General features: G+C 64.5%; 105 protein-coding genes. 46 read left to right on the plus strand and 59 right to left on the minus strand.

Annotated features, from left to right (window positions below; translation table 11 throughout):
- Window positions 1–335: 335 nt before the first annotated feature.
- Complete coding sequence (locus AC0L3J_RS30580) at window positions 336–1,007, minus strand: response regulator (RefSeq protein ID WP_027515287.1); 672 nt, start codon at window positions 1,005–1,007, stop codon at window positions 336–338.
- A gap of 342 nt (window positions 1,008–1,349) precedes the next feature.
- Here AC0L3J_RS30580 and AC0L3J_RS30585 point away from each other — a divergent pair, with 342 nt between their 5' ends.
- On the plus strand, window positions 1,350–2,975 hold the full coding sequence (locus AC0L3J_RS30585) for an MFS transporter (protein ID WP_473349500.1): 1,626 nt from the start codon (window positions 1,350–1,352) through the stop codon (window positions 2,973–2,975).
- An 81-nt stretch (window positions 2,976–3,056) separates the two neighbouring features.
- Here the strand turns inward: AC0L3J_RS30585 and AC0L3J_RS30590 are convergent, their stop codons facing one another.
- Both AC0L3J_RS30590 and AC0L3J_RS30595 read right to left on the minus strand, forming a co-directional pair.
- Window positions 3,057–3,536 carry a secondary thiamine-phosphate synthase enzyme YjbQ gene (locus tag AC0L3J_RS30590; RefSeq protein WP_473349568.1) on the minus strand — a complete coding sequence of 160 codons (480 nt, stop codon included), beginning with the start codon at window positions 3,534–3,536 and terminating at the stop codon, window positions 3,057–3,059.
- Window positions 3,537–3,671: 135 nt separating this feature from the next.
- Window positions 3,672–4,220: a hypothetical protein gene (locus AC0L3J_RS30595; protein ID WP_473349501.1), complete on the minus strand. Its 549-nt coding sequence runs from the start codon at window positions 4,218–4,220 to the stop codon at window positions 3,672–3,674.
- 406 nt (window positions 4,221–4,626) lie between these two features.
- Here AC0L3J_RS30595 and AC0L3J_RS30600 point away from each other — a divergent pair, with 406 nt between their 5' ends.
- From AC0L3J_RS30600 to AC0L3J_RS30620, 5 genes are all read left to right on the plus strand, one after another.
- Window positions 4,627–5,001 (plus strand): AtpZ/AtpI family protein, encoded by a 375-nt coding sequence (locus AC0L3J_RS30600; RefSeq protein WP_007599457.1) that lies wholly within the window; start codon window positions 4,627–4,629, stop codon window positions 4,999–5,001.
- 114 nt (window positions 5,002–5,115) lie between these two features.
- On the plus strand, window positions 5,116–5,865 hold the full coding sequence (locus AC0L3J_RS30605; protein ID WP_018459993.1) for a F0F1 ATP synthase subunit A: 750 nt from the start codon (window positions 5,116–5,118) through the stop codon (window positions 5,863–5,865).
- 53 nt (window positions 5,866–5,918) lie between these two features.
- A complete protein-coding gene (locus AC0L3J_RS30610) occupies window positions 5,919–6,149 on the plus strand; it encodes a F0F1 ATP synthase subunit C (RefSeq protein ID WP_007599451.1) in 231 nt (76 codons plus the stop codon).
- Between the two features lie 60 nt (window positions 6,150–6,209).
- A complete protein-coding gene (locus AC0L3J_RS30615; protein ID WP_456766464.1) occupies window positions 6,210–6,773 on the plus strand; it encodes a F0F1 ATP synthase subunit B family protein in 564 nt (187 codons plus the stop codon).
- A 5-nt stretch (window positions 6,774–6,778) separates the two neighbouring features.
- Window positions 6,779–7,264, plus strand: coding sequence for a F0F1 ATP synthase subunit B family protein (locus tag AC0L3J_RS30620; RefSeq protein WP_027570043.1), 486 nt, complete (start codon window positions 6,779–6,781; stop codon window positions 7,262–7,264).
- A 199-nt stretch (window positions 7,265–7,463) separates the two neighbouring features.
- Here the strand turns inward: AC0L3J_RS30620 and AC0L3J_RS30625 are convergent, their stop codons facing one another.
- From AC0L3J_RS30625 to AC0L3J_RS30645, 5 genes are all read right to left on the minus strand, one after another.
- Window positions 7,464–8,138 (minus strand): hypothetical protein, encoded by a 675-nt coding sequence (locus tag AC0L3J_RS30625; protein WP_456766465.1) that lies wholly within the window; start codon window positions 8,136–8,138, stop codon window positions 7,464–7,466.
- Window positions 8,139–8,243: 105 nt separating this feature from the next.
- Window positions 8,244–8,831 (minus strand): GNAT family N-acetyltransferase, encoded by a 588-nt coding sequence (locus tag AC0L3J_RS30630; RefSeq protein WP_007605081.1) that lies wholly within the window; start codon window positions 8,829–8,831, stop codon window positions 8,244–8,246.
- 39 nt (window positions 8,832–8,870) lie between these two features.
- Window positions 8,871–10,160, minus strand: a complete 1,290-nt coding sequence (locus AC0L3J_RS30635) for a M16 family metallopeptidase (RefSeq protein WP_007599446.1) — start codon at window positions 10,158–10,160, stop codon at window positions 8,871–8,873.
- A complete protein-coding gene (gene thrC / locus AC0L3J_RS30640; protein ID WP_247283169.1) occupies window positions 10,157–11,575 on the minus strand; it encodes a threonine synthase in 1,419 nt (472 codons plus the stop codon). Before thrC ends, AC0L3J_RS30635 begins: the two co-directional genes overlap by 4 nt.
- A 556-nt stretch (window positions 11,576–12,131) precedes the next feature.
- Window positions 12,132–12,776 (minus strand): response regulator transcription factor, encoded by a 645-nt coding sequence (locus AC0L3J_RS30645; protein ID WP_008541266.1) that lies wholly within the window; start codon window positions 12,774–12,776, stop codon window positions 12,132–12,134.
- A gap of 85 nt (window positions 12,777–12,861) precedes the next feature.
- On the opposite strand from AC0L3J_RS30645, the gene AC0L3J_RS30650 reads away from it, so the two are divergent.
- A complete protein-coding gene (locus tag AC0L3J_RS30650; protein ID WP_473349569.1) occupies window positions 12,862–14,202 on the plus strand; it encodes a histidine kinase in 1,341 nt (446 codons plus the stop codon).
- Window positions 14,203–14,296: 94 nt separating this feature from the next.
- Here AC0L3J_RS30650 and AC0L3J_RS30655 read toward each other — a convergent pair whose 3' ends face one another.
- The 9 genes from AC0L3J_RS30655 to coxB all read right to left on the minus strand — a co-directional run bounded on the left by AC0L3J_RS30655 (window position 14,297) and on the right by coxB (window position 21,386).
- On the minus strand, window positions 14,297–14,662 hold the full coding sequence (locus tag AC0L3J_RS30655; protein WP_027515278.1) for a nuclear transport factor 2 family protein: 366 nt from the start codon (window positions 14,660–14,662) through the stop codon (window positions 14,297–14,299).
- A 114-nt stretch (window positions 14,663–14,776) separates the two neighbouring features.
- Window positions 14,777–15,529, minus strand: a complete 753-nt coding sequence (locus tag AC0L3J_RS30660; protein ID WP_473349502.1) for an SURF1 family protein — start codon at window positions 15,527–15,529, stop codon at window positions 14,777–14,779.
- Window positions 15,526–15,927: a DUF983 domain-containing protein gene (locus AC0L3J_RS30665; protein WP_456766470.1), complete on the minus strand. Its 402-nt coding sequence runs from the start codon at window positions 15,925–15,927 to the stop codon at window positions 15,526–15,528. Before AC0L3J_RS30665 ends, AC0L3J_RS30660 begins: the two co-directional genes overlap by 4 nt.
- Before the next feature lie 97 nt (window positions 15,928–16,024).
- On the minus strand, window positions 16,025–16,921 hold the full coding sequence (locus AC0L3J_RS30670; protein WP_456766471.1) for a cytochrome c oxidase subunit 3: 897 nt from the start codon (window positions 16,919–16,921) through the stop codon (window positions 16,025–16,027).
- 78 nt (window positions 16,922–16,999) lie between these two features.
- Window positions 17,000–17,650 (minus strand): cytochrome c oxidase assembly protein, encoded by a 651-nt coding sequence (locus tag AC0L3J_RS30675; protein WP_473349503.1) that lies wholly within the window; start codon window positions 17,648–17,650, stop codon window positions 17,000–17,002.
- Window positions 17,651–17,655: 5 nt separating this feature from the next.
- The gene (locus AC0L3J_RS30680; RefSeq protein WP_007599435.1) at window positions 17,656–17,832 is read right to left on the minus strand and encodes a hypothetical protein; all 177 of its coding nucleotides are present in this window, start codon (window positions 17,830–17,832) and stop codon (window positions 17,656–17,658) included.
- Complete coding sequence (locus AC0L3J_RS30685) at window positions 17,829–18,773, minus strand: heme o synthase (protein ID WP_473349504.1); 945 nt, start codon at window positions 18,771–18,773, stop codon at window positions 17,829–17,831. The genes AC0L3J_RS30680 and AC0L3J_RS30685 overlap by 4 nt, the downstream gene beginning before the upstream one ends.
- A gap of 60 nt (window positions 18,774–18,833) precedes the next feature.
- Complete coding sequence (gene ctaD / locus AC0L3J_RS30690) at window positions 18,834–20,459, minus strand: cytochrome c oxidase subunit I (RefSeq protein WP_007605061.1); 1,626 nt, start codon at window positions 20,457–20,459, stop codon at window positions 18,834–18,836.
- Between the two features lie 87 nt (window positions 20,460–20,546).
- Entirely contained in the window at window positions 20,547–21,386 is an 840-nt protein-coding gene (coxB, locus tag AC0L3J_RS30695; RefSeq protein ID WP_247362964.1) for a cytochrome c oxidase subunit II, read from the minus strand.
- A 447-nt stretch (window positions 21,387–21,833) separates the two neighbouring features.
- On the opposite strand from coxB, the gene AC0L3J_RS30700 reads away from it, so the two are divergent.
- Window positions 21,834–22,379, plus strand: coding sequence for an invasion associated locus B family protein (locus AC0L3J_RS30700; protein WP_027515272.1), 546 nt, complete (start codon window positions 21,834–21,836; stop codon window positions 22,377–22,379).
- Window positions 22,380–22,394: 15 nt separating this feature from the next.
- On the opposite strand, the gene AC0L3J_RS30705 is transcribed toward AC0L3J_RS30700, so the two are convergent.
- Together AC0L3J_RS30705 and AC0L3J_RS30710 are read right to left on the minus strand one after the other, a co-directional pair.
- Window positions 22,395–22,727, minus strand: coding sequence for a DUF5615 family PIN-like protein (locus tag AC0L3J_RS30705; RefSeq protein ID WP_473349505.1), 333 nt, complete (start codon window positions 22,725–22,727; stop codon window positions 22,395–22,397).
- Window positions 22,724–22,948, minus strand: coding sequence for a DUF433 domain-containing protein (locus AC0L3J_RS30710; RefSeq protein WP_473349506.1), 225 nt, complete (start codon window positions 22,946–22,948; stop codon window positions 22,724–22,726). Before AC0L3J_RS30710 ends, AC0L3J_RS30705 begins: the two co-directional genes overlap by 4 nt.
- A 149-nt stretch (window positions 22,949–23,097) precedes the next feature.
- Between AC0L3J_RS30710 and tldD the strand changes: the two genes are divergently transcribed.
- From tldD to AC0L3J_RS30725, 3 genes are read left to right on the plus strand one after another with little or no spacing between them, the layout of a single operon-like run.
- Complete coding sequence (gene tldD, locus AC0L3J_RS30715; RefSeq protein ID WP_473295308.1) at window positions 23,098–24,525, plus strand: metalloprotease TldD; 1,428 nt, start codon at window positions 23,098–23,100, stop codon at window positions 24,523–24,525.
- Complete coding sequence (gene lepB / locus AC0L3J_RS30720; RefSeq protein ID WP_473349507.1) at window positions 24,522–25,298, plus strand: signal peptidase I; 777 nt, start codon at window positions 24,522–24,524, stop codon at window positions 25,296–25,298. Before tldD ends, lepB begins: the two co-directional genes overlap by 4 nt.
- Before the next feature lie 54 nt (window positions 25,299–25,352).
- Window positions 25,353–25,919 (plus strand): nucleotidyltransferase family protein, encoded by a 567-nt coding sequence (locus AC0L3J_RS30725; RefSeq protein WP_473349570.1) that lies wholly within the window; start codon window positions 25,353–25,355, stop codon window positions 25,917–25,919.
- A 6-nt stretch (window positions 25,920–25,925) separates the two neighbouring features.
- Here AC0L3J_RS30725 and AC0L3J_RS30730 read toward each other — a convergent pair whose 3' ends face one another.
- The 3 genes from AC0L3J_RS30730 to AC0L3J_RS30740 all read right to left on the minus strand — a co-directional run bounded on the left by AC0L3J_RS30730 (window position 25,926) and on the right by AC0L3J_RS30740 (window position 28,565).
- Window positions 25,926–26,486 carry a PAN domain-containing protein gene (locus tag AC0L3J_RS30730; RefSeq protein WP_473283165.1) on the minus strand — a complete coding sequence of 187 codons (561 nt, stop codon included), beginning with the start codon at window positions 26,484–26,486 and terminating at the stop codon, window positions 25,926–25,928.
- 111 nt (window positions 26,487–26,597) lie between these two features.
- On the minus strand, window positions 26,598–27,968 hold the full coding sequence (locus AC0L3J_RS30735; protein ID WP_456766477.1) for a glutamate--cysteine ligase: 1,371 nt from the start codon (window positions 27,966–27,968) through the stop codon (window positions 26,598–26,600).
- Between the two features lie 99 nt (window positions 27,969–28,067).
- Entirely contained in the window at window positions 28,068–28,565 is a 498-nt protein-coding gene (locus AC0L3J_RS30740) for a MarR family winged helix-turn-helix transcriptional regulator (protein ID WP_027515263.1), read from the minus strand.
- A gap of 126 nt (window positions 28,566–28,691) precedes the next feature.
- Here AC0L3J_RS30740 and gstA point away from each other — a divergent pair, with 126 nt between their 5' ends.
- Window positions 28,692–29,306, plus strand: coding sequence for a glutathione transferase GstA (gene gstA / locus AC0L3J_RS30745; RefSeq protein WP_473349508.1), 615 nt, complete (start codon window positions 28,692–28,694; stop codon window positions 29,304–29,306).
- 70 nt (window positions 29,307–29,376) lie between these two features.
- On the opposite strand, the gene AC0L3J_RS30750 is transcribed toward gstA, so the two are convergent.
- The 4 genes from AC0L3J_RS30750 to AC0L3J_RS30765 form a co-directional block, all read right to left on the minus strand.
- Complete coding sequence (locus AC0L3J_RS30750) at window positions 29,377–31,590, minus strand: FAD-dependent oxidoreductase (RefSeq protein ID WP_473349509.1); 2,214 nt, start codon at window positions 31,588–31,590, stop codon at window positions 29,377–29,379.
- Between the two features lie 156 nt (window positions 31,591–31,746).
- Window positions 31,747–32,955 carry an acetyl-CoA C-acetyltransferase gene (locus tag AC0L3J_RS30755; protein ID WP_018460017.1) on the minus strand — a complete coding sequence of 403 codons (1,209 nt, stop codon included), beginning with the start codon at window positions 32,953–32,955 and terminating at the stop codon, window positions 31,747–31,749.
- Window positions 32,956–33,022: 67 nt separating this feature from the next.
- Entirely contained in the window at window positions 33,023–34,813 is a 1,791-nt protein-coding gene (locus AC0L3J_RS30760) for an acyl-CoA dehydrogenase C-terminal domain-containing protein (protein WP_473349510.1), read from the minus strand.
- Window positions 34,814–34,851: 38 nt separating this feature from the next.
- Window positions 34,852–35,238 (minus strand): nuclear transport factor 2-like protein, encoded by a 387-nt coding sequence (locus AC0L3J_RS30765; protein ID WP_473349511.1) that lies wholly within the window; start codon window positions 35,236–35,238, stop codon window positions 34,852–34,854.
- A gap of 214 nt (window positions 35,239–35,452) precedes the next feature.
- Between AC0L3J_RS30765 and AC0L3J_RS30770 the strand changes: the two genes are divergently transcribed.
- Window positions 35,453–36,043, plus strand: coding sequence for a PadR family transcriptional regulator (locus tag AC0L3J_RS30770; protein WP_456766481.1), 591 nt, complete (start codon window positions 35,453–35,455; stop codon window positions 36,041–36,043).
- A gap of 12 nt (window positions 36,044–36,055) precedes the next feature.
- On the opposite strand, the gene AC0L3J_RS30775 is transcribed toward AC0L3J_RS30770, so the two are convergent.
- The 3 genes from AC0L3J_RS30775 to AC0L3J_RS30785 form a co-directional block, all read right to left on the minus strand.
- Entirely contained in the window at window positions 36,056–36,859 is an 804-nt protein-coding gene (locus AC0L3J_RS30775) for an enoyl-CoA hydratase/isomerase family protein (protein ID WP_456766482.1), read from the minus strand.
- Window positions 36,860–36,899: 40 nt separating this feature from the next.
- Window positions 36,900–37,892 carry an NADP-dependent oxidoreductase gene (locus tag AC0L3J_RS30780; RefSeq protein WP_473349512.1) on the minus strand — a complete coding sequence of 331 codons (993 nt, stop codon included), beginning with the start codon at window positions 37,890–37,892 and terminating at the stop codon, window positions 36,900–36,902.
- A gap of 182 nt (window positions 37,893–38,074) precedes the next feature.
- Window positions 38,075–38,515, minus strand: a complete 441-nt coding sequence (locus AC0L3J_RS30785; protein WP_456766484.1) for a winged helix-turn-helix transcriptional regulator — start codon at window positions 38,513–38,515, stop codon at window positions 38,075–38,077.
- Between the two features lie 640 nt (window positions 38,516–39,155).
- Between AC0L3J_RS30785 and AC0L3J_RS30790 the strand changes: the two genes are divergently transcribed.
- The 3 genes from AC0L3J_RS30790 (at window position 39,156) to AC0L3J_RS30800 (ending at window position 44,626) form a co-directional block, all read left to right on the plus strand.
- The gene (locus tag AC0L3J_RS30790; protein WP_473349513.1) at window positions 39,156–42,611 is read left to right on the plus strand and encodes a tetratricopeptide repeat protein; all 3,456 of its coding nucleotides are present in this window, start codon (window positions 39,156–39,158) and stop codon (window positions 42,609–42,611) included.
- A gap of 330 nt (window positions 42,612–42,941) precedes the next feature.
- Window positions 42,942–43,859 (plus strand): sulfite exporter TauE/SafE family protein, encoded by a 918-nt coding sequence (locus tag AC0L3J_RS30795; protein ID WP_456766486.1) that lies wholly within the window; start codon window positions 42,942–42,944, stop codon window positions 43,857–43,859.
- Window positions 43,856–44,626 (plus strand): TIGR02186 family protein, encoded by a 771-nt coding sequence (locus AC0L3J_RS30800; RefSeq protein WP_473349514.1) that lies wholly within the window; start codon window positions 43,856–43,858, stop codon window positions 44,624–44,626. The genes AC0L3J_RS30795 and AC0L3J_RS30800 overlap by 4 nt, the downstream gene beginning before the upstream one ends.
- 197 nt (window positions 44,627–44,823) lie before the next feature.
- Here the strand turns inward: AC0L3J_RS30800 and AC0L3J_RS30805 are convergent, their stop codons facing one another.
- Window positions 44,824–45,600, minus strand: a complete 777-nt coding sequence (locus AC0L3J_RS30805; protein WP_473349515.1) for an MBL fold metallo-hydrolase — start codon at window positions 45,598–45,600, stop codon at window positions 44,824–44,826.
- Window positions 45,601–45,612: 12 nt separating this feature from the next.
- Window positions 45,613–46,524, minus strand: a complete 912-nt coding sequence (locus tag AC0L3J_RS30810; protein ID WP_473349516.1) for a DMT family transporter — start codon at window positions 46,522–46,524, stop codon at window positions 45,613–45,615.
- Window positions 46,525–46,619: 95 nt separating this feature from the next.
- Here AC0L3J_RS30810 and AC0L3J_RS30815 point away from each other — a divergent pair, with 95 nt between their 5' ends.
- Complete coding sequence (locus tag AC0L3J_RS30815) at window positions 46,620–47,483, plus strand: LysR family transcriptional regulator (RefSeq protein ID WP_473349517.1); 864 nt, start codon at window positions 46,620–46,622, stop codon at window positions 47,481–47,483.
- On the opposite strand, the gene pdeM is transcribed toward AC0L3J_RS30815, so the two are convergent.
- The 4 genes from pdeM to AC0L3J_RS30835 form a co-directional block, all read right to left on the minus strand.
- On the minus strand, window positions 47,480–48,178 hold the full coding sequence (gene pdeM / locus AC0L3J_RS30820; RefSeq protein WP_473349518.1) for a ligase-associated DNA damage response endonuclease PdeM: 699 nt from the start codon (window positions 48,176–48,178) through the stop codon (window positions 47,480–47,482). The genes AC0L3J_RS30815 and pdeM overlap by 4 nt on opposite strands.
- A gap of 115 nt (window positions 48,179–48,293) precedes the next feature.
- Entirely contained in the window at window positions 48,294–50,858 is a 2,565-nt protein-coding gene (locus tag AC0L3J_RS30825) for a ligase-associated DNA damage response DEXH box helicase (protein WP_473349519.1), read from the minus strand.
- Between the two features lie 94 nt (window positions 50,859–50,952).
- A complete protein-coding gene (locus AC0L3J_RS30830; protein WP_473349520.1) occupies window positions 50,953–52,182 on the minus strand; it encodes an ABC transporter substrate-binding protein in 1,230 nt (409 codons plus the stop codon).
- Window positions 52,183–52,296: 114 nt separating this feature from the next.
- The gene (locus tag AC0L3J_RS30835) at window positions 52,297–53,223 is read right to left on the minus strand and encodes a class I SAM-dependent DNA methyltransferase (RefSeq protein WP_473349521.1); all 927 of its coding nucleotides are present in this window, start codon (window positions 53,221–53,223) and stop codon (window positions 52,297–52,299) included.
- 64 nt (window positions 53,224–53,287) lie between these two features.
- Between AC0L3J_RS30835 and AC0L3J_RS30840 the strand changes: the two genes are divergently transcribed.
- From AC0L3J_RS30840 to AC0L3J_RS30860, 5 genes are all read left to right on the plus strand, one after another.
- Window positions 53,288–54,325, plus strand: a complete 1,038-nt coding sequence (locus AC0L3J_RS30840; protein WP_473349522.1) for a ligase-associated DNA damage response exonuclease — start codon at window positions 53,288–53,290, stop codon at window positions 54,323–54,325.
- Window positions 54,322–55,980 (plus strand): cisplatin damage response ATP-dependent DNA ligase, encoded by a 1,659-nt coding sequence (locus AC0L3J_RS30845; protein WP_473349523.1) that lies wholly within the window; start codon window positions 54,322–54,324, stop codon window positions 55,978–55,980. Before AC0L3J_RS30840 ends, AC0L3J_RS30845 begins: the two co-directional genes overlap by 4 nt.
- Before the next feature lie 120 nt (window positions 55,981–56,100).
- Entirely contained in the window at window positions 56,101–56,406 is a 306-nt protein-coding gene (locus tag AC0L3J_RS30850; protein WP_473349524.1) for a DUF6460 domain-containing protein, read from the plus strand.
- A gap of 21 nt (window positions 56,407–56,427) precedes the next feature.
- Entirely contained in the window at window positions 56,428–57,162 is a 735-nt protein-coding gene (locus tag AC0L3J_RS30855; protein WP_473349525.1) for an MBL fold metallo-hydrolase, read from the plus strand.
- Between the two features lies 1 nt (window position 57,163).
- The gene (locus AC0L3J_RS30860) at window positions 57,164–58,495 is read left to right on the plus strand and encodes an MATE family efflux transporter (RefSeq protein WP_473349526.1); all 1,332 of its coding nucleotides are present in this window, start codon (window positions 57,164–57,166) and stop codon (window positions 58,493–58,495) included.
- 100 nt (window positions 58,496–58,595) lie between these two features.
- Here the strand turns inward: AC0L3J_RS30860 and AC0L3J_RS30865 are convergent, their stop codons facing one another.
- Complete coding sequence (locus AC0L3J_RS30865) at window positions 58,596–59,693, minus strand: quinone-dependent dihydroorotate dehydrogenase (RefSeq protein ID WP_473349527.1); 1,098 nt, start codon at window positions 59,691–59,693, stop codon at window positions 58,596–58,598.
- Window positions 59,690–60,034 carry a DUF952 domain-containing protein gene (locus AC0L3J_RS30870; protein WP_456766500.1) on the minus strand — a complete coding sequence of 115 codons (345 nt, stop codon included), beginning with the start codon at window positions 60,032–60,034 and terminating at the stop codon, window positions 59,690–59,692. Before AC0L3J_RS30870 ends, AC0L3J_RS30865 begins: the two co-directional genes overlap by 4 nt.
- A gap of 204 nt (window positions 60,035–60,238) precedes the next feature.
- Here AC0L3J_RS30870 and AC0L3J_RS30875 point away from each other — a divergent pair, with 204 nt between their 5' ends.
- A complete protein-coding gene (locus tag AC0L3J_RS30875) occupies window positions 60,239–60,892 on the plus strand; it encodes a S24 family peptidase (RefSeq protein ID WP_473349528.1) in 654 nt (217 codons plus the stop codon).
- A 138-nt stretch (window positions 60,893–61,030) separates the two neighbouring features.
- Window positions 61,031–61,777 (plus strand): carbonic anhydrase, encoded by a 747-nt coding sequence (locus AC0L3J_RS30880; protein ID WP_473349529.1) that lies wholly within the window; start codon window positions 61,031–61,033, stop codon window positions 61,775–61,777.
- A 132-nt stretch (window positions 61,778–61,909) separates the two neighbouring features.
- On the opposite strand, the gene AC0L3J_RS30885 is transcribed toward AC0L3J_RS30880, so the two are convergent.
- The 5 genes from AC0L3J_RS30885 to AC0L3J_RS30905 all read right to left on the minus strand — a co-directional run bounded on the left by AC0L3J_RS30885 (window position 61,910) and on the right by AC0L3J_RS30905 (window position 66,324).
- Window positions 61,910–63,553 carry a lysine--tRNA ligase gene (locus AC0L3J_RS30885; protein WP_473349530.1) on the minus strand — a complete coding sequence of 548 codons (1,644 nt, stop codon included), beginning with the start codon at window positions 63,551–63,553 and terminating at the stop codon, window positions 61,910–61,912.
- Window positions 63,554–63,749: 196 nt separating this feature from the next.
- The gene (locus AC0L3J_RS30890) at window positions 63,750–64,685 is read right to left on the minus strand and encodes a transporter substrate-binding domain-containing protein (RefSeq protein WP_473349531.1); all 936 of its coding nucleotides are present in this window, start codon (window positions 64,683–64,685) and stop codon (window positions 63,750–63,752) included.
- A gap of 91 nt (window positions 64,686–64,776) precedes the next feature.
- Window positions 64,777–65,367, minus strand: a complete 591-nt coding sequence (locus AC0L3J_RS30895; protein ID WP_473349532.1) for an SCO family protein — start codon at window positions 65,365–65,367, stop codon at window positions 64,777–64,779.
- Between the two features lie 24 nt (window positions 65,368–65,391).
- A complete protein-coding gene (locus AC0L3J_RS30900; RefSeq protein WP_473349533.1) occupies window positions 65,392–65,586 on the minus strand; it encodes a hypothetical protein in 195 nt (64 codons plus the stop codon).
- Window positions 65,587–65,853: 267 nt separating this feature from the next.
- Window positions 65,854–66,324 carry a Clp protease/crotonase-like domain-containing protein gene (locus AC0L3J_RS30905; protein WP_027569999.1) on the minus strand — a complete coding sequence of 157 codons (471 nt, stop codon included), beginning with the start codon at window positions 66,322–66,324 and terminating at the stop codon, window positions 65,854–65,856.
- Between the two features lie 293 nt (window positions 66,325–66,617).
- On the opposite strand from AC0L3J_RS30905, the gene AC0L3J_RS30910 reads away from it, so the two are divergent.
- The 4 genes from AC0L3J_RS30910 (at window position 66,618) to AC0L3J_RS30925 (ending at window position 70,211) form a co-directional block, all read left to right on the plus strand.
- On the plus strand, window positions 66,618–68,276 hold the full coding sequence (locus AC0L3J_RS30910; protein ID WP_473349534.1) for an FAD-binding dehydrogenase: 1,659 nt from the start codon (window positions 66,618–66,620) through the stop codon (window positions 68,274–68,276).
- Window positions 68,277–68,279: 3 nt separating this feature from the next.
- On the plus strand, window positions 68,280–69,197 hold the full coding sequence (locus tag AC0L3J_RS30915) for an extracellular catalytic domain type 1 short-chain-length polyhydroxyalkanoate depolymerase (RefSeq protein ID WP_473349535.1): 918 nt from the start codon (window positions 68,280–68,282) through the stop codon (window positions 69,195–69,197).
- A 132-nt stretch (window positions 69,198–69,329) separates the two neighbouring features.
- The gene (locus AC0L3J_RS30920) at window positions 69,330–69,680 is read left to right on the plus strand and encodes a RidA family protein (RefSeq protein ID WP_007599359.1); all 351 of its coding nucleotides are present in this window, start codon (window positions 69,330–69,332) and stop codon (window positions 69,678–69,680) included.
- A gap of 165 nt (window positions 69,681–69,845) precedes the next feature.
- Window positions 69,846–70,211: a nuclear transport factor 2 family protein gene (locus AC0L3J_RS30925; RefSeq protein WP_473349536.1), complete on the plus strand. Its 366-nt coding sequence runs from the start codon at window positions 69,846–69,848 to the stop codon at window positions 70,209–70,211.
- A 338-nt stretch (window positions 70,212–70,549) separates the two neighbouring features.
- Here the strand turns inward: AC0L3J_RS30925 and AC0L3J_RS30930 are convergent, their stop codons facing one another.
- Window positions 70,550–71,470 carry an amino acid ABC transporter substrate-binding protein gene (locus AC0L3J_RS30930; protein ID WP_473349537.1) on the minus strand — a complete coding sequence of 307 codons (921 nt, stop codon included), beginning with the start codon at window positions 71,468–71,470 and terminating at the stop codon, window positions 70,550–70,552.
- Between the two features lie 12 nt (window positions 71,471–71,482).
- Entirely contained in the window at window positions 71,483–72,778 is a 1,296-nt protein-coding gene (locus AC0L3J_RS30935) for a dicarboxylate/amino acid:cation symporter (RefSeq protein ID WP_473349538.1), read from the minus strand.
- Window positions 72,779–72,986: 208 nt separating this feature from the next.
- On the opposite strand from AC0L3J_RS30935, the gene AC0L3J_RS30940 reads away from it, so the two are divergent.
- The 4 genes from AC0L3J_RS30940 to AC0L3J_RS30955 all read left to right on the plus strand — a co-directional run bounded on the left by AC0L3J_RS30940 (window position 72,987) and on the right by AC0L3J_RS30955 (window position 78,002).
- The gene (locus AC0L3J_RS30940) at window positions 72,987–73,988 is read left to right on the plus strand and encodes an NADP-dependent oxidoreductase (protein WP_473349539.1); all 1,002 of its coding nucleotides are present in this window, start codon (window positions 72,987–72,989) and stop codon (window positions 73,986–73,988) included.
- Between the two features lie 153 nt (window positions 73,989–74,141).
- On the plus strand, window positions 74,142–74,990 hold the full coding sequence (locus tag AC0L3J_RS30945; protein WP_473349540.1) for a cysteine rich repeat-containing protein: 849 nt from the start codon (window positions 74,142–74,144) through the stop codon (window positions 74,988–74,990).
- A 262-nt stretch (window positions 74,991–75,252) separates the two neighbouring features.
- Window positions 75,253–76,392: an FAD-dependent monooxygenase gene (locus AC0L3J_RS30950; protein WP_219684556.1), complete on the plus strand. Its 1,140-nt coding sequence runs from the start codon at window positions 75,253–75,255 to the stop codon at window positions 76,390–76,392.
- Window positions 76,389–78,002: a benzoate-CoA ligase family protein gene (locus AC0L3J_RS30955; protein WP_473349541.1), complete on the plus strand. Its 1,614-nt coding sequence runs from the start codon at window positions 76,389–76,391 to the stop codon at window positions 78,000–78,002. The genes AC0L3J_RS30950 and AC0L3J_RS30955 overlap by 4 nt, the downstream gene beginning before the upstream one ends.
- Window positions 78,003–78,159: 157 nt before the next feature.
- Here the strand turns inward: AC0L3J_RS30955 and AC0L3J_RS30960 are convergent, their stop codons facing one another.
- Window positions 78,160–78,672, minus strand: a complete 513-nt coding sequence (locus tag AC0L3J_RS30960) for a MarR family winged helix-turn-helix transcriptional regulator (protein ID WP_473349542.1) — start codon at window positions 78,670–78,672, stop codon at window positions 78,160–78,162.
- Window positions 78,662–79,294, minus strand: coding sequence for a maleylacetoacetate isomerase (gene maiA / locus AC0L3J_RS30965; RefSeq protein ID WP_473349543.1), 633 nt, complete (start codon window positions 79,292–79,294; stop codon window positions 78,662–78,664). Before maiA ends, AC0L3J_RS30960 begins: the two co-directional genes overlap by 11 nt.
- A 90-nt stretch (window positions 79,295–79,384) precedes the next feature.
- Between maiA and gtdA the strand changes: the two genes are divergently transcribed.
- Complete coding sequence (gene gtdA, locus AC0L3J_RS30970; RefSeq protein WP_473349544.1) at window positions 79,385–80,425, plus strand: gentisate 1,2-dioxygenase; 1,041 nt, start codon at window positions 79,385–79,387, stop codon at window positions 80,423–80,425.
- A 108-nt stretch (window positions 80,426–80,533) separates the two neighbouring features.
- On the opposite strand, the gene AC0L3J_RS30975 is transcribed toward gtdA, so the two are convergent.
- From AC0L3J_RS30975 to AC0L3J_RS30990, 4 genes are read right to left on the minus strand one after another with little or no spacing between them, the layout of a single operon-like run.
- Window positions 80,534–81,358: an ABC transporter permease gene (locus tag AC0L3J_RS30975; RefSeq protein ID WP_473349545.1), complete on the minus strand. Its 825-nt coding sequence runs from the start codon at window positions 81,356–81,358 to the stop codon at window positions 80,534–80,536.
- Complete coding sequence (locus AC0L3J_RS30980; protein WP_473349546.1) at window positions 81,351–82,124, minus strand: ABC transporter ATP-binding protein; 774 nt, start codon at window positions 82,122–82,124, stop codon at window positions 81,351–81,353. The genes AC0L3J_RS30975 and AC0L3J_RS30980 overlap by 8 nt, the downstream gene beginning before the upstream one ends.
- Window positions 82,125–82,140: 16 nt before the next feature.
- On the minus strand, window positions 82,141–83,145 hold the full coding sequence (locus tag AC0L3J_RS30985; RefSeq protein WP_473349547.1) for an ABC transporter substrate-binding protein: 1,005 nt from the start codon (window positions 83,143–83,145) through the stop codon (window positions 82,141–82,143).
- A gap of 33 nt (window positions 83,146–83,178) precedes the next feature.
- The gene (locus AC0L3J_RS30990; RefSeq protein WP_473349548.1) at window positions 83,179–84,543 is read right to left on the minus strand and encodes an FAD-dependent oxidoreductase; all 1,365 of its coding nucleotides are present in this window, start codon (window positions 84,541–84,543) and stop codon (window positions 83,179–83,181) included.
- A 112-nt stretch (window positions 84,544–84,655) separates the two neighbouring features.
- On the opposite strand from AC0L3J_RS30990, the gene AC0L3J_RS30995 reads away from it, so the two are divergent.
- Window positions 84,656–85,540: a LysR family transcriptional regulator gene (locus AC0L3J_RS30995; protein ID WP_473349549.1), complete on the plus strand. Its 885-nt coding sequence runs from the start codon at window positions 84,656–84,658 to the stop codon at window positions 85,538–85,540.
- Between the two features lie 46 nt (window positions 85,541–85,586).
- Here AC0L3J_RS30995 and AC0L3J_RS31000 read toward each other — a convergent pair whose 3' ends face one another.
- From AC0L3J_RS31000 to AC0L3J_RS31010, 3 genes are all read right to left on the minus strand, one after another.
- Window positions 85,587–87,623, minus strand: coding sequence for a methyl-accepting chemotaxis protein (locus AC0L3J_RS31000; protein ID WP_473349550.1), 2,037 nt, complete (start codon window positions 87,621–87,623; stop codon window positions 85,587–85,589).
- A 16-nt stretch (window positions 87,624–87,639) separates the two neighbouring features.
- The gene (locus tag AC0L3J_RS31005; protein WP_473349551.1) at window positions 87,640–88,626 is read right to left on the minus strand and encodes a TRAP transporter substrate-binding protein; all 987 of its coding nucleotides are present in this window, start codon (window positions 88,624–88,626) and stop codon (window positions 87,640–87,642) included.
- Window positions 88,627–88,788: 162 nt separating this feature from the next.
- Complete coding sequence (locus tag AC0L3J_RS31010) at window positions 88,789–89,592, minus strand: enoyl-CoA hydratase-related protein (protein WP_473349552.1); 804 nt, start codon at window positions 89,590–89,592, stop codon at window positions 88,789–88,791.
- Between the two features lie 154 nt (window positions 89,593–89,746).
- Here AC0L3J_RS31010 and AC0L3J_RS31015 point away from each other — a divergent pair, with 154 nt between their 5' ends.
- On the plus strand, window positions 89,747–90,721 hold the full coding sequence (locus AC0L3J_RS31015; protein WP_473349553.1) for a ketopantoate reductase family protein: 975 nt from the start codon (window positions 89,747–89,749) through the stop codon (window positions 90,719–90,721).
- A 4-nt stretch (window positions 90,722–90,725) separates the two neighbouring features.
- On the opposite strand, the gene AC0L3J_RS31020 is transcribed toward AC0L3J_RS31015, so the two are convergent.
- The gene (locus tag AC0L3J_RS31020; RefSeq protein ID WP_473349554.1) at window positions 90,726–91,403 is read right to left on the minus strand and encodes an alpha/beta hydrolase family protein; all 678 of its coding nucleotides are present in this window, start codon (window positions 91,401–91,403) and stop codon (window positions 90,726–90,728) included.
- A gap of 126 nt (window positions 91,404–91,529) precedes the next feature.
- Here AC0L3J_RS31020 and AC0L3J_RS31025 point away from each other — a divergent pair, with 126 nt between their 5' ends.
- Window positions 91,530–92,675, plus strand: coding sequence for an acyl-CoA dehydrogenase family protein (locus tag AC0L3J_RS31025; protein ID WP_018452979.1), 1,146 nt, complete (start codon window positions 91,530–91,532; stop codon window positions 92,673–92,675).
- Window positions 92,676–92,693: 18 nt separating this feature from the next.
- On the opposite strand, the gene AC0L3J_RS31030 is transcribed toward AC0L3J_RS31025, so the two are convergent.
- Window positions 92,694–93,578: a LysR family transcriptional regulator gene (locus AC0L3J_RS31030; RefSeq protein ID WP_473349555.1), complete on the minus strand. Its 885-nt coding sequence runs from the start codon at window positions 93,576–93,578 to the stop codon at window positions 92,694–92,696.
- 103 nt (window positions 93,579–93,681) lie between these two features.
- On the opposite strand from AC0L3J_RS31030, the gene AC0L3J_RS31035 reads away from it, so the two are divergent.
- Genes AC0L3J_RS31035 through AC0L3J_RS31045 form a run of 3 tightly spaced genes read left to right on the plus strand, consistent with a single transcriptional unit; the run spans window position 93,682 to window position 95,180 of the window.
- Window positions 93,682–94,110, plus strand: a complete 429-nt coding sequence (locus AC0L3J_RS31035) for a DoxX family protein (RefSeq protein WP_473349556.1) — start codon at window positions 93,682–93,684, stop codon at window positions 94,108–94,110.
- Between the two features lie 19 nt (window positions 94,111–94,129).
- The gene (locus AC0L3J_RS31040) at window positions 94,130–94,591 is read left to right on the plus strand and encodes a DsrE family protein (RefSeq protein ID WP_473349557.1); all 462 of its coding nucleotides are present in this window, start codon (window positions 94,130–94,132) and stop codon (window positions 94,589–94,591) included.
- Window positions 94,584–95,180: a TlpA family protein disulfide reductase gene (locus tag AC0L3J_RS31045; RefSeq protein WP_473349558.1), complete on the plus strand. Its 597-nt coding sequence runs from the start codon at window positions 94,584–94,586 to the stop codon at window positions 95,178–95,180. The genes AC0L3J_RS31040 and AC0L3J_RS31045 overlap by 8 nt, the downstream gene beginning before the upstream one ends.
- 6 nt (window positions 95,181–95,186) lie before the next feature.
- Here AC0L3J_RS31045 and AC0L3J_RS31050 read toward each other — a convergent pair whose 3' ends face one another.
- Both AC0L3J_RS31050 and AC0L3J_RS31055 read right to left on the minus strand, forming a co-directional pair.
- The gene (locus AC0L3J_RS31050) at window positions 95,187–96,326 is read right to left on the minus strand and encodes an amidohydrolase/deacetylase family metallohydrolase (protein WP_473349559.1); all 1,140 of its coding nucleotides are present in this window, start codon (window positions 96,324–96,326) and stop codon (window positions 95,187–95,189) included.
- Window positions 96,327–97,903: 1,577 nt separating this feature from the next.
- On the minus strand, window positions 97,904–98,320 hold the full coding sequence (locus AC0L3J_RS31055; protein WP_473349560.1) for a hypothetical protein: 417 nt from the start codon (window positions 98,318–98,320) through the stop codon (window positions 97,904–97,906).
- 333 nt (window positions 98,321–98,653) lie between these two features.
- Between AC0L3J_RS31055 and AC0L3J_RS31060 the strand changes: the two genes are divergently transcribed.
- The 4 genes from AC0L3J_RS31060 to AC0L3J_RS31075 all read left to right on the plus strand — a co-directional run bounded on the left by AC0L3J_RS31060 (window position 98,654) and on the right by AC0L3J_RS31075 (window position 101,255).
- Window positions 98,654–98,863 carry a hypothetical protein gene (locus AC0L3J_RS31060; RefSeq protein ID WP_473349561.1) on the plus strand — a complete coding sequence of 70 codons (210 nt, stop codon included), beginning with the start codon at window positions 98,654–98,656 and terminating at the stop codon, window positions 98,861–98,863.
- Window positions 98,864–98,994: 131 nt separating this feature from the next.
- Window positions 98,995–100,035, plus strand: coding sequence for a glycosyltransferase family 4 protein (locus tag AC0L3J_RS31065; RefSeq protein WP_473349562.1), 1,041 nt, complete (start codon window positions 98,995–98,997; stop codon window positions 100,033–100,035).
- Window positions 100,036–100,293: 258 nt separating this feature from the next.
- Window positions 100,294–100,737, plus strand: a complete 444-nt coding sequence (locus AC0L3J_RS31070) for a low affinity iron permease family protein (protein ID WP_456766533.1) — start codon at window positions 100,294–100,296, stop codon at window positions 100,735–100,737.
- Window positions 100,738–100,739: 2 nt separating this feature from the next.
- On the plus strand, window positions 100,740–101,255 hold the full coding sequence (locus AC0L3J_RS31075) for a DUF1003 domain-containing protein (RefSeq protein ID WP_473349563.1): 516 nt from the start codon (window positions 100,740–100,742) through the stop codon (window positions 101,253–101,255).
- Window positions 101,256–101,361: 106 nt separating this feature from the next.
- Here the strand turns inward: AC0L3J_RS31075 and AC0L3J_RS31080 are convergent, their stop codons facing one another.
- The gene (locus AC0L3J_RS31080) at window positions 101,362–102,714 is read right to left on the minus strand and encodes a carbohydrate porin (RefSeq protein WP_473349564.1); all 1,353 of its coding nucleotides are present in this window, start codon (window positions 102,712–102,714) and stop codon (window positions 101,362–101,364) included.
- Window positions 102,715–102,940: 226 nt separating this feature from the next.
- Here AC0L3J_RS31080 and AC0L3J_RS31085 point away from each other — a divergent pair, with 226 nt between their 5' ends.
- Complete coding sequence (locus AC0L3J_RS31085; protein ID WP_473349565.1) at window positions 102,941–103,132, plus strand: hypothetical protein; 192 nt, start codon at window positions 102,941–102,943, stop codon at window positions 103,130–103,132.
- 15 nt (window positions 103,133–103,147) lie between these two features.
- Window positions 103,148–103,570, plus strand: a complete 423-nt coding sequence (locus AC0L3J_RS31090; RefSeq protein ID WP_473249103.1) for a hypothetical protein — start codon at window positions 103,148–103,150, stop codon at window positions 103,568–103,570.
- Between the two features lie 376 nt (window positions 103,571–103,946).
- Here AC0L3J_RS31090 and AC0L3J_RS31095 read toward each other — a convergent pair whose 3' ends face one another.
- Window positions 103,947–105,050 carry a DNA topoisomerase IB gene (locus tag AC0L3J_RS31095; RefSeq protein WP_473349566.1) on the minus strand — a complete coding sequence of 368 codons (1,104 nt, stop codon included), beginning with the start codon at window positions 105,048–105,050 and terminating at the stop codon, window positions 103,947–103,949.
- 259 nt (window positions 105,051–105,309) lie between these two features.
- Here AC0L3J_RS31095 and AC0L3J_RS31100 point away from each other — a divergent pair.
- On the plus strand, window positions 105,310–105,731 hold a 422-nt coding region (locus AC0L3J_RS31100; protein WP_473349567.1), incomplete at its 3' end, for a ribonuclease H family protein.

A 105,731-nucleotide genomic window follows, 5' to 3' on the forward strand; every position in this document is an offset into this window, starting at 1 on the left:
ACGAAGCCTTGGGCTCACGGAGAGCAATCCGCCCTGCCCGACTCCTCGCACCCGAACGCTGCCGCGTCCACCGCAAGACCGGCTCGCAATCAAGACGACAACGAGATCGCCCCTCAAGGATGAGCCGGGATGGGCGACACATACGCCGTTTCCGAATTTCGGTAAAGTGGAATATTTTTGCACGTATGGATTGACAGCCGCGCGACACAGATGCGGTCCCGTAGCCCGGATGAGCGAAGCGATATCCGGGGTTTTCGCTAGCTAGCCGCACTAGCGGTCCCAGATGTCGCTTCGCTCATCCGGGCTACAGGCTGCGAGAGGCCCTCGCTCCATGCTCACCCCGTCGGGGTGCCCTGCTTCCATTGGCCGCCGGCGATCTTCGCGGCGGCGATCACGGCTTGGGTCCGGCTTTCGACGCCGAGCTTTTGCAGGATCGCCGAGACATGCGCCTTGATGGTGGCCTCGGAGACGCCGAGCTCATAGGCGATCTGCTTGTTGAGCAACCCCTCCGACAGCATCATCAGGACGCGGACCTGCTGCGGCGTCAGCGTCACCAGCCGGTCGCGCAGGCGCGTCATGTCGGGATCGGCGACGGCCGACAGATCGGTGTCGGCCGGAACCCAGACGTCGCCCTCCATCACCTTGAGGATGGCGTCGCGCAAGGTCTCGACGCCGAAGCGCTTCGGAATGAAACCGGAGGCGCCGAAATCGAGCGAGCGGCGGATCGTGGCGCTGTCGTCGGAAGCGGAGACGATCACCACCGGGATCGCCGGATATTGCGCGCGCAGATAGATCAGGCCTGAAAAGCCGGAGATCCCGGGCATCGAGAGGTCGAGCAGGATCAGGTCGACGTCGGAGGTCTGTTCCAAAAGCTTGGTCAGATCCTCGAACGATCCAGCCTCGTCGATCTTGGCCGAGCTCAGGACGCCCGCCACCGCCTGCCGCAGCGCGGCGCGGAACAATGGATGGTCATCGGCAATGACGAGATGGGTCGAGGGAGCGTTCATCGTTCTCTTGCTGCCAGTCGCACCGGGCCAGTAAGCCGGCGCGGGGCCTCGGTCAATTGTTTCCCGACCAGCCGTGGCATGCAAGCGGACATTATCCCTTTGCGGCAACGGGGTTAATCCACAGGCCGGCACTATGTTGCCGATGGAACGCCCGCGACGTCAGGTGCGCGTCAGTGCGAAAGGCCGAAAGTCGTATTGGGGCGGGTTTCACGCCAATGTTACCTTGGGGGTAAGGCTTGGGTTGATCCGGCATGACCGGACATCCAGGGCGCGAGGAAACGATTTTTCGGGGAGCGACTCAACATGTCGACAATGGCTGTGTCTCAAGCAGGTGCGGGAGGGATGACGAAGGACGAACGGTTCGTCATTCTCGCCTCCTCGCTCGGTACCGTCTTCGAGTGGTACGACTTCTATCTCTACGGTTCGCTGGCCGGCATCATCGGCGCGCAGTTCTTCTCGGCCTATCCGCCGGCAACCCGCGACATCTTCGCGCTGCTGGCCTTCGCGGCGGGCTTCCTGGTGCGCCCGTTTGGCGCGATCGTGTTCGGCCGTGTCGGCGACATCGTCGGCCGCAAATACACCTTCCTCGTCACCATCCTGATCATGGGTCTGTCGACCTTCATCGTCGGCCTGCTGCCCAATGCGGCGACCATCGGCATCGCGGCCCCGATCATCCTGATCGCGCTGCGTCTCGCCCAAGGCCTGGCGCTCGGCGGTGAGTATGGCGGTGCGGCCACCTACGTCGCGGAGCATGCTCCGAACGGCAAGCGCGGCTACTACACCTCCTTCATCCAGACCACGGCGACGCTCGGCCTGTTCCTGTCGCTGCTGGTGATCCTGTTCACGCGCTCCGCCCTCGGCGAACCCGACTTCGCGGCATGGGGCTGGCGCATTCCGTTCCTGGTCTCGGTGCTGCTGCTCGGCGTCTCGGTCTGGATCCGGCTTCGCCTCAACGAATCCCCGATCTTCCAGAAGATGAAGGACGAGGGGAAGAGCTCGAAGGCCCCGCTGACGGAAGCCTTCGGCAACTGGCAGAACGGCAAGCTCGTGCTGCTGGCGCTGCTTGGCGGCGTGATGGGCCAGGGCGTGGTCTGGTACACCGGCCAGTTCTACGCGCTGTTCTTCCTGCAATCGATCCTCAAGGTCGACGGCTACACAGCCAACCTGCTGATCGCCTGGTCGCTCCTGCTCGGCACCGGCTTCTTCATCGTGTTCGGCATGCTCTCCGACAGGATCGGCCGCAAGCCGATCATCCTCGGCGGCTGCCTGATCGCGGCGCTGACCTTCTTCCCGATCTTCAAGATGATCACCACCAACGCCAACCCGGCGCTGGAAAAAGCGATCGAGACGGTCAAGGTCGACGTGGTGGCGGATCCCGCAGGTTGCGGCGACCTGTTCAACCCGGTCGGCACCCGCGTCTTCACCTCGCCTTGCGACACCGCACGTGCCTATCTTTCGCAGTCGTCGGTCAAGTACTCGACCACGCCGGGTGCGGCAGGCTCCGGCGTGAAGGTGATGGTCAACGGCAAGGAAGTTCCCTACGCCAACGCCAAGGACGGCAATCCGGCAGTCCTCGCCGCCGTGCAGGGAGCCGGCTATCCGAAGCCTGGCGATGCGGGGATCGTGAAGATGGCGCATCCGTTCGACATCTTCCGTCCGCAGGTGGCCGCGGTCGTCGGACTGCTGTTCGTCCTGGTGCTCTTCGTCACCATGGTGTACGGCCCGATCGCCGCGATGCTGGTCGAACTGTTCCCGACCCGCATCCGCTACACCTCGATGTCGCTGCCCTACCACATCGGTAACGGCTGGTTCGGCGGCCTGCTGCCGGCGACCGCCTTCGCCATCGTGGCCTCGACGGGCGATATCTATGCGGGCCTCTGGTATCCGGTCATCTTCGCGTCGATTACCGTCGTGATCGGCTTGTTCTTCCTGCCGGAGACCAAGGACGTCGATATCAAGTCGACCTGATCGACGGCAGATCCAGATCAACATCAGCCGGCCGCGGTCTCCGCGGCCGGTTTTGTTTTATCCAACTCGCTCGAAAACGCTCTACTGATTGCTGCCGATGAATTGCAGCACGATTTCGCGCCGATGCGGGCGGGTGCGATGCTCGATCAGATAGATCGCCTGCCAGGTGCCCAGCGCAAGCGCGCCACCCAGGACCGGTATCTGCAACGAGGTCCCTGTCAGCATGGTTTTGATGTGCGCCGGCATATCGTCCGGCCCTTCGGTGTCGTGAGTCCAGCCTGCATCTTCATCGTCCGGCGCGAGCCGCGCGAGCACCGTCGTGAGATCGACGAGCACGGAAGGATCGGCATTCTCCTGGATGGTCAGCGATGCAGAGGTGTGGCGGATAAACAGCGTCAGCACGCCGTCCCGCGCATGAACGTCCTCGATGAACTTCGCGGCTTCGGTCGTGAGGTCGATGAAGCCGCAGCCTGAGGTCTGCACGGTGAGCAGCGACGACGCGACGGTGGTGGCCTGCCCTGACGACGGCGCCGAGCGCGAGATGGATTTGGCTGATGTCATCATCATCACTCTCAATTCGGAAAGCTGCCGTAGGGTGGGCAAAGCGAAGCGTGCCCACCGACTCACTCAACGGAGACGCAAATGGTGGGCACGGCGCGTCGCGCCTTTGCCCACCCTACGGCAACTCGCCACGCGCTAGATTTTCCCCGACACGTCCTTCTGCACGCGATTGGCCATGTCGATCAGCCGGCGCCAGGCCCTTTCTAGGAATGACATCACGCGATCGACGTCCTGGTCGCTCGGCAGCGGGATCTCGATCCTGCGCTCGCCCTCAGCGGTCTTTGGTTCTCGTGCTTGCGGCTCCGCCTTCTTGAGCGGATCGGTTTTCGGCAGCGCCTCGTCGATCTTGCCTGACACGGTCGGCCCCGCCGCAAGCCGTCCCTTCAGCGTCTCGACTTCGGCCTGGAGCCTGCCGATCTCGGCATCGAGCGCGGTACGTTCATCGGGCACCGCGTAGCAGGCCCAGCCGGCGCCGCTGCGGGTGCAGGTCGACACGGTGCCGGTGCGGCTGTCGAGCCGCAGCACGCCCTCGGGGATGGGGGTCATGCTGTAGCGGCCGTTTTCGCTGTCGGGCGCGGATTGCGCGGCGAGGCCGCCGGCGCTGACCGCCATCACCGCCGCGAACCCCGCCGCCGCGAGCCATGATGCTGTGCATGATGCTGTAGATGAATTCGCTGGTCTCATCGCGTTCTCCGCCACGACGGGCCGGTAGCACGTCCAAAGATGGCGCTCATCAAGGTGGCACTCATCAAGGTGGCACTTCTTGCAAATTCTACACCCCGGCGAGGCGATCCGCCGCTCAAAACGCGCCTCTGACATGAACGATCACGGCGCCCCCTTTGATCCCGGCAGCCGGGCGAAATGGCGACTGCATCCGCCGATCCAGCGGAGACCTGCTGCGGTGCGGCGTCACGCTGTGTGCAGCGCTGCCGCTTGCGTCAATATTGCCAAATAAATCAGATACATAACTGGAATGGACACAATCGTGACTTGGCTTGACTTGATTATGGGCCATCAGTATGGTCCGCGCGGCTTTTGAGGGTGGCGGGCGTAATTTCCATTCAGCCGCGGCGTTTCGGGTCTTCGTTGCATGACACAGGGCACGGGACACGGCGAGAATGGAGATCGCGATAGATCGCCCGAGGAAGCTGCGCTTTCCGATCGGCTCGGAAATCTTGATCAGCGGTTGTCCGAATTTCGCGGCCGCCACGTCAAGACCGAGCAACCCGCAGGTGACGGTGAGGACAGAGCGGCCAGAGCCTCGGCGATGGCGCTTGGTTTCCGGTTATCCTCCGAGTTGGTCGCCGGGGTCGTTGTCGGAGCGGGGATTGGCTGGGGGTTCGACCGCTTGCTGTCGACGTCGCCTTTCGGATTTATCGTGTTCCTGCTGCTGGGCTTCGTCGCCGGCGTGGTGAATGTGGTGAGAACGGCAGGCGCGGGTCAAAACAGGCGCGGTGGTTCTTAAGCGATCCACACCAGGAGAGGAATGATCGTGCCGGCTCGCGCCGGTACGGGCCGGGCCCGACCGGCAGACCGAGACCCGCCGGCATCGCCCGGCAGACCAAGAGATGCCGCGCTGATGAAAATCGATCCGATCCACCAGTTCAACATCGAGCCTCTCTTCACCCTGGGCCATATCGGCAATCACACGATCGCCTTCACCAATTCGTCGCTCTACATGCTGGTGGCGGTCGCGATCATCTCGATCCTGATGCTTGCCAGCGGGACGCAGCTGGTTCCCGGGCGCCTGCAGTCGGTCGCCGAAATCTCCTACGAGTTCGTGGCCTCGACCATCCGCTCGACGGCCGGCGCGGAAGGCATGAAGTTCTTCCCGCTGATCTTCTCGCTGTTCATGTTCATCTGCGTTTCGAACCTGGTCGGCATCATCCCCTACACCTTCACGATCTCGAGCCATCTGATCGTCACCGCAGCACTCGCGCTGCTGGTCTTCTTCACGGTCCTGATCTACGGCATTGCCAAGAACGGCCTGAAATTCTTCTCGATCTTCGTTCCGCACGGCGTCCCCGGCTACATCCTGCCACTGGTGATGTTCATCGAGATCCTGTCGTTCTTCCTGCGGCCGGTCTCCCACAGCGTCCGTCTGTTCGCCAACATGCTGGCCGGCCACATCGCGCTGAAGGTGTTCGCGGGCTTCGTCGCCATGCTCGGCTTCTCGCTCGGCGCCCTTGGCTGGGTCGGCGGCGTGCTGCCGCTGGCGCTCACGGTCGCGCTGTACGCTCTCGAAATTCTGGTCGCGTTCCTGCAAGCCTATGTGTTTGCGATCCTGACCTGCATCTACCTCAACGACGCCATTCATCCGGGACACTGAGCGGTCCGGGGAATTTCCACCCAAAACCCAATCTTTCTTTCAAGGAGTCTAAAATGGATCCGGCAGCAGCAAAACTTATCGGCGCGGGCATCGCATGCATCGGCATGGGCGGCGCGGGCGTCGGCGTCGGCGTGATCTTCGGCAACTACCTCGCCGCAGCCGTTCGCAACCCCTCGGCCGCTCAGGGCCAGTTCGGCAATCTGATCTTCGGCTTCGCCGTGACCGAAGCGCTCGGCATTTTCTCGCTGCTGATCGCGCTGCTGCTGCTGTTCGTTCCGCTCTGAGAACGATTTCTCGCGCCGCTTCGACCGAAGCGACGCGCATGGCTGCAACAGGAGTAATCCATGGCTGAAAGTCATGGCGGGGCGAAAAGTCCGGCGGCGGGCGCCCACACCGGGGCCGAAGGCGGTCACGGTGGCGGTTTTCCGCCGTTCGAGAGCGGCACCTATGCTTCGCAGCTGGTGTCGCTCGCGATCTTCTTCGTCGCGCTTTACGTGATCGTGTCCAAGCTCGCTCTGCCGCGCGTCGGCGGTGCGATCGAGGCGCGTCAGAACAAGATCGAGGGCGACCTCGCCGAAGCGCAGAAGCTGAAGGACCAGTCCGAAGCGGCGCTGAAGGCCTATGAAAGCGAGCTTGCTTCGGCGCGCTCGCGCGCGCAGGCCATCGGCAACGAATCCCGCGACAAGGCGAATGCGCAGGCGGACGCCGAGCGCAAGGCGCTGGAAGAGCAACTGGCGGCCAAGCTCGCCGAGGCGGAGAAGACCATCGCCTCGACCCGTGCGACCGCTATGAGCAACGTCCGCGGCATCGCGGCCGATGCGGCAGGCACCATCGTGCAGCAGCTCACCGGCGTGGTTCCGGACGCGGCGTTGGTGAATGCCGCCGTTGATGCGTCCTTGAAGGGTTAATCGATATGTTCTTCGATCCTGAAACCTGGGTCGCCATCGCCTTCGTGATCCTGATGGTCGTGTTCGGCTATCTCGGGGTCTTCAAGAAGGCCATGACTGCGCTCGACCATCGCGCCGATCGCATCAAGGCCGAGCTCGACGATGCGACGCGCCTCAAGCAGGAAGCCGCCAAGGTGCTCGCCGACTACAAGGCGCGCACCGCCTCGGCCGAACGCGAGGCCGCCGACATCATCGCCAACGCGAAGAGCGAAGCCGAGCGCATCGCAATTGAGGCCAAGGCCAAGGTGGAAGATTTCGTCGCTCGCCGCACCAAGACCGCGGAGGGCAAGATCGCGCTCGCCGAGGCGCAGGCGGTGGCCGATGTTCGCGCCGCAGCCGCAGAGGCCGCCGTCCAGGCCGCCTCCACGATCCTGTCGCAGTCGGTCAGGGGCCAGGTCGCCGACGATCTGCTCGCCAAGGGCATCACCGAAGTCAGGCAGAAGCTGAACTGAGGGCCTCGCCTTCACCAATCAAGAAAGCCGGCGCGATAAGCGCCGGCTTTTTTGTTTGGCGGGCACTGCATCGGCAAATCTGATGTCATCGCCCGCGAGGCGGGCGATCCAGTATTCCAGAGACAGCCCTGATGGATCGAGACGCCGCGGCGTATTGGATGCCCCGCCTTCGCGGGGCATGACGACTATCTTTACGTGGTTACTTCTTCTTCGCCCGCGCCTTCGGCTCGGGTGACAGCGCCTGCGGATCGAAGCCGACATAGAAGATGTAGCTGTCGGCGTCCTTGGCCGAAGGCATCGGATAGACCAGATCCTCGGCCACGAAGGTGAAGGGGACGCTGCCGCCCTCCGACATTCCGACCGTGGTCCGGTAGGCCTTGGAAGCGATCACCTTCTCGCCGACGCCGCCCTGCACCACCGCGACGCGCAGCGGCACCTCGACGGTCGCAGGCGCGCCGGCGGGACCGGCAATGACGCGGCCCTGGATGCCAATCCGGGCCGTGATATCGCCGCCATTGCGGGCGCATTCGCGCGCCATCTTGGTGATGGTGGCCTGGAAGCGGATCTCATTGCCGACGGCCGGCTTGCCGGTGGCACCGACCGCGTAGGTGGAGGCTCCGGCACGCACCGTGACCTGCGGGCAATCAAGATCATCATCAGCCGCCGGCTGGCCTGGTGCAGGCGCCGGCTTGGGTTGGGCCGGCTCGTCCGACTTGCCGCCGAACAGGCCCTTGAATCGATCGGTCAGCGACTGCGCCGCGACCGGCGAGACGGAGACGAGCGCAACCGATAACGCCAGCGCGACCGCTGCCCCCCGCCGCAACGCATTCCGCGATGACCGAAGCTCCTGCACCCTCAACGCCCCATACTCCATGACGACATCCCGGCCGATCACCGGCCGGCTTGCGCCGTTATATCGTCAAAACCGGCGAACCCAAGGCAAGCATGATAAGGCAGCAAACAAGGAGACTTTGGCCGCTCAGCCGCGAAAATCCTCGTGCAGCAGGCCGAACAGCAAATGGTCCTGCCAGATCCCGTTGATGCAGAGATAGCGGCGCGCCAGCCCCTCGCGGGAGAAACCGCATTTCTCCAGCACCCGGATCGACGGCGCATTGGTCGGGATGCAGGCGGCCTCGACCCGGTGCAGATTGAGCTCGCCAAACAGCGTCGGCAGCAGCACCCGCAGTGCGGCCGTCATGTAGCCGCGCTGGGCGTGGGGCTTGCCGACCCAATAGCCGATGGTGCCGGCCTGGACGATGCCGCGGCGGACATTGGCGAGCGTGATGCCGCCGACCATGGCGCCGTCGAGCTCCCGGAAGATCAGAAAGGGATAGGACCGGTCTGCGGCGATGTCCTCGGAATAGCGGCGCAGGCGACGGCGGAAACCGGAGCGCGTGAGATCGTCCGACGGCCAGATCGGCTCCCAGGGCGTCAGGTAATCGCGGCTGGACTCGCGCAGATGGGCCCACTGCAGGAAGTCCGACATCTGCGGCGCGCGGAGCAACAGGCCGTTGCCGCGCGGCGCGAGAGCGGCGGGTCCACTGGATGGCAGGCGGAAGAGGGCCATGGTGATGCTTCCCGGGGGCGAATCAACCCGTGCGCGGCTCTAATGCAGCCGCGCCTTGGCGCGTGCCCGGGTCAATCCTTCCGCAAAAGACACCGCCGTGTCCAGACCCCTGCCGCTGCCCAATGCGACAACCGCAGGGCGGCTGCGCGAAAGCAGCGCACGCGCCGCGTCCCGGGTGGACTCGACGCTGACGGCGTCGATCCGGGCCACCAGCTCCTCGGCGGTCTGGGGCCGGCCATAGGCCAGCACATGCCGGGCGAGCTGCTCGGCACGAGAGGAGCAGCTCTCCAGCGCCATCAGCAGCCCCGCCTTCATCTGCGCCTTGGCCCGCGCGATCTCGACCTCGGTCAGGGTCTCGACCGAATCATTCATGATGTCGACCACGACTTCCATCATCTCGGGCGCATCGGCCGGATCAGTGCCGGTGTAGAGGCCGAAGAAGCCGGTGTCGGTATAGGGGGCGTGGAACGAGTAGATCGAGTAACAGAGGCCGCGCTTCTCACGCACCTCCTGGAACAGCCGCGACGACATCCCGCCGCCGAGGATGTTGGTGAAGACCTGGAGCGAGAACAGCGACAGATCGGTCTGCGGAACGCCCTCCAGCGCCAGCGTCAGATGCGCCTGCTCGAGCTCGCGATGCACCACCTTGGTGCCGCCCTTGCCGAACTGCGCGGGTTGCGGTTTGGGACCCGCCGTCCCCTCAAAACTGGCAAAGCGCTGCTCGACCTCGGCGACCACCTGCTTGTGATCGACCGCCCCGGCTGCCGCCACCACCATGTCCGGCCCGCGATAATGCGTGGACAGATAGTCGCGCAGCGAGTCGCGGCTGAAGGCACGCAAGGTCTTGGCAGTGCCTAGCAGCGAGCGGCCCATCGGCTGGTCGGGATAGCAGAGCTCGTTGAGGTGCTCGAACACGACGTCGTCAGGCGTGTCCTGCGCCGCGCCGATCTCCTGCACGATGACGTTCTTCTCGCGCTCGAGCTCGTCGGGCTCGAAGGCGGGGTTGGCCAGGATGTCGGCGAGCACGTCGAGCGCGAGCGGCACGTCGGCCTTCAGCACCCGCGCATAATAGGACGTGGTCTCGGTCGAGGTGCCGGCGTTGAGGTCGCCGCCGACCGCCTCGATCTCCTCGACGATCTCGCGCGAGGAGCGCTTCGTCGTGCCCTTGAACGCCATGTGTTCCAGAAGATGCGAGATGCCGTGCTCGTTGGGCTTCTCGTCGCGCCCGCCGACGCCGGCCCAGACGCCGAGCGCCGCGGTCTCGAGATGGGGCATCTTGTCGGTGACGACAGTCAGGCCGGACGCAAGCTTGGAAATCTCGACGCTCATCCGGCTACTCCCTGTTTCGCGGCGCGGCTGACCGACAGCACGAACCGCTCGACCTCGGCCTGGTCGTTCTTCATCACCTTCATGTGTTCGGATTTGGTCATCAGACCATCGAGCCAGGCCGGCAGTTGCGGCCGCTGGCCGCAGGCCGCTTCCACCGCATCGGGGAATTTGGCCGGATGGGCGGTGGACAGCACGATGCTGGGAACCGTCCTGTCCGTGGTGTCGCGGTCGGCGACCGCAAGCGCGACCGCGGTGTGGGGATCGACCAGCTCGCCCGCCTCGCGCCAGGCGGCGCGGATCGCGGCTGCGGTCTCAGTCTCGTCGGCCCGGCCTGCGTCGAATCCCTCGCGGATCGCGGCCAGCGTCGCATCGGGCAGCACGAAGCGGCCGGACTGCTTCAGCGAATCCATCAGGCGGCGCACGCCGGCGGCATCGCGCCCGCCAGCCTCGAACAGCAGCCGCTCGAAATTCGAGGAGATCTGGATGTCCATCGACGGCGACGCCGTCGCGTGGACCTCGCGCACCTCGTAGATTCCGGTCTTCAGCGTGCGCGCCAGGATGTCGTTGACGTTGGCGGCGATGCCCAGGGTCCGCACCGGAAGACCCATGCGCTTGGCGACATAACCGGCAAAGATATCGCCGAAATTGCCGGTCGGCACGACGAAGTCCACCGCGCGCGCGGGTGCGCCGGCGGCAACGGCGGAGGTGAAATAGTAGACCACTTGGGCGACGATCCGCGCCCAATTGATGGAATTGACGCCGGACAGCGACGTCGCATCGCGGAAGCGATGATTGTTGAACATCGCCTTCACGAGGGCCTGGCAATCGTCGAAATTGCCCTCGACGGCGAGCGCATGGACGTTGGCCGCGCCCGTCGTCGTCATCATCCGCCGCTGCACCTCGGAAATGCGGCCATGCGGGAACAGCACGATGAGATCGACATTTTCGAGCCCTGCGAACGCGTCGACCGCAGCACCGCCGGTGTCGCCCGAGGTCGCGACCACGATGGTGGTGCGCTGGCCGCGCTTGGCGAGCACGTGGTCCATCAGCCGCGAGATCAGCTGCATCGCCACGTCCTTGAAAGCGAGCGTCGGACCGTGGAACAGCTCCAGCACGAACTGGTGCGGCGCCATCTGGCGCAGCGGCACCACCGCCGGATGGCGGAAGGTGGCGTAGGCCTCGTTCGCCATGCGGCCGAGCTCGGCGTCCGAGATCTCGCCGGCGACGAAGGGGCGGATCACCTCGACCGCGACCTCCCAATAGGGACGACCGAAGAAGCCGGCGATGGCGTCAGTCGAGAGTTGCGGCCAGGTGGCCGGCACATACAGGCCGCCGTCGCGGGCGAGCCCGGTCAGCATCACATCGCAGAAGCCGAGTTCGGGGGCCTCGCCCCGGGTCGAGATATAACGAGTCAAACTGCCCTCCAAAGGCCGGCCGAGCCTGGGCTCGATCCGCAAGCCTTTGATTTTACGAAATTACTTGTCAACAGCCAGAGGCTTTGAGCCACCATAAAGTGTTTTGCGGCATCAGGAAACCGCTTCGCGGCTGGGGCCATCCAAGGAAAAAGGCTGCCAACGAAAAGGGCTGCGGCAATGCCGCAGCCCTCTCTTGGAAGGTCTGTCGTTGTGTGCAGACCGGTTTGGCCTCTTGGGGTCACCGACCCGCAAAAACTGTTCGCGCAAGCTTTCGTCGGCTGTCACGACATCGTCAAGGGACAAAACGGGATGCGTGAGAAAATGTTCCTGTTTTTCCCGACCTGTTTCGGCTCGGACAAGCGTTCGCCAGCGGCTCTACGCCACGCATTACCATTATATCCCGAGCGACCGGACGGTTCAGGAACGAACGACGGCTGCGCTCATTGTGTCGGCGGATGGTGTCGGCGCTATCCATGCATTGCCCGGCTGAGCGCCGAGACCGGTCCGCCCGCCGAACCGGCAGCATCCTGGAGCAGCCGGTTCGGCGCCCCGGGCGTCAGTTCATCCCGATTTCCACCGCGATCCGGATCAGGTCGGAATGGTTCTTGGCACCGAGCTTCTGCTTGAGCAGGGAGGTGGTGTTGGCGACGGTCTTGTAGGAGATACCGAGCGCCTCGGCGACCTCGACGATCTTGTCGCCTCGCCCCAGCAGGCGGAGAATCTCGAGCTCCCGCGGCGTCATCTGCGAGGCAGGATTGGCCTTGATCGCCGCGCCGGAAAACGTCACGGCTTCCGCGAGTTGCGGTGAAATGAAATTGTCGCCCGCAACCACCTTGCGCACCGCCTTGAGCAGGATCCGGGGATCGTCGCCCTTGGAGACGTAGCCCTGCGCGCCCAGCTCGACCGCCCGCACCACGAAGGCCGGATCGTCGTTCATGCTGAACATGATGATCTTGGCGTCGGGATCGTCCTTGCGAATGCGTCGCATCAATTCAAAGCCGGAGACATCGGGCAGGCTGATGTCGATCACAGTGACGTCGGGCCGCTTGCTGACATAGGCGCGATGCCCGGATTTGGCGTCGGTCGCCTCGTCGATCCGGATCGAATGGTCGGAGGCGAACAGGGTGCGGCAACCGGACAGCACCACGGGATGGTCGTCGACAATCAGGACGCGGGTCGCCGGCTTGGCAGTATCTTGCATTGTAACTCTCTAGTTTTTCGACTCATAAACCGACGGGAACAAATGGAAAGAGCAAAATCCCCTGATGCGCGTTAGAATTGACCTAATGTGGCACCGGCTGTCCTTCAGTACACAATTGTTTCTGCCGCTCGGCCTGCTGTTCATGGCGGCGCTGATCATGGGTGGCGTCCTGCTGCACGTCTTCACGACCGGTCAGCTCGCCGAGGAGAACCTGCCGGCCCAACGATCGACCAAAGCCGTGGCCGAGGCCCTCAACAACGCTCTGCGTTCATCCGACCACCCGCGAAGGACGCTCGATGACTTCGTCCGGATGCTGGACGGGTCCTCGGATATTCAATTCCTTCCTGCAGGAGCGGTTGCTCCTCCCTTTGCGTCGAGAGGCCTGCAAGGTTCGCATGGCCCGCCAAAATGGTTCGTCGATCTCCTGTCCATTCCGGACTTGCACATTGCATTTCCCGTATCCGTCAATGGCGATCATTTCGGCGACATCGTGTTTGTCCCCGACCTGTCCGCAGCGCTGTTCGAGACCTGGGTAGGCTTCCTCGCCTTGGCCGGCTTCGTCGTCGGGCTCACGGGACTGACAGGGGTCGTCGCCTATGTGTTTGCGGGATCAGCCCTGCGCCCCCTCCAGGACCTTGGCGCAGGGCTCACGCGGCTACGGCGCGGCGACTACGCAACGCCGATCCCGGTTGGGGGACCGCCGGAAATCCGGCAAAGCTGTGAGGAGGCTAATGCGCTGGCCGAAACGCTGGTGCAATTGAGCCAGGACAATCGCGACCTGCTGCACCGCCTGGTGTCGCTCCAGGACGACGAGCGGCGCGATCTCGCGCGCGAACTGCACGACGAATTGGGTCCGCTGCTGTTCGGCATCCGCGTCGGCACGATCGCATTGGTCGATGCCTCGCCTCCGGCGGGAAATCTCGGCAGTTCGGCGCAGGAGGTACTGCAATCGGTCGAGGCGCTCCAGCAGACCAACCGCCGCATCCTCGACCGGTTGCGACCCCTCTACATCGAGGAATTGGGTCTGGAGACCAGCGTGCAGACGCTGCTCCGGAATTTTCGCAAGCAGGCGCCGTCTATTGACCTGACGGACACGATCGATCCGGATCTCAACGCGATTGACGGGCCGCTGGCTCAAACCGTCTATCGCGTGATCCAGGAGGCGCTGACTAACGTGCTGCGTCATGCCGGCGCCAGCAATGCCCATGTGCAGGCGACCTTCGCCGGCGAGACGCTCGTCATCGAGATTTCCGACGACGGCGGCGGCTTTCCCGAAGGGAATGTGTTCGGCCGCGGCCTGACCGGCATGCATGAGCGCGTGCGCGCACTCAGCGGATCGCTGTCACTGCTGCGCTTGGACGACAGAACCTATGTGCGCTGCCGCCTTCCCGCCGAACCGGCACGCGAGGCGCCGGTCAGCGATTGAAGCGCTTTCGAGCGAAGTGGATACCGGTTCGCATGAAGAAAACGCGTCAAAACACAATCTGGTGTTCGGTTCTGATTTAATCAGAACTGAAACTCTAGCACGCGCAGCCAAGCTGCGCGTTCTGTCGCGCCGGTTCGCACAGCGTGGCGCGGATCTTGCCGTCCGGGCTGAAGCAAAACGAGGCGCGGATGCGCAGCGCGCCGGCGACGGAATATTCGAGATCGATACCGTGGGGCGCAGGATGGATTTCCTCCAGCCCGAAACCGGCCGACGAGAAAGCGCTGAGCCGCGGCTGCCAATAGGCTTCGAGCTCGCTCCGGCCGCGATAGTGCTGCGTGCCGTTGCACGTGCATTCGACCTGGGCATCGTCCGCATAGAGGTCGAGAAGCGTCGCGAGGTCGCCCTTCCTGCAGGCATCGACCCAGTCCACGACAATTCCCATCTGGTCGAAATCGCTCACGCTGCAATCCTGTCTGCCGCGAAAAAACGATGGCGGCTTAGGACCACACTCGTGAATGTGCGCTGAATGGTAAACCCCGGGCGATACCGGGTTCCCTAGGTGGATCTACGGAGCTCAGCCCCGCCGCCGCCCTCTTGCCCACACGGCGAAGGCGATGAGCACGGCGCCTGCAAGCGTGAACCAGGTGATGGCGTATTGCAGGTGATCGTCCTTGAGATGCACGTCGAGCGGTCCCGGACGCGGAATGCCGTTCTCGGGCGCGGGCTGCTCGAGGTCGACATAGAACGGCGCAACCGCGCCCCAGCCCAGCGCGCTCGCGATCGCCACGTGATCGCGCACGAACCACAGCCGCTTGTCGCGGTTCGCCGCCGGGGTCAGCCAGCCAGGCGCCTCGGGGAAGCGCAGATAGCCGGTGAACGAGACCGCCTGCCCCGTGACGAGCTTCTTGACCGCGCGATCCTCGACGCTGCGATCCTGCATGGTGTTTTCGATGAAGCCCGCATCGATCACCACCGTCTCGCCGCTCGGCAGCCGCGCCGGCAGGAACGCCCAGGTGCCGGGGCCTGACGCGTCCTTGCGCACGGCGGAGCCGGGGGAATAGACCATCGCATCGGGTAACGACGCATAGGTCGCGGTAAAGCTGACACGGCGGAATTCATCGCGCGCGGGACTTAACGCGGCCCATCGTGCCGGCGGCGGCAGCGCGACCGGTGCCTCCGCAAGGCGCTCGGTCAGTGCGGTGATCAGCTCGTGCTTGGCGATGCGGCGCTGCAATTGCCAGATACCGAGCACGATACAGACCGCGGTCAGGAATAGCGTGAACAGCGCGAAGCCGGCCACGCGGGGCTTGCGCGCGGTCTCGTTCATTTCGCGCGGTCGACCAGCCGGCCCGGCGCCGCCTTATGATGGAATTGCAGCGCGATCAGCAGCGACTTCATCGCGCGCAACGGCAGCAGGGTGGTCGCGAGGATCAGCGGCAGCCACAGCACCGCGTGCAGCCAGTACGGCGGCTGGTACTTGACCTCGACGACGAGCGCGCAGCCGACCACGATCGCGCCGGCCAGCATGATGATGAAGATCGCCGGTCCGTCACCGGAATCGATGAAGGCGTAGTCGAGGCCGCAACGCTCGCAGGACGGCGCTAACGTCAGGAAGCCCGCATAGAGCTTGCCCTGGCCGCAGCGCGGGCATTTGCAGGCAAGCCCGCGCAGCGCGCTCTGCAGGACGGTGACTTGCGGCTCGGACGTATCGGTGGCTTCGTTCATGGTCAAAGGGTCTATCACAGTTTCTGCCGAAACCCTGCGCGCAGAAAGCAAAAGGGCGGCCCCGGGGCCGCCCTTTCTCGATCCGATGTCGGCCCGCTTAATGCGCGCCGTGGGCCATGGTCTCGGCGCCGTGTCCCCAGACATAGATGCAGAGGAACAGGAACAGCCAGACCACGTCGACGAAGTGCCAATACCAGGCGGCGAACTCGAAGCCGAGATGCTGGGTCGGCGTGAAGTGGCCGGCATAGGCGCGGAATAGGCACACCAGCAGGAAGATGGTGCCGACCAGCACATGGAAACCGTGGAAGCCGGTCGCCATGAAGAAGGTCGCGCCATAGACGTTGCCGCCGAAGGAGAAGGCCGCGTGGCCGTACTCATAGGCCTGCACGCAGGTGAAGAGCGCGCCGAGCACGACGGTGAGGATCAGGCCATATTTCAGGCCCTGGCGATCGTTCTCGAGCAGCGCATGGTGGGCCCAGGTCACCGTGGTGCCTGACGTGAGCAGGATCAGCGTGTTCAGGAGCGGAAGATGCCAGGGATCGAAGGTCTCGATGCCGTGCGGCGGCCAGGTGCCCGGCACGGCGCAGGCGCCGGCCGCGGTCCCGAGACCACAGCCGAACACCGCATCGCGGGTGGCGTGGACGGCGTCGGCCGGGAAGAGCGCTGCGTTGAAATAGGCCCAGAACCAGGCGACGAAGAACATCACCTCCGAGGCGATGAACAGGATCATGCCGTAGCGGTGATGCAGCTGCACCACGCGGGTGTGATCACCCTTGTACTGGGCTTCCCTGATCACGTCGCCCCACCAGCTCGCCATGGTGTAGAGCACACCGACGGTGCCGACACCGAAGATGATCGGCGCAGCCGAGAACATGTGGTGCATCCAGGTGATCGCGCCGACCGCCATGATGAAGGCGGAGATGGAGCCGACGACGGGCCATGGCGAGGGATCGACCAGATGGTAGTCGTGATGCTTGGTGTGCGCCGTTGCCATTTGCGGTCTCGCTCCTCAATCCCGTGCCTGTCAGGCACTTATCCCCTTATTTCCAACCCCGGCGCGTGAGCCCGGAGATCAGAGATTTCCCTTGCGTTTGTCGTCTTCGCTGGCCGCGAGCGGCTTCACCACCGGATCCTTCACCGGATAGAACGTGTAGGACAGCGTGATCGTGTTGAGACCGTCGTTCTCGTGGTCGTCGGCAATCGACGGATCGACGTAGAACACGACCGGCATCTCGCGCTTCTCGCCGGCCGCCATGGTCTGCTCGGTGAAGCAGAAGCAGTTGATCTTCTGGAAATAGGATCCGACCGTCAGCGGCGCGACATTATAGGCGGCCTGGCCTGCAGTGGTCCGCGCGGCCTGGTTGGTCACAGTGTAAAAGACGGTCACGACCTGGCCGATATTGACCTCGATCTCGCTCTGCTCGGGCTCGAACTTCCAGGGCAGGCCGGGCGCCACGTTGGAATCGAAGCGCACTGCGATCTTGCGTGCGATCGGGCCGCTGGCCGGCGCCGAGGTCGCGACCTGGGTCGTGCCGTTGAAGCCGGTGGCGCGGCAGAACCAGTTGTAGAACGGCACCGCCGCGTAGGAGGCGCCGACCATCAGCGCGACCACGCCGCCGCAGATCGAGGCGACCACCACGTCGCGGCCAACCCCCTTGGCAGGCCTGCGGCCTTTGGTGGCCGTCCGGCTCTGATCCTGCGATATGGTCGGCTTCTGATCCATGTTTCCTACATCGGCCGGACGAGCACGGCCGGCCCCTTGACCATGGTCACGGCGAAGAACAGCACCACGAGCACGCCGAGCGCGAGCGCGATCGCGATCGAGCGCTGACGACGGCTCTTCTTCTGCGCCTCGGTGAGGACGATTCCATCTATCTCGGGTTTGTCGGCCATTCCTGCGATCATGCGCCCCCTACCATCGGCGCAAGCGCCCGGAACACGACCTCGGCCAGCAAAGTCGCAAACAGCGCAAACAGATAAAGGATGGAGAACGCGAACAGCTTGCGGGTCGCCCGCAGCGATTGGCTGCGCTCGCGACGGACATAGACGTTGACGGCGAACGCCAGCATGCCGGCGCCGAGGATCAGCGAAACGATGCCGTAGATGGCATCGAAATAGCCGAGCGCCCAGGGCGCGGCCGCGACCGCGATCAGCACGATGGTGTAGAGCAGGATCTGAAGCCGCGTCGCGTCGGGACCGGCGACGTTGGGCAGCATCGGAATGCCGGCGCGGGCGTAGTCGTCGGAGCGGAACAGCGCCAGCGCCCAGAAATGCGGCGGGGTCCAGAAGAAGATGATGGCGAACAGCAGCAGCGGCTCGACATCGACCGTGCCCGTGACCGCGGCCCAGGCCACCACCGGCGGCAGCGCGCCGGCGGCACCGCCGATCACGATGTTCTGCGTGGTCCAGCGCTTCAGGCCGATCGTGTAGATCACGACGTAGAAGAAGATGGTGAAGGCGAGCAGCGCGCCCGCGATCCAGTTGACCAGGATGCCGAGCGTCATCACCGAGAAGAAGGCGAGCGTCATGCCGAAGGTCATCGCCTCGGGACGGGTGATGCGGCCGCGCGGAATCGGCCGGTTCATCGTGCGCGACATCTTGGCGTCGATGTCGCCTTCGAGCGCCATGTTGAGCGCCCCGGACGCGCCGGCGCCGACGGCGATGCAGAGCAGCGAGGTGAAGGCCAGCACCGGGTGGAAATGCCCGGGCGCCATCGCCATTCCGACCAGCGCGGTGAAGATCACCAGCGACATCACCCGCGGCTTCAGGAGCGCGATGTAATCGCCGACCTCCGCTTCGGAGATGCGGGGATTGATGTCGATGGCGTTATGGTCGAGGACGGACACTAGACTGACTCGCTTCGTTGTCGAGCCGCGGCGCCCGTCACGGGCGCCGCGAACGTTGGCTTACTGCACGCGGGGCAGCACTTCGAACTGGTGGAAGGGCGGCGGCGAGGGCAGCGTCCACTCCAGCGTGGTCGCACCTGCACCCCACGGATTGTCGCCAGCCGGCACCTTCTTCGCGAAGGCGTCGATCACGCAATAGAGGAAGATCAGCACGCCGAAACCGGAGATGTAGGAGCCGACCGACGAGACCAGGTTCCAGCCCGCGAACGCGTCGGGATAATCGACATAGCGGCGCGGCATGCCCGACAGGCCGAGGAAGTGCTGCGGGAAGAACACCAGATTCACGCCGATGAAGGTGACCCAAAAGTGCGCCTTCGCGAGCCCTTCATTGTACATGTAGCCCGACATCTTCGGGAACCAGTAGTACCAGCCGGCGAAGATTCCGAACACCGCACCGAGCGACAGCACGTAGTGGAAGTGCGCGACGACGTAGTAGGTCTCCTGCAGCACGCGGTCGACGCCGGCATTCGCCAGCACCACGCCGGTGACGCCGCCGACGGTAAACAGGAAGATGAATCCCACCGCCCAGATCATCGGCGCGCGGAACTCGATCGAGCCGCCCCACATCGTGGCGATCCACGAGAAGATCTTCACGCCGGTCGGGACCGCGATGACCATCGTGGCGGCGACGAAATAGGCCTGCGTCGCCGAGGACATGCCGACCGTGTACATGTGGTGCGCCCACACCACGAAGCCGATGCCGCCGATCGCGACCATGGCGTAGGCCATGCCGAGATAGCCGAACACGGGCTTGCGCGAGAAGGTCGAGACGATCTGGCTGACCATGCCGAAGGCGGGCAGGATCAGGATGTACACTTCGGGGTGACCGAAGAACCAGAACAGATGCTGGAACAGCACGGGATCGCCGCCGCCTTCCGGATTGAAGAACGTCGTGCCGAAATTGCGGTCGGTGAGCAGCATCGTGATCGCACCGGCGAGCACCGGCAGCGACAACAGCAGCAGGAACACCGTCACCAGGATCGACCACACGAACAGCGGCATCTTGTGCAGGGTCATGCCCGGCGCGCGCATGTTGAAGATGGTGGTGATGAAGTTGATGGCACCGAGGATCGACGAGGCGCCCGCCAGATGCAGCGACAGGATCGCGAAGTCGACGGCCGGGCCGGGATGGCCCGAGCTCGACAGCGGCGCGTACATGGTCCAGCCGGCGCCGACGCCGTTGGCGCCCGGCTCACCCTCGACGAAGGTCGACATCAGCAGCAGCGCGAACGACGCCGGCAGCAGCCAGAACGAGATGTTGTTCATGCGCGGGAACGCCATGTCCGGCGCGCCGATCATCAGCGGCACGAACCAGTTGCCGAAGCCGCCGATCATCGCAGGCATGACCATGAAGAAGATCATGATCAGACCATGGGAGGTCACGAACACATTGTAGGTGTGCGTCTCGTGGAAGATCTGCACGCCCGGATACATCAGCTCGGCACGGATCGCGATCGACATCGCGGCGCCGATGACGCCGGCGATGACCGCGAAGATCAGGTACATCGTGCCGATGTCCTTGTGGTTGGTCGAATAGACGTAGCGCCGCCATCCGGTCGGATGGGCGTGTTCGTCATGTCCGTGGTCTTGCGCGTGATCGCCGTGTGCCGCTGCGCTCGTTGCCATTTTCTAATCCTGCCTTGCGTCCCGATCGGACCTCTGGAGGTCCCGCCTTATGTCGCTTTCAGTTTCCTCGACCCCGTCACCTGGCGCTTACTGCGTCGGGCCGGCCGTGGAGGCGTAGGTACTGGTGCCGCCGCTCGCGTATTTCTTCTTCGCCGTCTCGACCCAGGAAGCGAACTCCTGGTCGCTCACCACGCGGATGGCGATCGGCATGAAGGCGTGGTCCTTGCCGCACAATTCCGAGCACTGGCCGTAGAACATGCCGGTCTTGGTGGCCTTGAACCAGGTCTCGTTGAGCCGGCCCGGAATGGCGTCGATCTTGACGCCGAAGGCCGGCAACGCAAAGGCATGAATCACGTCGGCGCCGGTGACCTGAACCCGGACCACCTTGTTGACGGGCACCACCATCTCGTTGTCGACGCCGAGCAGACGAGGCTGCTTGTCCTGGGCCATCAGCGAGTCGAACTCGAACTTGCCGTTATCCGGGTAGGCGTAGGACCAGTACCACTGCTTGCCGGTCGCCTTGATGGTCAGATCCGCCTTCGGCACATCGAGCTCGAGGAACAGGAGGCGGAAGGACGGCACCGAGATACCGACCAGAATCAGCACCGGAACGAGCGTCCACGCCACCTCGATCAGCGTGTTGTGCGTGGTCCGCGACGGCACCGGATTGGCTCGCGCGTTGAATTTGACGACCACGATCACGAGCAGCGCCAGAACGAACAGCGTGATCAGCGTGATCAGCACGAAAAGGAAATTGTGGAACCAGACGATGTTGTCCATCACCGGGGAAGCGGACTGCTGAAGCGTCCACTCCCACGCAGCCGGTTGCCCGAGCTCGGCAAATGCCGCACCGCCCGTCGCCAGCGTCAGACCCGCTACGGCCAATCCCAGCAAGTGCCGGCCCACCGGGCCCATCGACATCTTCATGCCGTTCGCGCTCCCCTAACGAAATCACCCCAAGTGCATTCCCCTATTTTCGGGAAACGCTTTATTCGATCCCCCGTCTGACAAACCGCCGCGCAAGAATACCTCTAAGAGGAATTGGGGCCAGATCGCTAGAACGCCGAAATCAAGCCTCTCAAACCATAATTCTTGATCTATCGCAATGCAGTCTTGAGCCTCGTCTGTCAGCCATCACCCGCAAGATATTTCCTAGTAACATCAGACAAAAATACCATTTGCCGGGATGCTGCCGCTTGACAGCGGAATTGCCCGCGGTAGGCACTGGCAGACAGCCGCACAGGAACCTGATTCGTGCGGGCGACGGCGGCCGTGGCGGCGTGGAATTTGCTTGCGAATCGCCTTCAAGACGCCGTCATTCCCGTATCAGTCCGCCTGACGCGAGCGACCCAGGCGAGCAGAGGGACCGACCCGATGGGGTTTTCGAGATCCATGGCAAGGCGGGCTAAAAGCCAGGCTGGCGGCCCCACGATGCTGGCCGCCCTGCTGGCGGCGGTCGTCGTCCTGGCGCTTCCGGGCCTCGCCCATGCGCAGGGCGCGGTGCGCTCCGTCCATGGCGACTGGCAGATCCGCTGCGACACCCCGCCGGGCGCCCAGTCCGAGCAATGTGCCCTGATCCAGAGCGTGGTGGCCGAAGACCGCTCCAACGCCGGCCTGACCGTGATCGTTCTCAAGACCGCCGACCAGAAGAGCCGCCTGATGCGGGTCGTCGCCCCCCTCGGCGTTCTCCTGCCCTCCGGCCTCGGCCTCAAGCTCGACAACCAGGATGTCGGCCGCGCCGGCTTTGTCCGCTGCCTGCCCAATGGCTGCGTCGCCGAGGTCGTCATGGACGACAAGCTGCTCGGCCAGCTCCGCACCGCCAAGACCGCGACCTTCATCATCTTCGAGACCCCGGAAGAAGGCATCGGCTTCCCGCTCAGCCTGAACGGGCTCGGCGAGGGATATGACAAGCTGCCGTAGGTTAGTTATACCGGCTTAGTAAATCTCAAGGCACGCAGCGCTGTCATCGCTCTCGAAAGATTGAATTGTCTGCGCGTGCCGGCGAAGCAGAGCCGCAATCGTCGCGGTCGTTTGATTGCCCGCCCGAAGCCAAATCACTTTGGGTGGAGAGCCCAACAGGCCCGCCAGCTCGGCAAAATCGACGTCCTGGGTCACAATCGCGAAACCATTTGCCTTCGCAAACTCCCAAAGCGCACCGTCGGCGACTTCGGACAGACCATGAGACCGGACGTGACTCGAATCCGGAAAAAGGTCGGCGATCATCTGGCAAAGTTTGAAGCTGAGATTCTGATCGAACAGCAGCCTCATATCGGTGCGGTCACCAATCGCCTCTCGCGGTCGGCGGCATAGGCCAGGCAAGCGCGGATATCGTCCTCGGTCAGTTCGGGGAAGTCGCCGAGGATTTGAGCGTGGGTCTGGCCAGCAGCCAGCCAGCCGAGCACATCTGCCACAGCGATCCGCATGTGGCGGATGCAGGGTCGCCCACCGCGTTTGCCAGGTTCAATCGAGATGATATCTCGGTAATTCATGACACTAGCATAGCACCGATCGGCATCCGCGTCAGGGCCCCTTACTCCCGTGCCAATCCTATCGTTTCCGTAATGTGACGGCCAAGCCCCTCGCGGAACTGCCGGGAAACCATTATCTTGCCTCACATCCCCCGATAATGGACGGACGCATGACCAACCCTGCCACAACCTCCCTGCTCGACCGCGCCAATCTCGACCGCGACCAGGTGCGCCACGAGCTCGCGCGCGGGCTTGCCGGTGCCGACGACGGCGAATTGTTCCTGGAATACAGCCAGACCGAAGCGTTGATGTTCGACAATGGGCGGCTGAAGCAGGCGACCTACGACACCTCGCAGGGTTTTGGCCTGCGCGCCGTCAAGGACGACGCGGTCGGCTACGCGCATTCCTCCGACGTGTCGCTGCCGGCGCTGATTCGCGCCGCGGACGCGGTCGCGGCCGTGCGCGGCGGTTATTCCGGCAGCTTCGCCGCGCCTCCAGCGCATACCAACGTGCGGCTTTACAGTGACGACAATCCGCTCGATGCCCCCGGCTTCGAGACCAAGGTCAAGCTGCTCGCCGAGATCGACGCCTATCTGCGCGACAAGGATCCGCGGGTGCGGCAGGTCAGCGTCAGCCTGGGCGCGACCTGGCAGGTGGTCGAGATCCTGCGGCCCGACGGCGAGAGCTATCGCGACATCCGCCCGCTCGTGCGCGTCAACGTCTCCGTCGTCGCCGGACAGGGCGACCGCCAGGAGAGCGGCAGCAAGGGCTATGGCGGCCGCGCCGGCTACGCCGAATTCATCGAAGCTAAGTCCTGGCGCGACGCCGCCGACGGCGCACTGCGCGAGGCTCTCGTCAATCTGGAATCAATTCCCGCCCCCGCCGGCGAGATGGACGTCGTGCTCGGGGCCGGCTGGCCCGGCGTGATGCTGCATGAGGCGGTCGGCCATGGCCTCGAAGGTGACTTCAATCGCAAGAAGACGTCTGCGTTTGCCGGCCTGATGGGCCAGCAGGTCGCGGCCAAGGGCGTCACCGTGGTCGACGACGGCACCATTGCCTCGCGCCGCGGCTCGCTGTCGATCGACGACGAGGGCACGCCGACCAACCGCACCGTGCTGATCGAGGACGGCGTCCTGGTCGGCTACATGCAGGACCGTCAGAACGCGCGCCTGATGAACATGAAGCCGACCGGCAACGGCCGCCGCCAAGGCTATGCCCATGTGCCGATGCCGCGCATGACCAACACTTACATGCTCGCGGGCGACCGCGATCCGGCCGAGATCCTGGCGTCGGTGAAGAACGGCGTCTTCGCCGCGAATTTCGGCGGTGGCCAGGTCGACATCACCTCGGGCAAATACGTGTTTCAGTGCACCGAGGCTTACAAGATCGAGAACGGCAAGATCGGTGCGCCCTTGAAGGGCGCCATGCTGATCGGCAACGGGCCGACCGACCTGCATCGCATCCGCATGATCGGCAACGACCTCGCGCTCGATACCGGCATCGGCACCTGCGGCAAGAACGGTCAGGGCGTGCCGGTCGGCGTCGGCCAGCCGTCGCTGTTGATGGAACGCATTACGGTGGGTGGAACAGGCGGATGAGTGTCGAGAAGATAACTGTCACCGCCAAGCGGAAGAGCAGCGGTTGGGCCGGCCAGCTCGTGCAGCTCGCCGGCATCGTCGCCGCGGTGTTCATCGCCAAGGGTGCGCTGGCCGAGCCGTTCTACGTGCCGTCGGGCTCGATGGAGCCGACGCTGTTGATCGGCGACGCCTTGATCGCCTCGAAATTCCCCTACGGCTACGGCACCTCGTCGCTGCCGATCCAGATCAACCTGCCTGAGAGCGGCCGCGTGTTCGCGGAGACGCCGAAGCAGGGCGACGTCGTGGTCTTCCGCTGGCCCGGCGACCGCTCGCAGGCCTGGGTCAAGCGCGTCGTGGGTCTGCCCGGCGACCGCATCCAGCTGCGCCAGGGCCAGCTCTTCGTCAACGACCGCCCCGCCGAGCTGAAGCCGGACGGCGTTGGCGCCGCCGAGGACGACAATGGCGGCAGCGAACCCGCCTATCGCTATGTCGAGACGCTGCCGAACGGCGTCTCGCATCTGATCTTCAAGATGCGCGACAATGGTCCGCTCGACAACACGCAGGAAGTAACGGTGCCGGCGGGCCATCTCTTCGTGCTCGGCGACAACCGCGACAACTCCGCCGACAGCCGCGTGCCCTTGCGCTCCGGCGGCGTCGGCATGTTGCCGATCGACAATCTTGTCGGCCGCGCGGATGCCGTGCTCGGATCCTGGGATCTCGGCATCCGGGGCCAGCCGGTGTGGACCTGGCTGTCCGGATTTCGCATGGCGCGGTTTTTCACCGCCGTGCATTGAAGGCCGGAATGTTCTCACCTCTCTCCTGCACGCGGGAGAGGGAGCGCGACAGTGATGATCCGCGACGAATTTCTGGCTCTCGCCCTGCGAAATCCGTTCAACGCAGCGATCCTCGATGAAATCGATCGCCTCGCGCTGCCGGATGCGTGGCTCGTCGCGGGCTGCCTGGTGCAGACGGTGTGGAACGCGCTCACGGGCCGCCCGATCGATCACGGCATCGCCGATTACGACGTGTTCTATTTCGATTCCGACACCTCATGGGAGGCGGAAGACGCGGTGATCCGCAAGCTGCACGCACAGCTCGCGCATCTCGGCCCCAAGGTCGAAATCCGCAACCAGGCGCGCGTGCACCTTTGGTATCCCGGCAAGCACGGTCTGCCCTATCCGCCCTTGATGCGCGCAACCGACGGTATCGACCGCTTCCTCACGGAGAATACGCAGGTGGGCATTCGCCCTGCCGGTGGGGATTTCAACGTCTACGCACCGCACGGGTTCGACGACGTCGCGAAGCTGATCGTGCGCCCCAATCGGGCGCCGAACTTTTCCGCCGCCAGTTACGCGGCGAAGGCGGCACGCTGGAAGACACTATGGCCCGAGATCACGGTGATCGCGCCGGGATGATCCGAGCTATCTCACCACGCCCGACGTGAAGCCCGCCTTCCGCCGCGGCGGCTTGATTTCCTTTTTCAGGAAGCAGCGCGCTTCGCGTCCGGTGTAGCCCGGGCGGGCATAGGTGAAAGCGCGGCATTTGTTGTCGGCGGTGCAGGCGGCCTTGCAGGCTTCTTCGCCTTCGCCGTCCTTCATCTCGAAATTGCGCAGATCGCCGCCGGGGCGGTCGATCGAGGTCTCCACGCCTTCGACACGCGGCTCAATCACGCCGGCGCCGCGCACACCGGAGATGCAGCAGCTTCCCGGCACACGCGCAGGCACCGTGTTCTTCAGCCAGCACACCGCCGAGCCGCCTTCGACGTCGGGATAGCTGAAGCTCCACGAGCGGCAACGGCGGTCGCGCTCGCACAGCAGCGCGCAATCCTCCGGATCGCCCGACGTGACCGGGGTGCTGAAATAGTCTCCGCCGGGCCGGTCGAACGCCGTCTGGGCGCGCGCAGGCCAGCTCGCAAACGCGAGCGAAAGCAGCGCGGCGCAGGCCACGACGCTTGCCATTGCGGCCAGGCGGCCCTTCCCCATCGGAACAGCTTTCGAGTTATTGACGACGCTCGGGTTTTTCAGCCGGCCATTTGATCGCCGCAAACCTGTACGGGCGATGAACGGCTCGGCTCCCGATCGCTGGCCTTGGGTTTAGAACGCGTATTCCGCGTAGGCCGGTTCCACCGAGCCGTTCCAGGGACCGTTGAATTTGTCGAGCATCTCCTCAGCCGGCGTGCGGCCGGAATCGATGATGCGATCGAGCGGCTCCAGATGCCTGGTCTCGTCGCGGCCGAGCTGGTCGATCCGGCCGCGCCGGCGCAAGCCGGCATGTGCCAGAACGAGGCACTCCTTGGCGATCTCGAACAGATAGCGGTCCTTGATTCGCGACTTGAAGCCGAAGCGCGGCACGTCGTCGCGCAGGGCCTGACGCTCATGCGCGCTCCAGTGCTTCACCAAATCCCAGGCGGCATCCAGCGACACATCGTCGTAAAGCAGACCGGCCCAGAACGCCGATAGCGCCGGCAGACGGCCCCACGGGCCACCATCGGAGCCGCGCATCTCGAGATAGCGCTTGAGCCGCACCTCCGGGAAAATCGTCGAAAGATGGTTGGCCCAGTCCGACAACGTCGGACGTTCCCCAGGCAGATTGTTGTTGCGGCCATCGAAGAAGGCGCGGAACGAGGAGCCAGAGACGTCGATGTAGTCCTCGTCACGCTTGACGAAATACATGGGCACGTCGAGCGCGTAGTCGACATAGCGCTCGAAGCCCATGCCATCCTCGAAAGCCCAAGGCATCATGCCGGCGCGCGCGTTGTCGGTGTCGCGCCAGATCTCGGACCGGAAGGAGAGGAATCCATTCGGCTTCCCCTCGGTAAACGGCGAATTGGCGAACAAGGCGGTTGCGACCGGCTGCAGCGCGAGCGAGACACGCAGCTTCTTGACCATGTCGGCTTCGGAGGAGAAGTCGAGATTGGTCTGGACCGTGCAGGTCCGGTACATCATGTCGAGGCCGTACTGGCCAACCTTCGGCATGTAATTGGTCATGATCTTGTAGCGGCCCTTGGGCATCACCGGGATGTCGGCGCGCGACCAGGACGGCGTCATGCCGAGCCCGAGAAAGCCGATGCCGAGCGGCGTTGCGATCTCGCGCACCTGCGCCAGATGCGCCATCAGCTCACTCTGGGTCTGGTGCACGTTCTCGACCGGGGCGCCCGAAAGCTCGAACTGCCCGCCGGGCTCCAGCGAGATCGCGCCGCCGCCGGTGACGTCGTAGAGGCCGATGATGTTGCCCTTCTCCATGATCGGCTCCCAGCCGAGCAGGAGTTTCATGCCTTCGAGCAGCGCGCCGATACCGCGCGGGCCTTCGTAGGGCACCGGGCGGTGGCCTTCGAGCGTGAACGGCGTCTTCTCATGCTCGGTGCCCATGCGGAATTCGGACGGGTCCTTGCAGCCTTCCTCGAACCACTTGACGAGTTCGTCACGCGATTGCAACGGCGTCATATCGATCTGGTCTCGCGCCATATCAGACTCTAATCAAAAGCGCTTCGATCGAACGCGCGTGGGTGACAGGGATGGTCCGCGCAGCCACCGGCTGCACGGACGAGCTGGTGTGCCGCGCGCTCATCGCGACGGCGTGGTTTCGTTGGCGTGGACGATGGGCGGCAGTTTCATCTCGCCGCACGAGCAGCCCAGACGGTCGAGCAGACCGCTGAGCTTCACGGCATCTGCATCGGACAGCTTTGAGCCGACATATTTCTCGATCGCGGCCGAATAGGCGCCCCACATCCGCTTCTGCAATTCGCGGCCGGCTTCCGTGATCTCCACGAACTGGCCACGCTTGTCGATCTTGCATTCACGCCGCGAGGCGAGGCCTTCGTCGACCAGGCGGTCGATCAGCCGCGATGTCGAATATTGCGGGATCAGCATCTGCCGTTCGAGTTCGACCGGCCGGAGCTCGCCCGAAGGCGCCCGTGACAGTTCGAGCAGCGCGTCATACCATGCCAGCGGCGGGAAGCCGGCCTTCTTCAGGTCCTGCTCGACACAATTGAGCACGCGGCTCTGCACCCGCATCAAGCGGATCCAGGCGGAAGTTGCCTCGGTCGATGGTTTGCGTTTCATGGTCCCGCTCAAGCTCGTCGCCCGTCTCTTACCCTATTCGATGCACCTGCATCAATCTTGACTATTTCAAGCAGATGCATGTAGTCGTTCTTTCGCCTGAGCCAAGCAACAAGAGGAGGAAATTCCATGAAATTGTACTATTCGCCCGGTGCCTGCTCGCTATCCCCCCATATCGCGCTCCTGGAAGCCGGCCTGCCCTATGAACTGGTCAAGGTCGATATCCGGGCCAAGAAGCTCGAAAACGGTGAGGATTATCTGAAGCTGAACCCCAAGGGCCAGGTCCCTGCGCTGGGCCTCGATAGCGGAGAGATCGTGACCGAAGGCCCGGTGATTGTCCAGATGATCGCCGATCAGGGCTCAGCCAAGGCGCTGGCGCCGGCCCACGGCAGCGCCGAGCGCTACAAGCTGCTCGAATGGCTGAACTTCCTCACCTCGGAGGTCCACAAGAGCTTCGGCCCGATGTTCGCGCCGACGCTGAACGACGAGGCCAAGGCCTTCTTCAAGGACCGCGTCATGGGCAAGCTGAAATACATCGACAGCCAGCTCGCCGGCCGCGACTACCTCATGGGCAAGCAGTTCACGGTCGCCGACGGTTATCTCTTCACGATGCTGACCTGGGGCGACCGGATGAAGTTCGACCTCTCGGCGATGCCCAACCTTGCCGCCTACAAGACCCGCGTCGCGGCGCGGCCGCAGGTGCAGGAAGCGATGAAGAAGGAAGGGCTGATTCAGGCCGCCTGAGGCGCAGATGCGAAAGGCCGGATCGAGATCCGGCCTTTCGTATTTTTCATCCCGGCTACGGTTCAGAGAATCACGCCGCCGCCTTCTTCGGAGCGAAGCGGCCGTAGAAGGTTTCGCCCTTCGCCGCCATCTCTTCGAGCAATTTCGGCGGGGTGAAGCGCGAGCCGTATTTCGCTTCCAGCTTGTGGCAAAGCTCGACGAACTTCTTGGGACCCATAAAGTCGATGTAGGACAGCGTGCCACCGGTGAACGGCGCGAAGCCGAAGCCGAGGATCGAGCCGACATCCGCCTCGCGCGGATCGGTGATGACGTGGTCCTCCACGGTGCGCGCAGCTTCCACCGCCTGCACCACCAGGAAGCGCTGCTTCAGCTCCTCGACGTCGAGCGTATCAGGATCGAGCTGCTTGGGCTGCAGCGCGGAGAGGCCCGGCCACAGGCTCTTCTGACCCTTGCCCTTCTCGGGGTAGTCGTAGAAGCCCTTGCTGTTCTTGCGGCCCAGACGGCCCTGCTTCTCGACCATTTCCACCATCAGCTTCTTCTGATCGGGATTGATGGCGTTCGGGCCGAGGTCGGCTTCCGTCGCCTTCATGATCTTGAGCCCGAGGTCGAGCGCGACCTCGTCCGACAGCGAGAGCGGACCGACCGGCATGCCGGCCATCTTGGCGCAGTTCTCGATCATCGCGGGCGGCACGCCTTCGAGGAACATCTCGTTGCCTTCGGCGACGTAGCGGCCGACGCAGCGATTGGCGAAGAAGCCGCGGCTGTCGTTGACGACGATCGGCGTCTTGCCGATCTGCCGGACGTAGTCGAGCGCGGTCGCGATCGCGAGATCACCGGTGTTCTTGCCCTGGATGATCTCGACCAGCATCATCTTCTCGACCGGCGAGAAGAAGTGGATGCCGACGAACCTGCCCTGGTCCTTGAAGGATTCCGCCAGCGAGGTGATCGGAAGCGTCGAGGTGTTGGACGCGAAGATCACGTCCGGCTTCATATGCTCCTGCGCCTTGGCAAAGGTATCAGCCTTGACCTTGCGGTCCTCGAACACGGCTTCGATGACGAGATCGACGTCCTTCAATGCGGAATAATCCGCGGTCGGCGTGATGCGCGCGAGCAGGGCTTCTGCGTCGCCGGGCTTGGCGCGGCCCTTCTTGATCTGCTCCTCGATCACCTTTTGCGCATGCGCCTTGCCCTTGTCGGCGCTCTCCTGGTCGCGATCGATCAGGACGACGTCGAGACCGGCACGGGCCGAGACATAGCCGACGCTCGCGCCCATGAAGCCGGCGCCGATCACGGCGATCTTCTTCACCTTGGTCGGCGGCACATCCTTCGGACGGCGCGCCCCCTTGTTCAGCTCCTGCATCGACAGGAACAGGCTGCGGATCATCGCGGCCGCTTCCTTCGAGCGCAGCACCGAGGTGAAGTAGCGCGATTCCACGCGCAATGCGGCGTCGATCGGCAGCTGCAGGCCCTCATAGACACAGCTCATGATCGCGCGCGCGGCCGGATAATTGTCGTAGGTCTCGCGACGATAGATCGCGTTGCCGGCCGGGAACATCATCATGCCGGCCTTGGAGAACACCGGGCCGCCCGGCAGCTTGAAGCCCTTCTCGTCCCAGGGCGCAACGGCCTTGCCGCCGCCCTTGATCCAGTCCTTTGCCGCCTTGACGAGATCGGCGGCGGGAACGACGGCGTGAATCAGATTCAGCGCCTTGGCTTTCTCGACCGTGACCGGATCGCCCTTGAGCAGGATCGTCATCGCGTCCTGCGGCGGCACCAGGCGCGGCACGCGCTGCGTGCCGCCGGCGCCCGGGAACAGGCCGACCTTGACCTCGGGCAGCCCGAGACGTGTCTTGGGATTCTCCGCCGCCACGCGATAGTGGCAGCACAGCGTGATCTCGAAACCGCCGCCGAGCGCGAGGCCGTTGATCGCCGCCGCCCACGGCTTGCCGGAAGTTTCGATCGAGCGCAGCACCTGCGAGAAGCGCCGGCTCTGCTCGAACAGCATCTGGTTCGCGGCCGTCTCGCCCTGCTCCTTGAAGACCTTTGCGTAAGCCTGGTTCATGCCTTCGAGCATGGACAGATCGGCACCCGCGCAGAACGCTTCCTTGGCGGAGGTGATGACGACGCCCTTCACTGCAGCATCCGCCGTGGTCGCCTTGACGATCGCGTCGAGCTCGTTGGTCGAGGTCTCGTCGAGCACGTTCATCGAACGGCCTGGAATGTCCCAGGTGACGAGCGCGATGCCGTCGGAATCGGTCTCAACCTTGAAATTCTTGTAAGCCATGCTGGTTGCTCCTCGGTGCCGCAGCCGATCTCAGGCGCGGCGGTTGACGGTGATCTCGTAGGGTGGGCAAAGGCGCTCTTGCGCCGTGCCCACCATCATTCGCGAAGACAGCAGTGGTGGGCACGCTTCGCTTTGCCCACCCTACGGCAGCTATCCTTAGACGCGTTCGATGATTGTGGCGGTGCCCATGCCGCCGCCGATGCACAGCGTCACCAGTGCGGTCGCCTTGTTGGTGCGCTCGAGCTCGTCGAGCACGGTGCCGAGGATCATCGCGCCGGTTGCGCCCAGCGGATGGCCGAGCGCGATCGCACCGCCATTGACGTTGATCTTGGCGTTGTCGATGTCGAACGCCTGGATGTAGCGCAGCACAACGGAGGCGAAGGCCTCGTTGAGCTCGAACAAGTCGATGTCCGACTTCTTCATGCCGGAGCGCGCGAACAGCTTTTCGGTGACGTCGACCGGGCCGGTCAGCATCATCGCGGGCTCAGAGCCGATATTGGCGAAGGCTCGGATCCTTGCGCGCGGCTTCAGGCCGTATTTGCCGCCGGCTTCCTTGCTGCCGAGCAGAACCGCGCCGGCACCATCGACGATGCCCGACGAATTGCCGGCGTGGTGCACGTAATTGACGCGTTCGATTTCCGGATGCGACTGCACCGCGACGCCGTCGAAGCCGCCCATCTGTGCCATCATCGTGAACGCCGGCTGCAACTGAGCCAGCGACTGCATCGTCGTCGAAGGACGCATATGCTCGTCCTTGGCGAGGATGGTGAGGCCGTTGATGTCCTTCACCGGCACGACCGACTTGTCGAAGCGGCCTTCTTCCCAGGACTTCGCCGCACGCTGCTGGCTTTGCACCGCATAGGCGTCGACATCGTCACGCGAGAAGCCGTATTTGGTCGCGATCAGATCGGCCGAGACACCCTGCGGCATAAAATAGGCCGGCACGGCCATCGACGGGTCCATCGGCCAGGCGCCGCCGGAGGCGCCGATGCCGACGCGGCTCATCGACTCGGCACCGCCGCCGATCACGAGCTCGTGCTGGCCGCTCATCACCTGGGCTGCGGCAAAATTCACGGCATCGAGGCCGGAGGCGCAAAAGCGGCTGATCTGCACGCCCGGCACCGCTTCGCCGAGGCCCGCCTTCAGCGCGGCAAAGCGCGCAATGTCGGAGCCGGCTTCGCCGACGGGATCGACCACGCCGAGAATGACGTCATCGACGGAATCTTCCGGCAGGTTGTTGCGGTCCTTGAGCGCCTTGAGCGGCACGGTCGCGAGCGCGAGCGCGGTGACTTCGTGCAGCGCGCCGTCCGCCTTGCCGCGGCCGCGCGGGGTGCGGACGTGGTCGTAGATGAATGCCTCAGGCATGACGCCCTCCTGATGTGATGATCTTCTGGTCGTGATTTGGTTTGATCGGGTCGCAGCGAAAGCGCCTTCAGAACGCTTCCGCCGGCAGTTCCATGATGGTGGCGCAGCCGGCCTGGATGCGCGCGAGATTGGCGGCGGTCTCCGGCAGCATCCGCTCCATGAAGAAGCGGCCGGTGACGAGCTTGGTCGAGAGATAGGGGGTCGTCCCGCTCTCGGCAATCTTGGCTTGCGTCACCTTCGCCATCTTCGCCCACATGTAGCCGAGCGCGACGAAACCGAAGAGATTCAGGTAATCGGTCGCGGCGGCACCGGCATTGTCGGGCTTGGCCATCGCGTTCTGCATCAGCCACGTCGTGGCCTGCTGGAGGTGGCCGAGGGAAGCCGACAGCGGAGTAACGTAGGGCTTCATCGCCTCGTCGCCGCCGTTCTCCTTGGCGAAGGCCATGACCTCGCCGAAGAACGCCATGATGGCGCGGCCGCCGTCGCGCGGCAGCTTGCGGCCGACGAGGTCGAGCGCCTGGATGCCGTTGGCACCTTCGTAGATCATGGCGATGCGGGCATCGCGCACGAACTGCTCCATGCCCTGCTCGGCGATGTAGCCGTGGCCGCCATACATCTGCTGCGCCTGCACGGCGTTGGCGAAGCCATAGTCAGTAAGGAAGCCTTTCAGCACGGGCGTCATCAGGCCCATGTGATCGTCGGCGGCCTGGCGATCCTTGGGATCGTCGGAGCGATGGGCGACGTCGCTCTTCAGCGCGGTCCACATCACGAAGGCGCGCGCGGCCTCGTTGAAGGCGCGGATCGACAGCAGCGTGCGGCGCACGTCGGGATGCACGATGATCGGATCGGCCGGCTTGTCCGGCGCCTTAGCACCGGTGAGCGAGCGGCCCTGGATGCGATCCCGGGCATAGGCGACCGCGTTCTGATAGGCCACTTCCGACTGCGCGAGCCCCTGCACGGCGACGCCGAGGCGGGCCTCGTTCATCATCACGAACATGCCCTGCATGCCCTTGTTCTCTTCGCCGATCAGCCAGCCGATGGCGTTGTCGTAGTTCATCACGCAGGTGGAATTGCCGTGGATGCCCATCTTGTGCTCGATCGAGCCGCAGACCACGCCGTTGCGCTGCCCCACCGACCCATCGGCATTGACCAGGAATTTCGGCACCACGAACAGCGACACGCCCTTGATGCCTGCGGGCGCGCCTTCGACGCGGGCAAGCACGAGGTGGATGATGTTGGGCGCGAGGTCGTGTTCGCCGGCCGAAATGAAGATCTTGGTGCCCGTGATCTTGAAGCTGCCGTCGGCCTGCCGCACCGCCTTGGTGCGGAGCATGCCGAGGTCGGTGCCGCAATGCGGCTCGGTCAGGTTCATGGTGCCGGTCCACTCGCCCGCCACCATCTTCGGCACGTAGGTCTGCTTCTGCTCCGGCGTGCCGTGGACGATCAGCGCCGCGGTCGCGCCCATGGTGAGGCCGCCATACATCGAGAACGCCATGTTGGCGGAGATCTGGAATTCGTTGACGGCCTGGGAGAGCGTCACCGGCAGACCTTGGCCGCCATACTCGGTCGGCGCCGACAGGCCCAGCCAGCCGCCCTCGGCGACCTGCTTGAACGCCTCCTTGAATCCCTTGGGCGTGGTGACGCTGCCGTCATCGGCGCGCTTGCAGCCCTCGAGATCGCCCACGCGGTTGAGCGGCTGCAGCACCTCTTCGGCGAGCTTGGCAGCTTCGCCGAGAATGGCTTCGCGCACGTCGCTCGACGCATCGGAGAAGCCGGCCAGATTATCGTAACGGTCGATCTGGAAGACGTCGTTGAGCAGGAAGTTCACGTCTTCGACGGGGGCTTTGTAGATCGGCATGGTGGTCTCCCGGCAGGCCTTGAAGTGATGATGCTGGCTTAGGATTGGGCGGCGGCCAACTGCTCCGCCATCAGGCGATGCAGCATGTTGATCGCCTTGAGCGGCCGCACCATCACCTTGAAATGCGTGATGCGTCCGTCGCCGTCGAAGCTGATGATATCGACGCCGTTGATCTCGATGCCGTCGATCATGGTCTTGAATTCGAGCACGGCGCCGCTCTCACTCTTCCATTCGCCGACATAGGCGAAGCCGGGACCGCCGAGCACCTTCTCGGCGCTGGCCAGATATTTGAAGGTGATGTCGCGTCCGCGCTGCGGCGCGTGCACGACGGGGCTTTCGAAGATTGCGTCGGGATGGAGCAGGTCCCAGAGCGCTGCCCGGTCATGCGACTTCATGTAGCCGTACCAGGACTCGAGGCCGGTCATTCGGGTGCCTCCCTAAAGGCAAAGCAACTAAGGCTTCGGCAAAAAAACGCGAAAACAACCCCATGCACAGTAGCGCGAAGGTTGATTCCATTGGGGTTTTCGGGGCGATTTTTGCCCTCGTTGTTGGGTCGCCTCATATGCACATTGACGCATATGCGCCGATGCGCATAAAGTCAAGCCAATTGGTTAAGGTCGAGAACAGGAGGACCGGGTCATGGCTTTGGGCGACGCAATCCTCGCATGCCTGACGGAACGTCCGATGACGGGCTACGAGCTCGCCAAGACATTCGATTCCTCGATCGGCTTCTTCTGGAAGGCCGACCACCAGCAGATCTACCGCGAGCTCTCCAAGCTGCGCGATCGCGGCTACATCCAGGGCCGCGAGGTTGTACAAACCGGCAAGCCCAATAAACTGATCTATACGCTGACTCCGGAGGGCCGAACAGCGCTGCGGCACTGGGCCGCGCGGCCAAGCACGCCTCCCTCCATCAAGGACGACCTCCTGGTGCGGCTGCATGCGCTGGACAGCATCGGCCTCGAGCCGATGCGCACCGACCTGATGGCCCGGCTCGAGCACCACCGCGATCGCCACGAGAACTACGAGCGCATCCTGAAGAAGCGCTTTCCGGAAGGGGCCGCGTCCGGCGTGCTCGACCTCGGTAACCTGCTGCTGCTTCAGCTCGGAGCCCGGCATGAGCAGATGGTCGCCGATTTCTGCGAAGAGGCGCTCGAGGCGCTGTCGGCGATGAGCGCAAACGGCACCGTGGTGCCGCTGGAGGAAGGCAAGCGGGAAGGCAAGGGCTGAGACCGCTGTCGGCTAAAGATTCCCGACTTCGCGGCCGAGGTTCAGCTCAAAGTCGCCGGCGGATCCAATGCCTCGCGCGCGCAGCTTCGCCATGCGCTCTGCTGCGCCTGGCCAGCCGAACGTCGTGAAGAAGGTGTCCTGCGTCGCCTGCAGCTGAGCGGGGTCCGGCAGCCCGTGCTGGTTGATCGTCGCTTTACAGGTGCTCAGCGCCTGCTTGTCGAACGACAGGATGCGCCGCACGAAATTCGCGACGAACTCATCAAGCTGGGCCTCGGGGATGGCGCGGTTGATCCAGCCGTATCGTTCGGCGGTTTCCGCATCGAAATCGTCGCTGCCGAGGATGATCTCCATGGCGCGAGAGCGGCCCACCAGGATCGGCAGGCGTTGAAGCGCCCCGCCGCCTGGGATGAGGCCGCATCCGACCTCTGGCTGGCCGAAGATCGCCTTTTCCCTGCTGGCGAAGCGAATGTCGCAGGCCAGGGTAAACTCGCTTCCACCGCCGCGCGCCCGGCCGCGGATCACTGCAATGCTGAGGACGTTACTCTGAGCCAGCTTGGTGGCCGGTTCGATCCAGCGTGGCGCGCCGAACCGGCTGTGGGGCTCGGCTGTGCTGTAGTGAGCGATGAAGAAGTCCGGGTTGGCGCTCTCGAAGGTCACGACCTTCAACGCATCGTCCGCTTCGATCTCCTCCACCAGGTCGTAGAACTCGTCGTAGGTGCGATCGTCGATCGCGTTGATCGGCGGGTTGTTGAAGGTCACGCGCCAATACCCCGGCGTGGACTTGTCGATGCTGATCCTAGCGGGGATGTCGCTCATGGTTGCCTCCGTTCCGCGGACTTGTTGAAGGAGCCTTGCCTCAGGGGACGATGACGAGCTTCCCGCGCGTATGTCGGCCGGCCAGAAGCTCGTAGGCGGCGGCGAGCTGGTCGAAGCCATAGGCCGCGCTCACGGAAGCGCGGATGGCGCCGGTGTCGATCAGGGCCGCGATCTCCGCCAGTTGAGCGCCGTCCGGCCGGGTGAGAGGGCCGTGGAACTCCGCCTTTCGGGCAGCGGCGCGCGCGATGAACGGTCGAACGGCCGCCGAAGCTTGCTCGGCCACGGGAGGCGGGAAGCCGATTTCGCGATAGCTCTGGGCGTCGGCGGTGCGCACGAGACCGACATAGCGGCCGCCTTCGCGCAGGGTGTCGATGCCACGCTCGGTCAGTGGACCGCACACACCGTCATAGACCACATCGAACGGGCCGGCAGCCTCGAAGCTTTCGGTTGTGTAGTCGATCGTGCGGTCCGCTCCGAGCCCGGCCATGAACGTCTGGCTGTTCGGTCCGCCCGTCGCAACGACGTAGGCCCCGAGGTGCTTGGCGAGCTGGATGGCGAAGGCGCCGACGCCACCCGCCCCTGCCTGGATCAAGATGCTTTCGCCGGCCTTGAGCCGGGCGCGCTCCACAAATGCCTGCCAGGTGGTCAAGGCGACGGTCGGCAGGCTCGCCGCCTCCTCGAACGAAAGGGTGCGCGGCTTGTGGGCCAGGAGATTCAGTGGAACGGCTGCGCGCTCGGCATAGGCGCCGGGACGCCGGTTAGGCAGGCGGGCGTAAACCTCGTCACCTGCCTTGAACGCCGCGCCCGAGGGCGCGGAGACAACAACGCCCGCGACGTCGTAGCCCATCACCTGCGGAAAGGTGAATGGAAAGGCGGCATGGAACAGACCCTGGCGCATGGCGACCTCGACGGGATTCGCACCGGCGGCCCGAACCTCGATCATTGCCTCGTCGGCGCCCGCAACGGGGTCGCTGACCTCCCCGTAGGTGACCACCGAATTGTCGCCGTAGCCGTTGATGTACGCTGCCCGCATTTCATACTCCTCGCGCTAGGTCGCCTGACCTGTTAGTCTCATTATTGAACTTTTACTGACATGAATGATCGTTGGCAAGCCCTCGTCGCGGCGCCGGCGTGAACCAGAGCGTTTTCGAGCGAAATGGAGGCCGGTTTGCGTGAAGAAAACGCGTCAAACGAGACTCTAGAACCGATAAAGCTCTAGAGGTTGCCGGCCCGAGCCTTCGGCTTGCCCGCGGCGCGCCGGCGCAAGCGAATATCGGCAAGCGTGATCTCGCGCCCAAGGGAGGAGCGGACCTTTATCGGCTCCAGTTCGCTGCCGTCGATGCCGTCAAGCATTCGAATGGGGGGCGGATCGGGCCGGAATAGCCATCGGTCGCCCCATTGGCGAAGTGCGATGATGGTCGCAAAGAGATCCTCGCCCATCTCGGTCAGAACGTACTCGTGCCGCCGCGCTTCCTCGGTGATGGGCCGGCGTTCGAGAATGCCAGAGGCGACGAGTTTCTTCAGGCGGGCGGTCAGTAGATTCCGCGACATCTCCAGCTCCTTCTGGAAATCGTCGAATCGGGTCGTGCCCCCGAAGGCCTGGCGCAGGATCATCAAACTGCCCCAGTCGCCGATGACGTCAACGGAGCGGGCCATGGGGCACTCGTACGAGGCCCAACTTTTCCGCTGCATGGACTGATCTCCTTCGCCGGTGTCGTCTGGGCAGGAATTAAGGCCCGATGCGAGAACCGACAAGAGTGCCACAAACTCCTGCCGCGTGTCCTTGGACGCCGATCGGGATCTAAGTCCAATGCCATTGACGGTTTGGGTACAGCACCTAGCTCGGCAAATTGTCAGTCATTCCGGGCGGCACCTCGCCTTGCTCCGAGCGTTCGGCCAGAAGTTGCTTTCGGCCTCGTACCAGAAAGAAGGTGTCCATTTTCCCGCTGGGCTCGCCGGCACCCTCCAGATCTCATAAGCGCGTTTGCGAACTTCTTCTTCGGTCAGACCAGCCATTCTGAGCCATCCTTTGGTCGCTGAAGTTCCGAGCTGCTAGCACCCGGAGAGTTCCTGGCAATGCGAGATTCCGATCGCATCCGACGGGCTGGGGAGCACAGCGCCCCCGCCCAACTTTAAGACACCGTCAACGGGTTCCTTAACCCGTTATTTACCGTAACAGACAAAAGTCGGTTTTCGAGGCAGACGACCCGCGCCAAATCCGATTGTCTTTCAACCGGCACGCGAGGGGAGACTGGAGGCGCCGGGTGGGGCGCCGGAGTCGGAACCGGACAGAGTCATGAATTCGCGCGTATCGTGGAGTGTTGACGGCATCGATCCATCCGTCCGGGAGCGGGCCGAAGCTGCTGCGCGTCGCGCCGGCATGTCACTCAACGATTGGCTCAACTCCACGCTCGGCGAGACCGCTCCGCCGAACTTTCGCGGACTTTACGACCAGCGTCCGCAAGCCCAGCACGTTCCGAGCCAAGTCCCGAGTCACGTACCAAGTCACGTGCCGAGCCAGGAAAGCCGCGAAGTCGCCGACATCCACCAGCGGCTCGACGCCATCACCCAGCAGATCGAACGAATTTCAAAGCCGGCGCCGCGGCAAGATTCTTCGCGCCAAGATCCTTCGCGACAAGACACTTCGCGACCGGACGTCTCGCGCGAGCAAGGCGTTGCGCGCCAGCTCAACGACGCGATCTCACGGCTCGATGCAAGGCTGTCGCAAATCTCAAAGCCGCAACAGGCTCCGGCACCGCGACAGGCCCCCGCTGAAACGCGCCAGCGCCAGGCCGATGCGGTCGAGCGCGCGGCAGCGCAGGTCTATCGCAGCTCACCGCCCCTGAGCCCGGCTTCATTCGACGTCGCGGTCGCCGAGATCACGGCACGGCAGAGCGAGCTGGACGGCTTTACGCCCAGGCAGATGCCGCCGCGCGCTGCGCCGCCGATCGCGCCTGCGGCAGCTCCTTACGCGCCCCCCGCGCCGCCTGCCTACGCTCCGCCGCCACCGCAGCCGGGGCCGGATTTCTCTGCGCTCGAGCGCCACCTGCTCAAGATCACGAGCCAGATCGAGTCGCTGCAGCGCCCTGACAATACCGAGCAGGCGATCAACAGTTTCCGCAGCGAGCTTGCGGAGATCCGCAACGCCATCACCGAGGCGATGCCGCGCCGCGCGATCGAATCGATCGAGAACGAGATCCGCTCGCTGCATCGGCGCATCGACGAAACCCGCTCCAACGGGACCGACGGTCAGGTCCTGTCCGGCATCGAGCACGCGCTGTCCGAGATCAAGCAGGTGCTCCGCACGCTGACGCCGGCCGAGCAGCTCACCGGCTATGACGAGGCGATCCGCAATCTCGGCGCCAAGCTCGATCTGATCCTGCGCGCCAATGACGATCCCTCGACGGTGCGCCAGCTCGAAGGCGCGATCTCGGCGCTGCGCGGCATCGTCTCCAACGTCGCTTCCAACGAAGCGCTGGCACGGCTCTCCGACGACGTGCAGCTGCTGTCGTCCAAGGTCGACCAGGTCACCCGTGCCTCCGGCCAAGGCGACAGTTTTGCGGTGCTGGAGCAGCGCATCGCGGCGCTCACCGCCGCTCTGGAAACGCGCGAGCGCCCTCAACCATCCGAGAGCAGCGAGCATCTCGAAAGCGCGATCCGCGCCCTGTCCGACCGTTTCGATCGCATGCAGGTCGGCAACGACTCGGCTTCGACCTTTGCTCATCTTGAACAGCGGGTCTCGTATCTGCTGGAGCGGCTCGAGGCCGCTTCCGATCCACGCAACGGCAATTTCAGCCGCGTCGAGGACGGGCTGCACGACATCCTGCGCCACCTGGAGCGGCAGCAGGCGACCTATTCGGCGCTGGCCGAGAGCCGCAACTCCGCGCCACCTGCCGAGTCCGGCATGGTCGATCTCGTCAAGCGCGAGCTCTCCGACATCCGCTTCAGCCAGGCCGAGACCAACCGGACCACCCAGGATTCGCTGGAGGCCGTCCACAACGCACTTGGCCACGTCGTCGATCGCCTCTCGATGATCGAGGGCGACCTTCGCAATGTGCGTACCGCGCCGCCCGCCCCTGCGCCGCAGCCGATGCCCATGCCCATGGCCGCTCCCATGGCGCCCGCGATGGCGCACGAGCCGCGGCCGCAGCAACAGCAGCACCCGAAATACGATCCGAAGCCCGAGCTGCCCAATCCGGCCGCCGCGCAGGCGGCGCACGCCGCCTTCGCCGCCGCGCCGCGCGAATTCCATGCCGCGCCGGCAGCGCCGCCGCCGATGCCGATGCCGATGGCACCGCCGCTTCCGCCACGCGCGATCAGCGAAATCCTGGAGCCGCATACGGCGCCCCCGCGCGCCGCGCTTGCGCCCGAACTGCCGCCGGATCACCCGCTCGAGCCCGGCACCCGGCCGGGTGCACGCATCGCCACGCCGTCGGAGCGCATTGCCGCGTCCGAAAGCGCAATCAGCGAAATCCCGGCCGCGCCGAAGGAGCCGGTATCGTCGTCGAGCTTCATCGCCGCCGCGCGCCGCGCAGCCCAGGCCGCGGCCGCGCAGCCGCCCGAAAAGCCGGCCCGTGGCGCCAAGGCCGCAATCGCCCGCGCCAAGGACAAGGGCCAGGAAGGTGGCTCGACCATCACCTCGAAAATCCGCTCGCTGCTGGTCGGCGCGAGCGTGGTCGTGATCGTGCTCGGCACCTTCAAGATGGCGATGAACCTGCTCGATGGCAGCAGCCCGTCGTCGTCGCCGCAGGCGATGGAGAATACGTCGAGCGAGCCCGCGCCGCGAGCCCCGCCGCCCGTTGAGAGCAAGCCCGCCGCGCCAGAGCAGGTCACGCCCTCGATGACCTCGCCGACGCCGATCGGAAAGCAGTCGCAGAACAATGCCGCGCCGGGGTCCGTGACGAGCCCGAGCGGCACCGCTTCGGTCGAAATCCCGCAAACCGCGGCGCCAACCCCGCCTGCGGCCTCCAACGACATCACCGGCGCGCTGTCGGGCACGAGCCGCGCGAAACTCGCGATGATCCAGGTGCCGCCGGGCGAAAAGCTGCCTGACGGCATCGGTGGCCCCGCCTTGCGCACCGCCGCGATCAAGGGCGATGCGACCGCGGCCTACGAGATCGGCGTGCGCTTTGCCGAGGGCAAGGGCGTGGCCGCGAATTACGACGAAGCCGCCAAATGGTACGACCGTGCGGCGCAGGCCGGCGTGGTGCCCGCGACCTTCCGCCTCGGGACGCTCTACGAAAAGGGTCTCGGCGTGAAGAAGGACGCCGACATCGCCCGCCGCTACTACACGCAAGCCGCCGAGCGCGGCAACGCCAAGGCGATGCACAATCTCGCGGTGCTCGATGCCGACGGCGGCGGACGCGGCGCCAATTACAAGAGCGCGGCACTGTGGTTCCGGAAGGCCGCCGATCGCGGCGTCGCCGACAGCCAGTTCAACCTCGGCATCCTCTATGCCCGCGGCATCGGGGTGGAGCAGAACCTCGCCGAGTCCTACAAATGGTTCACCCTCGCCGCCGCCCAGGGCGACGCGGACGCAGCAACCAAGCGCGATGACGTCGCCAAGCGGCTCGACCCGCAGTCGCTCGCGGCCGCCAAGCTCGCGATCCAGACCTTCAGCGCCGAGCCGCAGCCCGACGACGCCGTCAATGTTGCGGCCCCGAACGGCGGCTGGGACAGCGCCCCGCAGGCCAACGCGAAGCCTGCGCCGAAGCCGGTTGCCGCCAAGCGCGCGGCCTCGGCGGTGCGCTGAGAGCGGTCGCTCAATCGTCTCTGACGAAAAATCTCGACTGGTCGTCCTGGCGAAAGCCAGGACCCATTGCCACAAGCAGCCGTGGTTGAAGGACGCTGTGGCCACAGCCTGCCGCGATAACGACCAGCCGGGATAATGGGTCCTGGCTTTCGCCAGGACGACATGGGAGGAGCCACGGCACCTCGATCACCCTCCTCACCCATTCACCACGCCCGAAATTCCTGGTCCCGCCTGCCGCCGAATTCCGTTATTGAGGGGCGCGGCAATCGTTCTGCCCTCCTGCGAGCATTCCGCGCAATCGATCCGTCTCGCGGGAAGCGTGGTCTCTCGATGCAGCTCTATCTCCCGATCGCCGATCTTCCGGTCAACGTCTTCCTCGTGCTGGCGATGGGCGCAGCGGTCGGCTTCGTCTCCGGCATGTTCGGGATCGGCGGCGGCTTCCTGATGACGCCGCTTTTGATCTTCATCGGCATCACGCCGGCGGTCGCGGTCGCCTCGGTCGCGAGCCACATCGCGGCCTCGTCGTTTTCCGGCGCGCTTGCCTATTGGCGGCGCCGCGCCATCGACCCCGCGCTGGCGAGCGTGCTGTTGTGCGGCGGCGTCACCGGGACGGCGCTGGGCGTCTGGACCTTCACGCAGCTGCGCGCGCTCGGCCAGCTCGATCTGATGATCGCACTGTCCTACGTCGTGCTGCTCACCACCGTCGGCAGCCTGATGTTCTCCGAAGGCCTGCGCGCCCTGATGCGGACCCGGCGCGGCGCGCTGCCGCCACGACGCACGCATAACTGGATCCATGGCCTGCCGCTGAAGATGCGGTTCAAGCGCTCCAAGATCTACCTCTCGGTCATTCCGGTGGTGATCGTCGGCATCCTGATCGGCTTCATCGGCGCCATCATGGGCATCGGCGGCGGCTTCATCCTGGTGCCGATCATGATCTACCTGCTGCGGGTGCCGACCTCGACGGTGATCGGCACCTCGATGGTCCTGACGCTGGTCACGATGCTGTTTGCGACCTTGCTCCATGCCGTGACCAATCACCTGGTCGACGCCGTGCTGGCGCTGATCCTGATGGTCGGCGGCGTCACCGGCGCCCAATTCGGCGCCCGCGCGGGCCAGAAGATCCGCGGCGAGCAGCTGCGGCTGCTGCTGGGCCTGCTGATCCTCTCGGTCGGTGTTCGCTTCGCCATCGAGCTGGTGATCCGGCCAGAGGATCTCTTCACCATCCGCGAGCTGGGGGTGAACGGATGATGCGCGCAGCTCTCGCGGTCCTGATCGTTGTGCTGCTCGGCTCCGCCGCACGCGCCGAGCGGCTGATCGTGTCGGTCTCCAACCATCGCGTCACGGTGACGCCGAACTATTCCGGCGAGGAGCTCGTGCTGTTCGGCTCGGTCGAGAAGGACGCCTCCACGCCCGCCGACCGCAAGAGCTACGATCTCGTCGTCACCGTGATGGGCCCGCGCGCAGACATGGTGACGCGGCGCAAGGAGCGCACCTTCGGGATCTGGATCAACACCGACTACCGCCAGTTCCTGGAGGTGCCGAGCTATCTCGCGCTGTTCGCCAACCGCTCGTTCGAGGCGATCACCTCGCCCGAGATCGCGCGGCGCCAGCAGATCGGGCTCAACAACGTGCTGCTGACCCAGCGCGTCAGCGGCGACTATGCCGACGTGGTACCGAACGACGCGTTCCGCTCCGCCTTCATCCGCCTGCGAACCCAGCGCGGTCTCTACCGCGAGGATCCGAGCGCGGTGACGTTCCTGACACCGACGCTGTTCCGCACCGGCATTCCGCTGCCGGCGGAGGTGCCGATCGGCACCTATGAGGTCGAGATCAAGCTGTTTGCCGACGGCGCGTTCATCGGCAAGACCGAGACCGCGTTCGAAATCGTCAAGGTTGGCTTCGAGCAGTTCGTCGCCACCACCGCGCGGCAGAATGGCCTGATCTACGGCCTCGTCACCGCGGCGATGGCGCTGATGACGGGCTGGATGGCGTCGATCGTGTTTCGGAAGGATTGACCTTCGTCATTGCGAGCGCAGGCGCCCTCCCCGAGTCGTCCTGGCGAAAGCCAGGACCCATTACCACAGGCAGTCGTGATTACGAGGATTCGGAGTTACCACTAGGCGTCAAACTGCTCCCTGGGGTAATGGGTCCTGGCTTTCGCCAGGACGACGTTAGAAAAGGCACGACGCTGGAACGCCACGACGCTGGAAAACTACGGCGCCTGCACCACCGTCGGCACCCCTGGCTCCAGCAATCGCAACCTTGTCCCAAAACCCAGCACATCAAACGTCTTGCGCAGATCCTCGCTGTTCTGGCGGAAATGCGCCCAACCCTCCGTATGAACCGGCACGATCATCGCATCGGGGAAGGCGCGTGCGGTCTCGATGGTGTCGTTGGTGTCCATGGTGAGATGGAACGGCCCGCGCGTTTGTGCGGCGCCGGCGAAAGGCATCACCACGCCGCATTTGAAGCGGCGTGCGACCTCGGCGACGCCGTCGAACCAGGTGGTGTCGCCGCTGATATAGACCGATGTGGTGTCGGTCCGGCTCGACGACACCACGAAGCCGATGACATCGCCTGACAGCGGCTCGATGCCGGCCGGGCCGTGACGCGCCGGGGTCGCGGTAATCGTCAGTGAGTTGCCGTCACGATCTTTCAGATGCGCCGTGCCCCACGGCGCGAGGCCTTCGACATGGCCGCCGAGACGCTTAGCGCCGGCCTCGGTCGTCAACGCGCGCGGCGCTTTAAGCAGATAGTCGCGGCCGGAATTGTCGAGATTGTCCGAATGCTGGTCGTGGCTGAGCAGCACGGCATCGATCGGGCCGATCGCATCGGCCTTGAGCGCAGGGCCGATCGTCTTCTCCAGCTTCACGTGCGGCAGTTGATAGGCGGTGTGCGCGTCATCGAAGGTCGGGTCAGTGAGCAGGCGGAAGCCATCGATCTCGATCAGCGCGGTGGGACCGCCGATCAGGGTGATGGAAATGGGCATGATGGACTCCTCTTACGAGACGGATTTGGCGGGCCGCGTCACCAGGTAGATGCCAAGTGCGACCGGGATGATTCCGAGCAGATCGCGCGCCTCGACGTGCTCGCCAAGCACGATGAAGGCGAACAGCATGCCGAGCGGCGGCATCAGGAAATGATAGGCACTGGCAGCCGTCGCGCCACACACTTTCAGGAGATGAAACCAGAGCCAGTACGCCAGGATCGAGCCGCCGAGCACGAGGAAGGCGAAGGCGCCGATCAGGCCCGGCGTGAAGTCGATGGCATGAACATCGGCGAAGGTCAGCGCCACCGGCGTCAGCACGATGCCGGCGGCAAGATTCTGCACGCCGTTGCCGATCCACAACGAGCCCTTTGGCGCGAGCAGCTTGAACAAAACGGTGCCGGCGACGAGGGAGGCGAGCGAGGCCAGCGTGAACACGATGCCGTGCAGCGAGTCGGTGCCGACCGACAACCGGTGCCAGACGATCAAGGTCACGCCGATGATGCCGAGCAGCAGGCCGCTCGCCTTGCGCCAGGTCATGCCTTCGCCCAGCAGCAGCGCGGCGAAGCCCGCCGTGAACACCGGATTGACCGACACGATCAGGCCGCCGAGGCCGGCGGAGACCGATTGCAGCCCGGTGTAGCCGAGCCCGAGATAGAGCGCGTTGTTGGCGACGCCGAGCACGGCGAAGATCGCGGCATCGCGCCAGGACAGCGACCAGTCGTCGCCGCGGACCAGCGTGGCAGCGAGGATCAGGATGCCGGCGAGCGAGAACCGCGCGGCGAGCAGGATCAGCGGCGGGCAATGGGTGACGCCGATCTTGCCGGCGACGAAGGCGTAGCTCCAGAGCAGGCAGAACAGCCCGATCGCGAGCGGAAGCGTGTTGAAGCGGCTGCGGGGAACGGCAAGCGAGGGGGTGAGCGACATGACAATCTCCTGAGCCCTCGATCTAGGGGGCCAGCTTGTCATTTGGAAATTAAATGATTAACTTCTAATCAGTGGATTTTCGAATGGAGGCGCCCATGCTCGATCTGGAGCTCCTGCGCAGCTTCGTCTCGGTGGTCGATGCCGGCGGCTTCACTCGCGCCGGCGAGCGCGTCCATCGCACCCAATCGACCGTCAGCCAGCAGATCAAGCGGCTGGAGGAGGATGTCGGCCAGGTGCTGCTGCATCGGGACGGCAAGGATTTGCGCCCGACCGAAGCCGGCGAGCGACTGCTGTCCTATGCGCGGCGGTTGTTGTCGCTTGCGGAAGAGGCGCGCGACGTGCTGCGCCAGCCCGACGGCGAAGGCGCAATCCGGCTCGGCATTCCCGAGGATTTTGCGGCGTATCAACTGGCAAAGCTGCTGGGGACGTTCTCGCGCTCGCATCCGGGCCTGCGGCTCGATGTGCGCGCCGATCAGAGCAAGCATCTCGCCCGGGACCTCGATCGCGGCGAGCTCGACCTCGCACTGTTCAAGCGCGCGGCCGGCGAGAAGGGCGCCATTGCGGTGTGGCCGGAGCAGGTGCACTGGGTCACCAGCAAGAGCCATCCGATCCACGCGGACGTCGCCTCGGTGCCGCTGATCGGCTTTCCGCTCGGCTGCCTCTACCGCGCCGGCGCCATCCACGCGCTGGAAAGCGCGGGCCGCATCTGGCACATGTCCTATACCTCATCGAGCCTCGCCGGCATCCAGGCTGCGGTCGCCGCCGGCATGGGCTTGAGCATCCTGTCGGAGATGGCGATCCAGTCCGACCATCGCGTGCTGACCGCAAAGGACGGCTTTGCGCCGATCAACCGGACGGAAGTCGCGTTGATGGCTGCGCCGGGCGCAAGTCCCGCGACGCTGCGGCTCGCCGAGAGGCTAGCAGAGTTCTGCGATGACGTGCAGGCGAAGGCGGCTTAGCTGCACCTTGACGCCGCAATCGCGTGGACGCGGCGGTCGCCGAGCAAATGCGCGACAAAACCGTTCTTCGGAAAGATCTTTGCAAACGCCGCGTCGCGGATGCTGAGGCCGCCGGCATAGGCGCCGAAGGCGGGCATCACGGCGCGCATCCCGTCACAGGCGAAACAGCGCCGCTCCATCGAGCGGCCGCGCGCGGAGACGCGAGCCTTGGGATGGAGATGGCCGGCGATCTCGCCGCCCGCGCCGGTCGGCTCGTGGCGGAAGGTGATCGGGCCGATCGCGACTTCGTCGGCGACGGTGCCGCCGAGATCGCGCGGCAGCGCCGGATCGTGATTGCCGGAAATCCAGATCCAGTCACGGCCGGCCTGCAAGGCGGCGACCGCGTCGCGATCCTCCGCCGACAGACGTCCATGCGCGGTGCGATCGTGAAAACTGTCGCCGAGCGCGATGACGATTCGCGGATCATGGCGGGAGATGACAGCAGCGAGACGACTGAGCGTCGCGATGGTGTCGTAAGGCGGCAGCAGCACGCCGCGCATGGCGAAGCTGGAACCTTTTTCCAGATGCAGGTCGGAGACGACGAGCAGGCGCCGCTCTTCCCAGAACAGGGCGCCGGACAGATCGGCATGGAACGGAATACCTAGGACGTCAACGCTGCGCGTCGTTGTAACCGAAATTGCCACTTGCTCCGTCATGGCCGGGCTTGTCCCGGCCATCCACGTTCTTGCCGCAGCAACAAAAACGTGGATGCCCGGGTCAAGCCCGGGCATGACGGTGTGGATGGATCAGCGCGCCTCACTGGAAAATTCTCTATCCCATCGCCTCTTTGACCAGCTCGTCGGCGGCTTCGGCCAGGAGCTCGTCTCCAGCTTCGCCATAAACTGACTCGCGGCCGATTTCCAGCATCACGGGGACCGCGAGCGGGGAGACACGGTCGAGTTCCCGATGCGTGATGCGGCCCTGGATGCGGGTGAGCATGTCGCTGAGGCGGCGCAGATCGAGCAGGCCGGTGGCGGCATCGGCGCGCGCGGCGCGCAACAGTACGTGGTCGGCCTGGTGCTTGCGCAGCACATCGTAGACCAGATCGGTCGAGAACAGCACCTGGCGGCGGCTCTTCTCCTCGCCGGTGTGCCGGCGCGCGATCAGGCCGGAGATGATCGCGCAATTGCGGAACGTGCGCTTCATCAGCGCGGATTCGGCAAGCCAGGCTTCGAGGTCGTCGCCGAGCATGTCAGGGTCGAACAGCGTGTCGAGGTCGATCCTGCCGTCCCGGATCATGGACGACATGTCGCCGAGCGCCCAGACCGCGATCGCATATTCGTTGGCGACGAAGCCGAGCGGCCGGGCGCGGGCACGCTCCAGCCGGCGCGTCAACAGCATGCCGAGCGTCTGGTGCGCGAGACGGCCTTCGAAGGGATAGCAGACGATGTAATGCTTGTTGGCGCGGGGAAAACTCTCGACCAGCAGCTCGCGCACTTCAGGCACGCGCGAGACGTCCTTTTGCAACGACAGCCAGTCGCGCACTTGCTCCGGCAAGGCGACCCACGCGCGCCCGTCATCGAGCAAGCGGCGAACCCGCTCGGCGAGATAGGTCGACAGCGGAAACTTGCCGCCCATATAGGACGGCACTTTCGGGTCCTTGTCGTTGGCGCGCGAGACATAGACCTGGTCCTCGACCAGAGTCTCGTAGCGCACCACCTCGCCCGAGAACACGAAAGTGTCGCCCGGGCTGAGGCCCTCGATGAAGGCCTCCTCGATCTCGCCGAGCAACCTGCCGCCGCGCGCGATCACGCCCGTTGACCCCGCGCCTCCCCCGCGCGATCGCACCAGCCGCACCTTCAGCATGTCGTCCTCGACGATGGTGCCGACATTCATGCGGTAGCTCTGCCGCACCCTGGGATTGGCGACGCGCCAGCGGCCCTCCTTGTCCTGCTTGATGCGGGCGAAGCGCTCATAGGTCTTCAGCGCGTAGCCGCCGGAGGCGACGAAATCGACCACGTCGTCGAAATCCTGCCGCGTGAGATCCGCATAGGGCGCGGCGGTGCGCACCTCGTCGTAAAGCTCGTTGGAGAAAAACGGCTCGCCGCAGGCGCAGCCGAGCACGTGCTGCGCCAGCACGTCGAGTGCACCGATCCGCAGCGGCGGCGTGTCCTGCGCGTTCTCCGCGATGGCGTCGATCGCGACGCGGCACTCCAGCACCTCGAAGCGGTTCGCCGGCACCAGCACCGCGCGCGAGGCTTCGTCGAGCCGGTGGTTGGCGCGGCCGATACGCTGCATCAGGCGCGAGGCCCCCTTGGGCGCGCCGATATTGACGACGAGATCGACGTCGCCCCAGTCGACGCCGAGATCGAGCGAGGAGGTGCAGACCACGCCGCGCAGTTTGCCCGCCGACATCGCGTCCTCCACCTTGCGCCGTTGCGCGACGTCGAGCGAGCCGTGATGCAGCGCGATGGCCAAGTTGTCGTCGTTCATGCTCCAGAGGTTCTGGAACAGCATCTCGGCCTGGCTGCGGGTGTTGACGAAAACAAGCGTGGTCTTGTTGGCCTTGATCAGCTCGTAGATCTCGGGAAGCGCATGGCGCGCGCTGTGGCCGGCCCAGGGCAGGCGCTCGCGCGTGTCCATCATCTCGACCAGCGGCGGCACCGCACCGCCGGCAAGGACGATATCGGCCGCCGCTTCCTTGCCGCCGGGCTGCGGCACCAGGAAGCGCGCCAGTGATTCCGGCTCGGCCACGGTCGCCGACAGGCCGATGCCGCGCATCTGCGGCGCCAATCGCCACAACCGCGCGAGCCCAAGCGACAGCAAATCACCGCGCTTGGACGTCACTAGCGCATGCAGTTCGTCGAGCACGATGCGCTTCAGCGAAGAGAACAGGAACGGCGCGTCGTCGGAGGACAGCAGCAGCGCGAGTTGTTCCGGCGTCGTCAGCAGGATATCAGGCGGATAGCGCCGCTGCCGCTGCCGCCGCGACGTCGGCGTGTCGCCGGTGCGGGTCTCGATCTTGATCGGCAGCCCCATCTCGGCGACGGGACGCTCGAGGTTGCGCGCGATATCGACGGCGAGCGCCTTGAGCGGCGAGATGTAGAGCGTGTGCAGGCCGCCGCTGCGTTGCAGGCTGCGGCCGGTGGAGATCACCGATTTCGTCGAAGTTTTGGGCGCAGAGCTCAGCTCCACCAGCGTCGGCAGAAATCCCGCCAGCGTCTTGCCGGCGCCGGTCGGCGCGATCAGCAGTGCGGACTGGTCCTCGCGCGCCCTCTCCAGCAGCGCCAATTGATGCGCGCGCGGCGACCAGCCGCGAGCGGCGAACCACGCCTTGAAGCGGTCGGGCAGCAGCGCGGCAGGCACGGCCGGGATTTTGCGGATGCGGGGCGGCACGGCATCACAGGTAAGCCGTGGGGGTGGGTTCGTCGAGGGGGTGTACTTCCCCTCTCCCCGCCCGGGGAGAGGGGAAGAGACAGCGGTGCGCCCCCTACTCCGACATCGGCTTGTCAGAGATGTCCCAGTCCTTGCCGGTAAAGGTGGAGATGAAGAGCGTCTTCATCGGCGTGTAATCGTCAGGCGTGTAGTCGTAGGTGACGCCGTCGAGGAAATAAGGCGAGTGGAAGCCTTTGAGGTTGGAGGCCTGCTTCAGCACGTTGGCGCGGGTGAGCTCGTCGCCGCAGCGGCGCAGGATCTCGCCCATGGTGACGGCCTGGCCGTAGCCGGCGAAGGCGATGGTGTTGTCCTGATCGATCGCCGGCGTGTACTTCTTGCGCAGCTCCTCGAACGCCATCACGTCGGGGTCCTTCTCCCATTTGGGCAGGCCGACTTCCTTGTTGTAGCGGATGGCGACGATGCCGGCGGCGTTCTCGAGGCCCGCGGCATTGAGGATCGAGCGGCCGGTCGAGCCGGCCGACAACAGCTGCAGCGGCTTCCAGCCGAGCTCGGCCACTTTCCGGATCGACTGCGACGACGCCTTGCCGGTGGAGATGTTGTAGAAGACGTCCGCACCCGATTTGGAGAGGTTGATTAGCTGGGAATCGACGGTCGGATCTGTGAGATCGTAGGTCTGCTCCATGATCACCTTGGCGGTGCCGCCGGCATCTTCCAGAACCTTCTTGAAGGGGCCGAGGAAGTCGCGGCCGAAATCGTCGTTCTGGTAGAGGATGCCGACCTTCGCGTTCGGCTTCACGCTGACGACGTGCCGCGCCAGGATGCGCGCCTCGGTCGGATAGAGCGGCAGGCCCGCCATCGTCCATTTGAACTCTGTCGGGTTATTCCACTTTGACGCGCCGGTGTTGAGCAGCAGTTGCGGCACGCCCTTCGAATTCAGGTATTTGTGCACGGCGGTCTGCGGTGCGGTGCCGAGCGAGCCATAGAGCGCGAGCACCTCCTCCTGCTCGACCAGGCGCCGCGTCGCCTCGACGCATTTCGGCGCGCTGTAGGCATCGTCCATGGTGAGGAATTTGACCTTGCGTCCGTTGATGCCGCCCTTCTCGTTCAGCATCTGGAAATAGGCTTCGCCGATGCGCCCGAGCACGCCGTAGAGCGAGCCGGGGCCGGAATGCGGCACGGTCTGCCCGATCTTGATCTCGGTGTCGCTGGCCCCCGCATCGTATTTCTTCTCCGCCGCCCAGACGCAGGGCGCAGGCAAGGTGGATGCCGCGATGGTGGCGAGCGCGGCGGCGCTGAAATCGCGCCGCGATGGATTCTTCGTCATTATTCGTTTCTCCCTGGTGCGCGCATTGTGCTGGCATCGCCGCACGGCTCGCAAGTGGGAAGTCACGGCTTTGCGACGCAATGACGCTTAAAGCGCTGCATATAGCGCCTAGACTCAAGTTTTCTCGGCGACCACGACGAGGCCGCGCACCGGCTCGTTGTTCTCGGTGCGTGGCGAGGCCCGCTCCAACGTGAGGAGCTTGAAGCCGGCCTGCGCCATCGCATCGCGCACATATTCCGCCGAATGGGCATAGCGCAGGCCTTCGCCGAGCACGATGCCGCTGCCGTCATGGGTCTCCAGCGTGAACGCAAGCACGCCGCCGGGCGCGAGCACGCGCCTGGTTTCGCCGAGCACCGGGGCGAGATCGGGGAGATAGACGAACGCATCGGCCGCGACGACGAGGTTTGCGCTCGCATCGCTCCTGCTGCGCAGGCCTTCGATCATGTCGGCGACGTCGAGCTCGGCATAGAGGCCGGTGGCGCGCGCCTCCTTGACCATGCCGGGCGACAGATCGATGCCGATGAACTGGTCGACCTGTTTTGCGAAGGCGGCAGCCGCGAGCCCCGTCCCGCATCCGAGATCGATGGCGCGCTTGAACAGGGCGGGCTTCTTCGCGGCGACGCGGGCCGCCACCACCGCCTTGAAGATCAGCGACGGCGCGCGATAGCCGAGATCGTTGATCAGCACGTGTTCGAAGCGCGGCGCGTATTGATCGAACAAGGCCTGCACATAGGCTTTCGGCATCTCGGACAATTGCGCGTCGCCAAGGCGGATCAGATGCAAATGGGCGCCATGCTGATCGCTCGGGTCGGACTCGCGCGATTTGCGAAAGGCCGCAATCGCCTTGTCGCGCTCGCCGAGTTGCGCGCGGATTTCGCCGAGCGTGAACCAGGCCGAGGTGAAATTCGGCGCAAGCTCGATGGTCTGCTCCAGCAGGTCGGCGGCGGCCGCCAGATCGCCCTTGAGCTGGAGGTCGCGCGCGAACTCGAAGCGGCGGTCGGCCATGAGATCGCCGGAGGTCAGGAACAGGCGCAGGGGCATTGGGGAACCAGGGAACGAAGCGGTGATGACTCGAAGATGCGGGGTCGCAACCTATATAACAGGCATGCGTCCGCAAGACATCCTGCTGCCAGTTGCCGCCGGCCTATGCTGCAAGCCGGGTGGCTTCCATATCGACCCTGTCCGCCCGGTCGAGCGGGCCGTGATCACCCACGGCCATTCCGACCATGCCCGCGCCGGCCACGGCGCGGTGCTGGCGACGCAGGAAACGCTGGACATGATGCGGCTGCGCTATGGCGAGAATTTTGCCGGCTCGACGCAAGCGATCCGCTATGGCGAGGAGATCCGGCTCGGCGACGTCAGCGTGAAGTTTCATCCGGCCGGCCATGTGCTCGGTTCGGCGCAGGTCGCGGTCAGCTGCAAAGACACCTGCATCGTCGCCTCCGGCGACTACAAGGATGCACCCGACCCGACCTGCACACCGTTCGAACTGGTATCCTGCGACGTCTTCATCACCGAGGCGACGTTCGGCCTGCCGGTGTTTCGCCATGGCGATGCGGCCGACGAGGTCAAGAAGCTGCTGACGTCGGTGGCGCTGTTTCCGGAGCGCGCGCATCTCGTTGGCGCCTATTCGCTCGGCAAGGCGCAGCGCGTGATCGCACTGCTGCGCCAGGCGGGTTACGACGCGCCGATCTATCTGCATGGCGCGATGGAGAAGATCACGCATTACTATCAGAGCCGCGGGATCGAGCTCGGTGAGTTGCGGCCAGTGAAGGGCGTCAAGAAGGCGGCGCTTGCCGGCACCATCACGCTGGCGCCTCCCTCTGCGACATCCGATCTCTGGACCCGGCGGTTTCCCGATCCCGTCACGGCATTCGCCTCCGGCTGGATGCGGGTCCGCGCCCGCGCGCGCCAACGCGGCATCGAGCTGCCGCTGGTGATCTCGGATCACGCCGATTGGGACGGCCTCACCGCCACGATTGCCGCGACCGGCGCCGGCGAGATCTGGGTCACCCACGGCCAGGAAGACGCGCTGGTGCACTGGTGCCAAAGCAAGGGTTTGCGGGCACGGCCGCTCGATCTCGTCGGCTATGGCGACGAGGAGGAGACCGAGAGCCCGCTCGCTGACGAGGCCGAAGCATGAACCGCTTCGCCGAACTTCTCGACCGCCTCGCCTACGAGCCCGGCCGCAACAACAAGCTGCGGCTGATCACCAGCTATTTTCGCGAGGTCGCCGATCCCGATCGCGGCTACGCGCTGGCCGCGCTGACCGGCGCGCTGAGCTTCAAGCACGCCAAACCTTCTCTGCTGCGCGATCTTATCGCCCAGCGAACTGACCCGGTCTTGTTCGGTCTATCCTGGGACTATGTGGGCGATCTCTCCGAGACGATCGCGCTGATGTGGCCGAAGGCCGTGGGTGTCCACAACAATCCACCGCCGCCGACGCTGACCGAGGTCGTCACCACGCTGCGCACGCTCGGAAAGACCGAGCTACCAAAACAGCTCGAACGCTGGCTTGACGAGCTGGATGAGACCGGCCGCTGGGCGCTGTTGAAGCTCGTCACTGGCGCATTGCGCATCGGCATCTCCGCGCGCCTGGCCAAGACCGCGGCCGCGGCACTCGGCGACAAGGACCCGCATGAGGTCGAGCTGATCTGGCCCGGTCTCGCGCCGCCTTATCTGGACCTGTTCGCCTGGCTGGAAGGCCGCGGCGACAAGCCGGTCAATCGCGATCCCGCGCCGTTCCGCCCTGTGATGCTGGCGCACGCGATCGAAGACACTGATTTCGCCGCGCTCGATCCCGCCGACTACATCGCCGAATGGAAATGGGACGGCATCCGCGTGCAGGCGGTGGCCGGCCGCGACGAGCACGGCCACATCACCGCGCGGCTCTATTCGCGCACCGGAGAGGACATCACCGGCAGCTTTCCGGACATGGTCCCGTCATTGCGGCTACCAGGCGCCATCGACGGCGAGCTTCTGATCCTGCGCGAAGGGCGCGTGCAGAGTTTCAACGTTCTGCAACAGCGGCTCAACCGCAAGGTCGTGTCTCCGAAGCTGATCAAGGAGTTTCCGATTCATCTGCGCGCCTACGATCTGCTCGGCGACGACGAGAACGATTTGCGCGAGCTACCGTTCGCGGAGCGCCGCGAACGGCTGGAGACCTTTATCGGCAAGCTCGACGATCCCCGCATCGATCTCTCGCCCACCGTGCCCTTCGCAAGCTGGGAGGCGCTGACCGCCGCACGCGCCGATCCCGCGAGCGCTGGTGCGGGCGAAGACGCGGACGCCGTCGAAGGCGTGATGCTGAAGCGGCGCGATGCACCCTATCTGCCGGGACGGCCGAAGGGACAGTGGTGGAAATGGAAGCGCGATCCGCACATCATCGACGCCGTGCTGATGTATGCGCAGCGCGGCCACGGCAAACGCTCGTCCTACTATTCCGACTACACCTTCGGCGTCTGGACCACAGGCGCGGGCAGTGACGAGCTGGTGCCGGTCGGAAAAGCCTATTTCGGCTTCACCGACGAGGAGCTGCTCCAGATCGACCGCTTCGTGCGTCGCAATACCACCGAAAAATTCGGCCCGGTCCGCCACGTCGTGCACGAGCCGGACAAGGGGCTGGTGCTGGAGGTCGCCTTCGAGGGGCTGCAGCGCTCGCCGCGGCACAAATCCGGCGTCGCGATGCGCTTTCCCCGCATCAGCCGCTTGCGCTGGGACAAGCCGCCGCGGGAAGCCGACCGGCTGGAAACGCTGGAAAAGATGCTGAAAGCGGAGGCGGCGGAGATTGAGGCTTGAAAGCCCCGGGCGTGTGCTTGCCCGCATTAAAATCCCGTAAGCCGATTGACGCGCCGTTGCGGGTTCCCCATGTCCCCCGCCTTGCCCTATGATAGGGTCGAATCCCCTGAGGAGTTTGAGATGGCCCACGACGTCAGAGATTTGCCGGCCGGCCGCAGTGATGGCCTGAACCGCTTTCTCGGCGGCTCGCCGCTGGCGGTCGCGTTTCGCCTGGTCCTGCTCTCGATCCTCGTCGGCGTCGTGCTGGCGGCGGTCGGTTTCGATCCCTGGAATATCATCTACAGCATTCGCCTCTTATTCCAGCGCTTGTGGGATCTCGGCTTCGATACCGTGAACTGGCTGTGGCGCTACTTCCTGCTCGGCGCAGTCATCGTGATCCCGATCTGGCTGCTAATGCGTGTTTTCGGCACGCCGCGCGGCCGGTAAGGTTTTGGAGGTCCGCAGCCGATGCAATTGCGCTTTGTCGGCTGCGGCGACGCCTTCGGATCGGGCGGCAGGCTCAACACCTGCTTCCACGTCTCGGGGCGCGAGGCCAACTTCCTGATCGATTGCGGCGCGTCGGCTTTGCCGGCGCTGAAGCGGCTCGAGATCGACCGCAATGAGATCGATCTCATCCTGATCACGCATTTCCACGGCGACCATTTTGCCGGGCTGCCGTTTGTCCTGCTCGACGCACAATTCTCGCGGCGGACGCGGCCGCTCACGATCGCCGGCCCCAAAGGCATCGAGACGCGGCTGCGTGAGGTGATGGAGGCTCTGTTCGAGCATTCCTCCAAGACGAAACAGCGCTTCGAGCTGTCCGTCGTCGAGCTCGCGCCCGGGCAGAGCCAATGCTTCGGCGCGGTGACGGTGACGCCCTATCCCGTCGTGCACGGGGAATCCGGCGGACCGTTCCTCGCCTATCGCATCGAAGCGGAAGGCCGCACGCTGGCCTACAGCGCCGATACCGAATGGACGGAGACGCTCATTCCGCTGGCGCATGGCGCGGACCTTTTCATCGCCGAGGCCTATATGTACGAGAAGGTGGTCAAGAATCACCTCAGCCTGAAGACCTTGGAACAGCATCTTCCCGACATCGGCGCAAAACGCCTCGTGCTCACCCATATGAGCGAAGACGTGCTGTCGCGCCTCGACGACATCGCCCATCTCGCCGCCGAAGACGGCATGGTGCTCGTGTTCTGACATGCACGCACCCGTTCACTTGAAGATCGGTTCCCGTCAGGTCTTCGCCATCGCAGGCCCCGCGATGGTCGCGAACCTCACCACGCCGCTGATCGGTGTGGTCTCGACCACCGCGATCGGACGGCTGGACGATGCCGCGCTGCTCGGCGGCGTCGCCATCGCGTCCGTCATCTTCGATTGCCTGTTCTGGCTATTCGGCTTCCTGCGCATGAGCACGCTCGCCTTCACGGCGCAGGCGCTCGGCGCCGGCGAGACGCGCGAGCTGACCGCGATCCTGGTGCGCGGCTTCATCGTCGCGGGCCTGATCGGCGTAGCCCTGATCGCGCTGCAACTGCCGCTGGCGGCAATACTGTTCGACCTGATGGGCGGCAGCGAAGGCGTTACGCGCGCGGCGAAAACCTACTTCGTGATCCGGATCTGGTCGGCGCCGCTCGCGCTCGCCAACTACGTCATCCTCGGCTGGCTGGTCGGCCAGGCCCGCGCTAATCCGGCGCTCGCGCTACAGGTCGTCATCAATGTCGTAAACGCGGCGGCGACGATCCTGCTGGTGCTGGTCTACGACACCGGCATCGCGGGTGCTGCGATCGCCGCACTGCTGTCTGAAGCGGCCGGATTCGGGCTCGGCATGATCGTCTGCCGCCGCTATGCGGACGGCGGGTTCGCGGTGCCATACGCAGAGCTGTTCGACCGGGCCAAGCTGATGCGGCTGCTGGCGGTGAATTCCGACATCCTGATCCGCACCGCGGCGCTGATCGCCGTGTTTCTGTTTTTCACCGCCAAGGGCGCGCGGGCCGGCGACGTCACGCTGGCCGCCAATTCCGTGCTCAACAATTTTCTGCTGGTCAGCGCCTTCTTCCTCGATGGTCTGGCCAACGCAGCCCAGCAGCTTTGCGGCCGTACGCTCGGCGCACGCGACGCCAGGGGATTTGCGGATTCGACCCGGCTGGTGCTGCTATGGGGGCTCGGCTTCGCGCTGGTCGTGTCCGCGCTGTTCGCGCTGTTCGGGCCGAACTTGATCGATGTCATGACGGCGAGCGAAGCCGTCCGTCGCGGCGCCCGGGAATTCCTGCCGTTCGTCGTGCTCGCGCCCATTCCCGGCGTGTTCGCCTTCGGCTTCGACGGCATCTATATCGGCGCGACCTGGGCGCGCGAGATGCGCAATCTGATGCTGGCCTCGCTCGCGATCTTCCTCGCCACATGGTGGGCGCTGCAATCGTTCGGCAATGCCGGGCTGTGGAGCGCCCTGATCGCCTCCTACGTCTCGCGCGGCGGCTTGCAGGCCGCGCGCTATCCGGCGCTGTACAGGAAGACGTTTTCGAAGCAGTCGCTGTAACTTGTAGCCCGGATGGAGCGAAAGCGTAATCCGGGGCCTTCGCGTCCGCGGATAGAATCCCGGATTGCGCTTCGCTCCATCCGGGCTACGCGGCGAAGAGCTATATCCCCGGCCAGGCTTCCGCCGTCAGCGTGGCGGCGTCGGAGCCGACGATCTCGGAGAGAGAATCCCGCCCCGTGCGCAATAGGGTCGAGGTGAGGTCGCGCTTGATTTCGTCGACGAGGCCGAGGCCCTTGTAGACCAGCGAGGAATAGAGCTGGATCAGGCTCGCGCCGGCGCGGATTTTCGTCAGCGCGGCGCCGCCCGAATCCACGCCGCCGACGCCGATCAGGGGGAATGCGCCCTCGACGCGCACATAGGTCTCGGCGACCATCCTCGTCGACAGCCGGAACAGCGGCCGGCCGGACAGGCCGCCCTGTTCCTTGGCGCGCATCTCCTCGCGCAGCGTGCTCGGCCGCGCGATCGTGGTGTTCGACACGATCATGCCGTCGACCCGGCGCGAGCGCGCGACCTGCACGACGTCGTCGAGCTGGGCGAGGCTCAAGTCGGGCGCGATCTTGAGCAGCACCGGCGTGTCGCCGGCGCTCTCGCGCACCCGCTGGCGCGCGTCGATCACCCTGGCGAGGAGATCGTCGAGCAGCGCGCCTTCCTGCAGATTACGCAGGCCCGGCGTGTTCGGCGAGGAGACGTTGACGGTGAAATAGCTCGCGACCGGCGCAAAGGTCTCGATCAGCCTGACGTAATCATTGACGCGATCGGGCGAATCCTTGTTGGCGCCGACATTGACGCCGACGATGCCGCCGTGCTGCGCGCGCGCCGCGAGCCGGCGCAGGGCGGTCTCCGCGCCGTCATTGTTGAAGCCCATGCGGTTGATCACGGCCTCGTCGCGCTCCAGACGAAACAGCCGCGGTCGCGGATTGCCGCTTTGCGGCTTCGGCGTCACCGAGCCGATCTCGACGAAGCCGAACCCGAGCCGCAGCAGCGCATCCGGCACTTCGGCGCTCTTGTCGAAGCCCGCGGCCATGCCGATCGGATTGGGGAAGTTGAGCCCGAACGCACGTACCGCGAGCTTGGGATCGTCAGCGTGCGGCTTGCCCGGCGGCAGGAAGCGCAGGCCCTGGATCGCGAGGCGATGCGCATCCTCCGGATCGAGCCAACGCAACACCGGCAGCGAGAGAGCGTCGAAAGCGCGGATCACGGGGCAAGCTCCGGAACGTCGTGGCCGCCGTCGGAGCGCGTGTTGAGGTTGATCACGGCAATCACCGCGCCGAGATCGAGCTCGCCATAGAGATGCGGAAACAGCTCCTCATTGCGCGAACGCTCCCAGCGCAATGCGCTGCCGAGCGCATCGCCGTCGACCTCGACCAGGAACAGCGCGCGCTGCCCGACATAATGCTTCTGCAGGGTCTCGGGAACCTGGGATGCGGTCGAGAAATGGATGAATCCGTCGCGCGAATCGTCCGCGCTGCCGCGGTAGACACCCTGCCGTTCCGCCTCGCGCCAGGCCGAGGCCGGACAGATTTTGTAGATCTTGACCACCGCTTACGCAGCCCTGTTTGCCCGGGGAGACAGCTCTTTGAGTCTCCTGGGGATTTTCGTCTCTCGTGGATCGTTAAATCCCGGGCGGGACCGTAAAGGCCACCCCTGCCGAACTCAAGACTTAGACGCCGCCTCTTGCACCGAAAACGGAAAACCGATTGATTTGAGGATAGTTTTCCTGAGTTGCGACGGGCTGGACCTTCCATGGTCAAGCAGGCCAAAGCGCAGAGGATGCTCACCCACGACCAGATCTGGGGCGCGCTGGATCGGCTGGCGGCGCATGCCGGCCTGTCGCCGTCCGGCCTCGCCAAGCGCGCCGGGCTCGATCCCACCACCTTCAACAAGTCCAAGCGCGTCACCTCCGACGGCCGCGAGCGCTGGCCCTCGACCGAATCGATCGCGAAGGCGCTGGCGGCGGCAGATTCCTCGATCGACATTTTTGCCAAGCTGGTCGCCGACGAGGCAGGCGGCGGCCGCTCGGTGCCGCTGCTCGGATTCGCGCTGGCCGGCGCGAGCGGCGCCTTCGACGAGTCCGGCTTTCCCACCGGCAAGGGCTGGACCGAGTTTGCCCTTCCCGACGTCGAGGGCAACCACAGCTTCGCGCTGCAGATTTCCGGCGAAGCGCTTGCGCCCGCCTATCGCGACGGCGACATCATCCTGGTCGCCCTCGGCGCGCCGATCCGCAAAGGGGATCGCGTGGTGGTGAAGACCAAGACGGGCGAGGTGGCGGTGGCGACGCTGAAGCGCCGCACGGCAAAAGCTCTGGAGTTGCAGCCGCTCGATACCTCTCAGGCCGAACGCAGGATGACGGCGAGCGAGGTCGGCTGGATGGCGCGGATCGTGTGGGCGAGCCAGTGATCGCGTCTCGCCTGCGTCGTGACCGGGCGACGACGTCAGCCGCGCCGCATTCGCCGCGGGCAGCCTTGCGACTCAGCATCTCTCTCGCATAGGTTGCGGCCACCAATTGCCAAGCAAATTCATGTTAGGGGGAATATGATGAATCGCCGTCACGCATTGAAGGCCCTCGCGGGTCTTGCGCTTTGTCCGCTCTGCAAGCCGGCCTTCGCCGCCGAAGGTGCGCATTGGAGCTACGAAGGCGCCGGCGCCAAATGGGGCGATCTCGACGCGGCCAACAAAGCCTGCGCGGTCGGCCTGCAACAATCGCCGATCGACATCGAGGCGACGGTCAAATCGCAATTGCCCGCGCTGAAGCTGAACTGGGGCAAGAGCGCCGACACCATCATCAACAACGGGCACACGATCCAGCTCAACTTCGCCGAGGGCAGCACGCTCACGCTCGGCGACGTCAAATACAAGCTGCTCCAGGTGCATTTCCACCGGCCGAGCGAGCACATGATCGGCGGCAAGAATTTTCCGATGGAGGCACATTTCGTCCATCGCAACGAGGCCGGCGGGCTCGCCGTGGTCGGCGTGCTGATGGCCGAGGGCAGGCCGAACCCGGCCTTCGCCAAGATCGTCAAGACCATGCCGGCCGCCGAAGGCCCCGCCGTGAAGGCGGATACGACCATCGATCCCCACGCCATGCTGCCCACGAAGCTCAGCTACTTCCGCTATCCCGGCTCACTGACGACGCCGCCCTGCTCAGAAGTGGTCGAATGGCTGCTGCTGACCAACCCGATCCAGGTGTCGGCCACCGATGTCGCCGCGTTCGCAAAGCTCTATCCGATGAACGCACGCCCGGTGCAGAAGGACAACCGGCGCTACGTGCTGCGGTCGATCTGAGCTGCGGGCGAAGGTCCGTAGCCCGGATGAGCGAAGCGACATCCGGGGTTTTTGCTAGCTAGCCGCACCGGCGGTCCCGGATGTCGCTACGCTCATCCGGGCTACGAGGTCGCTAGAACGGAAGCTGTCGCGTCACGCACTCCGCGCCAGCGCGCCGTCGATCATGTTCACCGCGTTCTGCACGCCATACACCGCGACAAAGGAGCCGAAGCGCGGGCCCTTTTCCTGGCCGAGCAGCACCTGGTAGAGCATGTTGAACCAGTCGAGCGTCACGCCGGGACGGCCGTCCTTGCCCTTCTTGACCTGATCGAGGAACGGCTCGCGGCGGCCGATCTCGTAGACGACGTTCTGGATGTCCTCGGCCGAGGCGTCCTGCGGCAGCTGCGATAATGCATCCCGCAAATCCTGCAGCGCCGCGCGCTCGGTCTCGGTCGGTTCGCGGAACGTCTTCGTCGGCGCGACGAAGTCGCGATAATAATTGATGGCGTAGCCGACCATCGCATCGAGCTTGGGATGCGTTTGCGGGCTCACGCCGGGCCGATAGCGGCCAATGAAACCCCACAGGGTCTCGGCATTCTCCGCGTTCGACGACGAGACCAGCGTCAGCAAGAGCTGGAACGTGACGGGCATGTCGAACTTCGGCGGATGGCCGCTGTGGACATGCCAGACCGGATTGCCGAGCTGCTGCTTGGCGTCCTGCTTGGCAAAGCCGTCGATGAACTGCTGGTAGTCGTCGACGTTGCGCGGGATGACGTCGAAATACAGCCGCTTGGCCGCCTTCGGCTCGCGATACATGAACAGCGACAGCGATTCCGGCGAGGCGTAGCGCAGCCATTCGTCGATGGTCAGCCCGTTGCCCTTCGACTTCGAGATCTTCTGGCCCTTGTCGTCGAGGAAGAGCTCGTAGTTGAAGCCTTCCGGCGGCGTGGCGCCGAGCGCCCTCGCGATCGCGCCTGAGAGTTTGACCGAGTCGATCAAATCCTTGCCGGCCATCTCGTAATCGACGCCGAGCGCCACCCAGCGCATCGCCCAATCGGCCTTCCACTGGCACTTGACGTTGCCACCGGTGACCGGCGTCTCGACTTCCTGGTTGGTATCGGGATCGAGATAGGTCACCGTGCCGGCCGCGACATCGCGGCGGATCATCGGCACCTGCAGCACGATACCCGTGGTCTTGCTGATCGGCAGGAACGGCGAATAGGTCGCGCGGCGGTCGGGTCCGAGCGTCGGCAGGATGATCGCCATCACCTTGTCGTAGGCAGCCAGCATCTTGAGCAGCGTCGCGTCGAAACGGCCGGACGTGTAATAGTCGGTCGAGCTCGCGAATTCGTAGTCGAAGCCGAAATGATCGAGGAAGGCGCGCAGCCGCGCATTGTTGTGGTGTCCGAACGACGGATACTCGTTGGAGAACGGGTCCGGCACGCGCGTCAGCGGCTTGCCGAGATGCGCGGCCAGCATCTCCTTGTTGGGGACGTTGTCGGGCACTTTCCGAAACCCGTCCATGTCGTCGGAGAACGCGAGCAGGCGCGTCCTGATCTTGTTTTCGGTCAGCACATGGAAGGCGTGCCGCACCATCGAGGTGCGCGCGACCTCGCCGAAGGTGCCGATATGCGGCAGGCCGGATGGGCCGTAGCCGGTCTCGAACAGCACCTCGTCCTTCGGGCTTTTCTTCAGCCGCGCGACAATGGCCTTCGCCTGCTCGAACGGCCAGGCGTTGGATTGTTCGGCGAGCGCACGCAGATCGCTCGGGTTCGCGGCAAGATCGATAACGGACATCTAAGGGGCCTCCGGGGCGCGGAAAATAGCGATTTCCGGGCAGAATGCAATTTTGCGGATAGGTGTCAGACCCTCACCCTGAGGAGCGCGCTCTTCGCGCGCGTCTCGAAGGGCGAGGCCACCAGCGGGGCCTTCATCCTTCGAGACGCTTGCTACGCAAGCTCCTCAGGATGAGGACTGAGAGTGGCACACGAAACTAGAACGGGCTCACCGAGAAATACCGCAGCCACAGATCCGTGTAGCGACCCTTTTCCCAGACGCGGAACATCGCCCAGTTCAGGGCCTGGCGCAGCACGTCGTTGCCCTTGCGCACGGCGATGCCGATGCCTTCGCCGAAGAAGCGGCTTTCGACGAACGGACCGCCGGAGAAGGCGCAGCAATCGCCGGAATCGGTGCCGTTGATCCAGAACGCGAGCGCGATGGCGTCGCCGAAGATGAAGTCGACCTCGCCCTTGCGCAAGGCGCCGCGCAGGACGTCGTCGTTCGGATAGGGGTGCAGCTCGGCGTCGGTGAACATGGCCTTGAGATAGGCCTCATGCGCGGAGCCGGCGATGACGCCGACCTTCTTGCCCTCGAGATATTCGGGACGGATCTCCGGCATCACCGCGTCCTTGCGCGAGGCGAAGCGCGCCGGCACGCGGTAATAGGGGTCGGTGAAGTCGACCCGGGCGCGGAGCTGCGGGCTCACCGCCATCGAGGCGATGATGGCGTCGCCCCGGTTGGAGGCGAGTGCGTCCACCAGCGTCTCGAAGCGGCGCATCTGCACCGTGCAGGTGACCTTGATCTCCTCGCACAGCGCGCGGGCGAAATCGACGTTGAAGCCGGCCGGATTGCCGTCGGCGCCGGTATAGTTGAACGGCGGATAATCAGTCTCGGTCAGGAAACGGATCACGGTCAGGCGCGACAAATCCGGCCGCTCCGGCCGCCGCCGCGGGTCCCAGAAGCCCGGCACCGCCTGCGGGGCGGCTTGCGGCGCGACCTGGGGTGAGGCTTGCGGCGCCGTTGGGGGCTGCTTGGCCGGGGCCTGCGCCTTGGCGCCAGACAGGCCCGCGAGCAGGCAGACGCCGACGACCAGCCCGGTCAGCAAGCCACGGGCGGATTTGGACGATTTCGCCTGTTGCGATGGGGCCATCGGCTGAAAATGAACGAATTTCGTTGAGATCGGGGGGCCTTATAGCCCATCCGGCCGGGAACGCGAGCGCGGATTGCGGCGAATAGCGAGCCTACAGATACCGCTTCAAGTCCACCGCGGCCTCTTCGGGCGTGCGCTTCAGGTTGAATGGCGAGACGAAGCGGCCGTCGCGGTCCATCAGGTAGATCAACGCGGTGTGGTCCATGGTGTAGTCACCGTCCTTGGTCGGGACCTTCTTGGCGTAGACCCGGTAGGAGCTGATCACCTTGGTGGTCTCGGCAGGATCGCCGCTCAGGCCTTCGAGGTGCGGGTCGAAGCTCGACAGATAATCCTTCATCGCGGCCGGCGTATCGCGCTCGGGATCGACCGAGATGAAGACGGCATTGACCTTGTCGGCGTCCTTGCCCATCGCGCGCAGCACTTCCGAGATCTCGAACAACGAGGTCGGGCAGACGTCGGGGCAATGGGTGTAGCCGAAGAAGATCAGGGTCGGCTTGCCCTTGAGGTTCTTGTCGGTGACGGCCTTGCCGTTCTGGTCGGTGAGCTGGAACGGGCCGCCGATCGCGGCCGGCTGCGCCACCTTGCTGACCCCGCCCATGGCCCAGAATACGATCAGCAGCCCGAGGATGAGGCTTGCGGCGAAGGCGGTCGCGATCACCAGCGGACGGGCGGCGGAGCTCATGGGCGGAAAACTTCCTGTCGCGGGTCAGAAGCAGGCGGCGAAACCGGTCCTGATCATTTCGAAGAACACCTGGCTGCCATAGTGGAACCAGAGCGCGAGCACGCCGAGCACGACCAGGCCGCCGGCGCCGGCACCCGCCAACAGCAGCACGAACGGCATCCGACCGGCAGTGGGCGAATTGTCCGATACAGGATGGGCGGGGTGCAGTGGTTGAGCCATGACAACGATCGGGGTGAAGGGTTCCCTGGCTCTCAAATAGGCGCTGGGGCGGGGCCGGGCAAGCACGGTGGGCGGGCCAGAGATCAATTGGTGCGGAGGATCTCCGTCATGCCCGGGCTTGTCCCGCCTGCGCGGCCGAAGCGGCTTCGGCGAGGCGAAGGCCCGGGCATCCACGTACTTCTCGCGCGGGCCAAAGACGTGGATGGCCGGGACAAGCCCGGCCATGACGAAGGATAGAGATCAGCTCTGAAAACGACCGACTGCGGCCTACCGCGGCGACGGCTTATTGGCCGAGGCCTGCGCGTCGAGGTAGCAGGGCTTGTACATGGCCTGGAGCTGCCTGCCTTTCAGGAAGAGCATATGCGGGGTAAGGCCGCCGCGCTGATTGATCCAGCGCTTCACCTGCGAGGGATACATCGCATAGAGCATCTGGGTCGCTTCGGTATTGGTGACGGCACGGCCGTTGCTGCCGAAATCCCACGCGGCGTGGAAGCCCAGTGTCGCGTGCGACGTCACGCAGATGCGGTCAGGCGGGATGGCGCCGAGGACGATGGTGCAGGCAGAGGCGCAGAGACCGTCGATGATGACGGTGTCGCCCGACTGCCGCAGGTCCTGGTATTTGTCGACGTAGGTTCCGATCCGGCCACCGCGGTCATCCGCGATCCGAACCACCGCGTGAGAAGCGCCCATGCTCGCGATCAGGAGAACCGCCGCAAGCAACCCCGTCAGAAACTTCATTGGCCCCCGCCCCAGTCGAATTCGAATCTGTGTGTCAGGTGGTGATGCCCTGCTAGGGTCCGTCGTAACCGCGGTTTTGTCTAGGCATGCCGGCTCGCTCAAAACAAATTCAAATCCAGTGTTGCGCCGGCGCTGCACTCAGCCGGTCTTTTTCCCGAAGTGGAACAAGTTAACGATGTCTTGCGCGCCGTCCTCTTGATCTCAGTTGCAACCGCCGGCTTCAATCCGGGCAACTACAGGGGGGAACCTGTGGAGGGGGAAACACATGAAGGGGGAAACATATGGCCGAACAGATGACTGAAGAGACTGACGTCATCGTTGTCGGCGCAGGACTGTCGGGCCTCGTGGCCGCAACCGAGATCGCGGACGCCGGCAAGCGCGTGATCGTGGTCGACCAGGAGGGCGAGCAGTCGCTCGGCGGCCAGGCGTTCTGGTCGTTCGGCGGATTGTTCCTGGTCGATTCGCCGGAGCAGCGCCGGCTCGGCATCAAGGACTCCTTCGAGCTTGCGATGCAGGACTGGCTCGGCACCGCCGGCTTCGACCGCGACGAGGACTTCTGGCCGCGGCAATGGGCCGAGGCCTATGTGGCGTTCGCGGCCGGCGAGAAGCGTGCGTGGCTGCGCGCGATGGGCCATCGCATTTTCCCCGTGGTCGGATGGGCCGAGCGCGGCGGCTATGACGCAATGGGCCACGGCAATTCGGTACCGCGCTTTCATGTCACCTGGGGCACCGGGCCCGGCATCGTCGAGCCGTTCGAGCGCCGCGCGCGCGAGGCCGTCAGAAGCGGCCGGCTGAGCTTTCGGTTCCGCCATCGCGTCGACGCGCTCTCGATCACCAACGGCACGGTGGATGGCGTCGGCGGGGCCATTCTCGCCCCGGATAATGTCGAGCGCGGCAAGAGCTCATCGCGCAAAATCGTCGGCGAGTTTGCGTTGAAGGCCCAAGCCGTGATCGTGGCGTCCGGCGGCATCGGCGGCAATCACGAGCTGGTGCGGCAGAACTGGCCGAAGCGGCTCGGCGCGCCGCCGAAATTCATGATCTCCGGCGTGCCCGAGCATGTCGACGGCCGCATGATCGGCATCACCGAGAAAACAGGCGCGCGGCTGATCAACCGCGACCGCATGTGGCATTATGTCGAAGGCATCCAGAACTGGTCACCGATCTGGCCGCGCCACGGCATCCGCATCCTGCCCGGCCCCTCCTCGATGTGGTTCGACGCCACCGGCACGCGCCTGCCGGCGCCGTTGTTTCCCGGCTCCGACACGCTCGGCCAGCTCCAATACATCATGTCCACCGGCTACGATTATTCCTGGTTCATCCTGACCCAGAGCATCATCAAGAAGGAGTTTGCGCTGTCGGGTTCGGAGCAGAACCCCGACCTCACCGGCAAGAGCTGGCGCATGACAATCAAGCGCGCCACCAACAAGGGTGCGCCGGCGCCGGTGGAAGCGTTCAAAAGCCATGGTGTCGACTTCATCGTGCGCGACAAGATCGAGGATCTCGTTGCGGCCATGAACAAGCTGACCGGCAGCGACCTCCTCAAGCTCGAGCACATCAGGATGCAGATCGAGGCGCGCGACCGTGAGATCGCCAATCCTTACGTCAAGGATGCGCAGGTGATGAACATCCACAATGCGCGGCGCTATATCGGCGACAGGCTGATCCGCACCGCCTCCCCGCACCGCATCCTCGATCCCGCGCAAGGGCCCGTGATCGCGGTCAAGCTCAACATCCTCACGCGGAAGACGCTGGGCGGTTTCGAGACCGACCTCTCTTCGCGCGTGTTCGGTGAGGAGGGCAGCGTCATCCCTGGTCTCTATGCAGTGGGCGAAGCCGCCGGTTTCGGCGGCGGTGGCGTGCACGGCTATCGCTCGCTGGAAGGCACGTTCCTCGGCGGCTGCCTGTTCTCGGGCCGCAATGCGGGCCGCGCCGCGGCGAAGGCCGTGGGCTAGATCATGCGGTGGCGGCTGCGCATCGCGGCGTTTGTTGCGGCATTGGCCGCCGCCTCGGCTGCGTCCGCCGATACGATCGACGTCGACGGCGTGAAGCGGTCCTACACTGTGCAATTGCCGGCGAAGCGGCTCGTGCCGCTCGTCGTCGTGCTGCACGGCAAGACCCAGCGCGGCGCCGACATGATGACACGGACGGCGTGGCCGCAGGTCGCAAAGCGCGAAGGGTTTGCCGTGGTCTTTCCCGATGGCCTCAACCACGCATGGGCCGATGCGAGGACCAAGGCGGGACCGGCGCTCCGTGGCCCGCCCGCGGGCACCGATGACGTCGCCTTCATCTCAAAGCTCGTCGAGAAGCTGGTGGCGAACGGCACCGCCGACCCTCGCCGCGTCTATGTCACCGGCGTCTCTAATGGCGGCGCCATGGCCATGACGCTGGTCTGCGCCCGCGCCGATCTGTTTGCTGCCGGCGCGAGCGTGAGCATGAACCTCACCGATGAGGCCGCGGTCACGTGCCATCCGTCGCGGCCGCTACCGATGCTGCTGATGAACGGCACGGCCGATCCGCTGGTCCCCTACGAGGGCGGCCGCGGATCGAGCTATTATGCCGCCGACGGGTTCTGGTCCACCGACGAGACGCTTGCGTTCTGGCGCAAGCTCAACGGCTGCGAGACCGACAATGCCGACGCGACCGATTTGCCCGACAGGGCGCCCGCAGACCAGTCCACGGTGACGCGGATCTCGTCGCGCTGTCCTGGAGGGCACGACGTCGTGCTTTATCGCATCAATCAAGGGGGGCACCGCATGCCCGGATTTTCTCCGGATGCCCGCTTCCCGAAGGTCGCCGCCAGCTTGCTCGGATCGCAGAACGGCGACATCGACGCCGCCGAGACGATCTGGACGTTCTTCGGCCGGTTTCCTTGAAGTGCAACTCAGGCATCGCCGACGACGCATGCGTGCCTGGCAACGCATGCGTGCCCGGCAACGCATGCGTGCCTGGGGTGGCACAGGGCAGGCCGCTGCGCTAGACAGGGCCGCCATTCAAAGGAGACCCCAATGAGCATTCAGCGTCTTGAAACCGGCCCGCGCATGAGCCAGGTCGTCGTGCACGGCAACACCGTCTATCTCGCCGGCGTCGTCGCCAACAACGCCGCCGGCGAAAGCGTGACGAAGCAGACCCAGGACATCCTGGCGACCATCGACAGCCATCTCGCCAAGGCCGGCACCGACAAGTCGAAGCTGCTCTCGGCCACGATCTACATCACCGACATGAAGACGTTTGGCGAGATGAATGCGGTGTGGGACGCCTGGGTCTCGCCCGGCAACACGCCGGCACGCGCCACCGTCGAAGCCAAGCTCGCGGCGGCACAATACACCGTCGAAATCATGGTCACCGCGGCGAAGTAAGTTCGCGACGACATTTGCGCGCGCTCGTCGACGCATGATCCGATCGGGAAACCGCTTCACGCTTTCCCGGATCATGCGCATGACCTCCGAGGTAATCGATCAGCGCGCGCAAACCTTCGATAGTCAGGTCAGCCGAACGACACGGCGCCATCGAAGGAGACCACAATGACCGACCCCATCACCATCGCCCGCCGCTACATCGATCTCTGGAACGAGCGTGCAGCCGGCCGCCGGCGCGAACTGCTGAGCCAGAACTGGACGGCGGATGCGAGCTATGTCGATCCCCTGATGAAGGGCAACGGCCATGACGGCGTCGATGCGCTGATCGCAGGCGTGCAGCAGCGCTTTCCCGATTTCAAGTTCAAGCTGATCGGCGAGCCCAACGGCTACGGCGACCATGTCCGCTTCAGTTGGGGCCTTGGTCCTGATGGCATCGACAGCCCGATCAAGGGGACGGATTTCGCCGTGCTGAAGGACGGCCGTATCAGGAGCATCACGGGATTTCTGGACCAGGTGCCCGCAGGCGCGTGAGCACGCGCTGATCGTTGCTGCGCCCTCTCTATGGCAGGGCGATCGCATATGGATTTCACGAGGACCGCGGGCTTGCTCCGCCTCTCCCGCTTGCGGGAGAGGCCGACGCGCCCCGGGCGATGCGCAGCATCGTCCCGCGCGCGGCGGGTGAGGGCTCTCGCCACACCGGGACATCCTGCGCAATTCTCAGCAATCCCGACGCGGAGACACCCCCACCCCAGCCCTCCCCCGCAAGCGGGAGAGGGAGCCCACCGCCGATGCTGCCGCATCGTGCACGCGATATGCAATTGCCCTCCCTTTGTAAGGGGAGAGGGCGCAGCGGCGCTCGTCGCACAGCGCTAGTTATTCGCGCTTGCGGAATCGTCCATCGCCTTGAAGGCTTCCTCCAGCTGCAGCGAGATCGGCACGTTCAGCCGTTCGCCGGTCGGAAGCCTTGCGGTGAACCATTTGTTGTAGAGCGGAACGAGGTCGTGGTTGGAGCCGAGCTTGCGGAAGGTGCGATCGACCACGGCCGTCAGTTGCGGCTCGCCCTTGCGGAACATGATGCCGTAGGGGTCGTAGGACAGGTAATCGCCGGTGACGCGGAACTTGTCCTGTGCCTTGTGGCGCACAATCAGGCTGGACAGCAGGATGTCGTCGGTCGCAAACGCATCGGCCTTGCCGTCGACGAGCATCTGGTATGACTGTTCGTGATCAGCACCGACAACGATGGTCAGTCCCAACGAGGACTTCTTGTCGGCCGCCTGGATCGCCTGCTCGTTGGTGGTGCCCTTCGTCACTACGATGGTCTTGCCCTTCAGATCAGCCAGTGACTGGACGCTGGACGCCTTCGGCACCATCAGTTTGGTGCCGGCAACGAACATCAGCGGCGAGAAGGCGACGCGCTTGCCGCGTTCGGCATTGGCCGTGGTCGAGCCGCATTCCAGGTCGATCTTGTTCTGGAGCACGGCGTCGATGCGGTCATCCGAGGTGACCTTGACGTAGGCGATCTTGAGATCGGGATCGTCGACCTCGACGCCGATCTCCTCGACGATGGCCTCGCAAAGCTCGAGGCTGTAGCCGATCGGCCGGTTGGCCTGATCGAGGAAGGAGAACGGCGGCGAGCTCTCGCGATAGCCGAGCCGCACGGTGTGCGCCGTCTTGATCGCTGACAGCGTCGGGCTAAGCCCTTCGCTGCCACCGGTCTGGGCGGAGGCACCCGTGGCCAGCTGGCACGCTGCCAAAAACAAGCCGCCCGATATCGCCATTGAAAGGCGCATGATGCACTCCGATCAATGGCCGGCCATCGCAGGCACTTCGCCGGGGATCATGTCCCCCGGCACGGCATCGCCCGCTCCAAGCTCGTGCTCGGGCCCGAGCTCGCCTTCCCACTTGGCCACGACCGAGGTCGCGAGCGTGTTGCCGATCACGTTGGTGGCGCTGCGGCCCATGTCGAGGAAGGTGTCGATGCCCATGATCATCAACAGCCCGGCCTCGGGGATGCCGAATTGCGACAGCGTCGAGGCGATCACCACGAGGGAGGCGCGCGGCACGCCGGCGACGCCCTTCGAGGTGATCATCAGGGTCGCCAGCATCGCGAGCTGAGTGCCTAGCGGCATGTCGATATGGTAGCTCTGCGCGATGAAGACGCTCGCGAAGGTGCAGTACATCATCGTGCCATCGAGATTGAAGGAATAGCCGAGCGGCAGCACGAAGCTCGATATCCGCGACGAGGCGCCGAACTTGTTCAGCCCCTCCAGGGTTTTCGGATAGGCCGCTTCGGAGCTCGCGGTGGAGAACGCGATCATCAGCGGCTCGCGGATCAGCTTCAGCAGATGGGCGTAGCGCGGCCCGATCACGATGAAGCCCACGACCACCAGGATGCCCCACAGCAGCGCGAGCGAGAGATAGAAGCCGCCCATGAAGACGATGAGCTTCCAGAGCACCAGCAGGCCGTTCTTGGCAACCGTCGCGGTGATGGCGGCCCAGACCGCGAACGGCGCGAACAGCATCACATAGCCCGTCACCTTGAGCATGATGTGGCCGATGTCGTCGATCAGCGCCAGGATCGGCTTGGAGCGCTCGGGCATCGAGCCCATCGCCACCGAGAAGAACACGGCGAAGATCACGATCTGCAGGATCTCGTTCTGCGCCATCGCATCCGCGATCGAGGTCGGGATCAGATGGGTCAGGAATTTTTCGATCGAGAAGGCGGAAACCGGCAGGCCGGTCGACTGCGCCTTGTCAGGCAGCGTACCGGGGAAGTTCGCGCCGGGCTGGAGCAGATTGACCATCACGAGGCCGAGCATCAGCGAGACGAAAGAGGCGCTGATGAACCAGCCCATGGTCTTGGCGAAGATGCGACCGAGCTTGGAGCCCGAACCCATATGAGCAATGCCGCCGACCAGGGTCGCAAACACCAGCGGCGCGATGATCATCTTGATCAGGCGCAGGAAAATCACGGCGATCAGGTTGATGGACGAGGCCCAGTCGCCCCGCGTGTCGGGCAAGAAATTGTAGATCGCCGCGCCCATGATGATGCCCAGCACCATCGCCACCAGAATGAATTGCGTAAACCTGTTCGACATTGAACACCCCCGCTACACCGACCGCTTCATGATGTCGCAGATATGACGGCTGCGCAACACGCTTGGCGTGCGACCGTCGGGGCGGATGTTCCCGTTGCGAAACTGCCGCCCGCGATCTAGCCTTCATGCAGCGCACAACGAAAGCGGCTTGCACGTTTTTCTTGCGGCAGCTGCATCAATAATCGTCAAACGACCGAGGGGAAACATCATGAGCGCCAGCGTCAATCGTCAGATTCTTCTGGTGGAAAAGCCCAGCGGCAAGCTCGGCCCCGAGCACTTCAAGCTGGTCGAAGGCGCGGTGCCTGAGCCGAAGGACGGCGAGGCCTTGCTGCGCGTGCGATACATCTCGCTCGACGCCGCCAACCGCGCCTGGATGCACGGCGCGACCTATCGTTCAGCAGTCGAAGCCAACAGTGTGATGGCCGGCGGCGCCATCGCCGAGGTCGTCAGCTCAAAGGCGCCGGGGCTTGCGCCGGGCGACATCGTGTTCGGCGACACCGGCTGGCAGGAGTTGGCGGCAGTGCCCGCCAAGCATCTCACCAAGATGCCGAAGCTCGAGCCGATGACGCATCTGCTCAGCGTGTTCGGCATTGCCGGCCTCACCGCCTATTTCGGCCTGCTGGAGATCGGCAAGCCCAAAGAGGGCGAGACGGTCGTGGTCTCCGCGGCCGCAGGCTCGGTCGGCTCGATCGTCGGGCAGATCGCGACGATCAAGGGATGCCGCGTGGTCGGCATCGCCGGCGGCGCCGACAAGTGCAACTGGCTGACCTCCGAGCTCGGCTTCGATGCGGCCGTGGACTACAAGGACGGCGCGGTGTTCAAGGCGTTGCGCGCGGCAGCTCCGAAGGGCATCGACGTCTATTTCGACAATGTCGGCGGCGACATTCTCGAAGCCTGCCTGCCGCAGATGAACAATTACGGCCGCATCGCCTGCTGCGGCGCGATCTCGCAATATGACGGCGCGCCCTCGGCACACGGCCCGCGCGGCGTGCCCGGCCTGATCGTGGTGAAGCGGCTCGTCATGCAGGGCTTCATCGTGATGGACTACATGAAGGAAAGCCAGCGCGCGCTCGCCGACCTCCAGGCCTGGGTCACATCCGGCAAGCTGAAGGTGCAGGAGGACATCATCGACGGCCTCGAGAACACGCCGAAGGCGCTGATCGGACTGCTGGCGGGCGACAATCGCGGCAAGCGCATGGTCAAGCTCTGACGACGTAGTTACGTCGCAATTGCAAAGCCAATATCTACTTGCGGTAGAGGTCGCGGCGGCCAATGATGCCGCGCGCGGCATCACCCGCGACCAATGTTTGCATCACATTTGAAAAAATTGTCGGCGTTACCGACAGGGCAGGAATTCACTCAGATGTTCAACATGTTGAAACATGCGTCGGCACGCGGGGCGTTGCTGGCGGCGGCTCTTTTCGCAACTGCAGCAGGCGCGTTCGCACAAGCACCGACCGAGGCGCAGAAGAGCGCGATCCGCTCCGCATGCCGCTCGGACTTCATCGCGCACTGCGCGAGCGTCACGCCCGGCGGCGTTGAAGCGTATCAATGTTTGCAGAAGAACATGTCCGGCCTGTCATCGGGATGCCAAACCGCGGTTCGCGCGGTCGAGCCTGCTGCGGCGCCGAAGACCGAAGCTGCACCGAAGACCGAGGCTGCACCCAAAGAGGCTCCACCCAAGGCGGAGGCCGCGCCTGCCGCACCGAAGGCTGAATCCGCTCCCGCCGCAAAGCCCGCTGCCGCTGCCGCGCCCAAGGCCGCTGCAGCCAAACAGCCAAGCAGCGCTCAGGTCGCTGCCGTCAAGAGCGCGTGCCGCGCCGATTATCCCAAGGTGTGCGCCAGCGTGCCGCCGGGCGGCGCGCCCTCACTCGAATGCCTGGAGAAGAACAAGGCGAGGGTTTCGCCGGCCTGCGAGAAGGCCGTGAGCGCCGCGGCCGGCGGCGGTGGCGCGGCAGCAACGGCGGCATCTGCGGGTGCTGCTCCTGCGGCGGCAGCTGCGCCGGCAGCCGCGCCTGCCGTGATTGCGCTGCGCCCGCTGCGGCCGCGCGAAGAGCGGTTCATCGTTCGCTCCGCCTGCGGCGCCGACATCCGTACGCTGTGCGGCAGCGTGGCGCCAGGTGGCGGTCGGATCATCCAATGCGTTGCCAGCAACGCCGCGTCGCTGTCGCCCGCCTGCAAGGACGTGCTGGCGCCGTTCGCTGCACGCTAGAGAAGCGTGAGATCCGGTGGTCCGCTGTACCAGGGTGCTGGTGGACGGGGTTTACGTGAAGCGCTGCGTCTGACGGTGCGGATGGCCAAGCCGGCGCGGTTTGGCTATGCTTCGCGAGGTCACTGCTTCGCGCCAAACACGCGTCCGGACATGAGCTTCGGCGTGCCGCGCGCTTCGCCGATAATTCCGCTGGCGCGGGAAGCCGGAGCACATTAGTCTACCCCTAGATAGTAAGTATACTGTCAATCAGGGAGGACAGACGTTGCGGATCGCCGTGATTGGCGGGGGGCCCGGTGGGCTCTACTTCGCCTATCTCTGGAAGAAGCGTCACCCCGAGGATCAGGTCGACCTGTTCGAACAGAACCCGGCCGACGCGACCTGGGGCTTTGGCGTCGTGTTCTCCGACCAGGCGCTGGAATTCCTGCGTGCCGACGACCCCGAGACGGTCGACGCGATCGCGCCGCACATGGAGAGCTGGGAGAACATCACGCTGAACCTGAGCGGCGACAGCGTGGCCATCGACGGCGTCGGCTTCTCCTCGATTGGCCGGCTCGAGCTCTTGCGATTCCTGCAGCAGCGCGCGCTCGATGCCGGCGTCACACCGCGCTTCGACACGCCGATTCATGCGATCGACCAGCTCAACGGGCACGATCTGATCGTCGCCGCCGACGGGCTGAACTCGCTGGTGCGCCGCGCCTTCGAGGGCGATTTCGGCACCTCGCTGTCCTACTCCTCAAACAAGTTCGTCTGGTACGGCACCTCCAAGCGCTTCGACACGCTGTCGCAGACCTTTGTGAAGACCGACCGCGGCGCCTTCAACGCCCATCACTACCGCTACTCGCCGACCATGAGCACCTTCCTGGTCGAATGCGATCACGCGACCTGGCAGGCCTACGGTTTCGCCTACAAGGACGTGGAGCAGTCCAAGGGCGTCTGCGAGGAGGTGTTCGCCGACACGCTCGGCGGCCGCTCGCTGGTCTCCAACAAATCGGTCTGGCGCAACTTCCCCTGGGTCTGGAACGAGCACTGGTCGTTCAAGAACATGGTGCTGCTCGGTGACGCCCTGCACTCGGCGCATTTCTCGATCGGCTCTGGCACGCGGCTCGCGATCGAGGACGCCATTGCGCTGGTCAAGGCGCTGGAATCGGATGCCCATCTCTCCACCGCCCTGCATCGCTACCAGGCCGCGCGAAAGCCGGTGGTGCAGAAGCTCGTCAACGCCGCGCGGACCAGCGCTTTCTGGTACGAGCACTTTGCTCAGCACATGCAGCAGGGCCTGATGGACTTTGCCTACAGCTACATCACCCGCTCAGGCCGCATCGACGACTCCCGCCTGCGCGCGATGTCGCCGGCCTTCATGGCGCGCTACGAAGCCGCCAAGAACGGTGGGGACGAGGCATGAGCGGGCAGATTAACGACCAGGTGCCCGCCGACTGCGCGGGCGCGCGCGAGGTCGGCTTTTCCGTTCCGGAGGTCTACAACGCCAGCCGCGTGCTGTTCGACAATCTCGCAAGAGGATGCGGCGACAAGCTCGCACTCATTGGCCCCGCGGGGACGCGCACCTACGCCGAGCTCTGCGCGGAAGCCGGACGCTGGGGCAACGGCTTTGCCTCGCTCGGCCTCGAGCGCGGCGACCGCGTGCTGCTGTTCCTCGACGACACCCCGGCCTATCCGGCCGCGTTCTTCGGCGCGGTGCGCGCCGGCTTCGTGCCATTGCTGATCAACACGCTGACGCCGCCGGATCTGCTGCAATTCTATCTCGCCGATTCCGGCGCTTCTGTCGCGGTGGCGGATGCCGAGTTCTGTGCACGGTTCAACGCCGAGGCTTGCAAGGACACGAGCTTGCAGACGCTGATCGTCGCCAATGGCGCGGTGGGCGATCACGCCGCACCGAACGCCGTCTCTGCCGCCGGCTGGCTCCCGCAATTTCCGACTGAGCTCGCGGAAGCCGACACGCGTCGCAACGAGATGGCGTTCTGGATGTACTCGTCGGGGTCAACCGGCCGGCCCAAGGGCATCGTGCATCTCCAGCACGACATGGCCTATAGCGAGGCCGCCTTTGCGCAGAACGTCTTGAAGCTGACGCCGGACGACATCTGCTTCTCGGTGCCGAAAATCTTCTTCGCCTATGGCTTTGGCAACGCGATCACCTTCCCGTTCTCGGCGGGCGCGACGACGCTGCTGTTGCCGGGCCAGCCGAAGCCCGCGGCGATCTTCGCGGCGATCGAGCAGTACAAGCCGACGGTCTTCTTCGGCCTGCCGACGCTTTATACGTCGCTGACCAGGGCCGAGGGTGCCGACAAGACCGACTTCTCGTCCCTGCGCATGGCGCTCTCGGCCGCCGAGGTGCTCTCGGCCGACGTCTTCAACGGCTGGAAGACGCTCACCGGTCTCGAGATCGTCGAAGGCCTCGGCTCGACCGAGGTGCTGCACATCTATCTCTCCAACCGTCCCGAGCAGAAGAAGCTCGGCGCCGCCGGCCTGCGCGTGCCCGGCTACGAGGTCGCGCTGCGCGACAAGGACGGCCGCGATGTCGCCGACGACGAGGAAGGCATCTTGTGGGTGCGCGGCGATTCCAACACGCCGCTATACTGGAACCGGCCGGACAAATCCGCCGAGACCATCCGCGAAGGCGGCTGGATCTACACCGGCGACCGCTTCGTCCGCGATGCCGAGGGCTTTCACTTCTTCCGCGGCCGCGCCGACGATCTCATCAAGATCTCCGGCCAGTGGGTCTACCCGCTCGAGGTCGAGCTGTGCCTCGCCGACCACCCGGACATCCGCGAATGCGCGGTGTTCGCGGCCGAGCTGCCGGACCGGCGCATGACGCTGAAGGCGGTCGTGGTGATGAACAGCTGCGCGGCTGATCAAAGCGAAGCGACCCGGCGGCTGCAGGACTACGTGAAGGGCAAGCTGCTTCCCTACAAATATCCGCGCGAGGTGATCTTCATCGACGAGCTGCCGAAGACCGGCACGGGGAAGATCGACCGGCAGGCGTTGTTGCGGATGTGAGCCACACTCTCGCTGTCGTCCCGGCGAAGGCCGGGACCCATACGCCGAGTGGGAGTTATTGGCGCGAGCTGGTCACCACCTAACTTCGCCAAACCAAACTCGGTGGTTATGGGTCCCGGCCTTCGCCGGGACGACGGCGGTATTTGACGCCCGCCCCTCACCCCGTCTTCCCCAGATGCTCCAGCGCGTCCTCCGCCCGGAGCGGCACCCGCGACGCCTCGTTGTTGAGATCGACGAGCTGCACCAGGAGCCCCATCAGCGCCTTGCGGTCCGCCGGCTTGAGCGGCTCGAGCATCCGCATCTGGGCGCGTTCGACGGCGGGAATGATGTCGCGCAGGATCGCCGCGCCTGATTTGGTCAAATAGAGCAGCTTGATCCGCTTGTCTTCCGGCGCTGGCCTGCGCTCGACGAAATCCTTGGCCTGAAGCCGCTCGATGACGCTGCCGAGCGTGGAGCGGTCGAAGGCGATCACCGCGGACAGTCGCGTCGCGTCGATGCCGGGGTGGGTGTGGATCGCGATCAGCGCCGCGTATTGCACCGGCGTGAGGTCGAACGCCTTGCATTCCTCCATGAAGATCGAGACCGCGATCTGCTGCATGCGCCGGAACAGATAGCCCGGCGCGGCATAGACCGCATCTATCGTGATCGGAGGGGCAGGCTTACTCGGCATCGGGCTGCTTCTCCGGCGCGGCGTTGACGAACGCCGGGAGCGCCTTGGCCGCAGCTTCCGCCTTAAGCAGACGCGGATAGGCGGAGACGTCGACGCCGAAGCGGCGCGCATTGGCGAGCTGCGGCACCAGGCAGAGATCGGCGATCGTCGGCGCATCCCCGAAGCAGAACGGGCCCGGCTCGTTTCTGATCAGCGTCTCGCAGGCAGCGAGGCCCTCGCGGTTGACCCACGCCGCCCAGTCCTGAACCTTCTCCTCGGCAAGGCCAAGCTCGCGCAGCCGCGCCAGCACCTTCAGATTCTGCACGGGATGAGTGTCGCAGGCGATCGCCAACGCGAACGCCCTCACCTTGGCGCGCTGCAACGCATCCCTCGGCAGCAGCGGCGGGTTGGGATGGGTCTCGTCGAGCCATTCGATGATGGCGACCGATTGGGTCAGCACTGCGCCCGCATCGTTCTCCAGCGCGGGCACCAGGCCCTGCGGATTGATGGCGAGATAGGCGGGCGCGCATTGCTCGCCCTTGCGAAGGTGATGCGGCAGGTGCTCGGCACCGAGACCCTTGAGGTTTAGCGCGATCCGCACCCGGTAGGCGGCGCTGGAGCGGAAATAGCCGTGCAGCTTCATCGGAACCCTCCCGTTTCGTTCTTGTTCGCACGTTGACGCTACCTAGATCGTAAGTATACTGTCAATCAACAAAACGACGGGAGCCGCACCATGGAAGCCGTGACCAAGACGCCGGAACGCGAGGCGTTCTACAAGAAGATCGACGGCGAGAATCTCACCGCGCTCTGGACCGTCATGAGCGATCTGATCACGCCGGAGCCGAAGAGCGCCTGCCGGCCGCATCTGTGGAAGTTCGAGGTCATCCGCGACTACATGACCGAAGCCGGCAAGCTGATCACGGCGAAAGAAGCCGAACGGCGCGTGCTGGTGCTGGAAAATCCCGGCCTGCGCGGACAGTCGAAAATCACCACGTCGCTCTATGCCGGCGTGCAGATGGTGGTGCCCGGCGACGTCGCGCCCGCCCACCGGCACAGCCAATCGGCGCTGCGCTTCGTGCTCGAAGGCAAGGGCGCCCACACCGCGGTCGACGGCGAGCGCACCGCGATGGAGCAAGGCGACTTCATCATCACGCCGTCGATGACCTGGCACGATCATTCCAACGAGACCGACCAGCCGATGTTCTGGCTCGACGGTCTCGACATTCCGCTGGTGCAGTTCTTCGACTGCTCCTTCGCGGAAGGCTCCAACGAGGATCAGCAGAAGATTACAAGGCCCGCCGGCGACAGCTTCGCGCGCTACGGCCACAATCTGCTGCCGGTCGACGTGAAGCGGAGCTCGAAGACGTCGCCGATCTTCAGCTATCCCTATGCCTACACGCGCGAAGCACTGGAGAAAGCCCGCACGAGCCAGGAGTGGGACGCATGTCACGGGCTGAAGCTGAAATTCAGCAACCCCGAGACCGGCGACTTCGCGATGCCGACCATCGGCACCTTCATCCAGTTGCTGCCGAAGGGCTTCAAGACCGCGCGCTATCGCGCGACCGACGCAACGGTGTTCTGTCCGATCGAAGGCCACGGCCGTACCCGCATCGGGGAATCGACCTTCGAATGGGGCCCGCGCGATTTGTTCGTGGTGCCGAGCTGGCAATGGGTCACGCACGAGGCGGACATGGATGCGGTGCTGTTCAGCTTCTCGGATCGGCCCGTGCAGCAGAAGCTGGATTTGTTCCGGGAAGATCGCGGGAATGCGTGAGGTGCGCTGCCAGTAGCAGCGTCATTGCGAGCGCAGCGAAGCAATCCAGAATCTTTCCACGGCGACAGTCTGGATTGCTTCGCTGCGCTCGCAATGACGGAGTAAACCTCACCGCCAGTGCAACAGCCGCATCTCCAGCCAGTTGATCACCCGCCCCACGATCAACCCGAACACCGACAGGATCACCACGCCCGCGAGCAGCTGATCCGTCTGCATCAAATTGCCGGCCTGCAGCACGAACGCGCCGATGCCGTATTGCGCGCCGATCATCTCGGCGCTGACGACGAGCAGCAGCGCCACCGACGACGTGATGCGGAAGCCGGCGAGGATTGCGGGCAGCGCGCCCGGCCAGACCACCTTGCGCACAATGGTCGCGAACGGCACGTTGAAGCTCTGCGCCATGCGGATCAGGTTGCGCGGCACCGCGTCGACGCCGCTATAGACCGAGATCGCGGTCGAGAAGAACACGCCAAGCGCAATGGTCGCGATCTTCGGCTCTTCACCGATGCCGAGCCAGAGGATCAACAGCGGCAGCAGCGCGATCTTCGGGATCGGGAACAGCGCCGAGATGAAGGTGATGCCGACGCTGCGCGCCAGCCGCGACAGGCCGATGGCAAAGCCGACCGCGACACCGGCCGCCGTGCCGAGCAGCCAGCCGACACCGATGCGCATGAGCGACGCGGAAAGGTGCTGCCACAGTGCGCCCGAGATCGCGAGCTGGTAGATCGCACGCGCGATCGCCGATGGTGGTGGCAGGAACAGCGGATTGACGAGGCCGGTGCTGCCCGCCGCCTGCCAGATCGCAATGACCAACGCGAGCGCGATCCAGCCGCCGAAACGGCTGCTCGCCGGCACGAAGCCGGCGCCGCGAAAGCGGACGGGTCGGACCGCGTCAGCCTTCGCAGATGTCCCCACTGGCGCGCGATCAAGCATGCTGAACCTCGCGCTCGGCATCGATCGCCTCGTTGCGGATCAGCGACCAGATCTGGTTCTGAAGCGCGAGCAGCTTTTCACGGGCTGCAATGTCACCGCGCTCAGTGCGCGTCATTGGCACGTTCACGACTTCGCGAATGCGGCCTGGACGCCGCGACAGCACCACGATGCGGTCGGCAAGCCGCGCCGCCTCTTCGAGATTATGCGTGACATAGACCGCGCCCATGCCGCCATCGGCGAGCAGCCGGACGAAATCCTCCATCAGCAGTTCGCGGGTCTGCGAATCCAGCGCCGAGAGCGGCTCGTCCATGAGCAGGATGGCGGGACGTACCGCAAGCGCGCGCGAAATGCCGACGCGCTGGCGCATGCCGCCGGACAGCTGCTTTGGATAGGCTTCGCGAAAATCGGTCAGGCCGGTGCGGCGCAAGGCGTCGTCGACCAGCGCGCGGCGCTGCACGGCCGAGAGCTGGGTGTGCAGCAGCGGGAATTCGACGTTCTCCTCCACATTGGCCCAGGGCAGCAGCGCAAAGTCCTGGAACACGAAGGTGAGCGGATTGAGACTGTCCGCCGGCGGCGACCCACGCAGCTCGGGCGCGCCGGAGGTCGGCAGCAATAGCCCGCCGAGGATCGACAGCAGCGTGCTCTTGCCGCAGCCCGAGGGCCCCACGATCGCCACCACCTCGCCCGCGCTGACGGTGAACGAGACGTCGTCGAGCACGGCGAGTTCGCCGAAGCGATGGGTGATGTGGTTGGCGATCAGGTCCATGCGTTGCGTTCTACTCTCAATCCGCCTTCACAAATTCCTTTGCGATGATCGCATTCGCGTCAAAACCCTTGTCGGCAAAACCCTGCTCCTGGAGCCATTTGATCTGGTTGTCGACGTTCTTCACATCCAGCTTGCCGTCGGGATCGATATAGGCGCAGTTGCCGACCACCTGCTCGACCGGCAGGTTCGTATATTTGGCGATGATCTCCAGCAGCGGCTTTGTCTTGTCATTGATCGGCGCGACACCGTCCTTCATCGCGGCAAGGATGACGTTGTGATATTCGCGGTCGGCCTTTGCCAAAGCGCCGAGCAGCTTCGTCACCAGCACCTTGTTGGTCAGCGTCTTCGGCGAGGCGAACACCGCGCCCAATTGCCAGGGTGTCTCGTCGCCGACCCAGCCGAGAAACTTCGCACCGCCGTCGTCCATCAGCTTTCGCGCGGTGGAGATCGGCAGCAGCGCCGCATCCACGGTTTCGCCCTTCAGCGCGGCCGCCGCATTCGACAGCGATTGCAACGGCACGATCTTCACGTCGGCGAGCTTGAAGCCGTATTTGTCGGCAAGCAGGCCGAGCGAATAGTGAAAGGAGGAGCCGACCTGCGTCATCGCCACGCGCTTGCCGGCGAGATCCTTCGGCGTCTTCAGGCCGCTCGCATAGGCGTTGTTGCTGGCGAAATAGCCGATCAGGGGATAGCCGGCCTTCTCGCGGCTCATGCCGCCGATCACCTTGAGCACGCCCTTGCCGGCGAGATTGTAGAGACCGGCGGTGAAGGCGGTGACGCCGAAATCGATGTCGCCGGATGTGGTGGCCACCGCGATCGGCTGCGCCGCATCGAAGAATTTCAGCTCGACGTCGAGGCCGGCCTCGCGGAAATAGCCCTTGTCCTGAGCGATGAAGACCGGCGCGGAGGAGGATAGCCTGAGCACACCGATCCTGGCTTTCAGCGCGTCCTCGGCTCGGGCCGTGCCCATCGCTGTGATCGCCATCAGGCCAGCTAGCGCGAGCCGCACAATCCCGGTCATTTCGTTTCCTCGCCGTCGTTATCTTGCTGTCGGTTACAGGCCCTCGGGCACGGGCTGGTCCCGTCCAACGAAGGCGCCCTGTTGTTTCAACGTTTCCTGCAGCTTTTCAACCGGGATGTCACGCGGGATCCGGTTTCCGGAGAGCGCCAGCGCGGCCGCGGAACCGGCCGCCTCCCCCATCACGAAACAGGCACCGGAGACCCGGGCCGCCGACTGGCCCTCATGGGTCATCGAGGCGCAGCGGCCGGCGACCAGCAGATTGTCGACGCCTTCGGGCACCAGCATGCGGTAGGGCAGCTCGTTATAGCCGCGCGATTCCGGGATCGGCGGGAAGGTGAAGACGACGTCGCCGGGGACATGGGCCTCGATCGGCCAGCCATTGACCCCGATGGAATCCTCGAACGAGGCGCAGCCGAGCACGTCCTCGCCGCTGAGCTGATAGCCGCCGTTGATGCGGCGGGTTTCGCGGATGCCGAGCTGCGGCGGCAGGTCGACGATGTAGGATTTTTCAAAGCCCGGCACGGTGCGCAGGAATTCGAACGCGGCGAGCGCCTGCTTGCGGCCCTCGATCTCGCCACGGGTGAGATCGTCAGGCTCGATGCCGTTGATGGCATGGCCGTCCTCGCGCGCGACTTGGGTGAAATTCACCCGCCATTCGATGCCGGACTTTTGCGGCCGCACGATCGCGCTTTTGCGCGGGAATGTGTGCGTGCCGGCGGCGGTGGCCTGCTCCATCAATTGCGGGATGGTGCGCCAGGCATCGCCCGCCTTCGCGGGATCGATGCCGTTGAGACGGAGCATCATCGAGGGATACATCGGATGGCCGTGCTCGTCGCCGAATTCGAACGGCGCGCCGGCCCAGACCGCGAGATCGCCGTCGCCGGAGCAATCGATGAAGATCTCCGACCGCACCGCCTGCCGGCCGGCCTTGGTCTCGACCATCAGCGCGTCTATGCGGTTGTTATCGCCCATCACCACGCCGGCGCCGAGCGCATGGAAGAGGATGTGCACCTTGTGACTGGCGAGCAGCTGGTCGGCCGCGATCTTGTAGGCGGCGGTGTCGTAGGCCTGGGCGAAGACCTTGCCGAGAATCAGGTGCGGCGCGTTGAGGCCGTTCAAATGGTCGATCCGCGCCAGCAGCTCGGACGCCATGCCCTGCACCAGCCGATGAGCCTCGCCGTAGACATTGCCGTGCAGGCCGCAGAAATTGGTGACGCCGGCCGCGGTGCCCATGCCGCCGAGAAAGCCGTAGCGCTCGATCAGCAACGTCTTCCGCCCAGCGCGCGCAGCTGAGGCCGCCGCCACGATGCCGGCCGGACCGCCGCCGAGCACGACGACTTCATATTCGCCGTAGAGCGGCACCTGGCGCGCCGGTTCTTCGATCGTCGTGGCCTGCATGGCGCGTCCTGCTCCCGAAATCTCTTGCTTGGGCCGACTATGAATTAACGCGTACCTGGCTACAATCCACCAAAATACACGATCAGCTTTCACGAATCGAGAAAGGTGGGAAATGGACGTCCTCGTGAACCTCCAAGCCTTCCTCGCCACCGCGGACGCCGCCGGATTTTCCGCCGCGGCGAGAAAACTCAATGTCGCGACTTCGGTGGTCGCCAAGCGGGTCACCCAATTGGAGGCGCGGATCGGCACGCCGCTGTTTCATCGCTCGACGCGGCAATTGCGGCTGACCGCGGCCGGCCAGGAATATGTCCACCGAGCGCGGAGCGTGGTCGCCGATGTCGGCGATCTCCTGTCGCGCATGGGCGAGAAAGGACATGATCTTATCGATCATTTGCGTATCAAGGCACCGACATCGCTGACCATCGCCCGGCTTGCCGATGTGTTCAGCGCGTTCCAGACCCAAAACCCGAAGCTGAAACTCGAAATCGTCCTGATCGACCGTCCCGTCGATCCGGTGACGGAAGGCTTCGATATCGCCATCGGCGCGTTCCCGCATTCGTTTGGCGGCGTGGTCGACGAACCCCTATGCCGATTGAAGCGCTTGTTATGCGCGTCGCCGGCCTATCTCGGCGCGCACGGCATGCCGCGACACCCGCGCGATCTGGTCGATCATCGTTGCCTGAGTTTTCTTCCCACCGGCCCGGACTGGGTGTTCGACGGGCCGCGCGACCGTATCACCGTTCAGGTCCGCCCGCTGTTGAGTTCGAACGAGGGCCACGTGCTCGTGAAAAGCGCGGTCGCCGGCAACGGCATCGCCTTCATCTCGCACTACCTTGCGGAAGAGGCCCTACGCCAAGGCACGTTGCAGGTCGTGTTGCCGGATTTTCCAATCCCCGATTTATGGGTCAAGGCGACCATTCCCGAGCGACGGATCCAGGCTGCAGCGGTTCAGGCGCTATTGCGCGAATTGAAGAGCTCGCTGTTGCCGGTGCTGTAAGGCCCGTTTCGTTTGCACCGGCGGCGTCGCCGATTTCTCCGGGAATTCAGGCCGCCGAGCGGATGGTGTGGAGGAAATCGTCGACGTTCGACTTCATCGAATCCGCCTGCTGCTTCAGGGCCGCCGCGACCGTAAGAGCGGCTTCGGCACCGGCGTCCGTCTCGCCCGCCACCGCGCGCACCTGACCGATTTCCTGCGTCACCGCCGTGGTGCCGTTGGCCGCCTCTTCGACGTTGCGCGCGATTTCGCCCGTTGCCGCGCCCTGCTCTTCGACCGCCGCGGCGATCGCGGTGGCGATGTCGGCCATTTCCTTGACCGTGGTGCCGAACTGCTTGATCGCCTGGACCGATTGGCCGGTCGCACTCTGGATCGTCGCGATCTGGCTGGCGATCTGCTCGGTCGCCTGCGCTGTCTGGGTGGCGAGACTCTTGACCTCGCTGGCGACGATCGCGAAGCCCCGGCCGGCGTCACCGGCGCGCGCCGCTTCGATGGTCGCGTTCAGCGCCAGCAGATTGGTCTGACTGGCGATGGCCTGAATCAATTGAATGATGGTGCCGATCTTTTCAGCCGCATCCGACAGCCCATGGATCAAATCGGAGGTCCGGTTGGTCTCGTCGGTCGCCCGGTTCGAGACCGCGACGGAGCGGTGCACCTGGCTCGAGATTTCGCGGATCGAGGCCGCGAGTTGCTGGGTGGCGGAGGCGACGGTCTGCACGTTCATCGATGCCTGCTCGGCGCGGGTCGCGACCGCTTCGGCGAGCCCGCGACCACGCTCGGCGACCTTTGCCAACTCCTCGGCGCTGCGCCCCATGTCGTCGGCGCGGCCACCGACACCGGCAATCACCCCCTGCATGCCCTGCTCGAAGCGGCCGGCAAGATCAGACATCATGCGGGCACGGTCGGCCTCGGTGGCTTCGCGCTGTGCCGTGGCCTCGCCTTCCATGCGACGAACCGCCAGCGCATTTTCGCGGAACACCTCGACGGCGCGCGCCATACGGCCGATTTCGTCGCGCGATTCGCCGCCTGGAATGGGCTCATCGAGCTCGCCCGCCGCGAGCGATTGCATCCGGTCCGTCATGCCGCGAATCGGGCCGGATACGCTGGCTCCGATCAGCCATGCGAGCACCGCTCCCAGCAGCAGCGCGCCGGCCGCGGTCGCGATGACAGTCTGTTTGGTTTGATCGACCGCCGCCGAGGTCTTGTCGCCCTGCTCGGCGCGCACGGTGCCGAGCTTCGCATTGATCTTGTTGACCTGATCGTCGATCGCTGCACTCGCCTTCTTCAGTTCGGCCTGCCTGGCGCGCAGATCGGCGGCAACCTTGATGACCTCTTCGAGCGCGGTCGTGTCGGCGGCGATCGCGGTCTTGAGTGCTGCGACCAGCGTCTTCAATTTGGGGGCGTCCGCCGTCGCCAGCTCGGCCTCGGTGTCTGCGATCGCCAACTGGGCATAGGACAACGCCTGCTTGGCGTCGTCGGCATCGCCCGTCGACAAAGTGGATCCATAGCGCATCACGGTGACGCGCAACGCGTCGACGACGCCGGCCAGCCGCATCGGGTTGACAAGCCGTTCCGCATCATCCGAGCGATTGGCGAGCGCAACCTGAATGCCGCTGACATTGAGGCCGGCGGCCGCGCCCTGGGCGTCGGTCTTCGTGGTGGCGGCGCGGAGCCGATCCGCCGCATCCGCTGCCGCGGTGAACGACGAACGATAGGTTTCCAGCGCCGTCTTGACCGGGCCGATGCCTTCCGCGATCGCTTGCAGCTTGCCGAATTGCCGATCGGCCTGATCGGCCAGTTTGCCCACGCCGTCAATCGCCTTGGCTGCGGCATCCTTGTCGCCGACATTCCAGGTCCGGATGAATTTCTCGACCGCCGAGTTCGCTTCCAAAAGCGCGGCACGCGCCTGTGAGATGCCGGCGTCGCCCGCAGCGCTGGTCACGAGGTCATTGACCGTTCCGCCGATCCGCTCGACCTGGACCACGGCGAAGCCCGCCAGCACGACCAGGAAGCTCAGAACCAGCGCGAAACCGCCAAACACGCGCGGACGAACACCGACCCGGGACATCATGTGCGATAATTTCATGGGAATCCCGAAATTCTTACTGGGTGGACCGGATGGTGGCGAGCAGATCCTTGCCGAACCGCTTCTCGAATTCCTGATCGAGCGGCTTGACCGCGTCGACGAAGGGTTGGCGATCGAATTTCTCGATCACGTCCATGCCGCCACTGCGCACCTGCTCGAGCGACGCGGCATCGAGCTTCGCCTGCCATGTCGCCTCCGCCCCCGCCTTTGCCTGCGCGATCAACGTAGCCTGGTCGGCCGGAGTGAGCTGCTCGAACATGGCCCGGTTGGCGATGAACACGACCGGCGCGAAGAAGTGGCCGGTCAATGTGAGGTATTTCTGGACTTCATAGAGACGGGAGCCGGCAATGGTCGGCACCGGATTTTCCTGCCCATCGAGCCGGCCGTCCTTGAGCGCGGTATAGACCAGCGGAAATTCCATCGGGACCACTTCGGCACCGAGCGCCTTGAACGTCATCTGATAGATCGGGTTCGGGATGACACGAATCTTCAGACCCTTGATATCCTCGGGGCTGCGAACGGGCCGTTTGGAATTCGTGATGTTGCGGAAGCCCTGTCGGCCAATCGCCAGCAGGGTCAGCCCCTTGTCGCCGAATTTGGCGGCGATTGCCGCGCCGGCCGGACCTTGCGCCACGGCCTTGGCGTGAGCCGTATCGCGAAACAGGAAGGGAATGTCGAACACGCCGAGTTCGGGGACGACCGCACTGACCACCGAACCCGACAGCACCGCCATATCCACGGCGCCGGACTGCGTCGCTGCGAGAATGGCGTTCTCGCTACCGACTGCATTGGTGGCGCGCTGATCGATCACGATGGGCTTGCCGGGCAATGCCACCAGCTTCTGGCGAAACTCATCCGCCCCGATCTGCTGCGGGCTCCCAAGCTGGGAATTGAACGCCAGAGAGACCAGCCGAGGTGAAGCGGCAACCGGATGCAGGACCAGCAGCGTTGCCGCCGTGACGATCGATCCGGCCTTCCAAAATCCCAGAACTTCTCTGTGCATCCGACACCATGGCGTGACAATTGTCGTAACCATAATGGTCGGGAATGATTGAACTCTTAAGGATGGCCCCGCGGAATTACGGGGATTCGAATCGATCCCGCGTGCACGATTTGGGGATGGTGCACGATGCAGATCGTATCGGCTTGCTGCTAAGCGGCGCGCTCAGGCCTTGCCGCCACTCCAATTCGCCGCGCGCTTCTCCGCGAACGACGCCAACCCCTCCGCCGCTTCCGCGCTCTGGCGCTTGAGCGAATGCAGCTGCACGAGCCGCGCGTAGGCGGCATCGTCCACCGCCATGCCGCCGAACGAGCTCTCCAGTGCCAGCCGCTTGGTCTCGGCCATCGCTTCAGGTCCGTTGGCAAGCAACTGCTCGATCACCTTCGCACCGGCGGCGTCGAGATCGGCGAGCGGCACCACCTCGTGGACGAGGCCGATACGGCGGGCGTCCTCGGCGCCGAAACGTTCACCTGTCAGCGCGTAGCGGCGGACTTGCCGTACGCCAATGGCATCGCAGAGCTGCGGGATGATGATGGCCGCGGTCAAGCCCCAGCGCACTTCGGTGATCGAGAACAGGGCGTTGTCGGCCGCGATCACGACGTCGCAGGCTGCGATCACGCCGGTGCCGCCGCCAAAGCAGCCGCCCTGCACCAGCGCCACCGTCGGGATCGGCAGTGTGTTGAGCCGCTGCACGGCCTCGAATGTCGCCCGCGACGCGGCCTCGTTCGCATCAGCCGATTGCGGCCGGACGCCGTTGATCCATTTGAGATCGGCGCCGGCCTGGAAATGCTTGCCGTTGCCCTTGAGCACGACGACGCGAAGGTTGGGCTTGCTGCCGAGATCGTCCATGGCCGCGAGCACGCCCGCGATCAACGCGCCGTCATAGGCGTTGTTGACCTCCGGCCGGTTCAACGTGACGGTCGCAACCCCACGCGCATCCAGGGTCCACAGGACGGGGCTGTCGGTCATCTTTGTTCCTCCGCTCGTTTGTTTGGCGCGCACTATGACCGAGGCTCCGCGCCTTGATCCATATCTTTCGAGCGTAGGGCAGCCGCGTCCATCGCATGGCGGCTTGTGTCATGCTGCCGCGGGGCGGCATCAAGGGATCAGGGACGGACATCACATGCGCATCTGCATTTTCGGCGCGGGCGCCGTCGGCAGCCATCTCGCGGTCAGGCTGGCCCGCGCCGGCCACGAGGTCTCGTGCGTAATGCGCGGCGCGCACCTGGAGGCGGTCCGGGCCAACGGCCTCAAGCTGCGCGTCGGCGATTCCGAGGTCTCCGCCAAGGTGAACGCCTCCGGCGATCCGGCCCAGCTCGGCCCGCAGGACGTCGTGATCAGCACCTTGAAGGCAACCGCGCTGACCGGGCTGGTCTCCAGCCTCAAGCCACTGCTGCAGGACGACACCGCCATCGTGTTCGCGCAGAACGGCATTCCCTGGTGGTACGGGATCGGCCTGCCGCCGCGACACCCGACCCCGCCAGACATCTCCTTCCTCGACCCGGGCGGACGCCTGCGCGCCTGCATCCCGAAGGAGCGGATCGTCGGCGGCGTGGTCTTCTCCTCCAACGAGGTGATCGCGCCCGGCGTGGTGCAGAACCTGACGCCCGACCGCAACCGCCTGCTGATCGGCGAATGCGACGATCGCAATTGCGAGCGCATCACGACGTTCCGCAGTGTCTTCACCGACGCGAGGCTGGAATCGCCGCCGGTCGCCGAGATCCGCGAGGCGATCTGGTCAAAGCTGCTGACCAACATGTCGCTGTCAGTGCTGTGCCTGCTCACCGGCCAGACCGCGCGCGGCGTGCGCGACGATCCTGCGTTCGCCGAGGTCATCCCGCGGATGCTGAACGAGGCCAACGAGATCGCCCAGCACTTCATCCCCGAGGTCAAGCGCGTATCACGCTCAGGCCCCGCCCCCAATCACAAGCCGTCGCTGCTGCAGGACTACGAGCTCGGCCGCGCCATGGAGATCGACGTCCTGGTGAAGGCGCCCCAAGCCTTCGCGCGCACCGCCGGCCTGTCGACACCGACGCTCGACCTGATCGCCGCGCTGGCGATCCAGAAGGCGCGCGACAAGGGGCTATATTCGTCGTGAGATTTCAGGCGAGTTGGTCGATCCAGACCACCAGCGCATCAAGCACCTCCGCAAGCGCCTCTTCATTGCTACGGCCGGATTTTTTCAGCACCGCGAAGGAGTGATCGCCGCCTTCGACCTCGTGCAGCGTCGCCTTCGGGGCAAGAGCGGCGATGACGGGCTTGAGGAGGCCGAGATCGGCGAGCCCGTCGCGGGTGCCTTGCAGGAACAGCATCGGGATCTCGACACGGGCGAGATGCTCGGCGCGCTCCGTCGATGGCTTCTTGTCGGCGTGCAGGGGAAAGCCGAGGAAGGCGAGCCCTTTGACACCAGGCAGTGGAGTCTTGGACTGCGCCTGCGAGGTCATGCGCCCGCCGAAGGATTTTCCGCCCGCAACGAGCTTCACACCGGGGCAGAGCCGCGCGGCTTCCTCGACTGCCGCGCGGATCGTGGCATGGGCGACCGCCGGCTGGTCGGGACGGCCCAGCTTGTTCTCCATGTAGGGAAAATTGAAGCGGAACGTCGCCATGCCGCGAGCAGCGAGCCCCTCCGCAATCTTGTCCATCGATGCGTGCCGCATCCCTGCACCGGCACCATGCGCCAGCACGTAGCAGGCGCGCGCCTTGTCCGGCTGCATCAGGATCGCCGAGACCGTGCCGATGCGCGCGATGTCGAGCTTGAGCTCTTGAATTTTGACAGCCACAATCAACCATTCCGACAGACGCTGCTCCGGCCGCCTTGGTAGCGTCACCGGCGCAGCCTGAAAACACAATAATTGCCGCTGCCGACCGGCCTACCAAGCCGGAACACTGCATCAACCGAGGTTTCCATGTCCTACCGCTCCTCCTGGATGACCGAAGAGCTCGAAATCTTCCGCGACCAGTTCCGGAAATACCTTGCCAAGGACCTGGCCCCCCATGCCGAAAAATGGCGCGAGCAGAAGATGGTCGACCGCTTTGCCTGGCGCGGGCTCGGCGAGATGGGCGCGCTGCTGGCAAGCGTGCCGGAGGAATATGGCGGCCTCGGCGCGACCTTCGCCTATGACGCCGCCGTGCTCGACGACCTCGAAAGCACGGTGCCGGAGCTGACGACCGGCGTCTCCGTGCACAGCGCGATCGTCGCGCACTACATCCTCAATTACGGCTCCGAGGAGCAGAAGAAGCGCTGGCTGCCGAAGATGGCCTCGGGCGAGATGGTCGGCGCCATCGCCATGACCGAGCCCGGCACCGGCTCGGATTTGCAGGCCGTCAAGACCACCGCCAGGAAGCAGGGCAATTCCTACGTCATCAACGGACAGAAGACTTTCATCACCAACGGTCAGGCCGCCGATCTCGTCATCGTGGTCGCGCGCACCGGCGATGTCGGCGCCAAGGGCATTTCGCTGATCGTGGTCGAAACCTCAGGCGCGGATGGATACAAGCGCGGGCGCAACCTCGACAAGATCGGCCTGCATGCCTCCGACACGTCCGAGCTGTTCTTCGACAACGTCGCGGTCCCGCCAGACAATTTGCTCGGCGGCGAGGAAGGCCAGGGCTTCGTGCAGCTGATGCAGCAATTGCCGCAGGAGCGCCTCGCACTCGCGGTCGGCGCGGTCGCCGCGATGGAGCGCGCGATAAAGCTCACCGTCGACTACACCAAGGAGCGCAAGGCTTTCGGCAAGCCGCTGATGGATTTCCAGAACACCGCCTTCAAGCTCGCCGAGCGCAAGACCGAAGCGATGATCGCGCGCGTCTTCGTCGATTGGTGCATCGAGCGGCTGGTCGCCAAGGACCTCGACACTGTCACGGCGTCGATGGCGAAATACTGGTGCTCGGAGAAGCAGGTCGAGACCGCCGACGAATGCCTCCAGCTGTTCGGCGGCTACGGCTACATGCAGGAATATCCGATCTCGCGCATCTTCATCGATTCCCGCATCCAGAAGATCTATGGCGGCACGAACGAGATCATGAAGCTGTTGATCGCGAGGTCGCTGTAATCAGGTCGCTATAGCCGGCTATCTCATCCGCTTGTCGGCCGCGACGAAGTCGATGAACGTCCGGACCTTGGCGGAAAGGTATTTGCGGCTGGGATAGACCGCGTACAGCTTGCCTTCGAAGAGGACCTGCCCGGGCATGACGTGCTCGAGGCGGCCGGCGGTGATATCCTCCGCGACCAGCCATTTCGGCAGGAAGGCGAGGCCCATGCCTTCGAGCGCTGCCATGTGCAGCAGCGTTTCGTTGCCGCTGCGCAGCACCGGATTGAGCTTGACGGTCTCGGTGCCGTGCTCGCCCTCGAAGGAGAGGCTTTCACCCGGGTACAGCGCGTAGTGCAGCATCGCCTGGCCGGCGAGATCGGCAAGTTTGGTCGGGCGCCCCGCGCGATCGAGATAAGCGGGCGCGCCGACCATAAGGAACGCAACCTTGGTGATGGGCCGCGCGATCAGCGCCTCGTCGGGCGCGGCGGTCGCGCGAAGGGCGAGATCGAATCCCTCCTCGACCAGATTGACCATCCGTCCGCTGAGATCGACATCGAGGCGCACCTCCGGATAGCGCGCCTGGTAGTCCGCCAGCACGCCCGCGAAGATCGTGTTCGCCATCCACACCGGCGCGGTCAGCCGCAGCGTGCCGCGCGGAACGACCGTCGCATTGCTGACGGCGGCTTCGACCTCGTCGAGCGAATCCAGCATCTGCCGCACCTGCTCGAAATAGAGCGCTCCGCTTTCGCTCAGGCTGACGCGCCGACTGGTGCGGTTGAGCAGTCGCGTGCCCAGCCGCTTCTCGAGCTGCATCACGTGTTTGCTCGCCATCGCGGGCGAGATGCGCAGGCGTTGCGCCGCGGTCGCGAAGCTCTTCAGCTCGGCGACCAGGCAGAACACCCTCATGCTGACCAAAGAATCCATGAAATCATCAACACCCAGGAAATGAACTAATCCTGAGACGCATAATGATCAAATATGAGGAAACTATCAAATGGTGGCGACCGTCACCTTTTGGAGAACCACCGTGTCCACCACCGCCTTCGAGACTGCCTCCCCCGGCCGCGTCATTCGTATCGGCCTTTGGATCGCACAGGGCCTGCTCTTTTTCGTTTTCACCGCAGCCGGGCTGGTCAAGCTGCTGACGCCGATTCCAGAGCTTGCCGCGATGATGCCTTGGGCCGACCAGTATTCCGAGACGTTCGTCCGGTTCATCGGGCTGGTCGATCTCGCCGGCGGAATCGGCATCCTGCTGCCGGCGCTGACGCGGGTCCTGCCCCGGCTGACGGTGCTGGCCGCGCTGGGCTGCTCCATGTTGCAGGTGCTGGCGCTCGTCTTCCACATCTCGCGCGGCGAGGCGCCGGTCACGCCGCTCAATGTCGTTCTGCTCACGCTCAGCCTGTTCGTGCTGTGGGGCCGCGACCGCAAGGCGCCGATCGCGCCGCGCCGGTTCTGAACGGCTGAACGCCGCAGCCATGATCTCCGCCAACGGATGGTCCCGCAGGGGCCTGCTCGCCGGCACCGCGATCCTCACGGCCGGCGGCACCGCCGCCGCCAAGGATGATCGCCTCGCCGAGGGCGTCGTGATCCTGATCGACAGCAACGAGCCCTATGTCATGGGTCACGCGATCAGCTACTCGGCTAACCTCTCGAAGCACTTTGCGGACAGGGGCGCGCGATTGCTGATCGAGGTCGTCGCCAACGGCAAGGGCATCGACGTCTTCCGGGCGGACAAGACTCCGCTGGTCGAGCCGCTCGCGACGCTGCGGCAGTCGGTGCCCAACCTCGCCTACAGCATGTGCGCGTCGTCAAAAGCGATCGCCGAAGCCAAGGAGCAGGTCTCGATTCCGCTGATAGCAGGTGCCAGCCTCGTACCGTTCGGCATCGGCCGCGTGGTCGATCTGCAACTCAAGGGCTGGGCCTATATCCATGCGTGACGAGGCGCGCGAAAGCGGTCCGGTGCTGTCGCGGCGATCGATCCTGGTGGCCATGCCGGCGCTTGTTGCCTCCTTGCGCGCGGCCCATGCGCAGGAAGGCTGGCCGCCGGTGTTCGAGGCCGGCCGCAGTCAGTTCACGCTGGTGCGGCCGCGCGCGTCGATGCCAACGCTCAGGCTTCAAGACACTGGCGGGAAGGACGTCCCGCTGAGCGCGAAGCCGGGCCGCATCACCCTTGTCAATTTCTGGGCGACCTGGTGCGCGGCCTGCCGGCTCGACCTGCCCGCGCTCGCAAGTCTCGCGGGATCGCGGCCTGACCGGCTCGATGTTGCCGCGATCTGCACGGATACGAAAGACCTACGCAAGATCCGAACTTTCCTCGGCGGCCTCGCCGTGCAGAACCTCGCTTGCTATGTCGACGCCTATGGCGCGGCGGCCGAAGCGTCGACCGCGACGTTCTCCCTCGTCGGCATGCCCATCACCTATCTCGTCGGAGCGAGCGGTCACGTCGAGGGCTACATCGCCGGTGCGCCCGACTGGCTTTCTCCGGCAGGCGCGCGGCTGCTGCAATTCTATCGCGAGCGGCGCTAGCGCCGCTCAATTCGGATGCCACCAGCGGCCGCCGATCACGACACCTTCGGAGACGATCTTGCGGTCACCGATCAGGTGCTCGCCGACGACGTCCTCATAGTCGAACTGGCCTTGCTTGACCGAGATCAGCGTGGCGTCACCGACGCTGCCCGGCTTGAGGCTGCCGAGTTCGGGCCGCCGCAGCGCCATCGCGGCGTTGACAGTGGAGGTTGCGATGACGTCGGACAGCGGCATTCCCATGCACAGGAATTTCGACAGGGTCGTGACCTGGTCGAAGGCCGGGCCGTCGATGCAGAGCTGATGAATGTCGGACGAGATGGTGTCTGGATAGAAGCCATTGGCGAGCATGGCGCGCGCGGTCTTGAACGCGAACGAGCCCTTGCCGTGCCCGATGTCGAACAGCACGCCGCGCTCTCGGGCGTCGAGCACCGCCCGCTTCACCGTACCCTGCGCGGTCGCGGGCGTGTTGGGGAAGGGCCGGAACGCATGGGTGAGCACGTCGCCGGGGCGCAGGCGCGCCAGCACCTCCTCGTAGCTCGGCGGCGGATGATCGATATGCGCCATCAGGGGCATGCCGACCTCGTTCGCAACCTCGAGCGCGATGTCGAGCGGCACGACGCCCGACGTGCCCGAGGAGTGCAGACCGACGCGCACCTTGATGCCGACGATGAGATCGCGGTTGGCGTCGGCCACCTTGGCCGCCTCGATCGGATTCATCAGCCGCAGCTCCTCGCTCTCGCCCACCATGATCCGGTGCGAGAAGCCGAAAATGCCGGCATGCGAGACATGCAGATAAGCGAGAATGCGGACCTGGCTCGGCTCGATCACATGCTTGCGGAAGCCCGCGAAATTGCCGGGCCCCGCGCTGCCGGTATCGACCGCGGTGGTGACGCCGGAGAGGCGGCAGAATTCCTCGGCATCGATTCCGAGCGAAGTGCCGCCCCAATAGACATGGGTGTGGAGATCGATCAGCCCCGGCGTCACGATGAACTTCGAGACGTCACGCACGTCCGTGCCCGGATCGGCCTTGAGCCCGCTGCCGATCGCAGCGACCTTGCCGCCGGTGAAGGCGACATCGGTGACGGCGTCGAGCTTCTGGGACGGGTCGACCACACGGCCGCCGCGCAGGATCAGGTCGAAAGGCATTGTCGTCTCCGGATGGGATAGTGGGGCGTGGCTGGCGGGCACATCAGCCGGGCCAGCAAGGAAGGAAGCCGTTCGCTTCTAGCAATTTTTGCGCCGATCGGCGTGGCAAACCATGACTGCGGCTGATGAAAAACTGGCGATCCCGGGAAGACTCGAACTTCCGACCTACGGTTTAGGAAACCGTTTTAGTGCTTGGGAAATCAATGCCTTAAGGGCCGCGTGTTGCAGATCTGTTACGGGCCGCCCCCAAAGACTTCTCAACAACTGTGCTCAAGGGCAATCTGCATTGCCCTTGAGCTTGACTTGGTGGCTTCGGTCTAGATGAAACGCCCCGAACCGGGCTTTACGATACGGCTGGCATCCCTGTAGTTCGGGTCGACTTGGCAAAGATCAGACGAATTGTATGCGTTTGTCGCTGCCTGCTTTGCGTCATCGAGCGACTTGCCGGACGTGAAGATGCTGGTGGAGTCGCCCCTGTCGCGCCCGTTGTCACGGTCGATGCAATCGACGCGAAACGTTGCTGAATAGAGGGGCGGCACCGCCTGCCCTGGTTTGGATGCGGTTTTCTCAGCCTCCCCGCGGCAATCTTGCGGGCTCCCCCAGCAGATGGGAAACACCACCTCTTGCCAGGTTTGCGGCTTTACGTCGGGAAGGCCGCGAACCCATTCTCCCTTGCGCCACCCATCGCCGATCTTCTCGAAAAAGCCCTCTCCCGCGCGAGCTGTGGACGTGAAGGGTGCCTGCCTTCGTCGGCGCCTTCGCGTCTATGGTAAGTGAGATAGTGCCGTTGCAAAAGTCTTTGGAAATTGGATGCGAGGCTGCCGCATTGAATTGCCTTAAAGAGGGCGCGCAGGACGGAATGCCGGTCAGAGGTGCGGTAAAGTCGATCGCCTGACCATCAGAGATCGTTCATGCACGATGGCTGGCAGCAGGATTCTTGGCTTGCGGGGGATCGCCTTCGCCGACGAGAGCACCTGTCGTTTGAAGCCGTTCTGAACAAGGGGCCGTTGAGAACACACGGCGTCCAGATTTCGGTCAGCTCGATATCGCCATGGGTCCGAGCTAGATGATCGTCCCGACGGCATTCGTTCGCGGTCCAGACCAGCAGATGTTCTCGCCCAGCCCCCGCCGCACTCTCGGAGCCAGCTTCAATCAGGGATGAGAATAGCTCGGATGGGATCAGGTGGATTTGGTGCAGATTGAGGAGGGAGGCTGGCGACGGCTCGATAGCGTTGCCGGACGAACGCGCCGGCTTGGACGTTGCCTTTGACGCGATCTGATCCGGCGACGGCTTGCTGATGTGGTGGTCGAAATCGTGGCTACAGCCAATCCTTTCGCTAGGCCAACAGATCCTGTGTCGACGGCATCAGGCGGCCCGGGCGAGCAATCACCGCTCCCGAGCGGAATGGCGAAGGACTCCGAAACAAGCCCACGAGCAGGGCCTTAAGCTAGGGGAAGTGGGACGCCCGTCAGCCGCCCTTGGTCGACACGAACCCTTTCTCGGCGAGTGGTGGTAAGCGCTTGACCGAGGAAAAGCCGCGCCCTCGACGAGCGCGGCTTGTTGCTGTCGGGGCCTGTCACCAGCGGTGATGGTGCCAGCGGTGCCGCACGACCGGATATGATCCGCGGTAATAGGCGTAAGCAGGCCGCACGGCTCGGCGGTACCGGTAGCCGTAAGACACGGGCGCCGTGTAGTAGGTCGTGGTGGCGTAACCACCACCCCAGCGATAGGGCTCGTCGTAGCCGTAGTCGTAGGCGTAGGGTCCGCCGTAATAGCCCGCTCCATAATAGCGGGGGCCACCGTAGTAGCCGTAGCCAGGTCCCCATCCATAAGCCGACGAGGCAAGTCCACCGATTACGGCGCCGGCCAACAGACCGCCGGCGATGCCCGGTCCCCAGCCACCTCGCCAGTGGGCTTCGGCAGGAGAGGTGGTGGCCACCGAGGACAGACCAAGAGCGCCGACCATCAGCGCCGACATCGCGATCTTCTTCATCGAGATCCCTTTCACATTGCTCGCGCCCTACCGGTAACGGGAAAAAGAGGCAATGGTTGCAGCTGCCCGGGGGGCGCGGGCAATGGAATCCTCGCCGCCGGAGACGGCGCGCTATGCGCCAGTACGGAGCCCGCCGCCGTGACCGCGACGGCTGCCCGCTTGCATCCAGAAGGTCCGGCCGAAGCCAACGCCTGCAGCTCGGTCGGGCCGCGCGCGAAAGAGCCGAGCAAAGGCGTCCTCTGCTCGATCGGCTAAGCCAGCGGGAAAAACCGGAAACTTTCCGGAGTGCCTTGAGTTGGCAGCGACTGGGTTCGGTCTCCGGAGAGGGTGAGTATGGTCGACGAAGTCGTCTTGAAGAACGCCACGGAGACCGCCTGGACGGTGTACCGGGCGCAGCACCCCGAGGTCGATCCGCACGACAGCCGGCGCTGCCTGCTGGAGCGCCACCTCCAAAGCAGGTCGGAAGCGCGCGAGAGCGATACCGAAGAACTCGCTGGCTTCGGGATAGCCTATCTGCAGCGGCTTCCTCGAGACGAATGTTGACGGCCATGAAGACGCTTGCAGCGCGAGTGGCCCGCGGAAGCACGAGGCCTGATTGGACGCTGCTCGCGATTTCGGCCCTCATTTCCGCGACGATCGTGACTGTCCTGCGGTTCGTGTTCGGAGCCTAGCCGATGCGGATTGCGCAGCTTGCTCCGTTGGCCGAGAGCGTACCTCCAAAGCTTTACGGGGGCACTGAACGTGTGATCGCCTGGCTCGTGGACGAACTGGTCCAACTCGGACACGACGTCACCCTGTTCGCAAGCGGGGATTCCAAGACGAAGGGAAAGCTCCACGCCGTGTGGCCGCGCGCGCTGCGCCTGGGGCGGAAGGGTGCCGATCCGAACGCCGCCTGCGCGCTTCTGATCGAGGCCATCGCCGAGCGCGCAGGCAATTTCGACGTGATCCACTCCCACATCGACTGGTTGCCCCTTCCGGTGCTGAGCCGAACCGGCATGCCTTTTCTGACGACGATGCACGGCAGGCTAGACCTTCCTTGTCTGCCCGAGGTAATCGGCGTCTTTGCAGACGCTCCATTCGTCTCCATTTCCGCCGACCAGCGTCGGCCACTTCCGGAGGCGAACTGGATCGCGACGATCCAGCACGGACTGCCGAAGGATCTGTTTCGGCCGTCCTACGAACCAGGTTCCTACCTGGCCTTTCTGGGGAGGCTGACGGCTGACAAGGGACCGGAGGACGCCATACGCATCGCGCGCGCGGCGCGAATGCCGCTGCGAATTGCCGCCAAGATTCCTCGGTCGGAGACGGCCTACTTCAAGAACAAGCTCGAGCCGAACATCGATGGCCAGACGGTTCAACTCGTCGGCGAGGTCGACGACGCGAAGAAGCAGCCTTTCCTGGCGAACGCAGCGGGCCTGCTGTTTCCGATCGATTGGCCCGAGCCGTTCGGTCTGGTGATGATCGAGGCGATGGCTTGCGGGACACCCGTGATCGCCTATCGATCAGGCTCGGTACCGGAAGTCGTGGAGGATGGCGTCACGGGCTTTATCGTCGACGGTGAGGAGCAGGCGATCAGGGCAGTGAAAGAACTGGGCCGGCTGGACAGACGAGTGGTCCGCGTCCGGTTCGAAGAGCGCTTCGCCGCAAGCCGGATGGTGCATGAATACGAGACCCGATATCGCAACCTGATCGCTCGTGGAGGACGCTTCGCGTGAGAGATCCGCAGCTGGCTTGTGGAGTTGGCATGAATCGAATCCTTGGCCATCCGTTTCGAATCAGGAGCACGTTGAATTCTAGAGTTGAGGTCGGCATCCGAACGGGCGTGGCTTGGACGTCCTCTGCGATCGCTCTCAATACGTGCTCTCGGGAGCTCCCGCGCAAAGCATGCTTCGGTTTGCTGCCAATGTATGTCGGTTCCTGACGCGGAACTTTCGCCCGAAAACAACATTGTGGTTGGTGGCAAAGGCTGAGTCATGAAAAACGAACCATCCCGGATCTCAAAATTCTTCGGTGATTTGGCTAACAAGACCTCGCTTGCGGCTGGGCGCGCCTCGACCTTCCTGTTAGCTGCGGGTGTGGTGGTCGTGTGGGGCATAAGCGGCCCGCTCTTCCAGTTCTCGGACACTTGGCAGTTGGTCATTAATACTGGGACCACAATCGTAACTTTCCTTATGGTATTTCTGATTCAGAACTCGCAAAACCGTGACAGCGCGGCCATTCAGGTAAAGCTGGACGAACTCATTCGCGTGAGTGCGGCGCGCAATAGTCTCGTGGGAATTGAGCACCTCACAGACGATGAGATTGAGGAGCTTCGCTCGAAATGTGAAGCGCGTGCCAAGGCCGAAAAAGCCGGAGATGAGACACTCGACCGGACCCGACAGTCAGCGCGGCGAGCCGCCGAGCAGATCGCCAGCTGACGATGTCAGCGCCGGCATCATCGAAAAGACCGGTAGAAAATATCGACGCCATCCTGCGGCTTGAAAAGCAGGATGAGGAAAAGATCGCTCTTCATCATCGTGTTTTTCATGCAATCGGATCGTTTGCGGGCACTCCGCAGTTCGTGGTGCTGCAGTGCGGGGCGGTGGTGTGTTGGATTGCCTTCGGCCGGGTATTCCCCGATCGCGCGCTTGATCCATTCCCGTTCCCGCTGCTCGGGACATTCCTCGCGCTGGAGGCGGTACTTCTCACCTCCTGTGTCCTCATTCGCCAAAATGCGACCGACCGCATTTTGGAGAAGCGAGATCGTCTAGAACTTCAGATTAATCTGCTCTCTGAACGGGAGGCGACGCGGTCTTTGAGAATATTGCAGAAGCTTGCCAGGCGACTGAATGTCGATGACGAGGATTGCCAACAAGACGAATTGGCGCAGGAGACGTCTGTTGATCAACTTGCCCGGGGCTTGCGCGAGCGCGAGCAGGCTGAAAAGGCTCAATGAGATGTCCGCCCGGAGGACGACATGGGGGGCGCTCTGATGCCACCTGCGCCATCGTGTTCATCTGCACGAGCTCTTCCTGAGCAGAGTCCGTGCGATGCGCACGGTGCTAGAATTTGAGCGTCGTCCTGAGGCCGAATACCGACGCATTTTTGAGGGCCTTGCCGGCGAATGGCGTCGCCTGCCCGGTGGCGCCGCCGCCCGGGTGGATGATGTATTGGAAGTTTGGCTGCAACGACCAGCCCTCCTTTATCTGGTATTGGTAGACCGTCGTCAGCAACCCCTCGAAGTTTCGCGAGGGCCAGTTGGGATTCACCAGCATGCGGTAGTCGGCGTCGAGCGCCTGCGCCCGTTTGGACAGATGGGCATAGCCCGCGGCGATGCCGAACTTGTCATCGGGCCGGCCGTCACGAAGCCCAATGAACTCGACGCCGGCATCAGCGTAGAGATCGATCAGGTTGCGATCGGCGGGCGCGCCGGCGGCCCTTGCGAACACACCGATCCCGCGATTGTCGCTGTGAGGCACGCGGTAGATCTGTTGCTCGAAGACCGCCCAACCACCGATGTCTCCTGCGAGCAATAGCGGCTCGCCGCTGCTACCGGGAGCGGCGAGCGAGCTGCCGTTCGACGCGAGCTGTTGATCCGCGAAAGAGCCAAAGTGCCGCCAGCCGCCGAACTTGATCTGGCCGGTCAGGTTGGGATCGCCCTTCTTGTTGTTCCAGGCGTACTGGATCTGACCCAGTAACAACGGCGGATCGTTGACGCGGAAATTCACGCCGTAGCGATTGCGCTCCTGCGGGTCGCCCGATCCCGGTCCTGCTTGGTCGCCGTCGAAGATCCCACCCAGAACGGAGAGCTGGTCGGTCACGTTGACCAGTAGTCTTGCGCCCATGGCCGCCAAAGGTGGCGAAGGTCCGCCGCTGGGAAGATCGAGCGACGTGATCGCAGGCCAACCCATTGAGGCGTTGGTGAACACGTCTGTATATTTGGTGTTGAAGAATTCGCTGTCGGCGGCGAGCTGACCCACTTTCAGCGAGATCCTCTTCGCGCCCCACTGCTTCTCGAAATACGCTTCGTAGAGACGCGTTGAGGGAAGGGCCTCGATTCCGCTGACGACGAAGAAGTTCTGAAGATTGCTCCGGGACAGGCCGTCGCCATGGATCTGGAACATGTTGGCGTGAAAAGTGAGCTTGTCGATGCCGACGAGCTTCTGCAGATCGACATCCACCGCGAGGTTGAGACGGCCTTCGTAGATAGCTCCCTGTTTCAGGCCGCCGGAAGCGTTACCAAACGCCTCGCCTATGTAAGTGGCCGCGAACTTCACGCCGTACTTCTGCAGCGGATTGGGCAGAATGCCGAGCGTCTTTTCCTCCACGGTGCTCTCACCCGTGTCCGGATCGGCCGGCTTGTCGTCGTCGGTCTTCTTATCCTCCTGGGCCGCGGCGCCGGCTGCCAGGAGCATGACTACCGACATCGAAAGAACGACCTGCCTATAGGCTCGGTGGGGTCTCGACACGCGACTTCCTGATCTCGAAGATAGCCTTACGAATTGCCTGATCTTGCAAGGCAAGTCCACCGTGGAGGCAATTTCCAAAAGGTCGGTCAGACCAGCTGGCCTATCGCAATCATTTTTGAATCGCGGCACGCGAAATGTTGGCTATGATAGGTTTTCCCGTCTGGGGGCATTCATGTTCGATCCGTCAACTACTGCGCTATTGCGCGCGGTCTTTTCCGAGAGCGTTTCGCACCGCGAGATCGGAGCGCGTACCCATGTCGCCTCAAAGATACTGGAGGCTGCTACCAAAGGTGAGGTATCACTAGACGAACTCAGGCAGGTAGGCCGTGATGCCCTTTCGCGTGCACCCACGATGTGGCGCTGATCGGTCGAGGCGGGCGTGAATTTCCAGGTCACGGTGCTGAAGATCCTGGTGAGCTATCCGGACGGCTTCGCCGTCATGGAAGACCTCAAGCGCGACATGGCCATCCTGGCGACCAGTGGCCGCGAATGGGCGAATCGGACCAAGCGCCTCGCCGCGCGGGTACCCGATCTCGATATCTTTTCTCAAGGCTTAGTCGAACGCATCAGCGGGGGCTGGAAGATTACGGCAAAGGGTCGGGCAGTGCTTGAATTCATGGAAGCCCGCCCGGAGGCATCCGAGCCGGCCCAACAGGCCGCAGCCGATGAGGCTCCCAAATTGGTATCCGACACAGCGCCCGTTCCTCCGCTGCGACAGCCCGCCGACCGTGCCAAGCGGCGGCGCGAACGCCGTGAACGTCGTCGGGAGGCGCGCGAACACGCGAGAGCAAACACCTCTTGAGGTAGATCGAAGTCCAAGAAGAAGCCGCAGCCTAGGCGCGGCGGCTGAAATAGTCCCAAACTGTCCATTACGCCTCCCCAGCCCCAAGCGCACCGCCCTTACGTTGCTTGCGGCCAGGCCGATCCGACCTAAGAACGGTTTTGCTTCGGGTATCGGGACGGGGACTTGTGCACGGGTCCATCTACCCAGCCGGCAGAGCCGCGAATGGCAAGGACGGAAGCGGAACCGAACGGTAAACGACCGTCCCGCCGGCCCGCACCACGCCCAGCATCCCGGCTTTGAATGGAAGGCCCCTTTTTGCCGACGAGAGCCCCAGCCGAGGCGTGCCTGGAGGCATCGAGGAGGACGCAGGCGTCCGGAGACCGGGTAGGCCCGGCTAGGCGGGCTCCGTCAGAGAATCGAGACGTTTCCGGAGAAATGCCAGCACCACGATCTCGTCGGAAGTGAGCTTGGCGTACTGGCGCTTGAACTTCTGCGCGATCTTGGTCTCAATCATCTTCACGAGGTCACCTGACAGGTAGGCGTTCAGGACTTCCGGGTGCACGTAGCACTTGCGGCAGATGGCCGGTGTGTTGCCGAGCTGCTTCGAGACGCTTTCGATCGCGGCGACGACGTTGCGCTTCGCCTCGGCCTGGCTGTCGTACTTCTTGAATTCGGCAAGCGCCAACGCCGCCAGAACGGTTCCCGCCCAAGTCCGAAAATCCTTGGCGCTGAAGTCCTCGCCCGTGATGTCCTTGATGTAGGCGTTGACGTCGCCGGAATCGACGGTGCGGGGCTGTCCGTCGTCGTCCAGGTACTTGAAGAGCTCATGTCCCGGGATCTCCGCGCAGCGCTTCACGATCGCGGCTATCCGCTTGTCCTCGACGCGAAGCTTCCATTGTTTGCCCGACTTGCCCGTGAAGTCGAAACGAAGGACGCCGCGCCCGACCGCGACGTGCTTGCGGCGCATGGTGGTGAGCCCGTAGGACTTGTTTTTCTCGGCGTACTCGGCGTTGCCGACCCGGATCAACGTCTTTTCCAGAAGACTAACGATCGTGGCCAGCACCTTCTCGCGGGGCAGTCCGTCCCGCTTCATGTCGGCAGCGACCCGTTCCCGCAGCGCGGGCAGCGCGGCAGCGAACAGGACGATATGCTCATACTTGTTCTGGTCTCGGAGCTCGCGCCACTTCGGATGGTAGCGATACTGCTTGCGACCCCGCGCATCGAGCCCGGTTGCCTGGATGTGGCCGTTCGACGACGGGCAGATCCACACGGACTCGTAGGCCGGCGGGATGCCGATTGATTTGATGCGTCGGATGACGGCGGCATCGGTGATGCGCTTGCCGTCCTTATCGTAGTAGCTGAAAGTGGTTCCAGTCCGCTTGCGCGTGTACCCCGGCGCGGAGTCGCTGACGTAGCGGAGGCCTTCTTCCGCGATGGTGGCCGCGACCTCGGCGGTGCGGTCCAGAACCTCTTCTTCGTTGCTGGCTTGGCGGAGCATGGGCCGGCCCCCTCGGAAGCACCCGGGAATCGAGGCTCCACTCTTTCTCAAGGGATGAAGACACCGGTTGGTTCCGCTCTGAGGTCGAACGCGAGGTCTGGATCAGTGGCCCTCCAGAATAGCGAGACCTCAGATGGCGAGCCGGTCCGGTTCCTTTCGACAAGGCGCTGCGCAGTCGATGACGGCATGGTCTAGCTTCAGACAATCGCCACAAATTTCACCGACACGCTTCCCACAGTCAGTCTTCACGAAGGCCACTATGCCCCAGTATTCGCTCGATGCGTTGCGCCGGCGCTATGTCATCGAGAAAAGACCGCTCGAGGCCGGCGTCGAGCAGATCTTGCGGGCCGACACCCGCGCGGGAGCCCGTGCCATCCTGGCTTCAATCGACAAGCGGCGCTCCGAAAATAGGTCGGAAGGGCAGCGCCTCCGCAAGATGCTCCGCTTCGAGACCTCTCTCTGGGAAAGCGGCCATCATGCGGTGGCAGGCGTGGACGAGGCGGGAATGAGCCCTCTCGCCGGGCCAGTTTCCGCTGCCGCCGTGATCCTGAAGCCCGGGACGCGGATAGTTGGAATCGACGACTCAAAAAAACTCGACGCCGCCGCTCGCGAAGAACTCGCGAAGGAAATCAAGGAAAAGGCAGAGAGTTGGTGTGTAGCATTCGTCGAGGTCGAGGAGAT

This window comes from Bradyrhizobium sp. Kon37 (genome assembly GCF_055807535.1).

Excerpts from the sequence above, each read along its gene's own strand:
- lepB (WP_473349507.1), top strand. The coding sequence starts at position 24,522 with ATGAGTGTCGAGAAGATAACTGTCACCGCCAAGCGGAAGAGCAGCGGT.
- pdeM (WP_473349518.1), bottom strand. The coding sequence starts at position 48,178 with ATGACGGAGCAAGTGGCAATTTCGGTTACAACGACGCGCAGCGTTGAC.
- AC0L3J_RS30905 (WP_027569999.1), bottom strand. The coding sequence starts at position 66,324 with ATGAAGTTTCTGACGGGGTTGCTTGCGGCGGTTCTCCTGATCGCGAGC.
- AC0L3J_RS30710 (WP_473349506.1), bottom strand. The coding sequence starts at position 22,948 with ATGAATTACCGAGATATCATCTCGATTGAACCTGGCAAACGCGGTGGG.
- AC0L3J_RS30855 (WP_473349525.1), top strand. The coding sequence starts at position 56,428 with ATGCAATTGCGCTTTGTCGGCTGCGGCGACGCCTTCGGATCGGGCGGC.
- AC0L3J_RS30600 (WP_007599457.1), top strand. The coding sequence starts at position 4,627 with ATGACACAGGGCACGGGACACGGCGAGAATGGAGATCGCGATAGATCG.
- AC0L3J_RS30975 (WP_473349545.1), bottom strand. The coding sequence starts at position 81,358 with ATGCTTGATCGCGCGCCAGTGGGGACATCTGCGAAGGCTGACGCGGTC.
- AC0L3J_RS30960 (WP_473349542.1), bottom strand. The coding sequence starts at position 78,672 with ATGCCGAGTAAGCCTGCCCCTCCGATCACGATAGATGCGGTCTATGCC.
- AC0L3J_RS30800 (WP_473349514.1), top strand. The coding sequence starts at position 43,856 with ATGATGCGCGCAGCTCTCGCGGTCCTGATCGTTGTGCTGCTCGGCTCC.
- AC0L3J_RS30610 (WP_007599451.1), top strand. The coding sequence starts at position 5,919 with ATGGATCCGGCAGCAGCAAAACTTATCGGCGCGGGCATCGCATGCATC.
- AC0L3J_RS30680 (WP_007599435.1), bottom strand. The coding sequence starts at position 17,832 with ATGATCGCAGGAATGGCCGACAAACCCGAGATAGATGGAATCGTCCTC.
- AC0L3J_RS31095 (WP_473349566.1), bottom strand. The coding sequence starts at position 105,050 with ATGCTCCGCCAAGCCAGCAACGAAGAAGAGGTTCTGGACCGCACCGCC.
- gtdA (WP_473349544.1), top strand. The coding sequence starts at position 79,385 with ATGGAAGCCGTGACCAAGACGCCGGAACGCGAGGCGTTCTACAAGAAG.
- AC0L3J_RS31065 (WP_473349562.1), top strand. The coding sequence starts at position 98,995 with ATGCGGATTGCGCAGCTTGCTCCGTTGGCCGAGAGCGTACCTCCAAAG.
- AC0L3J_RS30740 (WP_027515263.1), bottom strand. The coding sequence starts at position 28,565 with ATGAAACGCAAACCATCGACCGAGGCAACTTCCGCCTGGATCCGCTTG.
- AC0L3J_RS30650 (WP_473349569.1), top strand. The coding sequence starts at position 12,862 with ATGTGGCACCGGCTGTCCTTCAGTACACAATTGTTTCTGCCGCTCGGC.
- AC0L3J_RS30845 (WP_473349523.1), top strand. The coding sequence starts at position 54,322 with ATGAACCGCTTCGCCGAACTTCTCGACCGCCTCGCCTACGAGCCCGGC.
- AC0L3J_RS30900 (WP_473349533.1), bottom strand. The coding sequence starts at position 65,586 with ATGGCTCAACCACTGCACCCCGCCCATCCTGTATCGGACAATTCGCCC.
- AC0L3J_RS30580 (WP_027515287.1), bottom strand. The coding sequence starts at position 1,007 with ATGAACGCTCCCTCGACCCATCTCGTCATTGCCGATGACCATCCATTG.
- AC0L3J_RS31025 (WP_018452979.1), top strand. The coding sequence starts at position 91,530 with ATGTCCTACCGCTCCTCCTGGATGACCGAAGAGCTCGAAATCTTCCGC.
- AC0L3J_RS30625 (WP_456766465.1), bottom strand. The coding sequence starts at position 8,138 with ATGGAGTATGGGGCGTTGAGGGTGCAGGAGCTTCGGTCATCGCGGAAT.
- AC0L3J_RS30725 (WP_473349570.1), top strand. The coding sequence starts at position 25,353 with ATGATCCGCGACGAATTTCTGGCTCTCGCCCTGCGAAATCCGTTCAAC.
- AC0L3J_RS30615 (WP_456766464.1), top strand. The coding sequence starts at position 6,210 with ATGGCTGAAAGTCATGGCGGGGCGAAAAGTCCGGCGGCGGGCGCCCAC.
- AC0L3J_RS31075 (WP_473349563.1), top strand. The coding sequence starts at position 100,740 with ATGTCAGCGCCGGCATCATCGAAAAGACCGGTAGAAAATATCGACGCC.
- maiA (WP_473349543.1), bottom strand. The coding sequence starts at position 79,294 with ATGAAGCTGCACGGCTATTTCCGCTCCAGCGCCGCCTACCGGGTGCGG.
- AC0L3J_RS31085 (WP_473349565.1), top strand. The coding sequence starts at position 102,941 with ATGTTCGATCCGTCAACTACTGCGCTATTGCGCGCGGTCTTTTCCGAG.
- AC0L3J_RS30635 (WP_007599446.1), bottom strand. The coding sequence starts at position 10,160 with ATGAGCGTCGAGATTTCCAAGCTTGCGTCCGGCCTGACTGTCGTCACC.
- AC0L3J_RS30945 (WP_473349540.1), top strand. The coding sequence starts at position 74,142 with ATGTTCAACATGTTGAAACATGCGTCGGCACGCGGGGCGTTGCTGGCG.
- AC0L3J_RS30815 (WP_473349517.1), top strand. The coding sequence starts at position 46,620 with ATGCTCGATCTGGAGCTCCTGCGCAGCTTCGTCTCGGTGGTCGATGCC.
- AC0L3J_RS30940 (WP_473349539.1), top strand. The coding sequence starts at position 72,987 with ATGAGCGCCAGCGTCAATCGTCAGATTCTTCTGGTGGAAAAGCCCAGC.
- AC0L3J_RS30605 (WP_018459993.1), top strand. The coding sequence starts at position 5,116 with ATGAAAATCGATCCGATCCACCAGTTCAACATCGAGCCTCTCTTCACC.
- AC0L3J_RS31005 (WP_473349551.1), bottom strand. The coding sequence starts at position 88,626 with ATGCACAGAGAAGTTCTGGGATTTTGGAAGGCCGGATCGATCGTCACG.
- AC0L3J_RS30805 (WP_473349515.1), bottom strand. The coding sequence starts at position 45,600 with ATGCCCATTTCCATCACCCTGATCGGCGGTCCCACCGCGCTGATCGAG.
- AC0L3J_RS30770 (WP_456766481.1), top strand. The coding sequence starts at position 35,453 with ATGGCTTTGGGCGACGCAATCCTCGCATGCCTGACGGAACGTCCGATG.
- AC0L3J_RS30590 (WP_473349568.1), bottom strand. The coding sequence starts at position 3,536 with ATGACATCAGCCAAATCCATCTCGCGCTCGGCGCCGTCGTCAGGGCAG.
- AC0L3J_RS30675 (WP_473349503.1), bottom strand. The coding sequence starts at position 17,650 with ATGGATCAGAAGCCGACCATATCGCAGGATCAGAGCCGGACGGCCACC.
- AC0L3J_RS30830 (WP_473349520.1), bottom strand. The coding sequence starts at position 52,182 with ATGACGAAGAATCCATCGCGGCGCGATTTCAGCGCCGCCGCGCTCGCC.
- AC0L3J_RS30755 (WP_018460017.1), bottom strand. The coding sequence starts at position 32,955 with ATGCCTGAGGCATTCATCTACGACCACGTCCGCACCCCGCGCGGCCGC.
- AC0L3J_RS30925 (WP_473349536.1), top strand. The coding sequence starts at position 69,846 with ATGACCGACCCCATCACCATCGCCCGCCGCTACATCGATCTCTGGAAC.
- AC0L3J_RS30910 (WP_473349534.1), top strand. The coding sequence starts at position 66,618 with ATGACTGAAGAGACTGACGTCATCGTTGTCGGCGCAGGACTGTCGGGC.
- AC0L3J_RS30670 (WP_456766471.1), bottom strand. The coding sequence starts at position 16,921 with ATGGCAACGGCGCACACCAAGCATCACGACTACCATCTGGTCGATCCC.
- AC0L3J_RS30875 (WP_473349528.1), top strand. The coding sequence starts at position 60,239 with ATGGTCAAGCAGGCCAAAGCGCAGAGGATGCTCACCCACGACCAGATC.
- AC0L3J_RS31050 (WP_473349559.1), bottom strand. The coding sequence starts at position 96,326 with ATGCCTTTCGACCTGATCCTGCGCGGCGGCCGTGTGGTCGACCCGTCC.
- ctaD (WP_007605061.1), bottom strand. The coding sequence starts at position 20,459 with ATGGCAACGAGCGCAGCGGCACACGGCGATCACGCGCAAGACCACGGA.
- AC0L3J_RS30835 (WP_473349521.1), bottom strand. The coding sequence starts at position 53,223 with ATGCCCCTGCGCCTGTTCCTGACCTCCGGCGATCTCATGGCCGACCGC.
- AC0L3J_RS30595 (WP_473349501.1), bottom strand. The coding sequence starts at position 4,220 with ATGAGACCAGCGAATTCATCTACAGCATCATGCACAGCATCATGGCTC.
- AC0L3J_RS30860 (WP_473349526.1), top strand. The coding sequence starts at position 57,164 with ATGCACGCACCCGTTCACTTGAAGATCGGTTCCCGTCAGGTCTTCGCC.
- AC0L3J_RS30750 (WP_473349509.1), bottom strand. The coding sequence starts at position 31,590 with ATGGCTTACAAGAATTTCAAGGTTGAGACCGATTCCGACGGCATCGCG.
- gstA (WP_473349508.1), top strand. The coding sequence starts at position 28,692 with ATGAAATTGTACTATTCGCCCGGTGCCTGCTCGCTATCCCCCCATATC.
- AC0L3J_RS30990 (WP_473349548.1), bottom strand. The coding sequence starts at position 84,543 with ATGCAGGCCACGACGATCGAAGAACCGGCGCGCCAGGTGCCGCTCTAC.
- tldD (WP_473295308.1), top strand. The coding sequence starts at position 23,098 with ATGACCAACCCTGCCACAACCTCCCTGCTCGACCGCGCCAATCTCGAC.
- AC0L3J_RS30880 (WP_473349529.1), top strand. The coding sequence starts at position 61,031 with ATGAATCGCCGTCACGCATTGAAGGCCCTCGCGGGTCTTGCGCTTTGT.
- AC0L3J_RS30700 (WP_027515272.1), top strand. The coding sequence starts at position 21,834 with ATGGGGTTTTCGAGATCCATGGCAAGGCGGGCTAAAAGCCAGGCTGGC.
- AC0L3J_RS30810 (WP_473349516.1), bottom strand. The coding sequence starts at position 46,524 with ATGTCGCTCACCCCCTCGCTTGCCGTTCCCCGCAGCCGCTTCAACACG.
- AC0L3J_RS30935 (WP_473349538.1), bottom strand. The coding sequence starts at position 72,778 with ATGTCGAACAGGTTTACGCAATTCATTCTGGTGGCGATGGTGCTGGGC.
- AC0L3J_RS31055 (WP_473349560.1), bottom strand. The coding sequence starts at position 98,320 with ATGAAGAAGATCGCGATGTCGGCGCTGATGGTCGGCGCTCTTGGTCTG.
- AC0L3J_RS31070 (WP_456766533.1), top strand. The coding sequence starts at position 100,294 with ATGAAAAACGAACCATCCCGGATCTCAAAATTCTTCGGTGATTTGGCT.
- AC0L3J_RS30790 (WP_473349513.1), top strand. The coding sequence starts at position 39,156 with ATGAATTCGCGCGTATCGTGGAGTGTTGACGGCATCGATCCATCCGTC.
- AC0L3J_RS31010 (WP_473349552.1), bottom strand. The coding sequence starts at position 89,592 with ATGACCGACAGCCCCGTCCTGTGGACCCTGGATGCGCGTGGGGTTGCG.
- AC0L3J_RS30985 (WP_473349547.1), bottom strand. The coding sequence starts at position 83,145 with ATGACCGGGATTGTGCGGCTCGCGCTAGCTGGCCTGATGGCGATCACA.
- AC0L3J_RS30850 (WP_473349524.1), top strand. The coding sequence starts at position 56,101 with ATGGCCCACGACGTCAGAGATTTGCCGGCCGGCCGCAGTGATGGCCTG.
- AC0L3J_RS30920 (WP_007599359.1), top strand. The coding sequence starts at position 69,330 with ATGAGCATTCAGCGTCTTGAAACCGGCCCGCGCATGAGCCAGGTCGTC.
- AC0L3J_RS30915 (WP_473349535.1), top strand. The coding sequence starts at position 68,280 with ATGCGGTGGCGGCTGCGCATCGCGGCGTTTGTTGCGGCATTGGCCGCC.
- AC0L3J_RS30895 (WP_473349532.1), bottom strand. The coding sequence starts at position 65,367 with ATGAGCTCCGCCGCCCGTCCGCTGGTGATCGCGACCGCCTTCGCCGCA.
- AC0L3J_RS30765 (WP_473349511.1), bottom strand. The coding sequence starts at position 35,238 with ATGACCGGCCTCGAGTCCTGGTACGGCTACATGAAGTCGCATGACCGG.
- AC0L3J_RS30620 (WP_027570043.1), top strand. The coding sequence starts at position 6,779 with ATGTTCTTCGATCCTGAAACCTGGGTCGCCATCGCCTTCGTGATCCTG.
- AC0L3J_RS31040 (WP_473349557.1), top strand. The coding sequence starts at position 94,130 with ATGATCTCCGCCAACGGATGGTCCCGCAGGGGCCTGCTCGCCGGCACC.
- AC0L3J_RS30760 (WP_473349510.1), bottom strand. The coding sequence starts at position 34,813 with ATGCCGATCTACAAAGCCCCCGTCGAAGACGTGAACTTCCTGCTCAAC.
- AC0L3J_RS30795 (WP_456766486.1), top strand. The coding sequence starts at position 42,942 with ATGCAGCTCTATCTCCCGATCGCCGATCTTCCGGTCAACGTCTTCCTC.
- AC0L3J_RS30995 (WP_473349549.1), top strand. The coding sequence starts at position 84,656 with ATGGACGTCCTCGTGAACCTCCAAGCCTTCCTCGCCACCGCGGACGCC.
- coxB (WP_247362964.1), bottom strand. The coding sequence starts at position 21,386 with ATGAAGATGTCGATGGGCCCGGTGGGCCGGCACTTGCTGGGATTGGCC.
- AC0L3J_RS30780 (WP_473349512.1), bottom strand. The coding sequence starts at position 37,892 with ATGCGGGCAGCGTACATCAACGGCTACGGCGACAATTCGGTGGTCACC.
- AC0L3J_RS31015 (WP_473349553.1), top strand. The coding sequence starts at position 89,747 with ATGCGCATCTGCATTTTCGGCGCGGGCGCCGTCGGCAGCCATCTCGCG.
- AC0L3J_RS30730 (WP_473283165.1), bottom strand. The coding sequence starts at position 26,486 with ATGGGGAAGGGCCGCCTGGCCGCAATGGCAAGCGTCGTGGCCTGCGCC.
- AC0L3J_RS31045 (WP_473349558.1), top strand. The coding sequence starts at position 94,584 with ATGCGTGACGAGGCGCGCGAAAGCGGTCCGGTGCTGTCGCGGCGATCG.
- AC0L3J_RS31080 (WP_473349564.1), bottom strand. The coding sequence starts at position 102,714 with ATGCTCCTGGCAGCCGGCGCCGCGGCCCAGGAGGATAAGAAGACCGAC.
- AC0L3J_RS30735 (WP_456766477.1), bottom strand. The coding sequence starts at position 27,968 with ATGGCGCGAGACCAGATCGATATGACGCCGTTGCAATCGCGTGACGAA.
- AC0L3J_RS30665 (WP_456766470.1), bottom strand. The coding sequence starts at position 15,927 with ATGAACGAAGCCACCGATACGTCCGAGCCGCAAGTCACCGTCCTGCAG.
- AC0L3J_RS31060 (WP_473349561.1), top strand. The coding sequence starts at position 98,654 with ATGGTCGACGAAGTCGTCTTGAAGAACGCCACGGAGACCGCCTGGACG.
- AC0L3J_RS30955 (WP_473349541.1), top strand. The coding sequence starts at position 76,389 with ATGAGCGGGCAGATTAACGACCAGGTGCCCGCCGACTGCGCGGGCGCG.
- AC0L3J_RS30775 (WP_456766482.1), bottom strand. The coding sequence starts at position 36,859 with ATGAGCGACATCCCCGCTAGGATCAGCATCGACAAGTCCACGCCGGGG.
- AC0L3J_RS30660 (WP_473349502.1), bottom strand. The coding sequence starts at position 15,529 with ATGAACGAGACCGCGCGCAAGCCCCGCGTGGCCGGCTTCGCGCTGTTC.
- AC0L3J_RS30980 (WP_473349546.1), bottom strand. The coding sequence starts at position 82,124 with ATGGACCTGATCGCCAACCACATCACCCATCGCTTCGGCGAACTCGCC.
- AC0L3J_RS30705 (WP_473349505.1), bottom strand. The coding sequence starts at position 22,727 with ATGAGGCTGCTGTTCGATCAGAATCTCAGCTTCAAACTTTGCCAGATG.
- AC0L3J_RS30840 (WP_473349522.1), top strand. The coding sequence starts at position 53,288 with ATGCGTCCGCAAGACATCCTGCTGCCAGTTGCCGCCGGCCTATGCTGC.
- AC0L3J_RS30930 (WP_473349537.1), bottom strand. The coding sequence starts at position 71,470 with ATGCGCCTTTCAATGGCGATATCGGGCGGCTTGTTTTTGGCAGCGTGC.
- AC0L3J_RS31030 (WP_473349555.1), bottom strand. The coding sequence starts at position 93,578 with ATGGATTCTTTGGTCAGCATGAGGGTGTTCTGCCTGGTCGCCGAGCTG.
- AC0L3J_RS31000 (WP_473349550.1), bottom strand. The coding sequence starts at position 87,623 with ATGAAATTATCGCACATGATGTCCCGGGTCGGTGTTCGTCCGCGCGTG.
- AC0L3J_RS30885 (WP_473349530.1), bottom strand. The coding sequence starts at position 63,553 with ATGTCCGTTATCGATCTTGCCGCGAACCCGAGCGATCTGCGTGCGCTC.
- AC0L3J_RS30890 (WP_473349531.1), bottom strand. The coding sequence starts at position 64,685 with ATGGCCCCATCGCAACAGGCGAAATCGTCCAAATCCGCCCGTGGCTTG.
- AC0L3J_RS30645 (WP_008541266.1), bottom strand. The coding sequence starts at position 12,776 with ATGCAAGATACTGCCAAGCCGGCGACCCGCGTCCTGATTGTCGACGAC.
- AC0L3J_RS30785 (WP_456766484.1), bottom strand. The coding sequence starts at position 38,515 with ATGGCCCGCTCCGTTGACGTCATCGGCGACTGGGGCAGTTTGATGATC.
- AC0L3J_RS30585 (WP_473349500.1), top strand. The coding sequence starts at position 1,350 with ATGACGAAGGACGAACGGTTCGTCATTCTCGCCTCCTCGCTCGGTACC.
- AC0L3J_RS30630 (WP_007605081.1), bottom strand. The coding sequence starts at position 8,831 with ATGGCCCTCTTCCGCCTGCCATCCAGTGGACCCGCCGCTCTCGCGCCG.